Raw genomic sequence first — 115,343 nt, forward strand, 5'->3', positions numbered from 1 at the left:
GATGGTTCCAATAGCTTCTTTGCCTGAAAAGCCCACTTTCTTTTCATATTGGGTGATTACCCAATGAGGGCAACCCTTTTCATCGATTTCAAAAGTGTAATCAGTATAGCCCTTAGAGGCATAGCCATTGAAGAATAAATGACGTTTGAGGTTGTCTCCAAAAAAAGCATTGGGCTGATACCTGATGTTGAGCGGGCGGCCATCAATTTCCTGTACGAGGCGGACGTCACGTTCATTGGTGGCAGATACCATTACATAGCCTGGAGTTCCCTGCCTGTTGTCTAACCATTTGAAGAATCCGGAGTGAAGCAAGGGGGCTACCCAATAAAGTTTTCCCTGAAATTGCTGAATAGTGAACTCTCCCAGGTCCACCTGACTGCCCAGGGCAGGCTTGGCGCCCAAAATTTTATCTCCTAAACGTTCTGCTACAGCCTGATCCACCGTTCGGATTTCCTCCACAGAAATGGGGGAGATCTGTTTGGCGAAATTATCTCCCTCTTTGACTTTACCTAATAATACCTGATAATCATCGGCATGTATGATAGGTGCGGTAGAAACGAAAGAAACGATGGTGAGGTAACTGATCACGAAAAAGGTGATCAATAAGATGAATCCGGAGAATTTTTTCTGTGGGGCATTACCCTCTACTGCTCTGCTTACACTAAAAAGAAGTAATAGTACGACCACCAACAAGAAGGGAAGTCCAAAATAACCATAGGCAAAGGTGGGTAAGAAAAAATAGATACCAGTTCCCAGGGTTAATAATGCAATGATGCAGAGAATAATAAAGATCATAGATAATAATTAGCAGAATAAAAAGTTTAAGAGCTTAAATTAAAAAATATTGGAGGAGGTTGGGTTAAATAAAATTAAATTTTTAAAAGGAATTTGGAATAAAAGAGGTTAATCATCGAAGGGTGATATGAAAAAGGCCATCGAAATAGGATTTTCGATGGCCTTTTGGCTTAGGTATTGTCGGAAACTAAAGCCGAAACTACTAAACCTGACTTATTCACCTCTAGATTTATTAATTCGACCTAACGATGTCACTAATAATTCTATGAGATTGGATTCGTTGATTTTTTATTAGCTCAAATTAGAGCAAGCTTGCTTTTTCCTCATTCCTCTACCTCGTAGGAGGAAACTCGAAATTGGCAATTATTCCTTCGTTTTTCCCGCCATGCAGGTAAATGAGGTTTGTGGAATACATAATCCGGCTCCAGTTCGTATGGAATGAAATCCAAAAGGGTTCATCGAAGCATTTTCGCTAGAATTGTTTCGACGATCTCCCCAAAATCAGTCTTTTTGAATGAGAGCGTGTTTAAAAGCCAAAATTCACAGCGAAAATTTGAAGTATTACTGAAGCGATAAAGGATTATTTGGAGAGAATAGCATCGCTATTTTTGAGAAGTTATCCAAAATCGCTTCCAATAATTCGAATTATTAGCCGGATCGTGTGCTTTTAAACATGCTCTCATATCTTGACTTCTATAAAGCAGATAACGAAATAATTCAATTTTCATTATATTATAGCTTGTCAGCAAAAAGGAGTAAGAACATATGCTCGAAAGATGGCATTATTGTCAATCTAGCAATTTAGGAAATCCCCTTTTTGCCCAAGCTTTAGAGTTAGAACAGTACCTAAGAACGTGGGAACTTGCCCTCGATTCAGTATCAATCATGAGAAAAGACGATGAAGATTGGTGACAAATTGAGTATTTATTAAATCGTAAAGGACTATGGAAATCAAGTATGTAGCAGGCGTTGATATCGCCAAATCAGATTTTAAGGTCAGCCTGGTTTTAGGTTTCTCGGATCGTGAGCCAAAGGTTTTAGGCAGTAGAAAATTTAAAAATACGGAGAAAGGCTTTGATGAATTAGTTTCGTGGGCTGCTAAGAAATGTAAATTGGATTTGCCTTTAAGCTTTGTCATGGAAGCCACGGGAAATTACCATGAGAAGCTCGCCTGGTACTTAAATCTGAATTCACACCGTTTGAGTGTTGTACTGGCGAATCGGGCAAAATCCTATATGAAAAGCATCGGGCATAAAACTAAGAATGATAAAATGGACGCCAAAGGTTTGGCCTTCATGGGTGCTTTTCAACATCTGAAAGAATGGGAGCCGATGAGTAAAGACCTCTACCAGCTAAGGGGACGTACCCGCTTATTGGAAGATTTGCTAAAGGTAGAAACAAGCTTGAAAAATAGAATGGAGCATGCTAAGCACACGATGATCATTGTCGAAGAGGCTCAGCAATGTCTGCAAGAGGCGATTGATGCGATAGAAACACAAATTTCTAAATGTAGAGAGCAGATTAAAGAAGTGGTTCAGAAGGATCCGGAATTAGCCCGAAAAATCGAATTCTTAACTTCCATCAAAGGGATCGGCCCCATCACAGCAGCTACCATAATTGCAGAAACCAACGGATTCTTGTTATTTGAAAACCTACGGCAACTTACCAGCTATGCAGGATATGATGTTCAGGAAAATCAGTCTGGTCAAAAAGAGGGAAAGACTTCAATCAGTAAAAAGGGAAATTCACACATTAGAAGAATTCTACATATGGCAGCATTGAATGTCGTTAAGCATGAAAAGGGCGCATTTAAAGCGCTTCAGGAACGGATATATAAAAAGACAAATATCAAAATGAGGGTATGTGGCCGTGCAGTCCAAATTATTAAGGATAATGTATACCCTCTGGCACAATGAACAGCCTTATGACAATCAATATCATCGAAATTGTGCCAGGACAGTCGAAGGCGATCAAAGTCTCTTGTTCGTAGAACAGAAGGTTGCCTAAGGAAAAACGGGAAGTGCCCCCATCTACGGGCGGGCATAGAAGCAATCGGCAATCTTTAACCATTGATCCGATAATCAATCCCTAAGAACAACTATAGGCTTGCCAATAACAATCTTTAGGAATTAACCTGAAGATAATAATAAAAGGGATAATCCCCCTTAAAATGGAAGTAGCTGCCTTAAAAAAGACAGCTACAGAAGGTAGACGTAAACGCCTCCTTTGAATTTCAAATATATTAAAATAATTCAATTCAAATATTTGCTTTTTTAGACAGTACCTGAATAGTGTCCGCTTATCATAAAACGGCTTAAGCTGTTTGATTTTCATTTTGCCCTTTATTGGGCACTTTCCTAGGCCTGAACCTCAGCGCTAACCTCAATAGCTTGCAGAATGTCGGCCATAATGTCTTGAATATGTTCCAGTCCGCAAGAAATACGGATAAGTCCGTCGGTTATGCCTACGTTCAGTCGTTCTTCCGGGCTTAGCTTCGAGTGCGTGGTAGAGGCGGGATGCGTGGCAATGGAACGGCTATCCCCTAAGTTGGCGGTAAGGCTCAACATTTGCAAAGCATCTAAAAAGCGTCTTCCCCTTTCTACTCCTCCTTTGATTTCAAAGGATACGATTCCGCCACCCAGCTTCATCTGCTTTTTGGCCAATTCATATTGTGGGTGAGAGGGAAGGTGCGGATATTTCACCCAGTTAATTTCTTCATGTGATTCCAGCGTTTGCGCCAAATCCAGTGCATTGGCACAGTGGCGCTCCATTCTGATGGCCAGGGTTTCCAGGGATTTAGAAATGATCCATCCATTAAAGGGAGATAATGCGGGTCCGGTATGTCTACCGAAGAATCTAACCTTCTCAATAAGTTCTGCCTTTCCCAAGATTACCCCCGCAATGGTTCGTCCCTGCCCGTCCATATATTTGGTTGCGGAATGGGTAACGATATGCGCCCCAAGCTTGGCTGGATTCTGAAGGTAAGGCGTAGCAAAACAATTGTCCACATTCAGGATAATACCATGTTTATTGGCCAGCTGCGCCAATGCTTCCAGATCCAGAATGTCCAAAGCAGGATTGGATGGAGTTTCTACGAAGATCATCTTGGTCTCCGGACGAATATGTTGCTCCCATTCTTCAATAGGTGTGCTCACGTCCACATAAGTATGAGAAACGCCCCATTTAGGTAAAATCTGTGTCAGAATTTGATGCGTGCTTCCGAAGAGTGATCGGCTGGCCAATACATGATCTCCCTGACCAACAAATGCCGCCAAAGAGGTAAACATCGCCGCCATCCCGGAAGCTGTTGCAAAGCCGTCTTCCGTGCCTTCCATAGCACAAAGCTTTTCCACCAATTCATTGTTATTGGGATTGGAATAGCGGGTGTATATGTCGCCTTCCTTTTCATTGGCAAATTGAGCGCGGGCATCTTCTGCATCTTCAAATACAAAAGAGCTGGTCGTATATATAGGAGCGGCATGTTCTCCGTGCGGGCTTCTGGCCGTTTGGGTACGAATTGCCTTCGTTTCGAATTGTTGATTGTCCATGTCAAATAATCATTTTTGCGAAAGCAAAATAAAGCTTCCTCAAAAGATAGCACCAAAATTTCAGCCTAATGGTGAAAAAAGGCTAGGAGGCTGTTACTGTTAAAACTTCCTTTGGGAAAAAGAAGAATTTCTATTCAAAAATTTCGAAGGTATAAGTGATTTTGGCCGTTTTGGAAAGCATGATTCCTACCGAGCAATACTCCTCATTAGAAAGCTCAATGGCTTTGGCGACTTTACTCTCATTCAAATTACCCCAAAGTTTATAGTGTAAATGAATTTTTGTCCAGACGTTGGCCTTTCCCTCAGGTTCACGTTCTCCACTTACGTCTACTTTTAGGTCTTTTAACTCCTGACGCTGCTTTTTTAATATGGAAATCACATCAATAGAGGAACAACCGGCTACCGCAGCCAGTAGCAATTGCATCGGGCGCATCCCTTTGTTTTCACCTCCAATTTCGGGCGAACCGTCCATTTCTAAAGTGTTGCCATCAGCATTTTTAGCCTCCATATGGTAGGCATCATTGATTCTATGAAGCTCCAGACTCATAAGACAAATTATTTGGTTATTGTAGTATGAAATGTTCGTAAAAGTAGAAAGCTTTAGGCATTTTTGCATAACTTCATGCCGAACCATTTAAATAAAAACTAAATAATCTATAACCATGAAAGAAATAACAGTACAGGACTTAAAGGCGATGAAAGATGCCGGAGAGGATTTCCAGCTGGTAGATGTTCGTGAAAATCATGAGTATGAGTTGACCAATATTGATGGGGAATTGATCCCTTTGGGAGAGGTAGCGGCCCGTGCTGATGAAATCTCCAAAGATAAGAAGGTGATCGTGATGTGCCGTTCCGGTAAAAGAAGCGCCACCGCCATCGAATATTTGGAGGATAATGAGGCTTATGATAATTTGTACAATTTGGTTGGCGGTATTTTAGCATATGGCCGGGAAATTGACGATAGCATCGTCCAGTACTAGAATAATCTAACGATTTTGGGTGCGTAGAAAGGCGCGGGTTTCCTGAAAAAGATTTTTTTCGCTTAGGGAATCAGCCGAATTAGCATTAAATTAAATCGTTGATCTTTTGATAATCAGCCTGTTGTTTAGTGAGGTGCTTTTGTGGTTATTTTTTCTGATAAAAATCAGTGATGCATCTTAAGGAAAAACCACATATCTTAGTGTCTTCATTTTGAAACAGGCTTCAATAAATATATGCTTTTGGAATTTGAAAAACCCATAGTCGAGCTTGAGACCAAGCTGGCAGATATGAAACAACTGGCACTGGATAGCGGTGTAGATGTTTCCGATGCGGTCGCCAAATTAGAGGAAAAGATTGAAACGCTTAAGACGGAGACTTACCGTAACTTAACGCGTTGGCAGCGTGTGCAGCTTTCTCGCCACGTTGATCGCCCGTATACCTTTGACTACATCCATGAGATCACCGACGAGTTCATTGAGATTCACGGAGACCGCGGAGTAGCAGATGATAAAGCCATGGTAGGTGGATTTGGTCGTATTGGCCAGGAGACCTTCATGTTTATCGGTCAGCAGAAAGGTAGAAATACCAAGGAACGTCAGGAACGTCGTTTTGGTATGCCCAACCCTGAAGGGTACCGTAAGGCTTTGCGCTTGATGCGTATGGCGGAGAAGTTCAACAAGCCGATTGTTTGCTTGATTGATACTCCAGGTGCTTATCCGGGATTGGAGGCAGAAGAAAGAGGACAGGGAGAAGCAATTGCCCGTAACCTGAAAGAGATGTTCTCTTTGAAAGTGCCGGTAATTTGTATTGTGATTGGCGAAGGAGCTTCGGGTGGTGCTTTGGGTATCGCCATTGGAGACCGCGTGATGATGCTGGAGAATACCTGGTATTCTGTGATTTCTCCCGAATCATGTTCTTCCATTCTTTGGAGAAGCTGGGAGTTCAAAGAACAGGCGGCTGAGGCATTGAAATTAACAGCTGAAGATATGCAGTCCTTTGGATTGGTGGATAAAATTATCCCGGAGCCATTAGGAGGGGCGCATACGGATCTAAAAGCGATGTCCAAGATTCTGAAAGAGGAAATTTTAAGTACCGTTCAAGAATTGAGTGCTATGTCGGAAAGCGATCGCATTATCCAGCGTATCGACAAATTCTCAGACATGGGCGTGGTAGTGGAATAATGAATATTTTCTAATTATATTGAAAAGCCGTATAGAGTGATAAACTCCATACGGCTTTTTTTATTTTTTATTACAGCAGAGATATGAAGATACATGCGGTAGATACCGGAGATTTTAAGTTGGATGGTGGCGCCATGTTTGGGGTGGTCCCTAAGTCCTTATGGAGTAAAGCCATTGCACCGGATGAGAATAACATGCTTCCCATGACCATGCGTTGCATGCTGATTGAGGAAGGTGATCGTAAGATATTAGTGGATACCGGCATTGGTAATAAGCAGTCGGAGAAGTTTTTTAGTTTCTATTTTCTTTCGGGAGAGGGATCTCTTTTGGGCTCTTTGGAAAAGTTGGGGGTGAAGCCGGAAGAAATTACAGATGTTTTCTTTACCCACTTCCATTTCGATCATGCCGGAGGAGCCATTATTCATGTGGGGGAAGAAAAGCAGCCTGCTTATCAATTCCCGAATGCTAAGCATTGGACTTCAAAGGGGCAATGGGACTGGGCAACGGACAATCCTAACCCAAGGGAGCGCGCTTCCTTTCTTCCGGAAAATATATTGCCCCTGAAAACTTTAGGACAACTTCATTTTGTGGAGGATGGACACGATTTGCCCTTTGAGATCGTATTTTGTGATGGGCATACTGAAAAACAAATGTTGCCTAAGTTGAAAGTAGGGGATCGCACGGTGGTGTTTATGGCTGATTTGCTCCCAACAGCAGCCCATGTGCCTCAGGCTTGGGTAGTAGGCTATGATACACGCCCTTTATTGACCATGGATGAGAAGCATACCTTTTTGCAGGAAGCAGCGGAAGGAAATTACTTGTTATTTCTGGAGCACGACCTGGAGTGGGAGGTTTGTACCGTGAAAATGACAGAGAAAGGCGTTAGATTAAATGAACGAATGAGCCTGGCTGAAGCTTTGGAAGGAGTAGAAATGGCTTAGCTTAACAAAGATTTTGGTTTGAATAATAATACTTAAATAAGCCAACGACATAAAAGGGGGTAGGACATCATAAATAGTGCTACTCCCTTTTTTGTCTTTATTTTGGTCGTATTCGTTGCAATAAATAAAGCTCTTTGGCCTGGGTACATGGAAAATTAACTCCAATTTTTCAGTGCTAGACTTAGTAGCTTATCTTAAATGTCTTATTTTTAGCTCAATAAGCATGTGTTTGCTGATTTATGGAGAGTCCAAATTTGGGCAAGCTTGCTTTCTTCTTATACTTATTCTTCTGCTACATTGGAAAAAATTTGAATGAGAGAACTTTTCCATCATTCTTCTCCTCATGCATCTAAGTGAGGATATAAGCAGGAACAATCCGGCTTAAATTTTATAAGGGGCTGTGGGGTAGATAGAAATTTTGGAAGGCTAAAAAGGGTTTTGGCGGTGAATGATAAATAATTTAATTGAGGTCGGTAGGTAAACACATATTGAAATAGGTTGTTATAACTGTAAAAGCCATACAATCATGAAAATTTTCAAGGGACAGGATCTTATTGCCTTTACAACGAAATTCCCATCAGACTTAGAGTGCCAGGAATATTTAGCGGAACAAAAATGGGACCATGGTTTTACTTGTAGAAAATGTGGCCATGGAGCAAGTCAGGTTCGGAAGAATCACGCTCGTACCTGCAATAAATGTAGCCATACAGAATCACCAACGGCAAATACACTTTTTCACAAAGTTAAATTTGGTATTAGAAAGGCATTTTTTATTTGTTTCGAAATGTCTACATCGACTAAGAGTTTTTCTGCCAGATATATGGCTAAAAGGTATTCAATCACCGAAAAAACGGCGAGAATGTTTATGCACAAAGTTCGGGAGGCAATGAAATCAAGTGAACAACATCCGATGCAGGGTACTGTCCACGTTGACGAATTTGTGATTGGAGGAAAGGAAAATGGAAAAATAGGCCGTAGCTATCATACCAAGAAGAAAAAGATTGTTTGTGCACTTGAATTAACGGAGGATTTAAAAGTGAAACGTATGTATTCGATGAGAATAAAAGACTATTCCAGTAAGGAGTTGAGGCAGATTTTTGATCGTCATATATCACCAAATGCAAAGGTTACAGCAGATGAATGGAGAGGGTATGATCCAATTGCTGAAGATTATTCATTGACCCAGATTAAAAGTGAAAATGGAATGAATTTCAAAGCATTACACACGATGATTCACCAGGTCAAATCTTGGGTTCGAACAACCTTTTCATGGGTGAGTAAAAAGCACGTAGATCGGTATTTAAGTGAATTCAATTACCGATTAAATCGCTCACAAACAAAAGAAACGATCTTCCATAATCTGATTTCGAGAATGATTAGATCAGAAAAAATCTACCAGACTCAAATTTTATGCACCTAACTATCGACCTCTGTAATTTAATAGATATATCCAGTATGCAGGGAAACGAATTTATCCATCACCAAATGCTTGAAAATGCTTCGCATTATGCAGCTTTTAGTTTGGGGCAAGAAGGGGGGAATCCTGCTGGCGTTTTTCAGGTCTCTGATTTGATTTCTGATGCTGAAATGTTGTCGGTCGCTGATAAGTTGGGCTATTCGGAGACGGCCTTTATTATGGGGCGAAATAAGGAATGGGAAATTCGGTATTGGTCCCCCAAAACGGAAGTCCCTTTTTGTGGTCATGCGACTTTGGCCGCAGGGGCTCATTTGGCATGGGAGCAGGGAGCGGGTAATTTTTTATTCCAAACGAAGGCCGGTCAGGTGAAGGTACAGGCCCGCATATTGGAACAGGGTCAGTTAGCTGGGGTTTCATTTCTTTCTCCTCCTTGCCATCATCGGCCGGCAGAGGCTTCCTTGGTGAGGAAGATGATGGATTTAAGTGATCTTTTTCCAGGGGATTTGGATCGGAATCAACAGCCGGTAATTGCAAATGCAGGGGCCAATCATCTTTTGATATTTATTAATTCTCGCGCTAAACTTCAGGAAATCGAATATGATTTTGTGGGAGTCCGAAATCTTATGTTGGAAGAAGATCTGTTGACTATTAGTCTGCTATTCAAACAAGACAAAGCTTTATTTTATTCCAGGAATCTCTTTCCTGTGGGTGGAGTTTACGAAGACCCGGCAACTGGTGCTGCCGCTGCCGCTTTGGGTGGTTTTTGGAGGGCTAGATATGAGCCTACTTCCTTTTCTTTTAAGATATTACAGGCGGAGCACTTGCCCACCGCCTCCGCATTGGAGGTGAGGTATGATACGCAAACCGGAAATGGGGTTTGGGTGGGAGGAACAGTACGAAAATATAGTTGTACCCCAAAAAATCAGCCCAATTAACCCGAATATTCGCTACCTGATAAAGAGATTCACACTAAGGGGTTAATGTCCGTGAAATGCGATTAATCTTTCAGCTGTTTAAATAGCTCAAATTGTATTAAGCTTGTTTGCTCAATTTCATCGGTCAGTTTGGAAAAACTCTAAATAGGGAGCGATAACCTCGTTTTCTACCGCGCAGCTAAAGGAGAATTTAAGTATCCATAATTCCACCTAATTAATTTTTTCAAAGGCATTTTTCAGAAGTGAGGTAAAAGAAAAAAGCACGGTATCCATCAGGCTACCGTGCCACCTTTCTGATAAACAGAAAGAAAAAGCAATCATTAGAGAATTAGGAGTTATCTCGCGAAAGATATTTGGCTCTTCAGCCAGGGCTCCTCCTTCGCCCAATTAAACGAACTAGGAATCAAAAGTTATCTTGGAGTGACTTCCGTCGCAGAAGGGCTTATTCCCTGAAGCTCCACAGCGGCATAGTGCACCTTTTTTTAATTTTTTCGTGTTTCCATCTGCGCCAATTATTTCACATTCTCCTTCAAAAAGAATGGGTCCACCCTTCACCACCGTCATTTTTGTCGAACTATCGATATTTACAGCATTGCTTCCAGCGACTTTAAAACTCAAAGCTCCGGATGGACACTTACCTACCTGAGCTCTAATTTCCGCTTCAGAAGCTCCATCCACATTTATCCAAGGCTTGGCGTTAGGATTAAAAACGCTTCCCAATCCATTTACACAATTCGCAGAGTGCGTACATAAATCGGGATTCCAAATGACAATGGTATTACCTTTCTGATATTCTTTGATGGATGATGGCATAATTAGGGATGAATTACAACAATATTTACGTCTTGCTGGAAAAAGTGGTTGTTTAAATGATTCAATATTTAGTAAATTCTTGTGTGATATAAACCCAAGATAAACTTCCCAAAATGAAAACTTCGAGCCCAATTGAGCAGATTGTTCATATGGATAGCCTGATGATTCCTCTTCGGCATCACCGTCTGCATATGAAAAGAATTTACCAAAATCAGAATGGGCCGGTGGCCTTTGCGCTTCACGGATCAATGGAAAATGGTAGGATTTTTTACAATGAAAAGGGAAGAGGGCTGGCTCCCTATTTGGCCAAGGTAGGTTTTGATGTTTTTGTGCCCGACCTTTCCGGCAGGGGGGGCAGTATCCCAAAAATAGCAAAAGGTTTTGAAACGGATCAGCACCATGCTATTGTGGAGGAGCTTCCGGCATTACTACAAGAGGTGCAGACTTTGCGCCCCAATTGGCCCATTCACTTTATCGGGCATTCCTGGGGTGGTGTTTTGTTACTTTCTTTATTAGGGAGGTTTCCTGGTTTGCCCGTGAGTAGTCAGGTATATTTTGGGAGTAAGCGCTCTCTTTTGGTCAGGAATATGGAACGATTTTTTAAAGTCGATTTGTTCTGGAATCGTCTTTTTAAATGGTATAGCCAACGAAAAGGCTATTTCCCGGTAAGGCAATTAGGCATAGGGGCGGATGATGAACCGCTGCAGTATTATTTGCAGGTGGTCGAATGGGTTCGAAAGAGTCCTTGGTGGGATCCGGTGGATGGTTTTGATTACCAGAAAGGCCTTAAAGCGCAAAAAGTCGCCCCGACGCTCTACCTGGCAGGGAAAAGCGATAAGGTATTGGGCCATCCGGAAGATGTTCGACGATTAATGGAGGAGGTTGGAGGAGAACAGGATAAATTTGTTTTGCTCTCCAAAGCCAATGGTAATTTAAAAGATTATGGTCACGTGGATATGTTGACTGCCAGAGAATGCCTTGAGGATCATTTCCCTATGGTGGTGGAGTGGCTGAAAAAATGGGAGCAAAAGTCGGAGCAGATGTAATAATATCTCGTTATTTTTTAGGTGATAAGTGCGACAATTCGTGGATTCTTCCTATCTTGAAAATTGAAAATACCAGGAGGTGCTCCATCATGACAGGGGGGCCTTTTGGGAATTGAGGTAGAGCTTTAAATTTACTCCCTGCATGAATCATTTTGCAAACAACTTAAAATACCTGCGTAAAACTCAGAGGCTTACACAGGAGAAGTTTTCCGTAATTATTGGGCTGAAGCGATCAACATATAAGGATTATGAAGTAGGAAAGACCAAGCCGGACTTCGCAGTGCTGACCAAGATTGCTGATCATTACAGAATTACCATTGATGAGCTCATCAGGGAAGATATCATGGCAGTGGGTTTGGAGAATCTGTCCTCTCAGGATAAAAATTCATTGCAAAAACCGTTGGATCGTGTTCTGACGATTTCTCTCGATAAAGAGGGGAATGAAAATGTGGATTTTGTCTCTACGGAGGCCAAAGCAGGTTATCTGGAAGGATATAATGATCCGGAATATTTAAAGGATCTACAAAAAATTGCGATTCCTAATACTCAAAATGGGACTTATCGTGCCTTTCCGATCAGTGGGGATTCGATGGAACCCTATTTTCCAAACGGATCCATTTTCGTTGGAAAATATGTGGAGAATATAGATTACCTCAAGCATGGAAAGACTTACGTTTTAGCGACTTCAGATGATGGCGTGGTCTGTAAGAATGTGGCCAAGGCGAAAGGGGCTTCCGATAAGATGATGTTTTATTCTCTGAACCCGATTTATGAACCCTATTTTGTGGATTTAACTTCCATAAAAGAAGCCTGGGAATTTCATGCCCTGATCCAATTTGATTCGCCATCCGACACCAGCCTGGTCGAGAAGATTTTGGACCACGTTGGCGCTTTTGATGCGTAAATTTTAAATATTTGATTGATAAATAACCTTCCATTCGGGAGGTTTTTGTTTTTTGTGGCAAATGCTAAAAAAAATCGCCTGACTACCACATCAGGCGATACAAACTAAACTAATCGATATGAATAACGTGATTCAATCGCGTAAATACTTTCATAGGCAATTACATACTTTCTAATTATCAAAGGAATATGTGATATTTTTTGTTTTTGAGACGGTTAATAATTTGCTTTCTAATCTTATTTTTCTATAAAATGCAGAGTTTTATCCTGATTTAGTTCAAGCAGATTTCTTTTTAGGGCTTCCAACAACCATTGCCACCCCTAGGAGAATGACCAGGCCACTATAAGCAGTGCTTAAATCCATTTTAGGGACATTTAACCACTGAAGTTCGTAAAATTGCATCAATGCCAAAACTGCAAAGGTGATGACAGGGTTCAGGGTGATAATCACACTGACCTTATTCGCTTCTGTATATTTCAGGGCTTCCGAAAGGCAACCATAGGCCACCAGTGTGTTGAGACCAAGAAAAAGCATTAATAACCATCCAAAACCGTCCAAAGCAATAAGGCTGTTAAATTCCACAACCGGAATATAGAGTAAAGTTGGTAGGCCATAAAGAAATAGATTGAGTTGTTGTGGGGGATAAGTTCTGACCAACTGTTTTTGAAATAATGCATAAACCGCCCAGGTGATGGCCGCTCCCACCACCCAAAGTGCTCCCAAAAGGAAAGTCTCCTCCTGTCCTACAAATAGGGCTGTGATTTGATGTCGGTAAAAAAGGAAAAATCCGATGGAGACTACCCCAAAACCCAAAAGTTGTACATTGCTGAGCTGCTCTTTAAAGAAAAAGACTCCTCCCACTGCTAGCAACATCGGCCCCATCTGAATAATGACCTGAGCGCCTGCTGGAGAAATAATGTCGATCCCCATCGCATAACCTAAATAATTAAATGAAAGGCATAGGGCTGCCATAATTAGAAGAAAAGGGGGGCGTAGGAGAATTTTGAGCTGTGCAGGCTGGCGGAATCCTAAAAACATTCCCAGAATAAGGAAAGCGATGGAAAAACGCACCCAGATGATAGAAGAAGGCGGGATGTATTGGGTGGCGAATTTAATAGCCAAGGCCAGAAAGCCCCATAAGGCGGCAGTTGTACAGGCAAACAAAATTCCTTTTTTATTATTGTTTTTTCCCATGGAAATTATGTTGTAGATTATGTAGGATTTTTGACACAATTATTGAAAAATAAAGGTTGTTGTGCAAGAAAATGTAAGAGTAGGCCAAGAAAAGACTTGTTTTTTGGACTAGAAAAGGCATAAAATAGCCTGATTAGGTTTTTTTTGGTAGAAAATTCGCTTTATTTCAAAATATTTAGCTAGGATGCACTAATCTTACTTGAAGTACCCTTTTATGGGTATATGATAGGAAAAATGCCTATTCTGCCTTTAATTTGCAAAACAGATCGTTTTGTTTTTTAAGGGACGCTGGGAGATTATAAAGAACTTTTTACCTTGGCATGGTCAAGGTTTATTATTGGGTATGGATAAGGATCAATTGACAAAAGACAACACAGAATTAAAGGACCAAATTCAAGGGTCGCGAACAAATCAGCAAAAAATGCAACGAAAAAGACTGTGGATTATTCTGGTAACGGTAGCCCTGGTAGCCATTACATTGGTAACTACTTTTCAGTTTAATCGTCAAAATCGTGAATTGAATGAAAATAAGGCAGCATTAAGGGCTTCTTATGAGTCATTGGATTCTATGCACACTTTATATGAGGATCGGATTCAGGAGATAGAGGCGCTGAATGGACAGTCCGAAGAGTTGTACAGAGCAAAAGTGCAGTTGGAATCTGAGTTGGATCAAATTGCCGAAATTTTGTATTTGTTGGATGGCCGTCAATTGCCAATGAGGGAGGGACAAAGTCTGACGATGGAAGGTGAGGAGCAGGATCCGGAGTCGAAATATTCTCCAGAACAGCGAAAAGACATGATTGATAATGCCTTGTCGTCTTTAAAATACAAGTTAGTGGAGTCTCAAAAGCGTTTAAAAGGCTATGAGCAGCTTTTGGTAGTGAAAGATGAAGAGATTTTAAAACTGAAGACGGTGAATGAAGGCTTGTTGGTGGAAAATCAGGAGCTGAAGACCAAGCAAAATGATATGGAGGCTAATTTTAAAAGCCTGAACCAGGAGAAGGAAAAAATTTCCGAGAAATTGGAACTGGCTCAAAAGCTCAGAGCGAAATCTATAGTTGTGGAAGGGTTAAATAAACGAGATAAAGTTTATGAAAATCCTTTCCGATTGCGTCAGTTGGATTTCTTACGCGCTACCATTGTTTTAGATATTAATGAAGTGGCCAATGTGCAGGGACATCAGGTTTATTTCCGTTTAATTGATGGAGACGGGCAGCTGATTATGGATCCGGATGGGACTTCAGGAGAATTTAAGGTGAAGGATGAATTAATGGTTTATTCATTACATCAGGAAATTCTTTTTGATAATACGGGCCAAACGATTTCTTTCTTACTTCCTAATAAGGAAATCTTTGAGAAAGGAGAGTACAAGGCAGAGTTTTATATAGATGATTATTCAATTGGGACGGTTCCGTTCCGGGTAAGATAAAAAAACAGTGAAGCCGATCATTTGATCGGCTTTTTTTTGGAATGGGTTTTCTTGACTACCTATTTCTCACCGATTGCGTGCCGCTATTCAAGTTGAAAAAAATCTTTTCCAACCATAGGCGTAAAGCTTTCCTCGGAATTAGTGCGAGAAAGAAAAACCTTTTAATTTGCACTGTACTTTTTTGAGCAGGGTGTAAATTCCCCGCAATTGGACGACATAAACACAAAGTTATGAATCAGGATGTAATGAATCTGGAGCCAAAAATGCTCTGGAGTAATTTTGAAGCACTGAATGCGGTACCTCGCCCCTCTAAGAAGGAAGAGCGTGTAATTGCATTTTTGCTTGACTTTGGAAAGCAACATGGCATAGAGACCATTCAGGATAAAATAGGCAATATCATTATGCGTAAACCTGCTACGGCAGGATATGAAAACCGAAAAACAGTGGTGCTTCAGTCGCATATTGACATGGTGCACCAAAAAAATGCAGATACCGACTTCGATTTTGATAGTGAAGGCATTAAGTCATTTATCGATGGCGATTGGGTAAAGGCAAAGGGCACTACTTTGGGAGCAGACAATGGCATTGGAGTGGCGGCAATGATGTCGGTGCTAGAGGATAATACCCTGGAACACGGACCGATTGAGTGTTTGTTTACCGTAGATGAAGAGACGGGCATGACTGGGGCTTTTGGCCTGGAAGGCGGCTTGTTGCAGGCAGAAATTTTGCTGAACCTAGATACGGAAGATGAAGGAGAGTTGACCATTGGCTGTGCCGGTGGCGTAGATACCACAGCGACCAAATCGTACGTTCAGGAGCAATTACCGGTAGGTTATAAAACTTACAAAATCTCTTTGAAAGGCCTAAAGGGAGGTCATTCAGGAGGTGAAATTCATTTGGGCCGGGCGAATGCCAATAAATTGATGAACCGTATTTTGTGGTTTACCCACGGCTCTTATGGTTTGCGCATTCACGAAATTGATGGAGGTAGCCTAAGAAATGCCATCCCAAGAGAATCTTTCGCAGTGGTTGCGGTGTTGGCGAATAAGGCTACCGCTTTTGAAGCGCATGTAAAAGAGCAGGAGGGGATTTTCCAGGCAGAATATGCTAAAGCTGATGGCGGTATTCAGGTTGTGCTGGAGGAAGTGACAACCAATGGCCCCGTAATGGAATTAGAGTTCCAAAAACAGTTCATCAACGCGATTCAGGCCTGTCCAAATGGCGTTATTCGCATGAGTAATGATATAGAAGGCCTGGTGGAGACTTCAACTAACCTGGCCAGAGTTTCGGCCAGAAATGGGGAGTTAGAAGTGCTGACGCTACAGCGTTCTTCCGTGGATAGTGGGAAAGATGATGTGGCCCGTTCAGTAGGCGCACCTTTCCGTTTGCTGGATTGTAAAGTAACACACAGTGGTTCTTATCCAGGCTGGGCACCGAACCCCGCTTCTCCGGTATTGAAAGAAATGGAGACACTTTTCAAGGCACAATTTGGTTATGATCCAACCGTAAATGCAGTACATGCTGGCTTGGAATGTGGCATCATTGGAGAAGCTTATCCCGGGATGGATATGGTTTCTTTTGGACCTACCATTAAAAATCCTCACTCTCCGGATGAGATGGTGGAAATTGCTACGGTGACCCGTTTCTGGGATTATTTATTAGAGATTCTAAAAAATATTCCGGCAAAAGGATAATGCTTTAGCTGACAAAAAATAGAGAAGCATCACTTCGTCGTGGTGCTTTTTTTTTGCCTATTAAATTTGCACTTAACATAAGCCGAATGATGGATCGCCAGATTCAATAATACTAACAAGAGATCTTACTTTTACCCGAATTATTCACTGACAGATTCAGGAGGGTATCTTAAAGGGTTAGTTTCAATTCGATAAGGCTGTGTTTGATGATTTGTTATAAGCCCGAATTTGGGTGCTATTGCTTTTTTCTCATTCATCTGCTTTGTTGGAAAAACTCAAAATAGGAGAAATTCATTTATTTTTCCTGCATTGCAGTTAGTGGAGTATTTAAGCCTATAAAATTCAGCTTAAGTGCATTTTTTGGGGGAATAAAAAAAGGCCAATCGTTGAAAGATGGCCTTAAAAGGTTGATTGGTTGGTCGTAATAGTTAAGAAGGTATTTAAAAGCCAACATTTGCAACCGGATAGTGTGCTTTTAAATACCCTCTAACTGTGTTTTGAGAAGGAAAAGGGATTCTGATCTTTAAATAAATGAAGATAAAAATCCAGATTATCCTTATTGATTTTTTTGTCCTGAAGGGAATTATCAATCGCTTTCATTCTTTTTATCAATTTCTTCGGGGATTCACTTTTATTAAAAATATCCCCAGTGTTCATATCCAGACAATATTCGACTTTTTTAATGTCGTGATAGCCAGGATCAACTGAGGATCCCATGGGTCGTCCTCCGGTGGAAATTCCTCCTGCCATAGCCGGCCCAAAAGCGCCTACGCCAAAGGAAACAGAAGGGCCACCATAGCCGCCTGTGGATTTTTTCCCTCTTGGCTTTAGCGACATGGTATAGGCCATCAATTGGCTTTCCATATGGTATAATTTACATAGATACAGCATCGCATTTTTACCGGAAGTTCTGCTGTGTGCTTTGCTAACGATATAAGTACGGTCTCCAATTGTAAGCCCCCAAATGGTATTTAAATCAATGGGTTCAAAGGGCGCTTGTTGTCCTAAAACCAAATTGTCGATTTTCATCATGGGGTTATTGGTTTGGATAGCAAGGAGTTGTTGGCTCTCCGTACTCAGGGCATTGAGAGAAATCTGCGGGCGGTTATGCTGAAAATCCTCAAAGCTTAGATAAATACCCTCTTCTAAACCACTGGCAAAAGCTTGAGTCGCCAGGCATACACATAAAACTAGATAGCAAACTAACTTTTTCATTTGATCTTAAATTTATGTAGGCTATGTGAAGGCGTTCAGGATTTACTGTTAACAAATGTATAAAAAAACGCCCAACAGGCCATCTGTCAGGCGAATATTCACATGAAAATGATTAGACGATCGGGAATTAGGAAAGTCGATTTTTATAATCATCATAACCAAATTTCCGGATCAGTTGAAACTGACCATTTCGGTCGATCATTCCAATGGATGGATGCTGCACGCCATTGAAAGTGGTCGTTTTCACCATGGTATAATGAATCATATCTTCGAAAATAATGGTGTCCCCAATGGCCATTTTTTGGTCAAAACCATATTCTTCCATAAAGTCTCCGGCCAGGCAGCTGCCTCCCCCAATACGGTAATGGAATTTTCCGCTATTGTCCTCATGGGCATTTCTGATGGCCGGGCGATAAGGCATCTCCAGGCAGTCCGGCATATGGGCAGTAAAGGAAACATCCATGATCAGGTTTTCAAAGCCGCCGTTTTCAACCACATCCATGACCGTGGATTTTAGAAATCCGGTCTCCCAGCCAAAGGCACTTCCCGGTTCCAGATAGACTTTCAATTTCGGATATTTGGCCCGGAAATTTTTCAGCACCCGGATTAAATGGGCATGATCGTAGTCTTTTTTTGTCACTAAATGACCACCTCCAAAATTCACCCATTCCAGTTGGTTAAAAAAATGCCCATATTTTGCTTCAAAGGCAGCGATCACCTTCTCGGTGGTGAAACTGTTATTTTCGCAAAGCGCATGAAAGTGTAAGCCTTTAATGCCTTCCGGCAGACCATCTGCTAAATGCTTGGCTTGCATGCCCAGTCGGCTGGTAGGGGAAGCTGGATTATACAAATCTGTTTCAATCTCGGAATATTCAGGGTTTACCCGCAGTCCGGGAGACACCCCTGCTGCCAGGCTTTGTTTTTTAAACCTTTCCCATTGACTTAAAGAATTAAAGGTAATATGAGAAGAGTAGGAAAGAATTTCTTCAATTTCAGAAGGGGAATAAGCGGGCGCATAGGTATGTGCTTTGTTCTTCATTTCTTCGAAACAAAGTCTGGCTTCATGCAGTGAGCTGGCCGTGGAGGTATTGATATATTCCCGAAGAATTGGAAAACTGCTCCACATGGCGTAGCCCTTAAAGGCCACAATAAATTCTACTTCCGCTTGATCCATAATATGGCGAATGATCCGGAGGTTTTCCCGTAGTTTCACTTCTTCCAGCACAAAACATGGAGAAGGTATTTGGTCCAAAATATTTTCCATTGCTAGTTTTTAGCCAAAAAAAGGGCGAAGCCTGCGCCTGCCCTTTTTAGAAATGTTTTAATATTAATACTCGTGAGGCAATTCTAGGCCTACTTTCTCATGCCATGGTAAACCGTGGATGTTTAACTGCTCCATGAACGGATCCGGATCAAACTCTTCCACATTGTAAACCCCGGCTTTATTCCATTTTCCGGTGAGCATCATCATGGCGCCAATCATGGCAGGAACGCCCGTGGTGTACGCTACGCCTTGTCCGCCGGTTTCATCATAAGCCGCCTGATGAGAGCAGTTGTTCCATACATAGTAAGTTTGGTCCTTACCATCTTTTACGCCCTTAATCTGGCAACCGATAGAAGTCTCTCCTTCATAGTTTTCCCCTAAAGAGGAAGGCTCCGGTAACAATGCTTTCAAAAATTCCAGTGGAATAATCTCCTGGCCCTGGAATTTAATGGGCTCGATAGAAGTCATTCCTACATTTTGTAGCACCTCCAGGTGTTTAATGTATTCCTGCCCGAAAGTCATCCAGAAGCGAGCACGTTTAATGCTTGGGAAATTTTTTACCAATGATTCCAGCTCCTCGTGGTATAACAAATAGGATTCACGCGCTCCAATGTTTGGATAGTCAATAGGCTTATGGAATTCCAATGGCTTGGTCTCTACCCAATCTCCATTTTCATAAAATCGACCATTCTGTGTAATCTCCCGAATGTTAATCTCCGGATTGAAATTGGTGGCGAAAGCCTTTCCGTGATCACCGGCATTACAGTCTACAATGTCCAAATAATGCATTTCATCAAAATGATGCTTAGCGGCATAGGCGGTATAAACTCCGGTAACTCCCGGATCAAAACCACAACCCAATAAAGCCATCAAGCCTTTTTCTTTGAAACGATCCATATAGGCCCACTGCCAGCTGTATTCAAACTTGGCCACATCTTTTGGCTCATAGTTGGCGGTGTCCAGATAATGCACGCCCGTTTCCAGGCAGGCATCCATGATGGTCAAATCCTGATAAGGAAGTGCCACATTAATAACCATTGCTGGTTTAAACTCATTGATCAAGGCAACAAGTTCAGGTACGTTATCGGCGTCTACCTGTGCGGTGTGAATCGTTCGGTCTTTAATCTCTGAAGCGATTTTGTCACATTTAGACTTTGTACGGCTAGCGAGCATAATCTCACTGAAAACCTCCGGAAGCATAGCGCATTTCTTAGCAACAACGTTGCCCACGCCTCCTGCACCAATAATAAGTACTCTAGACATATGGTGATTAGGATTTTAAAGAACTATAAATATTTTGGGCGCAATATAAGATAAAGCGTCGATTTGCAAGTGAATCCTTAATGAAAAATTCACAAAGTTCAAAAAAAGGTGATATAGAATAATAGTAAGGGACAATATTTATTGTTTATAGGCTTGAATAAAGATATGATTCCTGATGGAAATCACTTTTTTTCGCCTACATTTGGTTTGACGACTAAATTTCATGTCCTTCTTAAAGAAATTTAATGGAGAATAAAGCGTAAAAAGAACTTAATGGAATGCGGGGAGGTTTGGATTATATGAAGACCCGGCCATTTTAGCCCCGACATATGCCTTTAAGTTTTTTTTTAGTTGAACGGATGAAAGCTAAAGCGACTGCACAAAGCATTTTTTAGATCAGGCGCTATCAATCAAACCCTAATCACTATGATGCAGACTACATATTCTAGAGGAGTTTACTATTGGCTGTTGGCCGGATGTGTTTTGATTTTCACCATGGTGGTGATTGGTGGTATCACCAGGCTGACACAATCCGGTTTGTCGATGACCGATTGGCGTCCGGTAACGGGAATGTTGCCTCCAATGAGCGATACGGCATGGCAGGTGGAGTTTTCCAAATACAAACAGTCACCGGAATTTCAAAAATTAAATTACCATTTTGAATTAGAGGATTTTAAATCCATTTTCTGGTGGGAGTATATTCACCGGCTTTTAGGCCGACTGATCGGTATGGTTTTCTTCTTTCCCTTTGTGGCATTTGCTTTTATGGGGCAGTTGAAAAACGGATTACTGAAACGCTGTTTGCTCATCTTAGCCCTTGGAGGTGCGCAGGGATTACTGGGCTGGTATATGGTAAAATCCGGCTTGGTGGATAAGCCTTATGTTTCCCATTATCGCCTTGCTGCCCATCTGATGTTAGCCTTACTCACGATGGTGGTAACGTTTTGGACAGCCCTTCAAGTCCGATTCCATGATTATAAAAAGAGTCTGGTGCTAAGTAATCAATTGAAAGCTTATGCGCTGGTAGGTGGATTTATTGGTTTAATAGTTTTGCAATTGGTTTACGGGGCCTTTGTAGCAGGCCTGAAGGCCGGGCATGTTTATAATACTTTCCCAAAGATGGGGGATGTCTGGATAGCTGAATCAGTGACGGCGATGAGCCCCTGGATTAAGAATTTTTTTGAAGGACTGGCTGGTGTACAGTTTATCCACCGTTGGTTGGGGATGGCTTTATTGGTAATCGCGATGGTATTGGCCGGTTATGCTTTTCGTACAGATCAATTACGTAACCAGCAGAAATATGGCATTTATGCGATGTTGGCTTTTGTGCTGGTACAAGTTACGCTGGGTATATTTACACTAATATATAATGTGCCGGTGAGCTTGGGGGTGATCCACCAGGCGATGGCCGTTTTTGTTTTGTTATCGGCAGTTTATGCACTTTTCAGTTTGAGAAGTCCGGTGCAGGTACGAGAAAAAATAGTGCAGGCTGAAAGGGTAAGTACGCTAAAGGTATAGTTATCAGTCGTGTAAGTTGTGTTGATCTTTTTGTGAGAAAAAATGACAATTGTTGTGACAAATTTTGTTTATGAAATTTCGTCCTTCCTTATAAAACATCCGTTAGGATAATCGAACTAGGATTCAAAAGACAACTTTGCTTTTGAATGGTTATGTAAGTAAAAGTAATCAATAAAATAAAAAATGGCAGATCGTCAGCTATGGTACTTTGAAGAAGTGGATCTTTTTAATATTCTTTGCCCGCGCAAGTCGGCAATGATGGGAGAGAAACACAGCTTGAATGAGTACGGGAAAGATGAGTTTATTTATCTGGAGGATGATCCTTCAGACCAGATCTTTTTGATCGCAAGTGGTCGTGTAAAAATTGGAGGCTATACCGATGATGGTAAGGAAATCGTGCGTGCGATTTTGGGGCCGGGAGAATTGTTTGGCGAAATGGGATTGGCCGGGGAGCTGGTTCGGGAAGATTTCGCTCAGGCAATGGACAATAAGACCCAGTTGTGTAAAATGAGTCTGGATGATCTGCGCGAAATGATGAAGGATAACCAGCCTCTTAATTTGCAGATGATCAAATTGATCGGTTTGCGATTGAGGAAGTTGGAGCGTCGGATTGATGCTTTGGTCTTTAAAGATGCCCGTACCAGAATTGTGGAATTCTTATTGGACCTGGCAGAGGAGCGCGGGCAGAAAGTGGGATTTGAAACTATGATCAAAAATCATTTTACCCATAAAGATATTGCCAAGCTGACTGGCACTTCCAGACAAACGGTGACCACGATTTTAAATGAATTGAAGGAGAAGAATTTAATTAATTTTGATCGCCGAAGGATCTTGATCCGGGATGTGGAGCAATTAAAACAATCAGAATCGATTTGATATTGATAAATAATCAGTTAGAACGGCCTTCGGGTCGTTTTTTTTTGCTTTAACTGACCTGTTTTTCTTTTTAGCGGAAAGGGAATTATATTTTTGGGAGAAAATAACTTTAAAGATATTAATAATGGTTGACCGTCATCAACTTGTACAGGTTTTGTCCGACCCTTTTGAGGGAAATCCCAGCGTTGATTTAGTGGTGGGTGAGGGAAGTGGGGCCAGAGAACGTTTGGAGCGTTTAATGGAATATTCGCTTAAGCTTTGCGAAAAGCGGGGGAAGGTGATAACAAACGAGGAGGGAACGGCCGTACTTTTAGCTTTGCACTCCCGCCAAAAAATTTCCTGGTTCCAACAGCTTAAACTTGATTTGGTTTTTGCCTTTCAGGTGTTGGGCTGGAAAAGAATATATCCTGTTTTGAAGCGGGAAATTCTTATTAAAAGTTTACATCCCAAATCGGCCTATTGGCACCTGTGGTTTATTGCGGTGGCACCGGAAATGCAAGGGCAGGGAGAAGGTGCTAAATTGTTGGAGCAGTTCCAGGCTGAAAATCATGAAGCGCTTCCTGTATTTTTGGAGACTTCTGTTCCACGAAATTTACCATTGTATCAGCGTTTTGGCTTTGAGCTAATTCAGGAGGTGGATACCGGTTTTCCCTTATATATAATGAAAGCCACAAATGAAAAAAAGGAGCACTGTTCTCTGGATTAATGATTCTGGCGCTCCTTTCATTTTGATAAATTCCTATTCAAAAATCTTTATCGTCTCTTCTATCGCCTCTAAGGTCTCTTTGGGTAAAGCACCACCTTCCCAGGGATGTTTTCCATTGAATACATGATTCGCCCCGGGAATCACATGAATTCTACTCGCAGGGTGAGTAAATTTGAATTGCTGTACATGTTCCACCGCTAAAGTGGCGTCATCATCTCCATGTAAAACTAAGATCGGAACCTCAGACCGCAGGGCATTAGGCAGTACCTCCAGAGCTTTTTGATGCGCGAAATAATCTTCTACCGTTTCAAAGCCCAAAGGCATGTTCTGCTTGGTTCGGCCATTGAGCACATAGATGGTTCCCATCTGCTTCCAGTATTTTTTACCTTCCTCCGTCCATTTGGCAGCATAATCATGCACCGGAGCCCAGGCGGAAACCCCTTTCACGCGGGCGTCACTCACCGCATAGTTGATGACCCCGCCGCCGCCCCGACTGTGGCCCATGATGTAAAATCGATCCAAATTAATTTCAGTTTCCGGAATATCATTTGCCTCCGAAAAAATCCAATCCACCGCCTGTCGGAAATCTTTTTGTTCTTTACTAAGCGTATTTTTACCAAAAGCCTCCAGGTCTACAAAATCAAGGGGATGCTCCGGGGAGGTGCCGTTATGGGATACATTCACTTTAATGAAAATGAAATTTTTGTGAGCAAAGTTCTCGGCAATGGCATTGAAGTGCCCCCAATCTTTGAATCCCTTAAATCCATGTAAAAAAAGGATGATTGGTTTTTTTTCATTATTCTTTTGATAGCGGTAATCCAGTACGTTAAATTTTTCACTATGAGTGGATTTCAATCGAATATCATCTTTGAAAACCAAGGTGGAATCCGCAAGAAGTGACTTCATATTTGTCTTTTAATTTTTATATCGTTGGAAATGCAGTATTTTTATTTCTTGATTTAAGAAGAAATAATAACTCCACAAAGCATTAGCATTATTTTGAGGTTGTTCAGTAAAAATTGCTGTAAACTTCCATTAGTGTTGAAGGTTATTTTGTGAAGCACGTTTTTTATGAAGTTGACATTAAAAGAAATTCAGCAGCCCATTGTTGGAGACATGAAAGCTTTCGAGGAGAATTTTCGGAAGTCCATGAAAACAAAGGTGCTGTTATTGGATAAAATAACGAATTACATTATCAGGAGCAAGGGTAAGCAAATGCGTCCCATGTTCGTGTTTCTGGTTGCGGGTGCTGTGGGGAAAATTGAGGAGTCTACTCACCGTGGGGCTGCCTTGATTGAACTTTTGCATACGGCTACACTAGTGCATGATGATGTCGTGGATGATGCCAACTATCGTCGTGGATTTTTCTCCATCAATGCCCTTTGGAAAAACAAAGTAGCAGTTTTGGTGGGGGATTATTTACTTTCTAGGGGTTTGCTTCTGGCAGTGGACAATGGGGATTTTAGTCTTCTGAAGATTGTCAGTACAGCGGTGAAAGAAATGAGTGAGGGCGAGCTTTTGCAAATGGAAAAAGCCCGCAAGCTGGACATTACCGAGGAGGTGTATTATGAAGTGATTCGCCAAAAGACAGCCTCTCTGATTGCGGCCTGTTGTGGGGTGGGCGCTGCCAGCACTGGAGCCAATGAGGAATTGATCACTCGGATGAAGGTCTTTGGGGAGAAAGTTGGGATGGCCTTTCAGATCAAGGATGATCTTTTTGATTTTGGAAAAGATGAGATCGGTAAGCCTCGAGGTATCGACATCAAAGAAAAGAAAATGACGTTGCCTCTGATTTACGCCTTGCGCAATGCGGATTGGTCCACACGTAGAAAAATCATCAATAAAATCAAAAACAAGACGGATGACCCAAAAGAAGTTCAGGCCGTAATTGATTTTGTGATTAATTCCGGCGGACTGGACTACGCACAGCAGAAAATGGAAACTTTCTATCAGGAAGCCCTTTCGATGCTTTCAGATCTCCCGGAATCTGAATACAGAACCTCTCTGCAGCAATTGGTGGAGTTTACCATTTTAAGAAAAAAATAATCCAAAAAATCTTTTTTGTGCGCTTTACAGCGCTATGATAGAAAAACCGAAGCATGTTTGTTTCGGTTTTTTTATGCGGATTGGTTTTGGTCCCTTTTGTTTGGTGATGAGGTCTTTTCTTTCACTTTTTTCATGGGTGGGGCAGTAGCGGTATAAACTTTTCCCCGAAAATGGTATTCATATAAGCCCAGATGGCCTTGTGCCAGCCATTCACAATATTTGATAATGCCAGCCTCGGCCAGTTGGTCTACTAGGGCGTGCACCATTTGTAAACTTAATTGAAGCGGGGAAATTTTTTCGGATAATAGGTTAAAGCGTTTAAGCCTGTTGGAGGCTTCCTTGTGTATGCCTTCTGCGTACTGTTTTTGATAATGATGGTATACGCCGGGGTGAGTGCTGGAGGGGGCTTTATGACTTTCCGCGAGGTTCCTGCCGATTTGCTGGTTATAATAAGCCGCAAAGTTCCGCTCTTGTTGATCATTGATCTTGTAAGCCTTTACCGTGGTTTCCGCTTTGAAACGCTGTAGTTGTTTGTCCCATCGGTTTAAAAAAAATTGCGCTTCTTCCGCATTTTCCGCCCAAACGGAAAATTTTCTCGGATGAAAGTTTTCCTCCAATGCGGCCATTAATTGATCTATGTTTTCCATCATCACTTTTTTTACAATCACCTAAAAGCAAAAGCACCACAGTGGAAGCTTGTTCTGTTTTATGTTTTTTTAGCATGTAGGGATTGAGGGGAGATTTCATGAAAATCGAGATGGGTTTTTACCTTTTATTACATGGCTTAAGATTTTCAGGTGAAGGCTCCTGCTAACAATGTTTAGTGAATTTTCTTTCCTATTTATGCAGCTTACGCTTACCCATCGAGAAAATATTGGTCTCAGCCTTATGGCCGGGCATTCCCTTAGTCAAATAGCGGTTCAGTTGGGGGTGCATCGTTCTACGATTAGTAGGGAGGTTCAAAGAAATAGCACACAGGCTGGTTATGATCCGGCTTATGCACATCTTTTGACCAAAGCCAGGAAAGTTTGTGCGGCTATGGGGATGCGCTTAAGGCTATGGGTTTGGCCAATTGATTCAAAATTTCAACATTCTTTATTTCAGCGGGCCATAACTGACTGGCCTTCTTCCATCAATGACTATTCTACCTGCATGCCGGTTAACTTGTCGATTATCAGGTCATGCTATTATATGACAGGTTTTCAAAAAGTTTTTAATGAGGCCTATTATGATTTTATGGTCGGCTTGTTGGGTCTTTATCGCTCTGCCGGACGATGTGAGGCCTCTACCTTTCTTCTGCAAATTAGCCTCCCTTTGTTTCCTCAATTTGCTCCGCCATTAGGTTTTTTGCCCGGCCAGCCGGTACCGGAATGTCTGCAATTTTCGGCCTGAGCCTTTTTTTATTCCCTTCGGCTCATTACATCGGGACTGTTTTCTAATTCCTGGCTTTTTCCTTAAAAAATAAGACAGCATTTCTGGTAAATTTTCTTGAGGCCTTTTCATTTTCTTTCACTTTTTTATTTCTAATCCATTCCACTGTCTGTATTGGGTTCGCCTTAGGTTGTTGCGTTTGCTCACAAATCATTTCATTGTCAAAAAAAAAATTACCCGGAGACGTGGCCAAACAATTTTTCTCATTGGCTACTTTCAAAAGCAGGGAAGCTCATTTTCCCCCTGAATTATTTGACAGTCTGAAATAAATCCAATATGAAAGCTTATCTCTTAATGGAAGCCGGTGATGCCGGGCAATTGTTCTTGCAGGATGTTCCGGTGCCGGAAATTTCGGCGGAGGAAGTGCTGGTGGCCGTGAAAGCGATTTCCATTAATCCGGCAGATGTTAAAGTTCGGGGGTCAGAAAGAGGTCTGGAGCAGCTCTGTGGATCGGAGCGCCCAGTAATCCTGGGCTGGGACATAGCAGGTGTGGTGAAGCAGGTAGGGGCAGCGGTGTCTGATTTTCAAATAGGAGATGAAGTTTTTGGTATGGTGAATTTTCCCGGTCGGGGAAATGCTTATGCCGAAATGGTTGCAGCGCCCGCAGCTCATTTAGCCAAAATACCTGCTAATATTTCTTTTGAAGAAGCCGCAGCGACCACCCTGGCCGCCCTCACAGCCTGGCAAGTTTTGGCTGGGCGGATAAAATCCGACGATCGGGTGTTGATTCAGGCGGGTTCCGGGGGAGTTGGGCATTTTGCTATTCAAATCGCTAAGGCTTTAGGGGCCTGGGTAGCAACTACCGCTTCGGGGGCTAATCAGGATTTTGTTTTGGAAATGGGAGCCGATTGCGCCATTGATTATCAGTCCCATCATTTTGAAGTAGAGCTTACCGATATTGATTTTGTGTTGGATGGTATCGGTGGAAAGGTATTGGAAAATTCCATTAAGGTGATGCGTAAAGGAGGGGAAATCATCTGCCTGCCGCAAAGTGAATTTTCTTTTGGTTTACAGTCTTCAGCAGACAATCGGCAAGTGAGCCTGGGCTCAATTTTAGTGACCTCCAGTGGGGAGGATATGCGACATTTAGCGGATCTCTTAGCGAAGGGGGCATTGAAGCCTCAGGTGTATAAAACTTACCCTTTTGAAGATTTGCCGCTGGCCCATGAAGAGGTTGAAAAGGGTCGGGTAGTGGGGAAAGTTATTGTCCGTTTATAAAAGACCTTTTAGCCGGTTTTCACGGCTTTTTTATAAAGCTACAAGTGGGCAAATAATAGGAATGAGCTGGTTCCCTATGAGGGTCTGTTTGATTTGAGTGCTTGGATATGAGTCAGATAACTATCTTTTACAGTATTGACTTTATGGTATAAAATCTTCCACATCAACAGTCCGGCCTTGTTCAATGGGCGGGTAGACAAAGGTTCTGCTGGCGACCAGAAAGCATCACAGCGATATTTTAGCAATTTTTCACCAATCTCCTGCACTCTCCAAATGTCGCCTTGGTGGATTTCGTCAGCATGTTCGTTGTCCCGCCAACAATGATCACAGCCTTGATTTTTTTGTTTCGTTTTTTATCAATAAAAAATAACAAGAAACGATTGATGATTATATATAAGGTGTTGAATGGCTGATCCGGCTTTTATGAAAAGCCCTGATCCGGATGATAATTATGCTTAAAACCTCGTTTAGCTGCCAGGGCGGAAAATGAAGGTGTTTTACCAATTCCGTTTTTTTTCAGGGCACCAGCCGAATGAGGGGAAAGCAAGCTAAGCCAAAATTTGGCGATTAAAAATTACCGACAGAGATCCTATAAAAAAGTCCTTTAGCGCGACTTCTTGTACTCGTTGGGGTATTATTCGGTTTGCTAATATGGTGGTTCATGAGCTTGAACGGGTTGTGAGTGAGCAGGGAAAAATAAAAAAGCCTCCGAATGATTCGAAGGCTTTTTCGTTCTATTAAAAATATTCCTTATTTCAATAACTCATCTACGGTTTCATTAAAATCCCGAATGAATTCTTCATAATACGCTCCCGTACTCGGTCCGTTGAAACCCGTATGGATTTTGGTGACTACTCCTTGCTTATCAATGAAAATAGTAGTGGGAAAAGACATCACCTTATTCAGCATTGGTAAGGCTGCGGAAGCATTTTTCTTATCACCAGCAATTAAAAACGGGTAGCCCACCTTGTATTTTTTTATGACTTTCTCCACGCGCTTTTTTGAATGTTCAAAATCATCATTGCGCTCAAAGGCAAGGCCTACGATCTCAATCCCTCTTTTTTTATTTTTCTCATACCAGTCAGCCATAAAAGCCGTTTCATCCATACAGTTAGGGCACCAGGTTCCAAAAATTTGAACGATGGTCGGCTTGCCATTGAAGCGCTCATCAGTGGAGAAGGTAACCTGCTTGCCTTTTAAATCCGGGAAGGAGAAATCAAATTCGTCTTCCGGATTTTTCAGATAGGTCATTTCATAGGCATTGGGCAATTCAAAGTTTTCATCTTTTACGGCCGTCCACTGAGTATGAAATCCTTTTCCTGACCAAAAGTCCCCCTCAATCTGATCGCCATTTTTGGCTGCTTCAAAAAGATATAAGTGTTCTCCATCAAAAGCGGACAGGAAAAGGGAATCTCCTACAACATTACCGGAAAGAAAACGGTAGTCACCGGTGGTAGTGCGGAAAGTACCTTCCAAATAATCTCCTTCCTGCTGAAAAATGGCCATGGCATATACGGAATCCGGCTTATGGGCAAAATGGGTTTTCCATTTTCCGGCAAAGCTGGCGCCTGTTTGCTTTTCTTTACTCACTGCGGGGTCAAATCGGTAGGTTTGGTGAGGAAATGCCTTGAATGGCAGGATGTAATTTTTGACATACTCCTTATTGAATTCTCCCACCAGCTCTCCGTATTTCCATTTGGCAGAAATACTCGCTTCAAATATGTGCATGGGAAGGTGAAGGGAGTCATCTGATAAATAAAAATTATGAATAGGTAAGCGTTCCTTGCCGTTAATCAGGTATGCAACCTTCTTTTTTCCTTCTTTTTCCAAAGCAAACTGGAAAGGAAAGGTCTTATGCTGGCTTTGAATAATTCCACGGTAATTTCCAAAAGGGATTTTGTCAGGTGCATTATCCTGTTTGCCTTCACAGGCTGTAAAAAGGAGTCCAATGACAAAAAAGTAGAAAAAGTTTTTCATGCAATTGTGCGTTTATTTTGCGGAAAGATAATAAAAAAAATATTTCAACTCCTGCATCCTACTATTGCCGGTAATTTTCGGGGGTATCTCATTGCCTCAATGAAAGTGCGGGTGCCTTTCGGTGGTAGGTTTCAACCGAATTATTCACTTATGGATTTAACAAGCTAAACTCAGTGAATTTTTAGGGTGTTATGATAGGCTATTGGTAAAGCTAAGCTTGAAATGATCTTGACCTTTTTTAAATATGATGCCGCTATAGTCGCGAATTAGGAATGAATTCGGCCTTTCCAGGGATGTAATGCAAAATGATTGATGCCAAAGCCTTGAAAAAATAGGCGTTATTCCCATTAGTGGGATATTGTTAATATTTAAACCACTCGCTTTGCTGCTTGGTGGGAAAAATAAACACAAATTGGCAAATTGTTGTGCAAAAATGCGTTCTACTGCCTGATAAATCTTAGATTTGAGGGTTGTAATAGGCCCGTGATCGGGAAGTTTTATTTGAGGAGTAAAAAATGAGTGAACAATACCATTTACCGGTAATGCTGAAGGAATGTGTGGAGGCAATGGAGATCGATCCACAAGGGAATTATGTGGACGTTACTTTTGGTGGCGGAGGCCATAGCAAGGAAATTTTAAAAAGTATTAACGGGGGTAAGCTGTTCTCTTTTGATCAGGATGATGATGCCGCAAAAAATGCAGCGGAGATCGAGCATGATGGCTTTAATTTTATTCCGGCTAACTTCCGCCATTTGGTGCGTTACCTGAAAATGTACCGGGTAAATGGTCAGGTGGATGCTATCCTGGCTGATTTGGGGATTTCTTCTCACCAAATTGATGAGCCCAGCCGTGGCTTCTCTACCCGTTTTGATGCGCGACTGGATATGCGGATGAATCAGTCGCAGGAGCTTTCCGCCTGGGAAGTGGTGAATGAATATGAAGCAGCAGATTTGCATAAAATCCTGGGAATGTATGGAGAGGTTCGCAATGCCAAAACGGTGGCCAATGCCATTGTATCTGAGCGTACGGCTAAGCCTATCGATACCATAGAAGAATTTAAAACTTTATTGAAAAACTTCGCGCCCAGGGGTAAGGAGAATAAATATTTTGCCCAGGTTTTTCAGGCTATTCGCATTGAGGTGAATGAAGAACTGAAGGTGCTGGAAGAATTTTTGGAGCAGTCGGCAGAGGTTTTACGTCCGGGTGGCCGATTGGTGGTGATGTCTTATCACTCACTGGAAGATCGGCTGGTAAAGAATTTTATTCAGAAGGGAAAATTTCATGGGCCGGTGGAAAAGGATTTGTTTGGGAATGATATTAAACCCCTGGATCCGGTGAACCGCAAGCCTATAGTGGCAGAAGCAGAAGAAGTACAGCAAAACCCACGTGCCCGCAGTGCGAAATTGCGCATTGCTGTTAAACGTTAATCTACTGAATGAGAGAAAATACTTTTAGAAACCCAACCAAACCTAAAGTCTCCCGTCCGAGAGTGGCCACCAAAGGGCAGCGTAAGAAAAAGAAAGGCTTGTTCACCATGGTGGAGCGGCTTTTTGAGCGTTCGTATCTGGGACGGAAAGGGATAGACCTGCAGTTGCTGAAACCATGGCTAATGATCATGGTTTTGGGGATTGTTTATATCTTCAACAGTCATTATGCCGAGAAAACTTCTCGCAAGATTGACAAGCTGCAAAAGGAAGTACGTGACTTGCGTTCGCAGTACACGACCCTGAAGTATTCCTATATGTATTCCAGTAAACAGTCGGAAGTAGCCAAGAAGGTGCAGCAATTGGGTTTGGAGGAAAGTGAAGTGCCACCCTTTAAAATCATTGTGAAAGAGAAGTGAAAAATATAAAACAATCCATATTGCGCCGCCTGCTGATGGTGATGTTCCTGATGGTATTGTTTGGGGGCGTAATCATTGCCAGGGTTTATACCATTCAGCAGTGGGAAGATGATCGCTGGGATAAAATTAAATTATCAGAGCAGCAAATTCATCAGGAAATTCCTGCCACCAGAGGTAATATTTATTCAGACAACGGCAGCCTGTTGGCTACTTCTGTGCCTTTTTATGGGATGGCCATGGATCCTACGGTGGCGAGCAATGAAGTTTTTAACGCTGGTATAGATTCCCTGTCTATACTGTTGGCTAAAAAGTTTAAAAAGCGATCCCGGTGGGATTATAAAAGGCAATTGGTGAATGCCCGCAAAAAGGGCAAGCGATATGTGCGTTTGTCCAAACCCAATATCAATCACTTAAGCCGGAAGGAAATGGAAACCTGGCCGATATTTCGTGAAGGGCAATATCGGGGCGGTGTGATTTTCGAAACGGTTAAACGCCGTTACCTGCCTTTTGAAACCATGGCTAAGCGTACCATTGGCTATGTGAATGAAAATGGTCAGGGGGCAGGGCTGGAATTAAGCTACGACAAAGTTTTAAGCGGAAAGCCGGGTGAGGGAACTTACCGTAAGGTGGCTGGGGGGAATTGGCGCCTGATTCATGATGAGACCGAAATTTCCCCGGTGCACGGAGATGATATTGAAACCACCATTGACGTCAACATTCAGGATGTTACCGAGGCAGCGCTAAAGCGGAGACTGGAACAGACAAAATCTGAATGGGGTTGTGCCATTGTGATGGAAACAGCCACCGGGCAGGTGAAAGCAATCTCTAACTTTGCTCAAAACTCAGACGGAAGTTTTTCCGAATCCTACAATTATGCCGTGGGTAAGCAGGGCACAAGGGAGCCTGGCTCTACCTTTAAGCTGGCATCCATGATTGCATTATTGGAGGAGAAACAGTTAAATCCGGAAGACACCATTGATACCGGAGATGGGCAATATCAATATGCGGATAATGCCATCATGCGTGATGCCAAGATTGGAGGCTATGGTAATTTAACCATACAGGAAGTCTTTGAGCATTCGTCCAATATTGGGATTTCGCGTTTGGTAGATCGGGTGTTTGGAATCAATGAAAAGCGTTTCATAAGTCATCTGGAGGATATGGGCATCATGGATCCCCTGGGCTTCCAGTTGGTGGGATATGGAGAGCCTTATTTTAAAGCCCCGGGACATGAGGATTGGTCAGGAACGACCTTGCCCTGGATGTCCATTGGCTATGAATTGCAGATTACGCCTTTACAGACCTTGACTTTGTACAATGCCGTGGCCAATGGAGGGACGATGGTACGACCCTATTTGGTGCAGCGCATCGTGCAAGGGGGGCGGGTGATTAAGGAAAATGAGCCGCAGATCATTCGTAAAAGTATTTGCTCTCAAGAAACCCTGGAGAAAGTACAATCCATGTTAGAAGGGGTGGTATCCAGAGGTACTGCGCGTAATATTCGCAATGCGCACTATGGTATCGCGGGTAAAACCGGGACCGCAAGGATTTTAGAAAAAGGGCGTTACGTCAGAAAATATTACACTAGTTTTGCGGGTTATTTCCCGGCAGATCATCCAAAGTACAGCTGTATCGTTGTGCTAAATGACCCCAAAGGGGTAAATCTTTACGGAGCAGATGTGGCGGCACCGGTATTCAAGGAGATCGCAGATAAGATTTATGCCACGGATTTAGAAATTCATCAACCATTGGAGTTGATGGCTAAGCCCGAGCATGACCGGTTTCCCGTTATTCGCGCTGGTCTGGAGACTGATCTGAAACTACTTTGCGAAGATCATTTCCAATTGCCTTTGGTGGATGAGTCCGATGGAGCAGGCCAATGGGTGCGCTCGCTGCGCATAGAAGATTCGGTGCATTTTCGTACTAATCCGGTAGTGAAAGGGCGTGTGCCGGATGTTCGGGGCATGACCCTTAGAGATGCGATTTACCTTTTGGAAAATCAAAAATATGTGGTCACCTTCAAGGGCGAGGGCCGGGTGGTGAGCCAGAGTAGAACGCCGGGGCAGAAAGTGTCGCCGGGGAGTCAGATTCAACTTCAACTTAGTTGGTAATGAAATTACAAGAATTATTGGTGGACGTTGCCACCATCAAAACTATAGGGACAGTGGATCGGGAAGTCGGACAAATTCAGTTCGATTCCAGAAAGTTGTCTGCAGGCGATATTTTTATTGCCCAAAAAGGTACACAGGTAGATGGTCACCGTTTTATTCCGACGGCGGAAGAAACTGGCGTGGCCGCCATTGTTTGTGAAGATTTACCCAAGGAAAGAAAGGACGGTATTACTTACCTTCAGGTGGAGAGTGCCTCCAAAGCTCTTGGCCTGATGGCTTGTGCCTTTTATGGTCATCCTTCGCGCGAATTAAAATTAGTGGGGGTTACCGGTACCAATGGCAAGACGACTACGGTGACCCTGCTTTATGATTTATTCCGCCGCTTGGCTTATTCCACCGGTATGCTGAGTACGGTAGTGAATAAAATCAATGAAGAGGAAATTACAGCGACCCATACAACCGGGGATGCTTTACAGATCAATCAGCTCTTGCGGAAGATGGCAGACGCAGGGGTGCAGTATTGTTTTATGGAAGCGAGCTCTCATGCGATACATCAACATCGTATTGCCGGTTTGGATTTTGATGGGGGCGTATTTACCAATATCACCCATGATCATTTAGATTATCACCAAACCTTCAAGGACTATATTTTTGCGAAGAAGATGCTCTTTGATCAGCTGCCGGCACATGCCTTTGCTTTGGTAAATGCAGATGATAAACGTGGGCCGGTAATGCTGCAAAATTGCAAGGCTAAGCATTATACCTATGCGCTGAGAGGGCTATCTGATTTTCCTGCCAAAATAGTAAGTAATGGTTTTCATGGCCTCGAGATTGAAGTAGAAGGGCAGCCGGTATTTTTCCGTCTGATTGGCGCTTTTAATGCTTATAATTTGATGGTCGCTTATGTGGTGGCCAGTCTTTTTGAAATTCCGAAGGAAGATGTTCTGCTGGAACTTTCCGCTCTGACAGGTGCTCCCGGACGGTTTGAGTTGGTGCCCAATGCCCTGAGAAAAGTTGCCATTGTGGATTATGCGCATACACCCGATGCCCTGGAGAATGTTTTGAAAACCATTCAGGAGATTCGCCAGCAAGGGCAGCAAATGATTACGGTGGTCGGCTGTGGGGGTGATCGTGATAAGACCAAGCGCCCGAAAATGGCCCATATTGCCGCAAAGCTTTCTGATAAAGTGATTTTGACGGCGGATAATCCGCGCTCGGAGGATCCGCAGGTTATTTTGCAGGAAATGGCCGAGGGCCTGGAGATTACTCAGCGCGCCAAAGTATTACAAATTCTGGATCGTAAGGAAGCGATTCGCACGGCCAATATGTTGGCGGAACAAAAAGATATTATTTTGGTGGCTGGAAAGGGCCATGAAACTTATCAGGAGATTCAGGGCGTCCGTCACCATTTCGATGACCGAGAGGTGATCCGGGAAATTTTGGTGTAATGGCCATGACTCGCGGCTTTTGCAGTGAATATTTACATCACCGGAAAGGCCGCTGAGAAAAGCATAGCCAAAGCCATTTGATGTTAATTATTAATTTAAAGATTTATAACCCGATTATTCGGCATGTTTTATTATTTGTTTGACTTTCTAGACCGTGAATTTGACTTAGTCGGCGCGGGATTGTTTTCCTTCATTACTTTTCGTGCGGCAGCCGCCATGTTTGTTTCCCTTTTGATTTCTATCACTTTTGGGAAAAGAATTATCGATAAGCTGAGGTCTTTACAAATAGGGGAGACCGTTCGTGATTTAGGTTTGGAGGGTCAGAATGAAAAAGCCGGTACGCCTACCATGGGGGGGATCATCATCCTTTCTTCTGTTCTGATTCCGGTGCTGCTTTTTGCCAAGCTGGAAAATATTTACATCATCTTGTTGGTGGTGACTACCGTATGGTTGGGGCTGATCGGCTTTCTGGATGATTATATTAAAGTATTTCGCAAAAATAAAGAAGGCCTTGCGGGGCGCTTCAAGCTAGTCGGGCAAGTGGGCATCGGCCTGATTGTCGGATTGACGCTTTTCTTCCATCCGGACGTACAGGTGCGCCAGTATTATGATGATGCCGGTAAGCCCGTGACTACCTATACGGAGAATTATGAAAATATTAAATCTACCAAAACCACTGTTCCTTTTGTGAAGAGCAATGATATCGAGTATTCGGATCTTTTGCCTTTTCTTCCTAAAAGTTTCGAATGGTTGATTTACGTTTTGGTGATTACCTTTATCATCACTGCCGTATCCAATGGTGCTAACCTTACCGATGGGATTGATGGGCTCGCCGCGGGAACCTCGGCCATATCCTCCACCACGCTGGCCATCTTTGCCTACCTGTCGGGGAATGTTATTTTTTCTAATTACCTGAATATCATGTATATTCCGCACTCGGGGGAGTTGGTAGTATTTCTGGCAGCTTTCACCGGAGCTTGTATCGGTTTTCTATGGTATAATGCCTATCCGGCGCAGGTCTTTATGGGCGATACCGGCTCGCTGGCCATTGGGGGAATTATTGCCGTACTGGCCATTGCGATTAGAAAAGAATTTTTAATCCCGATTATCTGCGCCGTCTTTCTGATTGAGAATATGTCAGTGGTCATGCAGGTGAGTTATTTTAAATACACCAAGAAGAAATTCGGGGAAGGCCGAAGGATTTTCCTGATGTCTCCCTTGCACCATCATTACCAAAAGAAAGGGATTCGCGAAGCAAAAATTGTGATGCGCTTTTTTATTGTGGCGATTTTATTTGCCCTGGTTTCACTGGCTGTTTTGAAAGTTCGATAGTATGAAAAAAGTGGTTGTTTTAGGTGGGGGTGAAAGCGGAATTGGTGCTGCCCTGCTGGCCAAGGCTAAAGGTTTCGAAGTTTTTCTTTCTGATCGGGGAGCTATTTCAGAAGACCGGAAAGCAGAATTGACTGCTGCCAAAATTGCTTTTGAAGAGGGGCAGCATACGGAGGATCGAATACTGGATGCATCTATAGTGGTGAAAAGCCCGGGGATTCCGGATCACCTGCCGTTGATTCAGCAGTTTCACCAGCAAGGAACGCCGGTGGTAAGTGAACTGGAATTTGCTTATCCATTTTCCAATGCCAGATTTTTGGCTATCACCGGTACCAATGGTAAAACCACCACAACCATGCTGGCCTATCACCTGTTAAAATCCGCAGGTAAAAAGGTGGGTTTGGCCGGCAACGTGGGTTTTTCACTGGCTCGTCAGGTAATGGAGGAAGAGGCCGATTGGTATGTGTTAGAGGTGAGTAGTTTTCAGCTGGATGGAATGTATGACTTTGCTGCTGATGCCGCGGTCATCACCAATATTACGCCGGACCATTTGGATCGTTATCATAACTCCATGGATGAATACATTGCCTCAAAAATGCGCATTGCTCAAAATATGGGGGCGATGAATCCTCTGATTTACCTGGGGAATGATGCCAATATTCGCAAGGGGTTGGCCTCTATTTCGGTAAAGCATCAATTGCCTTTTGGATTGAAAGAGGATGGCTTGAGTCAAGCTTTCATGGACGGAGATTGGTTGAAGATTCCAATGGCGGATTTCGAGGTGAATGTGAAGGGCCTTCCCTTGAAAGGCCCGCACAATTTTCAGAATATGATGGCCGCAATTCTGCTTGCTCAACATGCCGGGCTTAACAGGGAGGAGATTGTGCATGGCCTGCAAACTTTCCAAAATGTCGAGCACCGCTTGGAGTTTGTGGCCGAAATTGATGGCGTAAAGTATTATAATGACTCCAAAGCCACCAATGTGGATGCGGTGCGTTATGCGCTGGATAGTTTTGATGCCCCCATTGTCTGGGTGGCCGGGGGCAAAGATAAGGGGAATGATTATCAGGAGCTGGAGCCATTAATGCCCAATGTAAAAGCTTTGGTGTGCCTGGGGGCGGATAATGAAAAGCTGTTGAATTATTATAATGGAAAGTTTCCGCTGGCGGATACGCATTCGGTGGCAGATTGTCTGCTAGCCTGTCGGTCTATGGCAGAAGCGGGAGATGTAGTTTTGCTTTCCCCGGCCTGTGCAAGCTTTGATTTATTTAATAGTTATGAGCACCGCGGAGTTTTGTTTAAAGCCGAGGTGTTGAAATATAAAAAATAATATAGTCAGGGGTAGCGCGCTTTTCATGCCTAGAATTTTTCTTCTTAAGCCTTATCAAACCATCAGCCCAACATGAGTAATTTTAAAAATTCAATTCGCCGTTTATTTTTCCTGGATAGCTACAAACTCGAAGGAGATAACTATATCTGGGGTTGTGTGCTTTTTTGGACATTGCTCAGTATTCTGGGGGTTTATAGTGCTACGGGTACGTTGGCCTTTAAGAAACTCAATGGGGATACGGAATATTACCTGATTTCTCATGGAGCCAAGTTCATGTTGGGATTAGGGATGATGTACCTTTTTCATAAATTTGATTATCGCTGGTTTTTCAAAACCAATAAGCTGATTTATGGCCTTTGCGTGGCTTTTTTGGTATTTGGGGTGTTTTACGGTTCTTCTTTGAACCAGGCGCAGCGTTGGGTAAATATTTTGGGCTTTACCTTACAGCCTGCTGACTTGGCCAAAATGGGTTTGATGATTATTCTGGCTACCCAAATTTCCAAAGACCAAAACCGTTTTAAAGATTCCTGGTTCCCCTTTATTAAAATGGTGATCACCATTTCCATCCCTTGTGGAATCATTATGCTATCTGATATTTCCACAGGATTACTCTTGATGTTAAACTCCCTCGTATTGATGGTGGTGGGGCGTGTCCCCATGAAGCAGTTGTTGTTGACGGGCCTGATCGTGGTTATTTTAGGCGGTGTTGCAGGGGCTTTCATGGGTTCTCGTGTGGGGACAGCGATGTCCCGCCTGGAAAGTTTTGCGAATTCAATTGATGATATTTCCTCGCTCTCTTATCAATCCAAGCAAGGATTAATTGCCATTGGAAATGCGGGATTCCAAGGCCTGGGTCCCGGAAATAGCGAACAGAAAAACTTCTTACCTCACCCTTATTCGGATTTTATTTTTGCCATTATCGTGGAAGAGTATGGACTGGCCGGTGGAATATTGGTTATTCTCTTTTATATGGTATTTCTCTGGCGATCTTTTGCGCTGATCGCCTATACCCAGCAGCCGTTTGGAGGGCTGCTTTCGGCAGGCCTTGCCTTCGGGATCGTGATGCAGGCCATGGTGAATATGGGGGTAACGGTCGGGATTCTGCCCGTGACCGGTTTGCCTTTGCCCATGATCAGTATGGGGGGATCTTCTTTATTGTTTGTCGGAGCATCGATCGGGATTATTCAGAGTGTGGCCCGCGGATCCAAGAATCCGGACTTTGAAGCGCATATGGAAGAGGTGGAGGAAGAGGAAGTTCCGGTAGTCAAAAAAGGGAATCGTTTCAATGTACCTTTGGGATAAAAGAAAGATTTATATCCAAATAGCGAAATTTTTACTAATCTCATTAATTTAAGGCGTCATTTTATGATGCCTTTTTTGTGCAAAATGGCTACATTACTGCGATTTTGAATGCGATGATTTGAATATCAACAATAATTCAGAAGAAGATTTTTAATGATAAAAATTGCATAAACTTTATGGCGCAATCTCAAATAATTAATCGGGTGATTATCAGTGGGGGAGGTACCGGTGGGCATATATATCCCGCTATTGCTATTGCCAATGAAATCAAAAACCGAAATCCAAAGGTAGAAATTCTCTTTGTGGGAGCGGAAGGAAAAATGGAAATGACCAAAGTTCCGGAGGCAGGATACCCCATAGAAGGACTTTGGATCAGTGGGATTCAGCGCCGATTGACCTTAGATAATCTGGCATTTCCTTTAAAGCTGATCAGCTCGCTATGGAAAGCCCGAAAGATTATTAAAAGTTTTAAGCCGGATTTGGCCATAGGAGTTGGTGGCTACGCTTCCGGCCCTTTGTTGAAAATGGCCAGCCGTATGGGTATTCCTACTTTGATTCAGGAGCAAAATGCTTTTGCAGGACTGACGAATAAGTGGTTGGCTGATCAGGTGGATAAAGTTTGTGTAGCCACTCCGGGCATGGACAAATTCTTTCCCAAAGAAAAGATAGTCATTACGGGGAATCCGGTGCGTTCCGACATTATTGGAGCGAATAGTAAAAGGCTGGAAGGCTTAACGCATTTTGGTTTAGATAGTGACAAGCCGGTATTGTTGGTGTTAGGCGGATCCCTGGGGGCAAGAACCATTAACGATACCATGCTGCAGGATGTTGAAAAATATTTGGCAGCAGGTGTACAGGTTTTGTGGCAGATCGGGAAATTCTATTATAAAGAAGTAAGCTCTACGCTAGAGGCAAAAGGATTGCAGGATGTGCATCCGCATGAGTTTATCAAGGCCATGGATCTGGCTTATTCCGTGGCGGATGTCGTTATTTCGCGCGCGGGAGCATTATCAGTATCCGAACTGTGTTTGGTGGGCAAACCAACCGTTTTTGTACCTTCTCCCAATGTGGCGGAGGATCATCAGACTAAGAATGCCTTACAATTGGTGGAGGCCGATGCGGCTTTGATGGTAAAAGATGTAGAAGCAAAAAGTAAGTTAGCGGAAGTTACCCTGGACTTGTTCCAGAATGAGGCATTGCGCTCAAAACTTTCCAATGCCATTTTGCAGCAGGCCAGGCCACATGCGGCAGCAGAGATTGTAAATGAAGCAGAGCAATTAGTTTAGGTTTTTATTAATGAAATTCATGGAAGGACAGGATTTCCATACCGTATATTTTATTGGCATAGGGGGCATTGGCATGAGTAATCTTGCCCGTTATTTTCATCAGAGAGGGGCGAAGGTGTCTGGTTATGATAAAACGCCTAGCCCTTTGACGCGCAAATTAGAGCAAGAGGGAATGCCCGTGTATTATGAGGAAGATATCGCCCATATTCCCCAGGACATCAAAAATAAAAAGGCAGGCACTTTGGTAGTGTATACGCCGGCCATTCCTAAGGAGCACCAAGAGCTGGTCTTTTTAAAATCGGCAGGGGTAGCGCTGTTTAAGCGATCAGAAGTTTTAGGCTTGTTATCAAGGAATTTATATACCATTGGGGTTGCGGGTACGCATGGGAAAACTTCTACCTCGACGATGTTGGCGCATTTGCTGCATCATGGTGGGAAAGATACGGCCGCCTTTTTGGGGGGGATCAGTGTAAATTTTGATTCCAACCTTTTGGTGAATGCTTCCTCCGATGCACTTTGTGTGGTGGAGGCGGATGAATTTGATCGTTCCTTCCATCGGCTTTCTCCCAGAGAAGCCATTATTACTTCCGCCGGGGCAGATCATTTAGATATTTATGGGACGCATGAGGCTTTGTTGCAGGCTTTTCGGGAATATATCGATAAACTTCCTGTGGGTGGGCATCTAATTATTCAGGAAGAAATTGCGAATTTGGCGGACCACCGCACCGATATTTCCATAATTACTTATGGTATTGATAGCGGTATGGCACAGGCGCAGGATATTCGGGCGGATCAGGGTGCTTTTCTTTTTGATTATAAATCAGAAGATTGTTTTATTCAAGATTTAAAGCTTTATGTGCCAGGTTTTCATAATGTAGAAAATATGGTAGCGGCCATTACTATTGCTCGCGGACATGGCCTCTCTGATGCCGCTATTAAAAAGGCAGTGGCCGATTTTCAGGGCGTGAAAAGACGCTTCGAATATATTGTAAAGCAGGAGGACAGGATTTATATCGATGATTATGCACATCATCCGGAAGAAATTGAAGCTTGTCTTAAATCCGTAAGGGCATTATTTCCGGATAAAAAGTTATCCATCGCTTTCCAGCCACATCTTTTTAGCAGAACGCAGGATTTTATGGAAGATTTTGGAAAAGCTTTGGGCTTGGCAGATGAGGTGTTTTTGTTGGACATTTACCCCGCCAGGGAGTTGCCTATTCCGGGAGTAAGCGCTGAGGTATTATTGGAGAAGATCTCCGCAAAATCCAAAACGCTTTTATCTAAAGAAGGGCTATTAGAACGAATTAAGCAGGATTTGCCACATTTGTTCCTGACCCTTGGCGCAGGGGATATTGATCGCCTGATACCGGAAATTAAAGCGATTTTGCAAGCTGAACAGGCTAATTGATTGACTAGGATAAGGTTAAATGAAGGGGTATGGACTATTTCAGAAAAAATATTTTTTTTCTCAGATTGTTCTCTTTCATCTTTATATAAATTCCTGTTATATTTTGGGGTAGAATACTTTTTTTAGGGTATTTTTCGTTCATTTAATAAAAATTTACTAGTAAGAATCCGATGAAAGGTCGAGTGAAATTAAAAATGGTTCCCAAAATAATCCTATCCGTTGTGATGCTGGTTTTGGGGTATATTTTAGTTTACGCCAGGCCAGTCAACCGTCCTATAAATGAGGTGGATATTTTTATTCACCGAAATTACGATCAGTTTTTTCTGGATGAGGAAGAAGTAAGGAAACTGATGAGTGATAAAGGGCGTACTCAATTGGAGGGCGCTTTAAGCGGGGATTTGGAATTGAAATTATTGGAAGATCGCATCAAGGAACACGCTTTCGTGAAGTCTTCTGTGGTGAGCAGAAATATGGATGGGAGCATTTTTGTTGAGGTAGAGCAAAAAGAATTGATGGCGAGACTTATTCGGGAATCTGCAAAGGATGCCTATGTGAGTGAAGACAAAGAGTTGTTGGGGGTGTCGGATGTTTTTACAGCCAGAGTACTTTTGGTTAGAGGAGATTTTGCAGACCGGATGATCATTCAACAGCATGATACTCTACCTGAAAGAGATAGTTTATTATACCTGATTGAATCGATTCATCAGAACCCTTTTTTGAGGGCTCAAATTGCCGAACTCAATGTGGATCAGGGAGGTAGCGTTGTGATGCATCCACAGGTCGGGCGAGAAAAAATAATTTTCGGAGCAGCTACAGATATTGATGAGAAACTTCGAAAGTTAAAGGCGTATTATGATTATGTAATTCCCGCAAAAGGATGGGGTATATATGATCAAATCAATTTGAAATATAAGGATCAAATTATTTGTGAATAATTGATTTGTTTTATTAATTATAAGGTGAGTGCCTTATTTGATGCTTGAGAATCTATTGCAAGGAAATTCCTTGTTGAAATATATGCGGTAAATGGAAGGAAAAGAAAAAATAGTTGTTGGACTAGATATTGGGACCACCAAGATTTGCGCCGTTGTCGGGCGTAAAGACAAGAACGAGAAGCTGGAAGTTCTTGGGGTGGGAAAAGCAGTATCGGACGGAGTGGTCAGAGGGATTGTCAGTAATTTGGATAGGACCACTGAGGCGATTGAAAAAGCCATTTCTGAGGCGTCTCAGGCCTCCAATGTCAATATTTCCGTCGTGAATGTCGGCATTGCTGGCCAGCATATTAACAGTAGTTTTCAGCACGGTTCCATCACCCGTGAGAATAGTGATGAGGTGATTTCTGTAGAAGATGTAGAAAATCTTCAGAATGACATGTACCGCTTGGTGGTACAGCCGGGTTGTGAGATTATTCACGCCATGCCACAAAGTTATACGGTGGATCATAATGAATCCGTGGTTGATCCTGTGGGCATGACCGGAATTAAATTGGAGGGGGACTTTCATATTATTACCGCACAGTCCACCGCGATTAAAAACATCAACAAATGTGTCGATCAGGCCGGACTTTCCCGAGGAGAGTTGATTCTGGAGCCTTTGGCTTCGGCGATGGCCGTTTTAAGCTCTGAAGAGAAAGAAGCAGGGGTTTGCCTTGTGGATATTGGAGGAGGAACCACTGACATTGCCATTTTCCATGATAGCATTATCCGCCATACCGCAGTAATTCCTTTAGGCGGGAATATTATCACGGATGATATCAAGCAGGGTTGTCAGGTGATGACACAACAGGCGGAAGCCTTGAAAATGAAATTTGGTTCCGCCCTTTCGGATGAAGCTTCTGATCAGGAAGTCGTTTCGATTCCGGGCTTGCGTGATCGTGCTCCTAAGGAAATTTCCGTAAAGAATCTGTCTTACATTATTGAAGCCAGAATGGAGGAAATTGTGGAGCTGATCCATATGCATATTTTAAATAGTGGTTATGCTAAAAAACTGTCAGCAGGTATAGTGATCACCGGTGGTGGGGCATTGCTGAGCAATTTGAAACCACTGGTAGAATTGATGACCGGCCTTGAGGTACGCATCGGTTATCCGAATGAGTATTTGGGCAGAAGTCAGACGGAAGAGGTTAAGAGTCCTATCTTTGCCACTGCCGTTGGTTTGGTGTTGACCGGCTTCCGCGCTTTGGATGATCGTCAGGATCGATATGAGCGCATCAGAAGTAAAAAGTCCCATCAGCCGATCATGAGTACTACCGATAATCCGGTGTCCTCGGTGACGGAAACTTCCGTTCGCGAAAGGAGGGAGCCTCAAACGCCTCCAAGAGCAACAACACCTTCTGGCGCTGCTAAATCGGCCCCAAAAGCTGAAGAAGCTCCCAGGGAAGAAGGAGGGACCATTTTTAAGAAAATTTTCAATCAGGTGAGAACCTTCTTGGTCGAAGACGAAGATGTCTAAACACCTTTAATGAATTATTGAGCAATAAGCCGTCTAATACGGATAAAGATATACAGATAATATGAGTGACACGTCTTACACTTTCGATATTCCAGTTGATAAGTCCTCCATCATTAAGGTGATTGGAGTAGGTGGCGGAGGAGGAAACGCCGTAAAGTATATGTACAATCTTGGAATCAACGATGTTGATTTTGTGGTTTGTAATACCGATGCGCAGGCCCTGAAGAACAATCCCGTGCCCAAAAAATTACAGATCGGGGTAAACCTTACCGCTGGTTTGGGGGCAGGAGCAAAGCCTGAGCGTGGCCGTGAGGCTGCTCAGGAGAATAAAGAGGAAATCCGTGAGTTGTTGGGAGAGCATACCAAAATGGTATTTATCACCGCAGGAATGGGTGGAGGTACCGGTACCGGAGCTGCTCCTGTCATTGCACAGGTAGCCCGCGAGATGGATATTTTGACCGTCGGAATAGTGACTTTTCCTTTTGGCTTTGAAGGCCGTTCCAAGCAAAGACGTGCACTGGAAGGAATTGAGGAATTAAAGGAATATTGCGATACGGTGATCGTTATATTGAACGATAAACTGAAAGACATTTATTCCAATATGAAAGTTCGCGAGGCTTTTGCCAAAGCGGATGAGATTTTGACCACTGCGGCCAAATCTATTGCGGAAATTATTTCTGTTCATGCGGAAGTCAATGTCGATTTTGAAGATGTGAAAACTGTCATGAAAGATTCTCGTGCTTCTGTGATGGGATCTGCGGAAGTACATGGAGAAGATCGTGCAATCAGAGCGGCAGAGGCTGCCATTGCTTCCCCATTGTTGAACAACCGTGATATCCGCGGCGCCAAGCGCATTTTGCTTTCGATTATGTCCGGAGAGGATGCGGAATTGGATATGCAGGAATTGGCCGATATTACTGAATTTATTCAGGAAAGAGCCGGAGAGGATGCCGAGGATGTTATCTGGGGTCATGGTGTAGTGCCGGAGCTAGGTGAAAAGATTCGTGTTACGGTTATCGCCACGGGATTTGAGGATAAGGAAGGAGAAGACGATTCCGATAACAATGAAACTCAACTTCTGGAGGCCAAAAAAAAAATTATTGATGTAGATAGCGGTAAAACCATCCGTACGGAAAGTGTTGCTAGTCAGGTGAATGCCGTTCAGGAGGAAAATACGCCGGTTCCAACGGAGCCGGTAGCACATGAAACGGTGATTAAAGCCAACCCTTTACCGACTACGGAATCAGTGAAGGTTGCGCCGGTTTCGGAGCCAACGGTTGCTCCGGATAGAGAGTCCCAAGCCACCTCCGAGCCAATAGAAATGGAGATCTCGGTGAAGGATCCGGTGAATGATTTCTCTAATCCGGGAGATTATGGCATTCCTCCGGTACCTGCGGATGATGAACATGAAAATACTGGCGTGGTGACTTATGATCTCCGTGATGATGAGAAAACCATTGAAGGTAAACGTCATGACATCAGTGTTCCTGATGAAGAGGAAATTCGCAAAAAGCGAAGAGCTCTGGAGGAGGAACGCCAGAGGCGAGAGCGTGAAATGTATGGCCATCGTCCGGTAGAGGATGAGGAAGATTATAAAGAAATGATTTCTCAGCCGGCTTACTTAAGGAGAAAGAAACCTTTAAATGAGGTGAAGCCTTCTTCAGAAGAAAATGCCTCTCGCTTTCAGGTAAGCCCGAACAATAAGCTTTTAGGAAATAACCGATTTCTACATGACAATGTAGATTAAATAAAAAACGGCGACCCCATCAGGTCGCCGTTTTTCGTCTTGTCCTTTAGGAATGTGCTATTACCACATATAACCTAGTTTGATTCCAAATACCAGCCAAACAGGAGATTCCTGTACATAATAATCATTCGGAAGCGTATGGTGTTCATAATTATTTACCTCTTCATTAGCACTGATATTCACTTTCCGAAATTCTAATCCCGTATCAATCCCCAGTTCAAATTTTTCCGAAAGCCGGAATTGATAGCCGGTATTCAAACTGAAGCCATAAGTGAAAAGCGTTTGTTGATAATCCTTCTCGATGCTGTAAAGGTATTGGTTGTCTTTTCTTACTTCCAGAAATCCATTTCTTTTAAAATCAAAATAGCGGGCTGCTAATCCCATGCCGAAATAATATCGGTAGTTTTGATGTCGCGTTCTCTGGTAATATTTGTATACCATATTTAAGCCATAACCATTCATGTATTGGTAATCCTCAACATCATGGAGCGCGGTATTTGGCGTGTTTTCCGTGAAGTAGAGTTCCGTCTGCAGGGCGTTTTTTTCATTATAGGGATGCTCATAGGCAATAGCGTATTCAGGCTTATTGAGTATGGCCCTGTATGCATCAATTCGAATCGCCCTGGGATGATATTCCGGGTAGTGCTTTTGGTATTTATAGTAAGGCCTTTCGTCATTATTTTGTGCCTGAAGTAGAACAGGGCATAGCAAAAGGAAAAATAAAAAAGCTCTCATACTTATTGAATTTGGCTGATTAATTTGATGTTTTGCTGATCGCGATAGCTATACTGGACAATGCCGTCATTACCGATAATGACCAGGGTTTGATTATGAGGGATTAAATCAAAGGCGTGGATGTCCTGAAAACTTTGGAGGAGCACAGGGTCAATGGGATCACTAATATCAAAGACTTTAAGTCCCCAGTTCCCTTCGCAGATAAAAAGGAGGTCATTATCAATACCAAGACCATGTGGGTTTTCCAGTGGAATAGTTTTGACGAGCGTAGGCCGTTGTATGTCTTCCAGATTGATAATGTCCAGTTGGTTCACCTCATTCCAGCAGGCATTGCCCGCTCTAAGGGTTGAATAGGCATAAGGAAATTGGACTACAACAGGGTCGCAGGAGCGGATGTGATCAAATTCTGAAATTTTGTTCAGGTGGTTGCCGGCACTAATGTCATAAATTAAAACACCTGTAGAAGTTCCAATAAAAAGATAATCCTCTGTGGGGAAGAGGGTCTCCATCTCCCGGCTAATATTTTTCGATTTTTTGAATTCCAAGGTTCCATTATCCTGATGAATGGTGTAGGAGGATAATTTGCCCATAGGTGGATTGAGCATAAACAGGTAGTCTGAGGAAATGGCGAATTGCGCCATGGAACCATTTATTCCTGTTGATGAATTGGGTGCTATATCGCCATTTTCATTACAGGCCGCTACCCATACACCAAGGCAAAGAATCAAAAGTAGGTTTAGTGTCTTTTTCATGGTGTTTATCTTTTACATTTTGTGGAGGTAGCCTTTGATTCTTTCCATCCGATAATCTCGCCCTTGCTTTCATCCGGACAGACTATTTTCAAACCAGGGGGGAGTTCATCATAAACATTGTGTGGAAATTGGTCCGGAAGGCGTTGAACCTCCTCCACGGTGGATTGCTCAAAATTAATTTTCAATACAACCAAATCACTGAGGTGTTTGGCATATATAAAATCATTTTTGATGGAAAAGCCGTTGATTGCAGGAATAGGTAGGAATCCGATTTTTTGTGGATTTTCGGGATTTTCATTATTGATAATGTGTATCCCTATTCCGCTTTCGGCAATCATGAGGTAGTGTTGATAAATCGTCACCTGTCCGGCAGACTCAATAGCTCTTTTTTCAGCTAGTTGTGTTGGGATTTCTGTGGTTTCCGCATAGATGGGCTCATAAATCTTATTCAGGTCAAAGCGGGTGTTTCCAGGTGGGAGAGGATCAACACAACAGTCGTCTCCTATGCAGGACCATAGACTAAGGCTGATGGTCAATAAAAAAAAGAGTCTTTTCATAAATGTAGGTTTTTATTCAATGTACTACATTGATGAAAGACTCTAAATGACAAATGTCTTATTTTATATTAAATAAGTATTAAAATTATTCTTATTGTCCCCGATTGGTGCTTTCAAAAATTTTGTCTGCAGACTGGGCGACAAAACCTGAGTATAGTTTCCCCTCTTCAGTAGGGTAGCGATAGGCAAATTCATAGTAACAGGCCGGAATGGCATGTTTTCCGTCTGTAAATTCCACTTCTACAGTGTCAGCAAGGGTGGAAGATTGCTCTAACAAGACATCTTTGGAACCTTTTATTTCACCACCGGAAGTATTTAATTTAAAGTCTAATCGTTTGATATAATCATTCATGCCTATCAGGCTATGGATGCTTTTCAGGTGGTTGACAAAGACGGTAAAATGATTAGGCCGGAAGCCGTGTGCGGCCATCCAGCCGGCATATTCACTTTCTTCTAATAATTTTAGATAAGTAGAATAATCGAGCTTCCAGGGGCGGCCAATATTCACAAAATCATATCGCTCATTCATGCCCTCAGGAATTTGATCCAAAAGTTCGCGCACCGTTTGGTTCAATGCCGGGGAGAATTCTTCCAGTTTTAGTTCAGAAATAAATATTTTGGGCATCAGTGGATCCAGATGTTCAAAGTGTTTAGCATATAGCTTTTTTGCCTTGAATTCATATTCTCCTTTTTCCTTATAGCCTCCCTCGATAAATGGCTTTTTCAATACCTCAATATTTACCCGGGGGTCATTATAAGTCCGAAGAGCAATATGATCATTGATCACCTTATCCTCCTGTTCTAATAAGCTATTGTATATTTTTCTGACCTGGGGGTTCATGTGGGAATAATCTTTCCACATTTGAGCTAATAACGCATCAAGATTCTGTGCTTGCATGGGAACTGGGTTTATTGTTGATGTATAGAATTTAACAATAGCCCGCCGAAATAAGAAAAAAATAACAATATTTATCTTCCGCCTTCGGTTATTAATAAAGCGGTTGTCTCAAAAGTAAATTTTGCTTTTCCAGCCGGATTAAGCCTAATAAATCCTTCTTTAGCTGCAAGGCGGTATAATGGAGGAATTTTTCCAAATTCTTTTTTTTCAAGGAAGCAGATGAATGAGGAGAAAGCATTTTGCCCAAAATTGGGCTGTTGGTAAATTAGTGATCACTATCGTATTGAGTTGAACATGATTTGTTTGTGGTGAATCTCTAAGTCTGTTGGGGAATAATTCGGCTTAAGAATCCATTATTTGCAAACCCGCTTCTGGGAGGGTACCTGCCTTTTGAAAAAAAGAGGCGGTCTCAGTTGATGAGACAGCCTCTTTTCTTATTCCGAATGATGTGCTTCTATCCTGCTTTGGCTGCATGGTGGGTAATGAAGGAATTTTCCTTATTTCGTTTTTTTACCTTGAATTCCAATTTTAAATGCAAGTTTTATTGATGGTGATCAAATTTTTTCTTTCACCATGAATATATTCGATAGGCGTCCAAAAATTCAATTTCTTTCTTGGGCGATTATTGAGGGTTTCTTCTACTTGGAGTACTGAATTCATTTTGATATTGTCCATTGATTTCCCTTTAGGAAAGTACTGTCTTATTAGGCCATTTGTGTTTTCATTGGTACCCCTTTGCCAACTGGCGTAAGGGTCTGCAAAGTAGGCCACACAACCAACAGAGGCTTCTAATTCTTTATGGCATGCAAATTCTTTCCCATTATCACAAGTAACCGTCTTCCAAGGTATTAAAGATCTTGAAGCCATATCTTCTAAAGCTTTCAAAACATCTTTATCTGATTTGCTTAATGCTATTCCGATCAATGTATATCTAGACCTTCTACAAACAGCCGTAACCAAAACATTTGACTTCTCCTTGGTCCCTACCACAACATCAAGTTCAATATGCCCAAACTCCGATCTATTATCAGCCTCCGTGGGTCGAATATGAATAGGTTTCCGATCTGGAATTTTTGATCCATTTTTTGAATTAGATTTCCGTTTTTTCCTTTTCCCCTTACTGATCCTAAGGTGATTAGCCAATTCAGGGACACTATAAATGAATTGATAAATTCCTTCAACTGAGATCATAGGAGTCCCTTCCTCTTTGCATCTTCCAGCTATTTGTTCTGGGCTGAAATCATTATCAATAAGAAACTTACGAATTACTTGTTCCATTTCAGGGGTCCGTTTATACGGTTCCCGATTATTTTTACGATTGGCCAGGTACTTACTATGCGCCGTATCAGCGTCGTAATACCCTTTACGACAACGCTTTATTTCTCTCCCTATAGTCGATACATGAAATCCAACTTTATCAGCAATAGCTGTTTTATTGAACCCTATTTTAACTAACGCTTCAATTTCATATCTTTGTGTCAGGGTAATCTGGGCCATTGTTATTTCTTATTTAAGTGCAATTAGATTTAAATTTCAAAGGTACCGGATACCTTTTTTTTATGCCAAATAAACTTGCACTTAAAATTAGAATCCAGGTACAACATAGCAGATGAGTGAAACGCTAGCCTGCTCCAATTCAACTATTTCAAATCCAGGAACAATTCGCCTGAAGATAAGGTCCGGTCCTTGGTCTGGATGGTTGAATCTTGCGCTGCCTAATCCGGCTTATTCTGATAGGAAATCACTTCTTTTGGCTAGCAACGCTTTTGCCCGCTTCTTTTCGATGAGCACGATCTGTTCATCGTTTAGAAGGCCAGCTAGCATTTTTTCCCCCTTAGCCGTACGGAAAAGTTTCAGTTCTCCATTGTGTTCTTTTCGGATGTCATCAATGGTGATAATGGCCATCGGTTGGCTTGCAATCAGGCTGTCTAATTCTTTAACCTGCCCGCGATCCAAATACTGATCTACCTGTAAATAGGCAAATTGACTTAAGTATTGATTGAGCAATTTTTGATCTCCCTCCGGCAATCCCTCGATCTCCCATTTTATACTATTGGAGGTGATTTCAAAATTGTCTTCCGGATGTTCGGGATATTGTAATTGCAGGCTTTTCAAAGATCTTGGGCTGGATTCGAAAATCGCTCGCTTTCGCCAATCATTTGGCAATACTTCGAAAATACCGGTCACATAGCTGTTGTAACCCGGTAGGTGTACAATGGCCGGGACATCATCCTCTTTTTGAAAATAAGAAAGCGTTTTGGCCGGATTTCCTACAGTTATAAATTCGGAGCTGCCTTCTCCGCTGGTGACCTTAACTTTTATGCCATTTTCGGTCAATAATCGATAAACAGATTCTTGCTCTCGTTTCGGCACCCGGCGTTTCACCTCCATTTGGTTGAGGATGCTGAGCAAAACATCAATCATACCGCTTTCTGCCGGTAGCTCGTTGACGAGCCAGCCGTCTTTTTGGCGGTTTAATAAAGTCACTTCCTGTTGGTTGGTGATCTCGATGCTGCGAATAGCGGCGGTGTCCGCTATGGTAAAGGCGTTGAGGTCCGTGAATTTTTGGCGGTCGCTAAAGTCTACCGAGATTGAAACGACAAACCAAACCAGCAGTCCAATTAATATAATGAGCAGTTGTGTGTTGGTTCTCATAATGTTAGAATTTGGCAAATCGTTGCTGGCGAATAAAATACCAGGCAATTCCAAAAATTAAGATCAATAGGACAGGAAATCCGATGTTTAATACCTGCCAGAATAGCTTTTCTTCCAGTACTTTGACTTTGTCTAGCGGGCGGATTTTAACACTTTTATTTCTGGCGATGATAATGCCGTTTTCGTCCAAAAGGTAATTCAAGGTATTCCGCACAAAGTCTGCATTGGCAAAATCCTGTCGGCTGAAGGGATCAACTCCTAAAGCGACCGGTTCTCCGCTTTGCGGGTTTACTTCGTTGATCAGTATGTCAGCATCCCCCACAACCACAATGGCATTGTGGGCACTTTCTTTTTTGAAATTTACCTGATCGGCGAAAGCTGGCAGGAATCGATTTTTATAAATAGATTGAAAATTTCCTTCCAGTAAGTAGGCAATCGGAATAGGTCCCTGATTAAACTTCTGAGGGTCTATTTGCCCTCTCATATTGGTAAGCTCTATTAAGACCGGCGCCGTTACCTTTCGGGAATAGGGCGATGAATACATTAAAGCGGTTTTTTGTACGCCTTTGACTTTTACGGTGTCCAAAGGTGAAACATAGGCCGTTTTAACCGCATCCAGATTATTCACCATCGGATTTTTACCGAAAACATTAATCAGGGGATAATAAGGGAAAGGCATCAGTTGAATTTGAGGCTGATCCCCCATATTGCCAGTGACAATCGGGTAGGTGCCCGCATTTAAGTCCTGTATGATATTGGGCTGCACTTTTACGCCCCATTTAAATAAAAGGTCCGCCACCCCTAAATCTTTCTGAAGCGCAAAGGCAGAGCCATCTGTTCTTAAGCTATCAGTATTGATCTCGAAACTTTCTCCAAAGACTAATAGCTTCCCGCCGCGCATCACGAACTGGTCTATGATGTACTGTTCCCGATCGCTAAAATGTTGCTGGGGACGGATCATCATCAGAGCATGGTAATTCGAAAGTTCTGACATATTTTTGATGAAGGTCAGATCATAATCATCCTTTAGTGCCTGTTGAAGGCCGTCTAATGCCTTATTTTTGATTTTCCGGTCTCCATTATAAATCGCTACTTTTTTTCGCTCAATATTAGTGAGCTTTTTGATAGCAGAGATTAATTCATATTCCACACCCTCCACAGATTGGTTCAATCGCTCCTGGGGTGGTGCCGATTTATTCCCCTTAAAAAGCATGACTCCCATGTCCTGGCCTCCATAGGAAACAATGGCGCCGGGGAAGATCATCTTTTCAATTTTTTTGCCGTTTTCAGTGGCGTGAATATTGGTAGGCTGTATGCCTAAATCCGCCAAATACTGGTAATATTGATTGCGGGCCTTGCTATTTATGGCCAGCGAAGGGTCTGTGAATTTGTATTGAATTTTATCGCCGGCATAGGAGCGGAAAACCTCTAGTGTCTCGTGAATGCTTCGGTTGAGCCTTTTGAATCCTGCCGGAAAATCTCCCTCCAGCTGGATATCGATGTAGACCACATCATCCAGATCTGTCAGGATGTTTTTAGTGGCCTGACTCAGGGTATATCTTTTTTCCTCGGTTAAATCCACCTGAAAAAAATAGTCGCTTACCAATAAATTGAGGTTAATGGCCAGCATCAACACAATTAGTGAGATTAGAATATCCCTTACTTTTAGGCTGTGAAATTTTTCTTTCATTTTTACCATTTTCTACTGGAAATACTCATTCGGGTAAATTGCAGTGCGACCACCATCACCGAGCCAAAATAAAACAAATCGCGGGAGTCAATTAAACCTTTGCTCATGCTTTCATAGTGGGATAAAATTCCCAACTGGTTGATGAGCGGGGAGTAATCACTCCAAATATTGATATTGCTAATGGAATCAAAGCCGGAGTACATCATGAAGCAGAGGAAAATGGCCGTAATGAAAGCGATAATCTGATTTTCGCTCAAAGAGGAGGCTAAAATACCTATAGCGGTAAAAATACCTGATAACAGGATTAGCCCGAAATAACTCCCCACTATGGCGGCAGAATCAATATTGCCCACCGGGGAAGCTAATTGAATTAAAGAAAAACAATAAATCAGGGTGGGGATGAGCGAAATGATGACTAAAAACCAGGCTGCCAGAAATTTCCCCACAATGATTTGTATATCACTGATCGGCTTGGTGAGTAGGAGTTCCAGGGTGCCCGTTTTTTTCTCTTCTGCAAAAGTACGCATACAGATTGCAGGAATTAAAAACATTAATACATAGGGCCCGAGGTTAAAAAGCGAGCTTAATTCAGCATAGCCGTAATCAATAACATTGGTTTCGGGAAAAACCCAAACAATCAGCCCGGTAACGATTAAGAATACCCCCATCACCACATATGCGATGAGTGAGTTTAAGAAATTCTTAACTTCTTTAGAAAATATATGTAGCATTTCAAATTGCTATTGGATTCAATTATTTATTTAAGAGGTTAACTCCTGGAATGCTTTTTCAATAGACCATTGCTCCCGGCTTAATTCAATTAAAGGGATGTTGTTTTGAGCAGCAGCCTGGAAGATAAAATAACGAAGGTCTTGTTGCCCTGTGGCTACAATTCTGTATTTCAGTGCCCCGATTTCTTCCACAGCCTCAACGCCTTCAAGGTCTAAAATTGGCTTTAAGTCCGCCTCAAACTGAATTTCTAATAAAATATGCTGTTTTTCCAGTTTGTATTTTAAGTCATTAATAGGGTGATCTGTAATGATATTGCCCTGATCAATAATGATCACCCGATCGCAGAGGGCTTGTACCTCCTGCATGATATGAGAAGAAAAAATAACCGTTTTATTTTTACCCACCTCTTTGATCAATTGTCGTATTTCTACCAATTGATTGGGATCCAGGCCGGTAGTAGGTTCATCCAAAATTAAAACCTCCGGGTCGTGAATAAAAGCCTGTGCTAATCCGACCCTTTGCTTATACCCTTTGGAAAGCTGTCCAATTTTTTTGTTTTGCTCCCTTTCTAAACCACACATCTCCACCACTTTGGAAACCCGCTTGGCCAGAAATGAACCTCTCAAGCCCTGGACTTTACCCGCAAAACGGAGGTATTCGTGCACGTACATGTCCAGGTATAGCGGATTGTTTTCCGGTAAATATCCCACTTTAGCTCGAGCCTGTAAAGGATTTTCCGTCACATCAATCCCACAAATCTCCACCGTTCCGGAAGAAGGACTTAAATAGCCTGTAGAAATTTTCATGGTGGTGGATTTACCCGCCCCATTAGGCCCCAAAAATCCCAGGATTTCTCCCGGGTGGGCTTCGAACGATATTTGGTTCACGGCTTTTTGTTCGCCGTATATTTTGCAGAGATTGTTGATTTTTACAGACACACTAAAATGAATTATCCTTGCTGCAATAATGGCATAAATTCATTGAATTTTCAATTTTGAAAGCCGCAGCTGCCGGATTATTTCCATTTTTTAGCCCGAACTATTCACCGCTATCTTTAGAAGATCGCCTTAAAGGACTTAATTCCACTTCAATAAGATTGAATTTACTGATTTGATAATAGCCCAAATTTTAGGCAAGCAGGCTTTCCTTTCCTTCATCTGCTTCGTTGGAAAAACTCAAATTAGGTGACTATTCCTTCATTTCTTCCACCTGGTAGCTAAACGATGATTTAGGTACTGGCTAAAACCAAAATTCGCAACGAAAATTTGATTATTGCAGAGGAGATAGCCGATTATTTTAAGAGAATAGCATCGCTATTGTTAAGAAATTAACCTAAACCGCTTCCAAAAAGTCGAATTGGCAGCCGGATGGTGTGCTTTTAAAAACGCTCTTATGCAGGAATAATCCGGCTGAGGACAGGACCACCTATTTTTGACCTCCACTCTCTAAATATGTTTTAAAGTGGTCCGTATTATATTTCGCCATTCCTTTTTTAGTCGAGATCACTTTACCATTGGGGGAAATGACATAAGTGGTCGGTAATACCTGAGAGCGGAATACTTCCGGTAAGCCTGCCTTTAACCTATAGGAGTTGAATCTAGGGCCTTTATTTAAAAATTTCTCGAGGGCTTCCCGTTCCTTGTCCATATTTACCAGTACAAAGGCTACTTTTTCCGGATCAGTTCTTTCCTCCAGCGCTAAAATATCCGGTAACTCTGCAATGCAGGGAGGGCACCAGGTAGCCCAAAAATTTAAAAAGATTGTTTTGCCTTTGAAATCTTCGAATGGAACCTCCTCCCCATTTTCATCTAAGAGCATCCATTGATATTCCGCCTCGGGCATGTTCTCCAATTCAGCAGATTCTGAAGGTTGAAAAATTCCGGTTTTTAATATTAAACCCTGTAAGAAGCCTAATACCGGAGCACGAAGGTTGGGCATAAAAACGAGCATGAGCAGAAATCCAGCAAGGAGGATGTCCAGCCAATGTTTTTTTAGTCGAATTAATACATCTGCTTTATTCATATGCAATTTTACAATAAATGAAGGGAGTAATTCGTCTTCTCGCAGCTATTTGTTGTTTTATCGAAATAATTGCACATAATAGGTGGTACCCTCCACCTCATATTTTGCAATACAGGAACTGACCAGATAGGGGCTATTCAGGTTTTTTTTATATTCCGGAGATTCCATCCAGACATCGATAGGATTAAGCCGAATATCATCTTGCCTTTGGATATTAATTTTCCAATCCTTGCTGAAATGTGCTGTGCTGTACTCATATTGGAGGGCTTCAGCTCTTTTTTGGGCGAAGCTGTACATATAATTATCCCATTTTAATGGCGCCAAGTCTTTGGAGGCCCGGTAAGCATTCACAATTTCCAAATAGGATTTCATCTCATTCTTTTGTCGGACACTATAAAATGGAAGCAGGAATAAAAGGATGGAAAAATAAATTTTGGTCATATAGTTTTCGGGAGTTTTGATTAATGGGGATCCCTCAAATCACAGGATTGGAAAATCTCCTGAACTTTTCAACCAAGTTATGGTAATGGATATTAAATTCCTAAAGGCAATAAAAGAAACGATTTGATGGACAGTGGCCCCTCCTGTTTCTTGGCAATTAGAACGTAACGGCACCAAGGCCCGTCCCGGGGCATCCTTTATCATGGAAAGGCAGTCAGGAATATAGGCCTGAATATTTATGCTTAAATCCTCCTTGCACCGTAAGCCGGGGAAATCAAGAGGTTCTTCCAATTCGGGGTTTTTTAAAAGACGCCAATGAGCGAGGAGAAAGCGAGTTTGCCCCAATTGGGGCGATAAAAAATCAGCAAAGCCAAGCGCAACATCCTGTTAAAAAAATTAGTGAACTGCTAAATCTAGCGGTGAATAATTCGGCCTAAATGGCTGTCCCTTAGATTTCCTGGATCGTATATATAAGTATAACCTACTTCAACAGGCACTCCATTGTTCACCATTGCCCCTTTTATAATGGGTTTAAAGATTTTTGGCATGGAAGAGTCTATCTTATCAACAAAACATAGCCGGAAGCACTGTTATCAACAGGAAGTGGAAGCGCTCATGTCTCAATTTTCCACCGATCCTTATCATGGACTGAAAGGTCATCAGGTGGAAGCCCAACAATTACGGTTCGGGAAAAATGAAATTGCCACCAAAGAAGGAGAATCCAAATGGAAGCTCTTTTTCAAGCAATTTCAGCAGCCATTGGTTTATATTTTGATTGTTGCCGGGATTGCGGTTGGATTTTTAGAAGAATGGGTGGAGATGGGCGCAATCTTCGGGGTGGTGGCCATTAATGCCATTATTGGCTATGTACAGGAGCTGAAAGCCCTGAAAGCCATTGCTTCTTTATCCAAATCTTTAATGGCTCAGGCGCAGGTTTTAAGAGCGGGTGTTTTTCAAATTGTTCCGGCTCAAGAGTTGGTGCCGGGGGATATTATCCAGCTTAATGCCGGTGATAAGGTGCCCGCTGATATTCGGATTATTTCCGAAAGGGCGCTACAGGTGGATGAATCAGCTTTAACCGGGGAGTCATTACCCGTTGAAAAACAAATAGCGGTGATTCCCGATGAAGTGGCTTTGGGAGACCGAAAAAACCTTTCTTTCCTTGGTTCATTGGTGACGCACGGTACCGCCAGAGGCTTAGTGGTGGCGACCGGAAATGATACGGAAATGGGAAAAATCAACACCATGATTGCCTCGGCAGAAGTGTTGGAAACACCCTTAACCCAAAAAATTAATCAATTCGCCTATCGTTTATTATGGATAATTCTGGCATTGGCCTTATTCGCCATGGCGCTTAGTCTGTATCGTGGGCATAGCCTGGAGGAGGTGATTTTGGAGGGAGTAGCACTGGCGGTGGGGGCTATTCCGGAAGGGCTTCCAGCGGTAGTGACCATCACCCTGGCCATCGGGGTTTCCCGCATGGCCCGAAGGAAAGCCATCATCCGAAAGTTGCCGGCAGTGGAGACGCTGGGGAGTACTACCGTGATTTGTTCGGACAAAACCGGCACACTCACCCAAAATCAGATGACTGTTCAAGCGCTTTATTGTGAAGGCAAGGTCTATTCGGTTAGTGGAGTGGGCTATGCGCCGGTAGGAGAAATTTTTTATAAAGGGCAAAAAATAAATGCCCTGCAAGAGAGGAGCCTGACCACCTTGCTGCATTGTGGTTATTTGTGTAATGATGCCCAATTGGTGCAGGAAAAGGAGTGGGAGATCAACGGTGATCCGACGGAAGGTGCATTAATAGTGGTGGCCCAGAAAGCCGGGCTGGATGCGGCCAAGTTAATGGTGGACTTTCCACGGCTGGATGCTATACCTTTTGAGTCTGAGCATCAGTATAGTGCCACTTTACATAAGGGCTTCACTAATAATATTTTATATGTAAAAGGATCTGTGGAAAGAATCATGACTTTCTGTGATACTTTATTGGAGTCTGAAAAAGCACTGATTCTTCAACAGGCAGAGGCCTTTGGGAAGAAGGGGATGCGGGTTTTGGCTTTTGCGGGAAAGGCAATAAAGGCGCAGCAGTCCGAAGTGGAAGAGTCGGATGCCAGATCGGGCCTGGAGTTTTTTGGATTGCAGGCAATGATTGATCCTCCGCGTCCGGAGGCTATTGAGGCGGTCGATGCAGTGCAGAAGGCCGGAATGAAGGTGAAAATGATTACCGGAGATCACAAAAGTACTGCTCAGGCCATTGCCAGACAGCTCGGTATGAACAATGCGGAAAAGGGGATGAGTGGTTTGGAATTGAATGATTTGGAGGAAAAGGAAATCCCATCATTGGCGGAAGAGTATTCCGTATTTGCAAGGGTGAGTCCGGAGCAAAAGTTGCAGTTGGTGAAAGCGCTTCAGCACAAAGGGCATATTGCAGCCATGACTGGTGATGGAGTGAATGATGCACCGGCTTTGCAACAGGCGAATATTGGGGTGGCCATGGGGAAAGGGGGGACAGAGGTAGCCCGGGAGACTTCAGATATGATTTTGACGGACGATAATTTTGCTACTATCCGGGCAGCTGTTGAAGAAGGCCGGGCGGTGCTGGATAATTTGATCAAGTTTATTGGCTGGACATTACCAACCAATATTTCGGAGGGAATGGTCATTCTGATGGCCGCACTTATGGGCGTGGCATTACCTATTCTGCCTTTGCAAATTCTTTGGATTAATATGAGTACGGCCATTTTTTTGGGTTCGACCCTGGCAGTGGAGCGAAAGGAATGGAATTTGATGAACAGGCTGCCCCGCGCGGCAGATGCGCCCATTTTGGATCGGGAAATGGTCTTTCGTTTGTTATGGGTGAGTGCTTATATAGTTATTGCCGTCTTTGCCATTTACCGTTTTGCTTTGGAACAGGGCCATTCTATTGCTTATGGCCGAACTATGGCCGTGAATATGATTGTATTTGCGGAGCTGGTTTACCTTTTGAATTGCCGCTCCATACATCATTCTCCCTTTAAGATTGGTTTTTTTAGTAATCATTGGTTAATACTCGGTATTTTGGTGATGATTTTTTTACAAATGCTATTTACTTACTGGCCGGTGATGAATCAGCTATTCAGAAGTGTGCCGATCAGCGGTGCGGATTGGATGAGGATTCTGGCTGCCAGTGGCTTGCTGTTTGGTTTAGTTGAAGTAGAAAAATTGATGAAGCGTAGGCTGGGATAAAGGAGATATCTCGCAGAAAGCCGGGCAGCTTTTCGGCGATAGTCCTTTAGAACGTGTTTAAAAGCACACCCTCCGGCTGCAAATTCGAATTATTGGAAGCGATTTTGGATAATTTCTCCACAATGGCAATGCTATTCTTTCAAAATAATCGGGTTTTGCTTCTGCATTTATCAAATTTTCGCTACAAATTTTGGCTTTTAAAACGCTCCTAGGAGCCTGTCGGATTATAATCGACTTCCCTAAAATCACAAAATATTATTTTGGCCATAAATTGTGCGTTCAGGGCTTTTTCATAAAAAGCTAGATCAGCCATTCAATACCTTTTATTTAATCATCAATCGTTTCTTTTTCATTTTTTCTTGATAAAAAACGAAACAAAAAAATCAAGGCCGGAGGGTTGATGTGGAAGATTTTATACCATAATGTCAATACTGTAAAAGGTTGTTAGCTCACTTAAAAACAAGCGCTCAAATCAAATAGCCGCCCTTTGGGAAATAGATCATTCCTATAATTTGCCCATTTGTAGTTTTATGAAAAAGCCGTGATTGTGCGTTGAAGTTAAACTAGCCCTAAAGGCTATATTTGAGGGATTGGAAAGATATTTTCTTCAATTGAAATTTGATATCCCAAATAATATTTCGCCTAATAGACTAAATTGGTATAAATCCGATACGCTCCAAGCCGGTCTTTCAAGGGACGGATTTATTTTAAACAAGGGGGGGGCAGGGTAAGCAGGAATTTCCGGGAAAGAAGAGTGGGCGGTTAGTTCGCTTTTGAATCCGTTTTTTTCTTCTACTGAAAGTGAAAAGAACGATTCTGTTTTGGATTATTTCCTGAGTCGAGGGACTGATGAAATTGCCTTTGAAATTCCTTTTTTCGGTTTTCTGATTGGGTTTAATGTGTTGTTTTTTAGGGGTTTGTTGTTTTATTTCTTAAAAAAAAAGAGTCACTATCCTTTTTGGCCGTTATTGTATTGGGGTATTGGACTTGTTACTTTTGTGCTATCCCAAAAGCAAATAACATGAGATATTTAACAGGAATCCTATTGGGCATGGGTTTATCCATGATGGCTTGCGCACCATCAAGTGATAATTCAAAAAAGCAGCAAGCTTCCTTGGAGCCTCAGGGTGGGAAATATGAAATGGTGCAGGCCTCCGAGGTGAATTGGACTTATCTGAACCCCGCCAGAAAGGATAAGGCAACTATGGCTGGAACGCTGTGGGGAGACCGTAATGGCACGAAAGCAACAGGATTTTTGTTAAAGCCTTTTGATGGATTTTCTTCTCCTCCTCATATTCATAATGTATCCTATCAGAGGAGTGGTGATTAACGGTCTGTTTCATAATGATGATCCGGAAGCAGAGAACGAGTGGATGCCTGCTGGATCATTCTGGACGCAACCAAAGGGGCAAGTGCACATTACTTCAGCTAAAGGAGAAAATTTGTTAGCCTATATCGAAATTGAAGAGGGGCCCTACCTGGTAAAGCCGACTGAGGAGGCTTTTCATACCGATGAGGTGCCTTTGAATATGGATCAGTCGAATATTGTTTGGTTGAATGCGGCGGATATTCGGTGGATCAGTAAATCCGTGGCTGGTAGTCAAACACAGGCGAAGGTGGCCATGCTTTGGGGAGATAAAAATGAGCAGCAATTTTATGGAAGCATGCTGAAATTACCAGCGGGTTTTGCCGGTAAATTGGTGAGTCATGCGGGCAGTTTCAAAGCGGTGGTGATCAAAGGGGACCTTCAATATCAATTTCCCAAATTGGAGCAGGCAGTGAAATTGACCCCCGGAAGTTATTTTGCTTCTTCGGATAACGGTGATCATCAATTATCAGTAGGGGAGAGAGAGCTTGTGCTTTATATCCGAACCAATGGCGAATTTGAATTAAAATAGTCCGATTTTAGGATAAAGTCGACCAGTTTTTTTTTACGTTATGAATGTTCTTAGGAGGGTTGGCGAAAAATTAGGGTGATTAAATTTATTGATGAGATGAACAGAAGGGTTTTAGGTAATATATTATTTTTTGTTTTCGCAATATTATCGCTTACGGGTATACTCCTCTATTTTATACCATTCCAAAAGGGGGTGGTGGCCTTACATACCTTGATGGCCGTATTTTTTTTGATATTGGTGCTATTTCACCTTTTCAATAATAAGAAACCATTGAAACAATACTTAAAGGTGGCGCCCAAAGGAAAAGCCAAAAACTGGAGTGGGTTGGCGATTTTCACAGGATTGCTGGTGCTGGTTTACCTGTCTTATTCGGGTAATGCTATAGTGAACTCTTTATACCAATGGGGCAATGAGTACCGTTCTCAACAGTTAGGCAAGGTGGAAGCTTCCTTTGATTATGAAATCATCGATATGGACAAAACGGTGGGGGAGCGTTCCTTTAGTGTGGAATTCAAAAAAGGACCCGCCTTTACGCATCCCTTATTTGCCATTTGGTTGGAAGACTTCGAAGGTCATTACCTCCATACCCTCTATGTTTCGCAGTCGATCTCTTCCAGTGTTTTCGCGATCGCCAAACGGGAAGGGGATAAGGTATTGCCGGGCATTCAAAGAAGGCCGGAAGCATTACCATATTGGTCGCATAAAAGAGGCATTCAGGCTTCGGATGGTTTGTATGTGCCTTTGGAAGCAGCACCTGATTTGGATGGCGTGTCCGGAGCTACGCCAGTGAAAAGCTTTGTGATTAACAGTCAGCATCAGCCGAAAGGTGAGCAGGAATACCGCGTGATGATGGAAGTGAATCAGTCCTTTGACTGGAATGAGTACTATTCCAAGGACCGCTTTCCAGAAGATCCTATTTACTCCGGATCCGGCGTAGTGGGCCAGCCTTCTTTGGTATATTCGGCCATATTATCGGCCTCTGAATTGGACAGAAAAACGCATAAAATTATGGAATTGATCGGGCACGGCCATCATTCCGGGCAGGATGGAGAACTTTATGAAGATTTGTCGAAAGTGACCACCGCCAAAGAAATCGCGGAGCGAATTATACTGACCGTGAAGTAATTATTTGTCCGGCTAATTGAAGTAACAAAAAAAGGCTTTAGGGGAGTTCATCATTCCCTTAGAGCCTTTTTTATTTTTAGCACAGGATAGCCTGAATTTTTTTCAACTAGCTTCAGTGAAGTACTTTAATGTCCTCACTATTTAAATCTATTAGTGTATTTACTGATTTTTAGTAGCCCAAATTGGGGCAAACTTGCTTTCTCCTCATTCACCTGCTTATTAGGAAACAACTCAAAATAGAGGACTATTTCTTCCTATTTTCTGTCTTGCAGCTAAACGAGGATTTTAGCATGTATAATCCGGCATTGGCAAATGCTCAGACCGAATATTAAAATTCAAATTTGACGTGCTCATGCAAGTTGGGAGCGTCCGGAGTGGTGTAAAGTATGGGATTTCCGGTCTTTGGGATCTCCACAATCATACACATGATGGTTCGGCCCGTTGGCGATCCTGGGTAGACCAAAATTGGCTTCGTTGTTTTTAAGGCTTTGACCCCTTCCAAGCCAATAGTGGCACTGCTTTGTTGCAAATGTTGTTTGGCTAAAGCAAATCTCTGCTGGGTGTAGCCATAACTTCCTCCGCCAGAGGATGGATCCATTTTAAAGGTAACCGGTGCATTTTCCTGTAAACTATGGTTAGTGTGGACGTTGAACTGCTCCCCCGTTTGGTCAAGAATTTTAGCATTACCTTCCCATGTTTCGACAGCAATCACTTTTTCACGGTCACCAATCATGAAGTTCATGGCTGTTCCTGCAGTGGTATTTTTAAGATATTGATAGGCTTGTTCTGTATTTTTACTTTCCAGGACTTTTCTCACCTTGAAAGAAACAGGAATCCCATAGCTGGTTGTTGGAAGATCAGCAATGGTATTAACCCCAACGCTTACGCCATAATTATTCACCCCATTTTGACCAATTTGCCCGGCAAAGGTTTGTTGGAGAATCTCAAGATCGGAGTTTGGATATTTAATCTTAAGAACGGTTACCGCGCCCTCATGGTAGGTGGGAATATCATTGTTATGGGTTACATAGTTGGGTAAGGATGTCCTGTTGAAGATTCCGGTGGTGGTACAATGGCCATCCTTGATCGCTAACTGACCAGACTTCATCAGGTACAGAAACAGCTCGTCAAAGCTTTGATAAACGAATAGCTTGTTAAAATCAACCTCAGCACCATCAGCAATCCCCTTCATTTCTAAATACAAATCAGGCAATTCCTTTTTCACAGCGGCAATATGCCCGGTACTTTCAACAAAGTTGCTGATCATTTGATCCGGGTCTTTTGCGTTGGCGTTATTTCTTAACCAATTTTCAAAATTGGAGAGTGTTTTGTTAATGACCAATTTAAGGGCGGTTCCATGTTGAATACCTCTATGGTAAGGTGTGGCAGCATCAAGCTCCAGGTAATACACGCCACCTCGGATTTCCACTTTGGGAATAGGGACATCGCTTGTTTTTTTTGTAGCGAAGGCAGTCATACTTATTCCGAATAGGGCGACAAATGCGAAGGCAAAGGTTTTTAAATTATTCATGATTTTGCTTTTAAAGTTCTGATTCACCTACTACTGGGAAAGAACCTTTTCTTTTCCCTAATCGGGATGGAAAAAAAGTGCATAAAAAATTTAACCCGAATGATGCGTGCTTCTATCCCCCTTTAGCGACAAGGCGAAAAAATGAAGGAATGGTTTCTTATTTCGAGTTTTTTCCAACGAAACAGATGAATGAGGAGAAAGCCAGTTTGCCCGAATTTGGGCTATTATAATTCAAAGAAAATAAGTTTTAAAGAATTGAAAATAAACCACTTAAGATTGACTAATAAATATAGCGGTGAATAATTCGGCTTAAAAAAACAGCAAAACCAATAGAGAAACATGAGTAGGAAGGTTTTTAGTCCGATTTTCGGAATCAGGCGGTGGATAATTGGGTTCAGGAATTAGACAGAGGAGCAGACACCATTATTTTTTAAAATCAGGAGAGCGGAAATGCCTGACTTGTTCCAATCGGGGAGTCCAAATGCAAAAGTATCAAATAATTATGGATGGAGCTTAGGGTTTTTGGGGCCGTTTTTCCCAGTGATAAGCGAACATAAAAAAATCAAAAAATGAAAACGATAATGAAGTTAATGCCCATGATTGCCCTTTTACTTTTTTTTGTATTAACAGGATGTAATAAAGAGGATGTAAAGCCGATATATCCCAAACAAGGCAATGGGCATTGGAGTGGAAACAGATGGTATGGGCCTACTCCTCCCAATATGAAAATTGATCCTAATTGTCATTGGGACCGAGAGGATGATGGCGGATGGGAACTGGAATGTGAAGGTCGAGGAGGAATGAATCAACCACCTTATCCGGCGCCTTCCGGCTGTCATTGGGAGCGAGAAGATAATGGTGGATGGGAATTGGAATGTGAAGGTCGAAGAGGATCGAACCAACCGCCTTATCCGGCGCCTTCCGGCTGTCACTGGGACCGAGAAGATGATGGTGGATGGGAATTGGAATGTGGTGACGATTAAGATGAAGTCATTCACCAAATGTGTATGACCAGCAACTGGTTATACTTTCAAAAAAAACACCGTTGAAGATCGCTGTTATGGTGATCCTCAACGGTGTTTTTTTGATGCTGTAGGATGATTTAACCCGAATTATCCACAGCTAAATTCATTGATTTATTCCAAGACGTTAATTCTATATCAATTAGAATTTTTTTTCTGAGGTTTTTAATAGCCCAAATTTGGGTAAGCCTGCTTTCTCCTCATTCACCTGCTTCTAAGGAAAAAACGCAAAATAGGGGACTACTCCTTCATTTTTTCCGTCTTGCAGCTAAACGAGGATTTAAGTATGCTGAATTCGGGTAAAAGCCTTTTTTATTTTCAGCGCATTGCTAGTTCGCTTGCTTATACTTCTCCGGTAGCGGTTTAAAGTCATCCCCAATCTTCAGATAATCCGTTGAAGGCGTCCATGCAAAACCTGTTGGCGTCCAGTCTACTCCCGGAACCCAATAATCTCCACCATACTCGTAAGCGCCCAAGTCCGGAGCACTTCCCTTGTATCCTTTATGGTTGATGCCTTTAATTTTCTTCCCTTGATTGATCATCGGCGAATCCTTTAGGGGCATGAACTTGTTCTTGATATCCGTATGGAAAGGTACTGTTTCATATTGCACGTTGTAGTCGAACTCATTATCTGCTTCCGGTCCGCTGTATTCTTTTTCATCAACTTTGTATTTTGATCCGTCACCGGATAGCCACCATGGACGTACATCACAAATGTTATTGTATAATTTATTGTCTTTGACATTCGTCCGTACCTCATTTCTTTTCGGAACCCAGCTACCGATCAATGACTCTTCCGCAGGGCCGACATTCCAAAAAGTATTGTTATAAATTTCATTTTCGACAGCATTCCAGTTGAAGCGTAAGCCTCCCCATTCAATGTCCCAAACCACATTATGGTGAACGATGTAGCCGGCCGAATTATTATCTAAATAAATTCCCGTGGCTTTTTTGCCGGCATGCTTGGCGCCATAGGCATCATGGAACCAGTTGTGATGAAGTTCAATATTTCTGGGGACACTGTTGCCGGTAACATAGAACAAGCCACCATCTGCACCGGAAATCAGACTTTTCTGCACGTGGTTGTAGGCAAATTCGCTATTGTCACCGGATACTTTTACTCCATCTCGGGCAGAACCGTAGACCGAGTTTTTAAAGAATTTGTTTTCCGGCCCGTGGCTATTGATCAGAGAAGCATGAATGCCTATGGTGTTAAAATGCTGGATGATACAATTTTCTACACGATTTCGAACGGCATTTTTGGCCAGCAAAATGCCATTCACACTGCCATTTTCCAAAACGCATTTTTCAATCACATTTCCTTCTCCCTTCATGATTTGCACCGCTGCATCCGCCACCGCGGCGCCCTTGAGGTTAGTGATCAGGCGTTCTGCTCCATGCTTCACCATGCAGCTGGTCATTTTATTATGATTGCCATTAATGGTTACCATGCCACCGAAAAAATTCAATCCTTCCAGTACGATATAATCCTTACGCAGATCCACCACCTGCTGACGTGCGCTGACTTCCACCTGCGCCTGATCCGGTTGAAGTCCTTTTGGTGGATAAAAATATAAAGTTTTTTGTGCCGCATCATAATACCATTCGTTGGGGGCGTCCAGCGCTTCGAGTTTATTCATCAGATAGAAAATCCCACGGTGCCCGTTCTCAAAACGCTGTGGGCTATGGGTTTTGCCAAAGGGCCATTTGTCAGGCAAGGTTTCAAAAGAGATACGTCCCAACGCTTGATCAAAGCCGGTAATGGTGCGTTCCCAGCTACAACCACTGTGAGCGCCCAGGTAATGAATGATACCACCGGTCCAGTCGATGGCCGGAATGTCCTGATTGCTGATATAGGACATCGACCAAGTGGATTTGTCCAGATCAATATAGGCGGCATCTAAAGTATATTCATCATTGTCGGTGTCATTGGGCCAACGGGCAATCTGCATCTTCTGGTGATTCCAGTAAACATTATTGCGTTCGGCCAAATCCATGGAAACCCCTGTTTTTTTATAGATATTTCCTTCGTGCTTTTCCCAACCGGTCACGGCCTCAGTGGCGCTGATGATCACTTTATCTTGCGCCCAGGCTTTGAATACAATGGGCTTCGATTTTGTGCCGGAATTTTTAGGTTGGATGGTTTCCCGATAAGTTCCTTCATGGATGTAGCAAACATCTCCTTTGACCATAATATTGGCCGCTTGCTGAATCGTCTGAAAAGGATTGGCTTTGGAACCATCTCCTTTGGTGGAATTCCGGGCATCCACATGGTAGTCTCTTGCGCTTGCAGAAAGGGACAGGGCCAACAGAAAAAACAGGCAATAAAAATTTCTAATCATATCAAAAAATCGTTTGTAAGGCATCACGGAATTATTTCGATACAAAAATTAGTAAAAGATGCCGCTCCGGATGTTTAAAAATATCAGGGAAAGCAGGGGGTGTTTTGTGAGTGGATAAAGCAGAGGGCGGTTTTAAATTTTTTTCAGTTATTCTTGCCACCTAATGTTGGTTTAATCTCCTTTTTGGGGTAAAAAGAGAAGAAAAGAAAGCGTTACCATTAATCGGGATTGCTTAACGGTAACGCGATGTTTTTCCAAAGATTAAAGCTCAATGATACTTCCGTCTTGTGGAATCAGGAGCTCCACTGCTGCCTGTTGTGCTTTTTCTGCCAAAGAAGTCCGGCTAACCTGGCAATGATCCAAAGACGCTATATGAACAGCAATCTTAGTCGCATTTGGAGCTTTTTTTGCCACCTTTATCGCTTCCTCTTCATCCATCAGAATACGGTCTGCACCCATGAAAACAGCGCCGCCGGCATTCATGACAATCACTTCCGGATTATATTTTTCGATATTACCTTCGATCTCCGCATCCCAAAGACAATCCCCAATGATATAAATCGTCGGGGCTCCCTCCGCTTGCAATACAAATCCGGAGACCTGCCCTAAGGCTTCTAATACATGCTCCGGTCCGTGTTTTCCTCCTGTGCGGTGTATGGTAATGCCCTCAAATTCGGTGCTGTCCTCAATGACCTTCACATTTTCAAACGGACTATCTGCGAGCATTTTTGCATCAAAAGGCTGAGCGAAAAATGGCAGGTTTTTCGGAAGCATCTCCATAGCGGCAGGATCGAAATGATCCGGATGGGCATGCGTGAGGAAAATTGCATCAAGGCCTTCCAGGATATCACTGACCGGCATGGTCAAATCCACGGTCGGGTTTAAATTTTGATCCGGCACCACAAATGATCTTATGCTGTGTTTTTCGCCCAGCATAGGGTCAATGAGTAGTGTTTTTCCGGCATAATTGATTTTCAGTGTGGCATTTCGAATTAACTGAATACTGGTGTTTCCCATTTTGAATTTTATTAGTGGTTAATAATGATTCAAATATCTAAAATGCCGGGAGTTAAGTGGCTACCACCTTTCCATCAAATCCTACCATTTTGATAAGCCAGTCGGTATTCGCTGGGGCTTTCTCCCGTCTGACTTTTAAAAAAGCGGGAAAGGTGGTTGGGTTCGGAAAAATGAAAGATTTGTGCCAACGCTTCTATGGTATGGGTAGAAAACAGGAGTTGCATCTTGATTTCATAGGTCAGCCTCGCCTTTAAAAACTCACTGCAGGTGATATTGAAATGTTTCTTCACGGCCTTATTCAGTGTAATTCTACTGACCTTCATGAGGGCAGCATATTCGGCTACCCGTTGTTTAGCTACAATATGTTGCTCCACTAATCGCCGGAACTCATAAGCAATATTGTCATTGGTAATGGCCGTGTTGATCTGCTGTTGTCTGGCGTAAGTTCGGTTGAGTTGAATGAGGATATAATACAGGATAGAACGGATGATATGCACGCTGTCACTTTCCGGATTTTCCAGTTCGATTTTGATTTCCCGGAGTTTATGCAAATAATCTGCCTCCAAATCCGGGGAGATGCCCACTTTCAAAGGGAGTTCGGTCTGATAGAAGTACAGCAGCCGGAAGGTAAAATATTTGTCAGAGAAAAATTCATTCAGAAAATCTTCCTGAAAAATCAGGATGGTCGCTTCCAGCTCTTCAGCCTGAGTGTCCCAGCGGTATTTTTGATTTTCGGAAATAAAGAGCACCATATGATTCTCCAGCGTAATGTTCTGCTCATCCAATTGTAGCTTCCCCTTACCTTTTTCCACAAAAACAATCTGGAAAAAATCGGCAGACTGCCATTCTCCCAAAATGAGGGAATTGGTGTTTTGCCGGAGTTCCAAAACGTTCAGCAGGAAATCTACCCCACAGATGGTTTTATTAAATTTGATATGTTTCATTGGGCTTAATTTGATCGCAGACTATTCGGACTATAGCCAAATTGCTGTTTGAAAGTTCTACTCAGATGAGAGGCACTGTGAAAACCCAATTCCTCACTGATCTCCAAAATGCTTTTCTCTGTATAGGTGAGCAATCTGTTGGCTTCTTCTAAGCGGTGCTGATTAAAAAAGCTTTTGATCGGTTCATTAAAAACCATTTTAAAGGTGCGCTGTAATTTTGATTTACTCATGCCGTATTTTTCGGCCAGTTCCTCAATATTGGGGGGCGTGTCGAAGCTGGCGAGTAAATCCTCTTTGACCTGATGGATGATATAAAAATCATCCGGATGAACCTTAGGTTGATCCAAATTAAATGCTGTTCCTTCATCGATCATGGCCACCAGCCGGGCGGTGATTTCATAGGCACGGGCAAAGAGAATAGGCTTGCCCAGTCTTGCATCTTTGATGTGTAAAAATGCAGAACGTACCAGCGCTTCCAGCTCCGGAGTAAGCCGGTGGTAGTAAAACCAGTTCTGCTCGCTTTGCAGAATATTCAACAATTTTGTGCCGTTCGGACTGGTAGCGGTCCACAGCTCGAAAAAGGAAAGGGGAAAACGCACCGACATCCATCGGATATTTTTATTGGCGGGAAAAAAAAGCTTGAAAGGCTGGTTCGCATTATAAATCAGAATGCCCTCGGCATTTTCATCCGCATGTCGGTTGCCCTCCATATCACCATGAATTCCGATCCGGATCGCCACGATAGGTTCATCACTTTGGGGTTGATTGGTAATGTGCACCGGAGCATGCAAGAGGTAATCCGCAAGCGCAATAATGGCCCCATTAGGATATTGGTGGGAGGTGATTTCAATTTTACCCAGCGCGCTATCCGATTGAAAAGTTTTTCCATCCCATTCTCCACCAAAGGTTTCCTCCAGCTCTTTATAAAGGTGTCCGGGTAATTGTTCAATGGTATGTAGCTCCAGTATTTCTTTCCCCATGGTTTTTAAAAATTTAGTCCCATGCCAGTATGATCAGGCTTGTTTGCTGGCCAAAACTAAACATTCCCCTGCACATTTTGGAACTTTTTTGAATGCCGGATGCATCAATTTTGAAACAATCCTCTGGCGAAACTTCCCCACCTTTGTCTTATCATCATGGTCAGCCAAAGCCCCAAGGGAGGCTTGACCTTAGGGAAAATATCTATACTCCATCCAACCTGCTTCATATTTCAGAAAAGCTTCAATGGCCTTCCAAATTCAAAATACAATAGACTGGAAGATAGTCACATCAACAACTGTTGTAGCACCCTAGCTCCATTTCCGGTTCCGGACTTTGGGCCTGTTCCGACTATTGATCATGCTAAAAATAAGGATATGAATACAAGAATTTTCACCAGCCTTGTGCTGGCAATCGGATTGATTGCCCCACAGCTTTCTCTGGCAAAAGGAAAGGATAAGCAACCGAATATTTTGGTCATTATGGCTGATGATATCGGGATCTCCAATGTGAGTTATAATAACAAAGGAATGATGGGCTATATGACGCCCAATATTGATCGTATTGCGAATGAAGGGGCGCAATTTACGGATTACTATGCTGAGCAATCCTGTACTGCCGGACGCTCTGCATTTATCACGGGGCAGATGCCGGTACGGACAGGACTGACCAAGGTCGGTTTACCGGGAGCGGATCTGGGCCTTCGAAAAGAAGACCCTACGCTGGCAGAATTGCTGAAGCCAATGGGCTATGCGACGGGGCAATTCGGTAAGAATCACCTGGGTGATCGAGATGAGTTCCTGCCTACAGCGCACGGCTTCGATGAGTTTTTTGGAAACTTGTACCACCTGAATGCCGAAGAAGCTCCCGAACACCCGAACTATCCGAAGGATCCGGCTTTTAGAAAGAAATTCGGTCCTAGAGGGGTGCTCAAGTCCACCGCAGATGGTGAGGTCAAGGATACCGGCCCATTGACTAAAAAAAGAATGGAGACCATTGATCAGGAATTTTTGGATGCGACCATAGACTTTATCGAGCGTAAAGAAAACGAAGATACCCCATGGTTTTGCTGGTTTAACCCTTCCCGCATGCACTACCATACCCATGTGCCGGATGATTACAAAGGTAAAACCGGATTGAATGTTTATGCCGATGGTATGGTGCAACACGATGATCAGATCGGTGAATTGTTGGACAAAATTGATGAATTGAAGATCGCCGAGAACACCATCGTCATCTATACTACTGACAATGGCGCCCACTTTAATATGTGGCCTGATGGCGCTTCCACGCCTTTCCGTGGGGAAAAGAATATTAACTGGGAAGGTGGTTACCGCGTGCCTTTCGCCATCAGATGGCCGGGGAAAATTAAAGCCGGAAGTGTGGAGAATGGCATTACCTCTCATACGGACTGGTTGCCTACTTTAATGGCCGCTGCCGGGGATGAGCATATTGTTGAAAAACTACAGGAAGGCCATAAGATTGGTGACATGACCTACAAGGTGCATGTGGATGGTTACAACCTGTTGCCGAATTTGGTGGAGCAAAAGCCGGGGCAGGAATGGCCAAGAACAGAATTCTTTTACTGGAGTGATGATGGCGACCTGGTCGCCTATCGATTTGACCAATGGAAGTTGGTGTTTATGGAGCAGAAAGCGCATCAATTCCGGGTTTGGATGGAGCCTTTTACGGCCCTGCGTGTTCCTTTGATTTTTGACTTACGCATGGATCCTTATGAGCGTGCCTCGACCGATGCCAATGGCTATTACGAGTGGATGGAACGCGTAGCGCAATTCCTGGCGGTTCCTGCCCAAGCACAGGTAGGGGAGATGCTGAAAACTTTCCAGGAGTATCCACCACGCCAAAAACCCGCCAAGTTTAACATTGAAGATGTGTTGAACAATATGATGAAAACGGGTTCCAATAACTAAAATAATCTCAATCTCCTGCAAACGAGGAGAATCTCTTCATATCGGACCTCATTCCTCTTGGGATGGGGTCTTTGTCTTTGGGGCGCTTCGTAAACTCAGCCGGGCTTTCGCAGCTCGCTCTTTTTTTGCGCCCGCTTCGCTTGAAGGCGAAAAAAAGGAGCTCAAACAGACCTGCTCTATCCCTTCGCCTTGCAATCGGGAGCCACCAATAAAAATCAAAAATAGCTTTCGGGGGTTTTATAAGGAGTGAATCAAAAACAAGCACGATGATCATTCAAATAATTAGAATTCACTCTGCATTAGACGCGGAGGTATTGTTGGAGCGGGCCAAAGAACGGGCCAAGGAATTTGAGCAATTGGAAGGCCTGATTCAAAAGTACTATGTGAAGCTCGGTACGCAGGGAGGCTATGGAGGTATTTACATCTGGGAAAATCGGGATGCCATGGAGAATTTCCGGGATTCTGAACTGGCCGCAGGCATACCGGATGCCTATGAAATACTGGAAGCTCCCGATGTGGAATTGGCGGAAGTTTTGTTCCAGCTAAGATAAAAAATCCCCCGTCAGTATACTGTCGGGGGATTGTAAAGGCAATGTATCTTGTGTTTGATTGTAATAAGGGTGGTTTGTGTATCCTATTTGATCAACTTATTTTCCCTTGAATTAATTTACGGAAATTTTAATTTCACATTGAATGGTTAAAACTTGCTCCGGATTATTTTGGCAATCCAAAAGTTGTTGTAACTCATTTAATTCTTGTTGTAACTGGCTGGCACGTTGGCTCAGGTGAGCAGATTTATGCCCAAATCTTTCCATATTAGAGAATTGCTTTTGCCGCAGGAATTTAATCTTTGAAAGTATCAAGTCATGAATCACTTCCTCGGCCTCTAATGATTGGTAATCACTATCAATCAAAGTGATGGTTTTACTTTTAGCATGTGGAGTGTCTGGCTTTGTTAATGGGTTGGTTTTTGACATGTGGTTTTCATTTCGTTTTAATAATCCTACAAAGGTGCGTAAAAGAGGGAGTTTATTTTTATTTATAATTCTTATCTTATTCATAAGAAATTTTAATGACCATTAAGTGAAGAAATGCTTGCCTTTATTGGAGCAATCAAATTTGAACGCAAGACTTATTTTCTTTTTGGACTAAGCCGGAAGATTAGCTTTACAATGGTTTACAAAGGCTTTTTTCATTGTGGTGACCATTTTTTTAGCACCAATGTATCACCTGCATATAGATCGGTATTCCTAATGTGATGTTAAATGGAAAAGTAATGGCAAGCGGCATGGGAATATACAGCCCCGGATTGGCTTGGGGTACCGCAATTTTCATAGCTGCAGGCACCGCGATGTAGGACGCACTGGCCACCAAAATAGCCAACAATAAACGGTCTCCCACACTCGGACTTAAAGCCCCACTCAGGGCAGCTACAGCGACCCCATTGATCAATGGGATAACCGTTGCAAAGATAAAAGGGCCGGGGCCTTTGCGGAAAAGTGAGGATAATTTTCGACCGCTTTCAATGCCCATATCGAGTAGAAATATGGCCAGAAAACCTTTGAAAAGTTGGTTGGTAAGGGGAGCGATGCCCTGCGCTTGCTCCTCGCTGGCCATAAAGCCAATCACCAGACTACCCAAAATAAGCAGGACGGACCCGTTGGTAAAAGAATGCTTTACGATGGATTTCATACAGACCTGATTTTGTTTTTTGTAAGCCGAAATCAGTAGTACGCCTACAATAATAGCCGGGGCTTCCATCAGCGCCATCGTGGCAATCATATACCCACCGAAGGGAATATTTTGTAATTCCAAAAATGCGACGCAGGTCACAAAGGTAACGGCGCTGATGGATCCGTAGGCCGCTGCTATGGCCCCGGAATTTTCCACCGAGAACTTCTTTTTGAGCAGAAAGAAGGTATAAATGGGAACCAATAGCGCCATGATGATACCGAAGGCGATCATGCCGGCCATTTCCATGGTAAAAGTGGAGTGGGCTAATTCTTGTCCACCCCTGAATCCAATGGAAAATAATAAATAGAGAGAAAGGAATTTTGAGGAACCTTCCGGAATTTTTAAATCACTTTTGAGTTGTACTGAGATGATACCCAGGGCGAAAAATAGAAGGGCAGGGTTGGTGAGGTTTTCAATAATTAGCTGAAGATCCATTCTTATTAATATCGTCTATGAACTGTTAAAATGTATTTTATGGGTAGACCCATTGAAGTGGAAAAATCAAATTGGAAGTGATTTTGATTCATTTATCAAAAAGCAGTGTGGCTATGATTTCAAAATAATCGGAAATCACTTCCTTATAATTTCAAGATTTTCTCAGAAGATTTGATTACTGGACATGCGGTTAAGGGTTAAAAGTAATGTTGATCTCGCAGTGAAGGGACAGGACTTGTTCTGGGTTCACAGTAGATTGTAGTAAATCCTCTAAAGAATCTAATTCCTCCTGTAATTCCTGAGCTCTTTGGTTTAAATGCCCTGATTCCACCCCAAACCGTTCCAAAATGGAGAACTGTTTTTGCTTTAAGAATTTAATCTTTGAGCGAATCAGATCCCGAACCACTTCTTCCGCTTCGGGTTTTTGATAATCACTGTTGATCAGGGTGATTTGACGCGTCTTAGGGAAGGTGATTTTTGCCGCCGGAGTTAAATGCTTATTCTTCATGATTTTAACTTAGGTTTTTTTGATTGTTGACGCAAAGAAAGATGAAAAATTCCATATATTTTTATATATTAGTATTATCGAATACATAAACAAACGTTATGAATTATACTTTACATCAATTACAGATCTTTCTGGAGGTGGTCAAGCAGGAGAGTGTAACCCGCGCTGCTGAGGCAATGCATATGACTCAGCCGGCATTGTCGATTCAAATGCGCAATTTTCAGCAACAGTTTGATCGACCTTTAATGGAAGTGGTGGGAAGAAAAATTTATATAACAGATTTTGGGAAAGAAATTGCGGAAATGGCGGGTCGCGTAGTGAAAGAGGCGCAGGAAATTAAATTTCAGACCAAGGAATACAGTGGGGAGCTATCAGGAAGTTTGAAAATTTCTGTAGTTTCTACCGGAAAATATGTGATGCCTTACTTCTTAGCGGAATTTTTGGATTTGCACCATGCGGTGGACCTTCAACTGGACGTTACCAATAAGTCTTTGGTGGTGGAAAGTCTGAAACAGAATCAGGTGGATTTCGCACTGGTTTCTGTCCGCCCGGACCGAATGGATTTGGAATCCATTGATTTGCTGGAGAACAAACTTTATATGGTGGGGAATAAAGAGCAATTTGATGCGGATCGCCCTTTTATCTTCCGGGAAAAAGGCTCTGCTACCCGGAAGGGGATGGATGAGTTTCTCAAGTCCCGTAAAAACCGTAAGCGTTTGGAGCTGACCTCGAATGAGGCGGTGAAGCAGGCGGTGATTGCCGGGCTGGGTTATTCCATTATTCCTTTGATCGGGACGAAACATGAACTGGAAAATGGAGATTTATTTATTATACCCACGGAGGGTTTGCCGATTAAGACGATGTGGCAGTTGGTATGGTTAAAAGGAAAGCGACATAGTCCGGCGGCCAAGGCTTATTTAGAGTTTCTTTCTGAACGGAAAGAGGCTTTAGCGAAATTACACTTTGAATGGTATATGTAGAACTGATCATAGGGAGTAGGAACAGGGTGTTAATGTGGTTGTGCGCACTGGCGTTTTTGTTGGGTGCCCGGGCGGTAAATGCGCAGCAGGATTACCGGCATTATCATGAGCAGGTGCTGAAGGTGGAAGACCAGATCATGCTGGAAAACTTTGATTCGGCCACGGTGCTGTATCAGGGCTTGTTTTCGGATTATGAATTTGTGTTTCAGCGGGATTGGTGGGTGGGTGCGCAATGTGCCTTTATTTCCGGAGAAGATGAACTTGCTTTGAAATGGCTGGAGTTTGGCATGAAGGCCGGTTTGGAATGGAGGGAGATCAAAGATTTTTCACTATTTCGTCCCTTAAAGAAAATTGATTATTGGAAATCGCTGGAAAAGAAAAAAGCGGATTATCGGCGGGAATATGAAACCAAATTGGATTCCCCTCCTGCCCGGAAAATGGAAGCCATGTTCAGGAAAGATCAGGCATTGGCTTTTAAATCTTTATTTCGATTTTCAGAAAACAAACGGAATAAATTTGCCGAGGAAGTCTTCGCCATTCAAAGTGAAAAGCACCTGCAAGAAATTCAAAAAATTATTGATTTGGTGGGCGTACCAGGAGAACGCATGGTAGGAGAACCTATTTGGCTCTCCGTGATGCTCTCTCATCATAATGGCATCTCTCAGGACTATTCCGAAAAAGATACCCTTTACTTGAAGATGAAGCCTGAATTGCTTCAGGCCATTCAGGTAGGATTCCTTTCCCCCTATGTGTACGGTTGGGTGGAAGATTGGTATTGGTCTGTGCTCACACAGGGAGCTGAAAATGCTTATGGGATGTTGAACGCCCCGGACAAAGCACAACAAGCGGAGGTCAATATTAATCGGGGCCGGGTGGGCATGCGCCCATGGGAAAATGAAAAACGGCTGAATCAGGTGGAGCGGAAATATGGCTTGAATTTAAAACTTACAGGAGATCTTTAAGGGGGAGCGGAGATCGGCTTGAATGGGTGAGGGAAATTATATCGAATAATATAGATTGATTTCAATAAAAGTGTTTATTTAGTGCTGACTAAATTTGTATTCAATGAGACGCCATTCTATTTTCCTACTTGGTTTAATTTTTTTCATTTCCTGTAATCAAGCACAAAAACAGGATCCTGAGTCAGCACAAGGCCAGTACCAAACCCCTGCCCATGAGACGACTCACCCACTAACCGCTTCTTTTTGGCGACTGTATGAAAATGAAATGATTTATGGGGAGAAGCATCATATTTCGTCCAAAAATCAATCTCTTTGTTATTATCCGGATGGTCGATTATTTTTTAATGGTGTCTATGGTTCATGGGTTTTGGATGACGAAGTAGTCAAACATCAACTGAACCGGGAAGATGAAGTCGCCATGAATTTTGGAGGAGATTTTATCATAGAAAATCTGACAGATTCTTCTTTGGTGATTACCAAGCTGATGGACAGCAAAGGGGAGATGAAAAGGAGAATGTACTTTAAAGCTTCAAAAACCTTAACCCCGAACCCTCAGCCACATTCCGGTGCACCCTATCATTTTTTGGGAGAGCTTAATCAACAACTTTTGGATTCTCTGCATGCCATGTCCAAAGCGGCATTATTTGATGCCGGATTTACGATATTGAGAAATGATATGATTCATATTTTGAAGGAAGATACTTTACATATTATTGGTTTAAATCAATCAGAAAACTGGTATCAAAAGCAGGCTTTGAATTAGTTTCAATAAAGAAGAAGGAATGAGGGGTTGATGTTTTATCCTTTAATGTCAAAAACCATTATGCCATGGAAAAGAAAGCGACATTAGCCAGTCGGTTAAAAGAGGTGCTCACAGAAGGGGAGTGGGTGACCGGTACCAATTTCAAAGCGCAAATTGAAAAGTTAAGCTGGCAGCAGGCTACCCATACAGTGGCCGAATTGAATACCATCGCTGACCTTACTTTTCATATCCGTTATTATCTCAAAGGTGTGGGGGATGTATTGGACGGTGGCCCGCTGAAAATCCATGATCAATACAGCTTCGATTATATGGGCGTAGAGGAGGAAGAAGATTGGCAACAGTTGAGAAATGATTTCCTTCAAGAGGCAGATCGCTTTATCAGCCTGGTAGAACAAATGCCCGAAGCGCAATTGTCTGCTCCCTTTGTGGAGGAAAAATATGGTAGCTGGGAAAGGAATATTAATGTGATGATCGAGCATGTGTATTATCATCTGGGGCAGGTGGTGTTGATCAGGAAGTTGATGGGGGAGTAGGAGTGAGGAAAATCCCTTTGCATCGTTTTAAGCGCTGATCGAAGGATTGTACTTTAACCAAAATTATCTATTATCCGGAACAAATACCACCCCAACGGGGTGACACTAATCAGCGATGGGTGATCACCCACCGAATAGCATTTCATTGCTCAACATTAAGCCTGAAAGGCTTAAATATTGCTCTCATAAATTCTCCTAAATGATTGTTATAAATTTTCATTGAACCCCTTCAGGGTTCGGGGAGCGTCGTGTATTTTGCCGATGGGTTTTCACCCATCGCTATTAAATTTAATCCCTTCGGGATAAGGGTTTTGCTTTGAATAAAATCATGAGTTTTCAGGTATCTTTTCCCTTTTAGATCAAAGCCCGCTCCACTCTGGTTGAAGCGTCGCGCTTCGACCAGAGTTGCCCTTTCCCTCCACCTGTAGATCCAAAATGTCCGGATCCATCTTGTACGACCAAAAATGCACCCTGCCCCATAAGCCCTGAATTCCCCAAAATCTCCCCTCAAATTTTGCCAAATCGACCTTTTGGTTATTTTTGTGGCGACTCTATAAACTAATTTTTACGCTTTATTTTTTTCGTACGCTCAATCACATGAAGAAAAATTTTTTGTTATTCACGCTTATCTTTTTATTAATATCTTCCTGCTTTCCAACGGTGAGCTATGAATACAATGATTGGAGGAATAAAATGCCAGATGAGATTAGAGATGCCTTTCCGGATCCTATAAAGTCTAAAGTATTTCTATATACTACTCACGAAATTTTAATTAAAGAAAGGTTAGGCTATTTTAGATATAGTGTCACGTTTCGAGGGATAAGGGAGAAGAACTTTCATTATTGGAAAGATTCATTACAGCAAGTGGCAAGGATGGTAAAATCTGCAGATGAGGGTATTTATATTCCTTTTGGCTTCCAATTAAAGCATGACGAAAAGCCTAAAATTTCACCCAACAATCTCACAGTCAGATCTTTCAAAGAAAAATATTCAAGTTTGGATTCTCTTCCGGTTCCACATCCGACAGATTTTTACTCTAAGAGATCTAGTACAAGGTCAGGTTACCCAGAAAACACCAAAATAGTCGTATTTGATGCTAAGCCAGGAGAGTATCTCCCTGACTCATTACTGAGGGATGGGGAATATATGCCAGAAGTTTGGTATAATGGATATAGTAAGGGCGTAATTATTGATGACGAATCTAATAAACTAATTTTTTGGGGTATTCTTTGGTGATGAAAATTGTACCCCTTTTGTTTTAAGCTTCGAGATTTGATCAAGGTTGCCTTTCATCCGGTACATATCAAACCCCGAAAGGGTGACACTAATTAGCGATGGGTGATAACCCATCGAATAGGATTCCATCGCTCAACATTAAGCCTGAAAGGCTTAAACATTGCTCCCATAAATTCTCCCAATAATTGTTATAGATTTTCATTTAACCCCTTCAGGGTTCGGGTGTTTTGTGGTATTTTTTCGATGGGTTTTCTCCCATCGCTATTAAATTTAATCCCTTCGGGATAGGGGTTTTGCTTCGAATAAAATTATTGGTTTTCAGGCAACTTCCTTTCAGAGGAGGTCTTGGTTGTACAAATTTGATCTAGTCATGGCATCTCCTTACATCATAGGCCTTCCTTAAAAACTTACCCCCCCCCCTTTCACAACCTCACTGGTCAAGGCGGACCGCTTTGTCCTTTTTTAAAGATCGATGATATGCAGCATAAAGGAGGATTAGAAATTTGTTTTTTAAATTATTAGGTCTATCGAAATATAAATAATTAGAGTTAATAATTAATTTTATATTTATTTGGATAGTTGGGGTAATTTAATTTTCTTAGCTTAAGAATCGATCCCAAAAAGAAGCGTTGCTGCATGGTGTAATCAATTGATAATTAAGGGGGTTGTTCCGGGAGGAATGAATCTAATTAATCGAGTATGAGAAATTTGATAATCATATTGTTGTTGGTGTTCCCTCTTAGCGTCTATTGTCAGTCTGAGGAACGAAAAAATTATTTCCCTATATGGACTTTTCATCAGAAGAATATTAACATTCATGGTGTTTCTATAGGGTTAGGTTCAAGTCGGGCAGAGTATAGAAATACAAATACGAATGGACTTAAATTTGAAATAATAGGGACTGGATTATTATGTCTTTTTCTATTTCAAAGTCCTATTCAAGATTATGAAGGAAAATATTTAGAATTAAGAAAAGAACCAAAGTCCGAGATAATTAATGGACTAAATATATCTATTTCAGGGACCTCAAGTAATTCTATTTCAAATGGTATTTCAGCAGGGCTAGTAGGACAATATAATTACCAAATAAACGGAATTTCGTTTTCCTGCTTAATGAATTTTAGCGAAATACACAACGGACTTCAAATGGCACTTCACAACGAATCATATATAGTTAATGGACTTCAAATAGGATTTGCTAATAATTCAAAGAATGCAACTGGTTTGAGTTTAGGTTTCGTGAACAGTACTGAAAATTTGAAAGGAATTCAGATTGGTGTTTGGAATACTAATCAGAAAAGGACTTTGCCTTTAATAAACTGGAGTTTTAAATAAAATTACGACGTCTCCCTATACTCCTTTCCCTGCATACGCCCTTGCCTATATTTGAAGAAACTAGGATAATTCATTGCATAATAGATGAAAGTTCTCCTCCCCGTCCTGTATGGAGTTTTGGATTCACAATCTCCACACCTCTTCGTGGTAAGGGAAGTACCTTTGATAAAATCAATGGGTTCCTTTTGAGGATGAGAAACTAATCCATTTTTAGAGAAGCTATAATCCGGCAAGGGAAGGAAATCCTGATGGAGAATCTTAAAAATCACAGAACTCTCTCAGCAGACTGCGCTTCCCAATAAGTAGACCCCAAAAATTTCTCTCTATACTTCCCCCACATCCTGCACTCAAAAAATACCTCCTCCCCACACCCCCTCTTTCTCCCCAAAACCTTCCCTCAAATTTTGCCAAACCGACCTTTTGGTTATTTTTGTGCCTACTGAATACTAAAGATTAACCATGTCAAGAAAATATTTCCTGAAAATCGCTGAGGAATTGGCGATTAGCCAAACTCAGGTAGCCAATACGGCAGAGTTGTTGGATGAGGGGGCGACGGTTCCGTTTATCGCCCGATACAGAAAGGAACAGACCGGTACATTGGATGAGGTGGCCATTGCGGCAATTCGTGATCGCATGGAGCAATTGCGCGAGCTGGACAAGCGTCGCGAGGCGATCTTGAAATCATTGAAAGAACAAGAAAAATTGACGGACGAATTGGAAGCGGCAGTTATGGCGGCCGAAACCATGAGTCAGTTGGAAGATATTTACCTGCCTTATAAGCCGAAGCGTCGTACCCGTGCGACCATCGCGCGTGAGAAAGGGCTGGAGCCTTTGGCGGAGAAAATTTTCTCTGAGGAGCAGTTCACTTTGGAAGAGTTTGCGGCCTCCTTTATTGATGGCGAAAAAGAGGTGGAAGATGTGGAGCAGGCTTTGGCCGGTGCGCGTGACATCATTGCCGAGTGGGTGAATGAAGATGCCGATGCCCGTGCCGACATGCGTGAGCTTTTTGAAAAAGAAGGCCGTTTTGTGGCGCGTGTGATCACCGGTAAGGAGCAGGAAGGAGAGAAGTATAAAGATTATTTCGATTGGGATGAGGACATCAAGTCTGCGCCTTCTCACCGTGTGTTGGCCATGCGCCGCGCGGAGAAGGAATTGATCATCACCCTGGAATCTTCTCCGGAGGAAGGCGATGCCCTTTATAGTCTGGAAAATCGTTTCGTTACGCGTCAGGATGCTGTAGGCGAGCAGGTCACTTTGGCCGTGCGCGATAGCTACCGCCGATTGATGAAGCCATCGATGGAGACGGAGGTACGTACTACCACCAAACAACGCGCGGATGAAGAAGCCATTCGCGTATTCCGTGAGAATTTGGCCCAACTGCTGATGGCTTCCCCTATGGGGCAGAAGCGGGTGATGGGGATTGACCCGGGATACCGTACCGGTTGTAAAGTCGTGGTTTTGGATGCGCAAGGCAAGTTGGAAGATCACACTGTGATTTACCCGACCAATGGGGCATTCAAAAAGCAGGAGGCTGAAGCTGTATTGCTGGCCTGGTGCGAGAAGTACAATGTGGAAGCCATTGCGATTGGTAACGGAACGGCTTCCCGCGAGACGGAAACATTGGTGCGTGACCTGAAAATTCCAAACACCACCGTCGTGGTTGTGAACGAGAGCGGTGCTTCTGTTTATTCCGCTTCCGAGGTGGCTCGTAAGGAATTCCCGGATCATGATATCACCGTTCGTGGAGCAGTATCTATTGGCCGTCGATTGATGGATCCTTTGGCTGAATTGGTAAAGATCGATCCGAAATCTATCGGTGTCGGGCAATATCAGCACGATGTGGACCAGTTCCAGTTGAAAAAAGGCCTGGACGATACCGTATCTTCCTGTGTGAATGCCGTAGGCGTGGAGCTGAATACCGCTTCCAAAGAATTATTGACCTACGTTTCCGGTTTGGGTCCATCCCTGGCCGAGAATATTATTCAATACCGAAATGAGCACGGCGCTTTTGCTTCCCGTGCAGATTTGAAAAACGTGCCGCGTTTGGGGCCAAAAGCTTTCGAACAGGCGGCAGGTTTCCTTCGTGTGCGTGATGCCAAAAACCCATTGGACCGTTCGGCAGTACACCCGGAGCGTTACAAATTGGTACAGCAAATGGCCAAGGATTTGGGCGTTTCTGTGGATCAGTTGATGTCGGATGCGGAAAGCCGTCAACGTATTGATTTGAAAAAATATGTATCCGAAGAAGTGGGGATGCCGACTTTGGAAGATATCATGAAAGAGCTGGACAAGCCGGGTCGTGACCCTCGTGAGAAGTTCGAAATCTTCCAGTTTGCCGATGGCATCTCGGAGATCGAGCACCTGAAGATGGGCATGAAGTTGCCGGGCATCGTGACCAATATTACCGCTTTTGGTGCTTTCGTGGATGTCGGGGTGCATCAGGATGGTTTGGTACACGTGAGCCATTTGTCGGATCAGTTCGTGGACGATCCCGCCAAAGTAGTGAAGGTAGCGCAGAAAGTAGAGGTCACTGTGATGGAAGTGGATATCCCACGCAAGCGCATCAGCTTGTCCATGAAGGCCGATCCGTTCAATACCGACAAGCCTGCCCGCGGACAGAAGTCCGGCAGAAATCGTCAGCAGGAAAATCGCGGACGTCAGCAGAGCAATGACCGTCGCGGCAATCGCCGACCACAGCGTGAGGAATCTTCGGCTGATGGGGATTTGCAGGCGAAGCTGGCCATGCTCAAAGGAAAATTTAAATAAGATTTAAGCCCCCGCATCAACATTTGGCGGGGGAATGCGTATTCAATCGCAGGCTGAGAACGTGCTTTTAAACATGCTCTATGCTTCGGCCTGTGATTTTTAATTTTTATCAAGCAATATGAGTCATCCAAAAATAAAATCCACTACCGTCTGCGCCGTTGTTCATAATGGTCAGGTGGCTATTGGGGCCGATGGCCAGGCCACTATGGGCAATACCGTCGCAAAAAGTAATGTGCGGAAAATCCGTAAGCTGGCGGATGGTAAAATCGTTTTGGGCTTTGCCGGATCTACGGCCGATGCTTTCACCCTGATGGAGCGCTTCGATGAGAAGCTGGGCACCTATGGGGGCAATATGAAACGCGCCGCCATCGAATTGGCCAAAGACTGGCGAATGGATCGTTATCTTCGTCGTCTGGAAGCCATGATGATCGTGGCCAACAAAGAAGAAGTTTTGGTGATTTCCGGTACCGGGGACGTTTTAGAGCCGGACAATGGCGTAGCCACTATTGGTTCCGGTTCCATGTATGCACAGTCTGCCGCATTGGCACTGAAAAAGCATGCACCGAACCTCACCGCCAAGGAAATGGTAGAAGAGTCCCTGCATATTGCCGCCGACATTTGCATCTACACCAACCATAATTTGATTGTAGAAACAGTAGCGGAATAAGTCGCTGCTCACCTAATTCAAAAAGGACAAGTTCTTCAGGGGGCTTGTCCTTTTTTCATGCCTTATGTTTTGGTAAAAGGAGGCTTTCTTTTTTTGGGGCCGTGCCTCACAAGCTCAGCACCGGGCTGGCGGCAGTCGCTATTTTGGTGCGCCATTCCAACAAAACCGCCAAAGATGTCGCTGACCAAAATGAGCTCCAACAATGCCTTCATCCCTCGGCCGGGGGGCTTCGTGGGGGCGAAGAACCACAATCACCCCTTTACTTTGATTCTCCCATTAATTCCCTAAATCGATTTCTGTTGTGGAGGAATAGCCCTTAGTCACATTTCCTTAACCTTATCTTAATCCCTTCTCCTCAATATTTACTAACTTTAGGGCGATACTTCAATAGCACAACCTACATTTAAATGGCTCCCTACATTCATTGGAATCCCGACCCGGAGATCGTTAACCTCTTCGGCATATCGATCCGTTATTACGGGCTCTTTTTTGTCACTGGAATAATTCTTTGCATCAAAGTCATCGAACAGATTTTTAAGCAGGAGGGCATCCCTCGCAAAAATTCAGAAGTACTGACCCAATACGGGGTGCTCGGAATTTTTGTCGGTGCCCGTCTGGCGCATTGCTTTTTTTATGATTGGGATTATTATTCAAACCACTTGCTCGAAATATTATTACCCATCAGGATGTTCCCTTCGGGCGACTTTGAAATCATCGGCTATCAAGGGCTGGCGAGTCATGGCGGTGCTCTGGGATTAATCCTGGCTTTGTTTTTTTACTCCCGCCGATGTCATCACCAATTCCTGGAGATTTTGGATATTATTGCCATCACCACTGGTCTTGGAGGAGGCTTTATCCGCATATCCAATTTCTTCAATTCCGAAATAATCGGAAAAGCCACCGGATCCAGTTGGTATGGAGTGGTGTTTGATCGCGTTGATCAAATTCCCCGACATCCTGCACAAATCTATGAGTCACTGGCTTATTTCTTTATTTTCTGCTTAATGATCATGATCTACCGATCGAAAAGAATAGCGCTGGGCCGTGGCTTTTATTTTGGCTTAACGCTGAGCCTGATTTTCTGCTTTCGCTTTGGGGTGGAATTTTTTAAAGTCAATCAGTCCTCCTTTGAGGAGGGGATGGCTTTGAATATGGGGCAGTGGTTGAGTATCCCTTACATTATCGTTGGTTTGGGCTTTGTGCTGTATGCCTGGTTTGGCAGGAGAAAAATGATATCCGTTTATTGATGAAAGTGCCTTCTCCCTGGAAATAGTGAGAAATTCCCGGATTTAGAATGGGCATTTCTTATGATCGCTGGCCTTGAAAGTGTTGGCGATCCGGGAGTCGTCAGTTCGAAGCTTTATGAGTGATTTTTCGGGCGAATAGCCCGACAGGGACAGGGATGAAGCGGGTTTGTTTAAGCTCTTTTGGCCAAGCTAAGGGCGTAGCGCTTCGGCCAAAAAGCGAGCCGCGCGAGCCCGGTGCTGCCGTCTAAGCGGCAGGAGTCCTCCAAAAAGGAATTCTCAAATATTTGAATGGGGGGGAAGGGAGCAGCTGTTAGCTTTGTAGAGTTAAAGGAGTGTTATTTTGAAATATGGGAGCATCAGTTGGGCTTATGAAACACTATAGCCGCTTGTGATCATTTTTTTGCGGATATTTTCCAATGCCATTCCCAATAGGTTATACACAGTTTTGGGTTTGATTTCCATTATTTCAGCAATTTCCTGCACCCGTAGTCCGTCAAATTTAGCCAGACGGAAGACCATCTGTTGTTGCGGAGCCAGGCTGCTAACCATAATTTCTAATACCTGTTGAAGGTCTGCATATTGCACCTGATCGTTTCCATCATCCCCTATAATTGGGAGGTCTGTTTCGAGACTCTGGCTTTCTGACTTTCTGGAAGATTTATCTATTAGGTTAAGGGCCGTGTTTTTTACTGCTCGGAATAAATAAGCTTCCATGGAAGTTTTGATGATTTGTTTTTTTCGATTTTTCCAAAGATTTAGAAAAACATCACCAACTACATCTTCAGCTTCTGTTTCTGATAGCTTCATTGCTTTGGCAAATCCGACCAATCGATCATGGTACTTTATGAACAGGTCACTGAATTCTTCCTGGTTGTTAAAGGATTCATGTTTAGAAAATAGTCCCATTGTTTTGATTCAGGTTTGAGGCAAAGGTAGTGTATGCGGTTTTCGCTAAGTGAAGTTTAAGTTCAAAGCTATGTTATACCGAAATTAGAGCGCGGTTAAGGTAGTAAAGTGGGCTTAATATTTGGGGTGGTTATAGTGGGCTTTGTTATCCATTTGTGAATGTTAAAATTTATATGGGAATTTATAGGGTGTTGTCTGTCTATATGATCGGAATCGATTTTTTATATAAAATGAATGAACTGATCGGGAAATATTTTTTCAATGAACTGACGTCCGGAGAGCAGAAACAATTAGAGGAATGGCGGACTGCGCATCCGGATAATGAAGCTTATTTTCAGGATATTGCCCGTCTGCAGGAATGTAAAGTCAGTCGGGAGGTGAATCTAAATTCCTTTATTAAGGTGAATCAGCTCAATGAAAAAATCCGGGACTATGAGTATGGGCGGAGTATTGAAAGAAAACGGAAGGCATACCAATATTCAGGTGCGGCCGCACTTTTAATTTTGGTGCTATTCGGAGGGGTGATGTACGGGCTTATGGGGACTTTTGTTCCAGAGGAGGACTGCACAGTTCTGGCTAAAGCCGGTAGCCGGGCTGTTGCCGGAGAGAAAAGGTCTCCGATAATTTTCAAAACGAATCAGCCTTATAAGCGGGTGAGTTTACCGGATGGAAGTGAGGTGACTTTGAGGGCTGGAGCAGAGCTGAAATGGATGTGGGATTTTCATCAACAGTACCGGACCGTTAGGCTAAAGGGTGAGGCTTTTTTTGATATTAAGCGGGATGAGGAACACCCTTTCCGATTATATGCGAATAATAGTCGGACAGAGGTTTTGGGCACTTCTTTTAATGTGGAGCAGTCCGTGGAGGGGGTAAAGTTGTGCTTGTTTAGTGGACAAGTGAAATTCGGGTTGGCTTCTGTTAAGGAGGAGGTTGTGCTGCAGCCCGGGCAGGCCGTGAGTTTTTCTGAAAAGGATAGGCAAATGGTATTGGGTGATTTTGATGAGGAGGCCGTCTCAGACTGGACTAAAGGAATTCTTCGTTTTGATCAGAGCCCGATGTCCGAGGTCGTGAACAAGCTAAATAAACATTACAATGGTCAGTACCGACTGAGCAGTAATGAAGATTTTTCGACATTAAAATTTACGGGAGTATTTACTGATGTTCCGGTAGCGGAAGTCTTGGATATGATGGGGCAGGTGCTCCATATTAAGGCAGTCCATCATGAACAAGAAAAAATAATAACAAAGTTGTGGGAGTAGATCGGCAAACCTTTCCCACAACCGTATAAACCAAACCAAAAATATGACAATTTTTACAAAAAGCAAGGCGGCCGGCATTCTGATGCTGGCGGCAGGAGCATTCTTTGTCCCGAATTTCGGGCAGGCCGCTCCTGAATGGCCTGTAATTCAGCTGGAAGAAGGAGAACGCATAACGCTGAAAAACTTGTTTAAGCAGATTGAGAAAAGCACGGATTACCGTTTTGTTTTTTCTCAGGAGGTGGATGTGCTACAGACGGTGGAAGTAGAGAATACTTCCCTTGGTATTAAAGAGCTGCAAAAGGTACTGCAAGAGCAGCTTGGCCTGAATTGTAATCAGCAAGGGAATAATATTCTGATTACGCCCGGAACGCAAAAGCAAAAGCTGACGCAAAATGTAAAAGTGAAGGGAGTAGTGCTGGATAATTATGGTGAGCCTATTATCGGGGCTACGATTGTATTGAAAGGAACACAGCAGGGAGGGATTACCGATATTGAAGGTAAATTTAGTCTGAACCTGGAAGGGGTAACGTCGGAGGATCGTTTGGAAGTTAGCTTTTTGGGATATGAAGATAGTGAGGTGAAGCTGGGGAATCAGTCGGATTTCCGTATTGTACTGAAAGAATTTTTCGCAGAGCTGAATGAGGTGGTGGTCGTTGGTTATGGCGAGATGGAAAAGAAGGATGTCACCGGAGCGGTTGCTTCGGTGAGTGGTGAAAGCCTGAATGATATGGCCACGGCCAACTTTCTGGATGCTGCTCAGGGCAAGGTGGCCGGCCTGGATGTGAATATTGGAAGTGCTGCTCCGGGGCAGCAGATGGACATTGTGATTCGTGGGAATAGTTCGATCACGGCCTCCAATGCGCCAGTAGTGGTGGTGGATGGAATGCCGATTGAAGGTGGACTGAATGAGATTAACCCGAACGATATTGAATCCATGGAGGTGTTAAAAGATGCTTCTTCTACCGCCATTTATGGTTCCCGTGGTGCGAATGGGGTGATTTTGATTACTACCAAAAGAGGAAAGTCCGGGCAAACGCGCGTTTCGGTGGATTCTTATGTGGGGGTAACTTCTGTGTCCAATAAACTGAACCTGATGAATGGGGAGGAATTTGCGGAAATGAAAAGAGAGGCTTACCGTACAGCCGGTAACCTGATGCCGGATGATCAATTGTTCGATCCGATAGCCTATAATAATTTACAGCATGGAAATTATACTGACTGGCAGGACTTGACGTACCATAATGGTATACAACAGAATCACCAGATCAGCATCGTAGGAGGGAATGATAAATTAAGAACGGCCGTAAGCGGTGGATTTTATGAGGAGCAGGGGATTATGGATAATTATGATTTCAACCGAATAAACCTGCGTACCAATATTGATTATGATGCTTTTGATTGGTTGACGGTGGGAACGTCCACGATGTTCTCCTCCTCGACTCAGAATACCGGACCCGGAGGTCAGAATATTTTTGATAATATTGTTCGCCTGAATCCGCTGGGAGACGCTTACGATGAGGATGGGAATATTCTTTTTCGCCCGACCACTGATGAGGGACAGCGCTCTAACCCATTATCGGATATTGAAAATATCACCAATGAGGTGAAGAATAACCGCTTTCTGTCTAACCTCTATGCGGAGGCCAAAATTTTACCCTGGTTATCTTACCGCGTGAATGTAGGTCTGGATTATTTATATGAAAACTCCGGTGCTTTTTATGGTAGTGAGTCTTCACGTCAGCAGGGTGGAAACAATCGTGCGGAGGTGGTGAACCGCAGGAAGATGGGCTATATGGTAGACAATATTTTATCGGCTAAAAAGACCTGGAACGATCATAAGTTGAATGTGACCCTGATGACGGGAATGCAGGGAGAGAACAGTACCTATGCGCATATTTATGCCAACCGAATTCCGAATGATGAGTTTCTGTGGCATAATATCGGATCGGCTGAGGAAATTCAATCGGTAGGCTCTGACTATGCTGACTGGATGCTCTTGTCTTATATGGCACGTGTTAATTATACCTTCAAGGACCGTTATATCTTTACGGTGAGTTCACGTCGAGATGGCTCCAGTCGTTTTGGTGATGGTTATAAATACGGTCTGTTTCCATCGGCTGCTTTCGCCTGGAGATTGAAGGAAGAAACGTTTATGCAGTCGGCAGAATGGCTGGATGATCTGAAGCTACGCGTGAGTTATGGAGCTGCCGGAAATACCGGGATTCCGCCTTATCAGTCTTTGGGTAGTTTGCATAGCTCCAACTACGTGTATGGCGATCGTGGGGCTTCCGGCTTCCGTTTTCAGGATTTGGCGAACCCGGATTTGCGTTGGGAAAAAACGGCTTCTTTTAATGTGGGTATTGATCACTCTGTTTGGAGCGGGAGAATTAGCGGAAGTATTGAATATTATAATTCTTTGACTACAGACTTGTTGTTGGAGCGTCAATTACCGGCTTCCACAGGCTATGAATCTGTATTGCAAAATGTGGGAAGCGTGAGAAATTCAGGTATTGAATTTAACCTGAATACGGTGAACGTAGTGACCAAGGATTTCCGCTGGAATACCAACGTGAACTTTTCCTACAACAAAAATCAAGTGGTGGATCTTTACGGTACCGGAATGGATGATGTGGGGAATGCTTGGTTTATTGGTCAGCCGATCAATGTGATTTATGATCATCGTAAATTGGGCATCTGGCAGTTGGAAGAGCAGGAAGAGGCCTTAGCAAAAGGTTTTCAGCCCGGAGAACTGAAAGTGACAGAGGAACGTGAGATTATCGGTTACCGTGATCCGCAATGGATTGCCGGTATGACCAATAGTTTTAGCTATAAAGGCTGGGAATTCAGCTTCTTGTTAACCGGAAAATTTGGTTATGAAATTTATAGTGGTCTGCATTCTTCAGCCGGTCGCCTGGACGGAAGATACAATAATTTCCGACAGGATTACTGGACGCCGGACAATCCGACTAATGCTTATCCAAGACCTGATGCGGCCACTCAGGGCCCTAAATTTGGTAGTTCCAATAATGTATTCAGAGGAGATTTTATCCGATTGAAGAATGTGACTCTGGCTTATAACTTCAATGCGAAGCAGTTAGAGCGAATCGGTTTGAAGAACCTTAGAATTTATGCACAGGCCAAAAACCCGGCCATCTGGACAGAATACGAAGGTTATGATCCTGAATTCGGGACCAGCACTGCTTACCCGGCGGTCTCTACTTACTTAATGGGAATCAATTTAAGCTTTTAATTATTGATTAAATATTTGTCATGAAAAAGGTGAATTTATTATATATCCTACTATTCCTTTCCTTCAGTGCCTGTACTGGCTGGCTGGAGGAAATTCCAAAGTCATCCATTACCGGTGATAAGCATTTTTCCACCTATAGTGGAATCCTGGACGGCCTTGCCGGCACCTATGATGGCTTAAGGTCGATTTACGGGCAACAGGAAGGTTTTATGGTCACTACCCCAGGGACTGATATTTTCACCCACGGGAGTGAGGGAGGCTCCGATATGGATACTTATGATGCGCGTTTGAATCCGCAGATGGGGAATTTCCGACACATCTGGAATACTATGTACGATAATATTAATCATTGTAATGCGATGATTGAGCGCTCAGCTTTGTTAACTGATGCGACAGCAGAGCAGATTGAGCAAGTGCAGGCGGAAGCATATGTGATACGCGCCATGTGCTATTGGTGGCTGACCCAGCAGTACGGGGATGTCCCTTTCAGAGAAACGGAAACGAAAGAGATTTCCACAGAGGCTACGCGTGAATCTGCTGAAGTGATTCTGAACCAAATGGTGAAGGATCTGGAGTGGGCGATAGGTATTTTACCTGCTCATTCTGCTCAGGAATTGGGGAAATTTACCAAGGGCGCGGCTCAACATCTGTTGGCGAAGATTCATTTGATTATGGCTTATCAATATCAGCAGACGGCCTCCTATGTGGCAGCTGAGGAATTTGCAAAAGCGGTAATCAATTCGGGAGAATACCATTTAGAAGAATATGCCGCTATTTTCGATTACGATAATCAGCGCAATGGGGAGGTCGTGTTTGCTGTTCAATTTATCAATAATCCGCAGTTTAACCGTAGCGGTAACCGTGGTCATTTATACTTTACTCCGGTATATGATAAATTCCCCGGCTTGATGCGTGATTTGCATCAGGGTGGTCGCCCGTGGAGTCGTTTTGCGCCGACCAAATTTTATAGGGAATTGTTTGACGAGGCCGATGCCCGTTTTGATGTCACTTTCCGTCGCGTGTGGTATTATAATACTGAGGCGGGATTGCCAGATGGAAAAGCCATCGGTGATGAAGCGGAGTGGGATTATCTGGATGGAAGTACGGATGTAATAGCTCCAAATGAAGGCCTGATGCATTGGGGTATCAAGAAGCATGATGACCACACCCGGGCAAGCTTTCAGGACACGAATGGCTTCCGAGATTATTTTGTCTTCCGTCTGGGTGAAACCTATTTGATTTTGGCGGAGGCCCTTTCCGAGCAAGGGAAAACAGCTGAAGCGGCGGAGGTGATTAATCAGTTGAGAGCATATCGTGCTGTGGAGGGAGGATTCGTACCGGAAGTACAAGCCTCTGAAATTAATCTGGACTTTATTCTGGATGAAAGAGCTCGTGAATTGGGTGGAGAAATGCACCGATGGATGGATCTAGTCAGAACGGATCGATTGATTACCAATGTCAAAAAGCATAACGAAAATGCGGCGCAATTCATTCAGGATTACCATAGCCTGCGCCCGATTCCCCAAACTGAAATCGATTTGGTAACCACGGAAGGTTACGAGCAAAACCCGGGTTATCCTAAAAATTAATCATGAAGAATTTACTATTTTCTCTGTTGGTAGCAGGCTTGTTGTTTCAGGCCTGTGATTTCCAAAAGGCTGCTTCCCGTGAAGAGGCCTTGAAGCAATCTGCCGAAAAAAAGAAGGCGGATGATCAGCGTGCTGAGCGATTCAAAAAGTATTTCGCCGCCTTTGAAAAGTTAAATCAAAAGCCATTTTGTGAGCAAGGGCTTGAGCAGGTACAGGAAATATTCGGAAACCCCGAGGGCCGGGTTTTAGTCGCAGCCCACCGGGGAGATCATATGGAAAAGCCGGAAAACTCCTTGCCCTCTTTTGAGCATTCGGTGAATTATGGGACAGATATCATCGAATTGGATATCAGGAATTCAAAAGACGATTCGTTGATGGTCATCCATGATGGTACCGTAAACCGAACCACCAATGGTGAGGGAAAGGTAGCGGAAATGAATTATGAACAGTTACGCGCTTTAAAGTTGATCGATGAGTTTACCGGTAAGGACACGGATTTGCAAATTCCCACGCTCTATGAATCCTTAAAAGCCATGAAGGGGAAGATCATGATTGATTTGGATATCAAATGTGATAATATTGAAGCTATTCATGCCATGGTGGCAGCTTTGGAAATGTTTGATCAGTGTTTGTTCTTCTGCGATGAAGCGGACATGGATTATGTGCTGGGCAGAGCACCGGAGGCACTGGTGATGCCTCGTGCCCGTTCCATGGAAAGTCTGGAACACTTGATGGAAAAGTACAATCCGGCTATTATCCATATTGATGATTCCAATTTTGAGGTGAGTGAGGCAGTACTTTATATCAAATCCATGAGAGCGGACTGTCGGGTTTGGGCCAATGCCTTGGGCAAGTATGATCGGGCGGCTATTGAAGGAGATGATGAAGGTATCCATCGATTGATGGAACAGGGGATAGATGTGGTGCAAACTGATTTGCCACGATATGTGCAGTATTTGGTATGTAGTGAAGCATTGTAAGTAAATATGATCATTAAGCTGACTCAATTTCTTTTGATCCTTTCCCTTCTTGTTTTACAAGGGGGGAAGGTTTTTTCCCAAGCGATTCAACCCATTTTGGAGAAATTTCAAAATCCGGGAAAAGGACAAGTGATGGTCTTGGCGCACCGGCAGGATTGGAAGCATTTTCCGGAAAATTCTCTCGAAGCCCTGGAGGGAAGTATCGCACAGGGCGTGGACATCGTGGAAATTGATATTCGCAGAACCAAAGATGGCCAACTGATCGTGATGCATGATCATACCGTAGATCGTACCACCAATGGGCAAGGTGCAATAGCCGAGCTTGATTGGCCGGAAATTTCAAAACTGCAGCTCCGCGATGAAGAAGGCAATTTAACTCCTTATAAGGTGCCTACTTTCATTGAATATATGCAGGCAGCCAAAGGGAAGATCATGGTAAATCTGGATATCAAGATTGATCCATTAGAAAATTTTTCGGCCATGTATCAGGTGCTGGAAGCTACTGAAACCCTGGATCAGACTTTCTGGGTCTTTGATGCATCCTATCAAGCGGTGAAAGATACCCTAAAGAAATATCCAGAAGTCATTATGTGTCCAAAGATTGGATCCCACCAGCAAGACCCCGTGGGGGAATACTATGCCTATGTGGATAATATGGAATTACAAACGCTTTTCTTTCGTTTCAAAACGGAGCAGGATACCTTGTGGACTGTGGTGGAGGATGCTTTGAATCGGGGGATCAAAACCTATTGCCATACGCTTTGGGAAGGGAGTTCTGCTGCCGGACATTCCGATTATAAAAGCAAGGATGACCCTGATTTCAGTTGGGGTTGGCTGATCGACCAGGGCATGGAGATTATCATGACAGATGAAACGGAAGAATTGATCAAGTATTTAGAAATAAGGAATCAATAGAAGGTGAATTGATAGTTTCTGTTTGAATTGTTGGAGAAGGTGGCCTATGGGCTGCCTTTTTTTTTGCCTTGTTCTACTGCGGATTAGAAATCTCGTTTCCAACAGATATAAGTCAATTCGCTGTCAATGAGTATTTTGGGTAAAGTGGATAGGATCGAAAGCTCTTTCCCAAAAAGTATACGGCTTACGAAAATCTGTATAAGATTACCATCCTGCTTTTTGCTGATATTTGTACCGAACAACAAAACAAGCGATATGAGTACTGCAAATCAATTTGGAAAAAAAGGTTGGACCCCTGACAGAATCAATGACTTAACCGGCAAAACCTTCGTGATCACCGGCACGACAAGCGGAACCGGCTATGAGGCTACCCGCATTTTGCTGTCCAAGGGAGCGACCGTGGTGATGTTGAGCCGTAACCCCAAAAAATCGGCCGATACCATTGCTCTGTTGAAGGAAACTTTGGGTGATGCGATCAAGGTCTCCAATGTTCAAATGGATTTGGGGGTACAGGCGTCCGTAAAAAATGCGGCCAAGGAAGTTTCAGAAAGGGTAACAGGCATTGATGCTTTGTTGTGTAATGGCGCCATAGCTCAGGTGCCGGAGCAGCAAATCACAGAAGATGGCTGGGAAAGCCAGATGGGCGTCAACTATTTTGGCCATTTCAGCCTGCAGGCGCTACTCCTTCCGCTGATCGAAAAGGTGAACGGCCGGATCGTTACGGTGGGTAGTATGGGTTATGATATGGGGATCAAAACCATTAAGTTCGATGACCTGGATTGGGATAAGGACTATACCCCCAATGATGCCTACAGTCAGAGTAAACTCGCTCAAATCATGTCGATCTATGAATTACAGGACAGACTGGAGCAGGCTGGCAAAACCAATGTGAAAGCTTATGCCTGTCATCCGGGTTCTTCCCGAACCAATCTGATCAGCACCAGCGGGAGCTTTATGATGAAAATGATTTTTGGCTTAATGAAATTGTCTCCTCTGACGCAGCCGGCAGAAAATGGCGCCTATCCAGAGCTGATGTGCGCAACGGAAGAGGACCTGGATCAGAAGGCTTTTTACGGACCTACAGGACGCAGTAATTGGGTGGGGCCAGTGGGGGCGCATTATCTGGCTCCGCATGCCAAGGATAAAGCTGTTGCCAAAAAATTATGGGATTTATCCGAAAAGGAAACGGGAGTTCATTGGAATTTTTAAATTGAGATTTTAAAAAATATTAACAATACTCCGTAAAGAATTAGGCCGCAATACAGCCAAATCTCTCTATTTGGAGCATTTGCTCTGAATTATTGTACGGTTCGGGGGCAATCCCGAACCCTTTAAATATTCTTTGGATATAGTTTCGATTAAAATATAGCATCTTAATACTTGATAATGAGAAGGGTTCCTTTTCTTCGGTTTTATTATCAAAATAGTGAAGCGCTTTTGCCACGGACACCGCCGTTAGGGACATATTGATGTGATTATGTATCTTATTTTTACTCCTTGCTTGGCAGTGAGTCAAACCGGTGAATTGTTTGGCATCTCGAAATAGAAACTCAATTTGAAATCGAAGTCGATAACGCTCAATTATTGCGGAACCGCTTTGATTAATGTCTGTACTGAATAAAATTTCTCGTCTGGTTTTCCCATTGTCAAGCTCAGTAACGACGACCACACACTTGATCCATCGTTTAAGACTTTTACTATGAACCTCTGCTTCGAAAGCCTCCGAGTTTTCATTTTTGAAACATAGTGTAAAGTGTCTTTGGTCAAGATTATTAAATTTCACTTTTTCTCCATAGACCTTGGGTCGCCCTCTTTTTCCGGTAGGTGGTTCAGTATTTCTGTAACGAAGAAATGCGTTTTTAGCCAATTTACTAATGATAATAAACCCTTTTTCTACTAGCGGATCGACGAACGTAAAGCGCGAAAAGTAAGCATCAACAACCACACTATCTGATACTTGCTTGTACAATTCAACATTTGACAAAATCAAATTGGCATAAAAGGTCAGCAAATTAAATGACTCGTCCTCACTCTTAAAGGTTTGATGGGCCTCTAAATGCATTGCGGTTTTACTTTCGAGGCCAACACTTGCTATTCCAGTAATTTCTAGACCTCTTTTTGTTGAATTATCGCAGCCTGACCAAAAGTACCCTAAACCTGGGGTGAGTTGACCACTTTTGGAAACATAACTTGGATCAAAGGCAATGATGCGCAATTCATCTTTAAGTGTCTTAATGAGCTCAATATTGAAAAAAAGGTAATTGAAATATTTTTCATACCATGATCTAATCGTGGCCTCATTGTACCGCAGATACCGACTCATGTTGGTGAAATTATTACGACCACGGAAAGACAGTAGTCCTTTCAAATTTTCTATCATGAAATCCCTCTCCCATTTGTTAATGTCTAACATTTTATGGAATATTTGCGCTAGGAGTGTTTCGATGCTCTTGATGGTGACTTAGTATGTTGGTGTTTGGCGATACAAATATACAGGTCACCATTTTTTTTACAATAGCTCAAAACTCTACGGAGTATTGTATTAAAATGGATATACTGAAAATATCGACAGATTGGGCCAAGGCCGAACTGGTTTCTACTTCCTTTTTCATTATTGCCGGGCTGGTCTTTGTGATGTGCAGCTTTGGTTTCTGGCAGTTTGGTAAAACGGATCTGGCCAAAGCCTACATCATTCCGATATTGGTGGCCGGAGCGTTTTTAATGACGGTCGGATTTGGTCTGTTTTTCACCAATAAAGCCCGAATTACCCAATTTGAAACCGCCTACAATGAGGATGTTTCTGCATTTGTTGCTTCGGAAATGGCGCGCACCGAAAGCACGCTGAAAGAATACAAGACGGTGGTATTCACGGCTATTCCCTTCATCATCATGGCTTGTGGTCTGGTCATCTTTCTGGTGAATACGCCCGGCTGGCGGGCAGGAATGATTTCCACCATTGCGATGTTGTCGGTTATTTTGCTGATCGACGGACTGGCTTATGCCCGTATTGCCGACTATCAGCAGGAATTGATTAAAGTAGAACAAGAACTGAAATAAGCACATGCAACATTTTGATTCGCTGTCGGCCTATCTGAAATATCTGGAACTGCCCCGCCCGGAGCATCCGATGTTCAGCATGTATACCGCCCTGGGCGAAGGCTTTTTGCCCTGCCCCAAAGAAAGTTCCCCTCCCATCACGAACGATTGCTATTCGATCAGTTTCAAAAGGTTTGTGGCGGGAGACCTGAATTATGGCCGAACCAAATACGACTTTACCGATGGGGCCTTATTTTTCATCGCTCCCCGGCAGGTATTGCAGTGGGACAGTAGCGCCGTTTTCGATCAAAAAGGGTTTTCCATCAACTTTCATGAAGATTTTCTGAAAGGAACAGAACTTGCTGCACAGATCCGGAAATACGGCTTCTTTTCCTATTCGGTCAATGAGGCCCTGCACCTTTCGCCTAAAGAAGAACGACAGATCGAGCTCATCATTGAAAATATGGAGCTCGAATATCATAACAATCCCGACTCCTTCAGTAAGGAGATCATCATCGCGCATTTGAGTACCTTGTTGAAATATGCGCAGCGATTTTATGAAAGGCAATTCAATAGCCGCACCGAGCTTTCCAACGATTTACTGGATCGCTTCAATCAGGCATTGGCCACCTATTTTGATTCCGGTCGCGTGCAGGAAGAAGGAATTCCGGGCATTGAACAAATCGCCGAGGAGCTTTCGGTATCTCAGCGTTATTTGAGCGATACGCTGAAAAAAGAAACGGGCAAAACCACCACCGAACATTTGCAGCTCTACCTGATCGAAGAAGCCAAGAATATCTTACTGGATCCGGGCAAAACCGTAGCTGAAGTCGCATATGAATTAGGCTTCGAATACCCTCCTTATTTTTCAAGACTGTTCAAAAAGAAGGAAGGCATGAGCCCCACCGAATACCGTGAAAAGTATAGAATGAATTAATCGGACAGTTCCAGCAGGTGCTTTTTTGGGGCCGTGCCTCGCAGGCTCAGCACCGGGCTGGCGGCAGTCGCTATTTTGGCGCGCCGCCCACAATAAAGCCGCCCAAATTGGAGCTGGCCAAAATGAGCTCCAACAATGCCTTCATCCCTCGGCCGGATCACCCTTCGGGTCGATAAAGATTAGTAATGAAAGGAAGCTCCAATTGGAAAAACGGAGGAGGGTGATGCTAAGCATTAGCATATAATATTTTGGCTTTTATCAAGCAAAAACGAGGGATTACCTGTGAGTATTGAAAGTTCTTGATATCCAGCCCCTTACATAATAAATCAAATACCTCTGTCTTATTTTTCATCTTTAAACTCCCGAACCTGCTCTACTGAAATATTCAATGCCTCAGCGATTTGCTCATCTGTGAGCAAGCCGGTTTTTAACAGTCCATGCACAGAATTTTTTAGGGTTTCCGTTCGGCCTTCTTCCCTGCCTTCTTCCCGCCCTTCAATCCTGCCTTCTAAACGACCTTCCTCCTTTGCTTCTTCCTTGGCGGTTTCCATCACATTATAAAGGTCGCGGTAATTTTTCAGAGAAGCTTCATAGGCTTTCTTTTCAATCGGACTGTATTTGGCCAGTTCTGCCAGATCAAAAAAACGATTAAAAACCCTTTCCTGTAATTCCACCGGCCGGCTTTGCAATTGCTCCAGATTTCTCAACAGGTAAAGCCATTTGTCAAAATGGTTTTTAAGTTCATTCAATGCCTTGGTGAATTTGGGCGTTTCCAGATAAATAAAAGTCAGCTTGTCGTAGAAGACTTTGCATGTCTCCACCTCCATGAGTTGTACACGGTGCAGAATCTTTTCAGGCTCATCGTCTTCCTCCTCAAAAAGAAAATCCATAATGCCGATGGTGTAAACACTTTTCAATCGGAACTTCCATTCTTTCCCCGGCTCGGCCTGTTCTTGTATAGGAAAGGTGGAATAATAAAGACTTCGGTCCTTAAAGTATTTTTGTTTAGCCCTTTGTAGTTCAATGATGAATTTTTCCCCGTCCTGATTTTCACAGTATAAATCAAAGATCGCCTTTCTTTCTTCCGGGGTCCGGGGAAAATGTTCGTTGGCCTGATAGCTGAGGTCAGCGATTTGGTCTTCTTCCGGCAGGAGCTGGTTGAGGAAATCAATGAGTAACTCCTTATTGGCTTCTTCTCCAAAAAGTTTTTTAAAGCCAAAGTCCGTAAAGGGGTTAATGAATTTGCTCAACATGCCGGTTATCTTTTAAAAATGAAAAAGAAGACGCTTACGCCCTGATTGTTGGCACAAAGATAAGCAAAAATATAAGAGAAGGGAATGAGGTGTTTGGAGGTGCTCCATATTTTTCCTCTTGGCTAAGAGGTCGTCTATTAAGAGGTGGGAAATTTCTTGATGATGAAGACCATGGGCACAGTGCGTAAAGCGTGGTGGTAGCCGCTTTTCCAATAGGCTGTTTTTGTTTTATCATCGGACAATGGGTTAAAAGGCACTTCTAACTTAATTCCCGGGGATTTTTGGGTGGCTCAGCGGGCGAATAGCCCGGAAGGGGCAGGGATGAAGCGGGCTTGTTTGAACCACAGCGGCCCAAAAGGCCGATGGGGTGAGCCGCGCGAGCCCGGTGCTGCCGTCTAAGCGGCAGCAGTCCCCCAAAAAAATGTTGTATCATGATTTTAGTTTAGAGGCCCGATAAGGGAAAAAGAAAAAGTGGCTCCCCAAAAGGTTTCCACTTTTATTGATTTTACATTTCGTATAACAAATGGGGGGTATGCCTTTGTTTTATTGCACGGGAGGTAGTAGGCCCATTGCCTCCTCAATTTTCTCCCAGGAAATGATTTTAAAGTTTTGCGCCACAAGGCTGTCCCCTTCAAAATTGAAGCCGTCTTGCACCACTAAGGCGCCTTTGGGGAAGTCTGGACTCAGGGCTACTGGGGTGACTTCCAGGCCATCCGTTTCTTCTACGCCATCCACTTTGCCGTCGACAAGCGCAAAGCTGCCCAAATAGGTTTTGCTTTCCAGCTCAAAGAGGGCATAGGAGAAATTGCCCTGTGAGCTTGCGATTAAATAGCCACCAGTGGCACCTGTTGGGTAGATGGTGATGCCTTCAATATCCGCTACAATGTTCTCATTTTCCGCTACCCGGGCAGTGGTCATCTCTTCCATGGTGGTGGCTGCTGAGGCCTTTGCATTGACAATCCAGATGGTGGTTGCTTCTTCTCCTATGTAAAGTTTGTCAGTACGGTCGTCGGCCACCATGCCCTCCGGCTGGGAAGACACCTTCATACTTCTTACCAGACTTTGTTTGAATTGGTCTCCTTCCAGCTGTAGTTCATATTGCTCAATGACACCGTTTTTCCCATTGATAAAAGCATAAAGCTGCTGGTTTTGCTGATCCTGATAAAGGCAGCATCCATAGGCGTCGTCAATGGCATTGCTTACCAGTTGCGGGCGATCAAATAAAGATATTAATTTTCCTGCTTCTAATTTCATCCAGCTGATGCTGTTGTCATTTCGATTAGAGGCAGCTACGATGTCCAGCGTATCATTTCCCATCACCACTTTCTGTCGGATGTCGACATTATTGACTTTTCCAATCGGGTATTCACCTAAAATTTCTCCTTGTAAATTAAAGACATATAGCCCTTTTTCCTTATGCGTTCCGATGATCAGGCTTTCTGATGGGTTTTGGTGATTGATCCAAATGGCCGGATCATCTGCACTGTCCATATCTGCCGGCGCATTAACAGGCGCGGTTTGATGGTTCACCGGAATGCTTACCTTAATTTTTTCTTGTAATTGATAGGCCATTCGCATGCCCTCATCTGATTGACGTGGGTCTTTTGGGAGCTGCTTGGCTTGTTGATTTTCTTTTTGGTTTTTGCAAGCTGAAAAGCTCAGTAAAATCAAAAGACTTGTTAAAATGTTTTTCATAATTAATAAAAAAACAGGAGGCCTCTTCATGCCTCCTGTTGGTATTGGTTGGCTTTAATTTAATACAAATCCATTTTCAAACCGACGGAGAAACGGGTGTTATAGTATTCTTCCTGGAAGGTGAAATTCTGGTTTCCCTGATAATATCTCAATGGTTGATTCAAAAGATTATTGACTTCCACAAATATTCGGGCCTTTTGCGATAAATTGATATTAGCATTGGCATCTAAATAAAACACCTGATCATAATAAATGTCTTCGAATTGTTCACCACCCACCTCGTCGATAAAATCCGAAGTATAGTTAAAGGAAACGCCTAAAGAGAAATATTTTGAATCATACAATAAAGAAGCATTCATACTGTGTTCTGCGGTTCCCACTAATGGTAAAGTTTCGCCTTCGCGGTCTTCCAGATTAAAATTATTTGTTGAAGATTGGGTGAAGGTATAGTTGGCAAAAACCGACATATTATTTAAAGGAGCAGGAAGGAAATTTAGCTGACGCTGTAAGCCCAGTTCAAGGCCGTAGATGTTAGCGTCTCCGGCGTTTACGGGTTGGAATACATCATGTTCAATTCCATTGAAAGTTTCCTTACTTCTTTTTGTAACGATATAATTTTTCAAATCTTTTGTGAATACCCCACCGGAAATTAAACCGATATTTTGGAAATAATATTCCAACATGAGGTCAAAGTTCATAGATGTGGTGGCTTCCAAATTGGGGTTTCCGATGGCGATCTCCTCATCACCGGTGAAAATCTGGCGGTAAGGTACCAGGTCAAAATAGTTTGGGCGCGCCAGGGAGTTGGTCCAGGCCAAACGGATATTGGCATTATTATTCGGCGAATATTTCAGATGAACCGCAGGCAGGATGTTGATGTAGTGATCAGTTTCCGTGGAGGTTGGGTCCAGCGTGCCTTCTTCATCATCGTAAATGAATCCGCTGTATTCCAGGGAAGTTTGTTCCATTCTTAAACCGAAAAGGCCGGAGAATTTGGATCCAAAGTGCTGGTCCAATAGGATATACCCGGCATTGATTTGCTCTTTTGCGGAGAAGTTACCCGCCATTTCCTCTAATTCCATTTTTCCCTCAAACGAGCCGTTTTGGAAATTGATGTTGCCTAAATATTTCGCTGAAACGAAATTCCCCATGGCGTAAGGACCGGCTAAAAAGTTGCTTTTTGAAATGTCTTCATACTGCAGGGTATTAAAGAATGCTCCTTCATCCAATGGCTCATAAGCATAGAAATCATTATTTCTACTTTTATCCTTTAATTTGATTTTACCACCAAGTTTTAGTTGGTTGGAAAAGGTACCTTCGGCTTTTAAGGGTAAAAGGAAATTGATGCGCAGACTAAAATTTTCCTCTTCGGTCCTTTGGGTTTCATTCGATAAATCATCGATTTCCCAATCACTGGTGATAACCGGAAAGAAATTGGAGGGGACCGGCTTATTGGTACTCCCGTTGAACTGAATGGGGTTGCCGGGCTCCAATTCGTAGGAAATGTAGCGTTCGTTCGGGCGATTTTCTGAGGCTTTGGCATAAGTAGCGGCCCAGTCCATATGCAATTTACCGAACAGATGATCTCCGGAAAGTGCGATATTTCTTACGCGCTGATCTTCCAGTCTTTGGTTTTTATCGTTTTGTCCCCCTTTGGTTTCTCTTTTTACGCTACCCAAAGTGTAGTCGCCGGATTCCGCATCATACTCATCCACTTTATATTGTAATTTATAACGGTTCTCCCAGTCGTTACGGTGGTTGTACATGCCCTTGAGGAATAAAGTGTGGTTCGCATTGATTTTATAATCCAGGCTCAAAGAGTAAGACTGACGCAAACGCTGCAAATAATACTGACGGTTTTGGAATTCTTTCAATGAGCCATCTTCCTCCCATTCAGCTTCAAAGTTATCAGAACCCAACATATGGTTCAATACAGAGGCAGAGGCGATCACGCCGAATTTATCATTGGCAAATCGATTACCCAATACCACGCCACCATTGACCATGGGTTTGTTGGCGATGAAGTTGTAGCCAGAACCTAAAGTAATGGCCGCACGCGGGGCACTAGGGGCAGAACGTGTAACTAAATTGACCGAACCGCCAATGGCATCGCCATCCATATCCGGGGTAATGGCTTTGGACACCTCAACCGCCTGTACCATATCCGAAGGGATTAAATCCAATTGTACCGAGCGGTTTTCCGCTTCCGCGGAGGGGATGCGTTCCCCATTGATGGTGACGGAGTTCAGTTGTGGGGAGGTGCCGCGGATATTGGCAAAACGCGCCTCGCCCTGATCGTATTGAACATAAATGCCCGGAATTCTTTTCATGGCATCTCCGATATTGGAATCCGGAAAGCGTCCCACCTGATCAGCCGAGATCACATTCATGATGTTCATGGCATTTTTCTGCTGGTTTAAGGCATTGATCTGCGCATTTTTATTACCGGTAATCACGACCTCGTTCAGACTTTGGCTGGCAGAGAGCTTGGTTTGAAGGCTAACCGTTTTATTGGCCTCAATTTGTACTTTTTGTTTGATGATCGGATAGCCGATACTCGATATCGAAATTTCTTGCTCACCAGTTGGTAAGTTCACCAGTTTGAACTGCCCATTAATATCTGTGGAGGTGCCGAAGGAGGAGTTTTCTATGAAAACCAAGGCGCCAGGCATGGCTAAGTTTTGTTCGTCCAGGATTCGACCGGTCAGGTTGCCCTGGGCAAGTGAAAGGGTGCTGAATAGGAACATTCCAGCCATCAATAGTAGTAAATTTTTCATCATTATGGTTTGGTTATGATGCTTCAAAGATGGGGAGGTGCGACTTAATAAGTTTACTTTTAACAATTAAGGATATATGGTCTTATTGTTTTGCCTGAGTCAATTGAATGCTCTAACTATAGGTTCAAGTTTAGGTATTTGGAGGTTTAAGGTGTAAATTAAGCTTAAAATTAAGTTAAAATAAAATTGCTTTTTGCGTGAATGTTACCAACTCAGATACTGGTATAGGGCTTTGAGTTTTTGTGGTAATTTTATTTCAATGTCTGTTGATTTTTGTTTATCTCGCTCTTCTTGTTATTTCATTTTTTATTTCAACAATCATGCAGCAGATAATTGACCTCACCAAGCCGATCAAAGAGTACCCGGATGATCCATGGTTCATGAAGGTGAAGATTAAACATAAGCCTCATCGTAAAGCCAAATGGCTGATTCGACTTTTCGGCTTGCCCTTTAAGCTATTTCCCAAAAGCTTTGTGGGCTGGGCCGATGATACCATCGAAAAAATGGGGGTGCATGCTACAACGCATATTGATGCGCCCTGGCATTACACGCCTAGCCTGAATGGCGAGAAAGCCAAAACCATTGAACAAATTCCTTTGGATATTTGCCATGGGGAAGGCCTGGTGATCGACATGTGTCATAAGCCAGATTTTGATCCTATTACCGCAGCGGATATTCAAAGCTTTTTGACTGAAAACGATTTGGAATTGAAGCCCGGAATGATTGTTCTGATTAAAACGGGTAGGGACAAATTGATCGGGACGAAAGATTACCCACATAGGGGTACGGGCATGTCTGCTGAAGCTACCAGGTTTTTAATTGAGGCGGGCGTAAAGGTGATGGGTATTGATAGTTGGGGTTGGGACATCCCTCTAAAATATCAGATTAAAAAGGCGAAGCAGGATCAGAATGATCAGTTATTCTGGGAAGCGCATTTAGTGGGACAACATGAAGAATATTGGCATATGGAGCAGCTGGTGAATCTTGATGCACTCCCACTTTCTGGATTTAAGGTAGGCGTTTTTCCCTTGAAAATTGTCGGGGCTTCGGCTGCGCCGGCAAGGGTGGTGGCGTTTTTGGAAGAGGCTTAAAATGGAAAGACAGCTATTTTCAGGTAATTAGCTATCCCTGGCGTTTTAATAGCCGGCATTATAGGTGTCAATGGCCCGGTCTATATTTTTATAGTTCCCGATTTGGAAGGTCCAGCCCACCGCGATCATGCCAGCACCAATAATCACACCTGCCGGAATTTTTACATCAACAGATTCCCCTTGACTAGGGGGCCCTCCATTTGAGGAGGTGCCCGTGTCTGAGAGAAAGGAGGCTAGCATTACTCCGGCCCCAAGGGTGTTGATCACAATAGTTGCAATATTATTGGTTTGGCATTTCTTTAGATGTCGTATGGCGGCGGGATCACCCTGCATTTCTTTCTTTAGGTTGGAGTAATTGGCTTTTTGCAAAGGTTCAAAACCATGATTAAAATACATTACCTTAGTTTTACTCACAATTGTTCCTCCGGTCCACATCCCTGTATGTGGATTGTAGTTTGGGGCAGTGTGTGCATTTACCTCCTTTGTAAAAATGTTTATTTTTCCAGATTTGGTCATTTTAAGATATCGGTGATTACCAGAATTCCCAATGAGCAATTCATTAGCGAATACTTCATTAAAGTGGCCATAAAATATCACCTCATTTGAACTGAGTTCTTTCCCGTCTACAACAAGTTTTCTTTTGCCCAATACGGGCTTTTCTAAAGAAATCTTATGGGCTTTTATGACTTGAAATTCCCGATTTACCCAAAATGCTTGCATATTTTCATTTATGTCAGGGAATGAGGGTTCTTTTTCTTTTATGAAGTTTCGTTTTCTACTTCTGTTAAGGAGATCACTTACGGAAGTGTATCGAAGATCAATGTATTCGCCCTTATAAGTGATGGCGATTAGATCCTCAGTGGAAATAAATAACTCCTCATCCGCTTTTTGAATTAGGATTTCTTCATTTTGAATAGATAAAATTTTGCAGGATATACTTTCTTCATTGAAAAAGAATAGCTTGTCTTGAGAAAAGCCCGAATGAACAATGAATGATAGTGCTAAAATAAGAATGGTTTTTAGATTCAAGGTGATTAATTAAAGTAGGTTGAGTTTAAATATGCATACATTTTATAGTTGAAAAAAAATAATTTGTTATTAAAAATGTTTAATAACAAATTATTCAATTGAGTAGGGGTGTAGTTTGTGTGGCGGATGAACCCAAGGGGCTTGATTTAGCATCATTCATATCCGTCCCAAAAATAATTTGCTTGTCCTCCAAATTTAAACAGAACTATGACGGAAATTGGACAGAACACTCAAAAGGTTAAGGAATTATTGGAACCAGGGGTTTGGTCACCAAATGTTTAAATGCGAATGCATATAAGGGTGAAGATTAAACGTTAGCCTCATTGTAAATTCAAATGGCTGATTCGACTTTTCGGCTTACCCTTTCAATTATTCCCCCAAAGCTTGGAGGGTTGGCAGAGGATACCATTGAAAATTGTGGGGGCTTCCACCACTCCGGCAATGGCATTGGCGTTTTTGAAGTTGGTGTAAAATGACAAGACCGCTATTGATTTGAAAATAGCGGTCACAGAGGATTTAATAACCGGCGTTATAAGTATCAACCGCTCTATCAATATTTTTTGAATTTCCTATTTGGAAGGTCCAACCGAGCCCGATCATGCCAGCACCAATAATCACACCTGCCGGAATTTTTACATCAACAGATTCCCCTTGACTTGGGGTCCCTCCATTTGAGGAGGCGCCCGTGTCTGAGAGAAAGGAGGCGAGCATAACTCCGGCCCCAAGGGTGTTGATTAGAATGGTTAGCGTATTATTGGAGCGGTATTTTTTTAGGTGGCCTAAGGCTTCGGGGTCATCTTCCATTACGCTTAGGAGGTTGATCGATTTGACGGGCTGTATAGGCCCAAGCCCCTGATTAAAGTATTTTACTTTCCTCCGACCCATGTACATCGTTCCTCCTCCCATCATTTGACCGTTGGGTCCCATGGTTGGGGCTGAATGAGCATAGTCGGCTACTTCCTTCTCAAAAATATTGATTTTACCGACTTTCACCAATTCCAAGTACCGGTGTTGAGCTCGACTACCTATAAGAGATTCGTTGGCATATACTTGATTGTACTCCCCATAAAATAATACCTCGTCGGAATCCAAGCGATTGCCATCGATATACAGTTTATTTCGGCCAATTAATGGATCTTTAAATTCTATTCTTTCTGCAGGAATGATCTGTCGGTTACGGTTTACCCAGAAAGCAGGATATTGGCGCATTGCCGTTTTTAATGGATTATCAACTTGACTGGATTTTTTGTAGACTTCCAATTCCATCATGATTTCCTGTACAGATGCAGACTGTAAGTCAAAGAGCTTGCCTTTGTATAAAAAGGAATTGAGTTTCTGTAGAGGGGCTACGGTTTCTTGTCCCCTGGCTATTAGGTGAATGGTATCTTGGTCAATTTTGATGATTTCACAGTTCAAAGTATGTCCGGTCTTGGAATATAGGACATCCTGCGCCATTAATGAAGTTGTAAGAAATAACAAGAGCGCTAAGAAACAAATAAATGGACGGTTCATCGCTATAGCTATAAGTAGGTAAGGCCGCAATATAAGATTTTTTAATAGTTGAATAAATATATTTTTTTATTAAAAATGTTTAAATGTAAATTATTCATGTGAATAAAAGCATCCTTCGGGTGGCGGCGGAAGCAGATGTGTCTGTTTTATCTTAAATTTTTTCCATTCCAAAAAACTTTTACCTTTGCCCCGAAATTAAAATAATACAATGGCAGAAATAGGACAGGACATTCAGCAGGCTAAGGCATTATTGGAAGCAGGGGAGTTAGTGGCAATCCCTACGGAGACCGTATATGGGCTCGCAGCCAATGGTTTAAATGCAAAGGCCGCCGCAAAGATTTTTGAAGCCAAGAATCGCCCCTCCTTCGATCCATTGATTTGCCACACCAACTCTATGGAAAAGGTGGAAAGTTTCACCACTAACATTCCAAACAAAGCTTACGCCCTGGCGGAAAAATTTTGGCCCGGTCCGATGACCATGCTTTTGGATCGAGCGCCGATAGTGCCGGATCTTACCGTGAGCGGACTCGGAAGAGTAGGGGTGCGTATTCCCGATCATGAATTGACCCTGAGTCTTTTAGAGCAGTTGGATTTTCCATTGGCAGCCCCTTCGGCCAATCCTTTTGGTTATATCTCCCCGACCACTGCCGCTCATGTCAATGATCAATTAGGGGGAAAAATAAATTATATCATTGACGGAGGTCATAGTGAAGTCGGGATTGAATCCACTATTATTGGGTTCGAAAACGATGAGGCGATCATTTACCGCCTTGGAGGTTTGTCTGTGGAGGAAATTGAGGATGTTATCGGTCCGGTAAAGATCAATGCTCATAGTTCTTCCAATCCGGCAGCCCCCGGCATGTTGAAGAGTCATTACGCTCCTTCCTGCCCTGTAATTTTAGGGGAGGAATTGAAAGCGATGGCCCAGCAATATGCAGGTAAAAAAGTGGGTGTTTTGGGCTTTGATTATGGTCTGGAAAATATCCCTGCAGAGGATCAATTCGTGCTTTCGGTCAGAGGTGATCTGAATGAAGCCGCTACCCGTCTGTTTATGGGTTTACGCTATCTGGATGGTCAAAATCTGGATTTAATAATTACGACTTTGGTGCCTGATGAAGGCTTAGGGCGGGGTATTAACGACCGTCTGAAGCGTTCGGCAGCCAAAGGATAAATAAGGAAACATAAATCGGTGCTCACTGTGAGTGCCAAATTTGAAAATAACACTATGAAAACAGTAGACAATTTCAACTTCGCTGGCAAAAAAGCCGTTGTTCGTGTTGACTTGAACGTTCCATTGAACGAAGATTTAACTGTACGTGATTACACTCGTATCAACGCTGTAGTTCCTACCGTACAAAAAATCGTTAAAGATGGCGGTTCTGCGATCTTGATGTCCCATATGGGTCGTCCAAAAGATGGTTTCGAAGATAAATTTTCTTTGAAGCACATTGTTGCTGACTTGTCTGAGAAATTGGGTATCGAAGTAAAATTCGGTGGTGACTGTATTGGTGCTGAAGCTGATGAAATGGCAGCTAACCTACAAGCAGGTGAAGTAATGTTGTTGGATAACCTTCGTTTCTACAAAGAAGAGAAAAAAGGTGACGAAGCATTTGCTCAGAAATTGGCATCTCGTGGTGATGTATGGGTGATGGATGCCTTCGGTACTGCGCACCGTGCTCACGCTTCTACTGCTGTTATTGCTAAATTCGTTGCGGATAAAGTAGCGGGTTACACTATGGGCCGTGAGATCGAAGCTTCTCGCAAAATCTTGGAAGAAGGAGAGAAGCCTGTAACTGCGATCATGGGTGGTGCGAAGGTTTCTGATAAAATCTTGATCATCGAAAAAATGATCGACGTTTGTGATAACATCATCGTTGGTGGTGGTATGGCCTATACTTTCTTCAAAGCAATGGGTGGAACTATCGGTTCTTCACTATGCGAGGAAGATAAATTAGAATTGGCATTGAGCCTGATCGAAAAAGCAAAAGCTAAAGGTGTGAAAATGTTGTTGCCAGTAGATTCATTGGCGAACACTGGTTTCTCTAACGATGGCGTTTGTATCGAAGTAGACAACATGGCGATTCCTGATGGTCACATGGGATTGGATATCGGTCCTAAGGCAGCAGTTGAATTCGCTGACGTAGTAAAAGCTTCTAAAACTGTTCTTTGGAATGGCCCAATGGGTGTTTCTGAGTTCGATAACTTCGCAAAAGGTACTGTAGCAATCGCTAACGCTGTTGCTGAAGCTACTGAGGCAGGTGCTTTCTCTTTGATCGGTGGTGGTGACTCTGCAGCTGCAGTGAACACACTAGGTTTCGGAGACCGCGTTTCTTACATCTCTACTGGTGGTGGTGCAATGTTGGAAATGATGGAGGGTAAAGTATTGCCAGGTATCGCTGCTTTGGAAGACTAATTCAAGCACAAACAGTAGAAATCTTCGGATTTCGATATGAATATAAGACAGCAGGGTGGTCACTCTGCTGTTTTTTTTTGACTTTTTTTAAATCCAATTTTTCAACACTAGTTCTGGTAGTTTGGTGTAAATGATTTTTTGTCATTTTGTTCCGACTGGCTTGGCTGTTTTTCAGTAACCCAAAATTGGGTAAGCTTGGCTTCTTCTCATTCACCTGCTTTCTAGGAAAAATTCGAAATAGGAATCTATTCCTTCATTTTTCCCACCTTGCAGCTATACGAGGATTTAAGCATAAATAATCCGGCTTAGTTAATGGGGAAGCTGGTGGAGTCGGACGATCTTTGTTTCGTTGACAAGGCGCCGGAAGCTTTTGATAAAAATGGACTTTTGGGAGGATGTTTTTGCCCAATCAGGGATGTGCATTTGATATTGTGCGTTCTGATTACGCTGAGATTAAAAGGAATAAAAAAAGCCTTCTTCATCGGAAGGCCTTTAGAGGGTATTTAATAGCTCACCTCCGGCTGCAAATTAGAATTATTGGAAGTGGTTTTGTGTAATTTTTCAACAATAGCGATGCTATTCTCTCAAAATAATTCTATACCGCTTCTGAATATTTCAGAATTTCCCTGCGAATTTTGGTTTTTAAACACGCTATTGTGTTCACTATTAAAATTCCAGGCACATTAAGGTTTTCATGGCTTCAAGCGTAGCGATGTAAGTATCATAATCCATACCTTCAGCTTCTAGTTGTGCTTCAAATTCAGGACAGCTTCTTAAGTTCTTAGTGATAGAAACCATTTCCGTGATTTCATCACATCCGAAATCTTCTGAATCTATCATTTCTTCTGCTAAAGCTTCTAATTTGGCCATTGAGACATCGCATGAAACTTCCTCTTCTTTGTCTTTGCTACAGGAAGTGAATAATACAGCTGCTGAGAATGCAGCCAATAGCATCATCTTTTTCATTGTCATTAAAAATAGGTTGCTGATTAAAAAAATCTATACGAAAATAGGAAGTGAAAATAAAAATTCAAATTTTATATATAAATAGTTATAAAGCTAATATTGATCTTTCTGTGTTTTAGCTTGTTATCCTGGAGGTGGTCTGGAGTGTTTGGTGGCTAATTAATTTATCTTGAGGGGTTCTTCTCAAGCATTTTTAGAAATTGGATTGAAGCCACTCCGGCTTATTATTGTTCCTTAGAATTTTGTATTTTGAGAAGGAATAAGCTGATTATATGCAATATAAAATCCATATACCAAAACCCTGTGCTGAAAAATGGGAACAAATGACGCCCACAGAAAAGGGGAGGTACTGTAAAAAGTGCCAAAAGGAAATTTATGACTTTACGCATTTGTCGAACCGGCAATTGATGGAGAAGCTGGAAAATGGGGCCTCCCTTTGTGCGAAATACCGTCTTGATCAGCTGGGTGTGGATTTGAAATCCCCGAGTAAATTTCGGCTATCGGCCTTAATGTTAAGCCTTATGGGCTTTTTGAGTTTGGGGCCTTCTGCCACAGCAACTACAAATGTGCATATTCCCACAAGTGAACGGGCGGAGTTTAAGCAGGTGCAATCCGGCAAAAAGCCGAAACAGCAGGAAAAAGTTTTGGTCAGGGGAGTGGTTAGTGATGCTGAGGGAGCGCTGTATGGAGTGAATATTCGTCAAAAAGGCGCGTCTGAGGGAGTGGTTTCAGATCTTAATGGGGAGTTTGAAATAGAGATGAGTATAGGGGGCGAGCACAAAAATGTGCTGGAGTTTAGCTTTGTGGGGTACAAAAATGTGGAACTGAGAATAAAGTCCCACACTACAAAGGTTGAAGTGCTCCTGGAACCCGAGATTTGCGTGTTGGGAGAAGTAGAAGTAATCACTGGAAAGCGAAATGTTTTTCAACGTTTCGGTAACTTGTTTAGAAGAAGATAGAAAGTCTTCAGAAGAAAAAATAAGGCTAAAAAAAGTCGACCATTATGGTAGACCTCCATCATTTGGGTTAATATTAAAAGCTATATATGAGGACTATTCCTGTGTTTGATGGGCTCAATAAGATTATGGGAGAGGAGTCATACTTCATAGGTCCGTCAAATGCTTTTCTTTCTTCCAAAAGAAATCTATTGGAATCTGACAGGAACTTTGTCGACATTATCGGTTTCCGATTTATTGTCTTTGGATGTCCCTACCATTTGTTATGTGTCTGTTAAATAGAGGTTAGTTGGGTTGTGGTGGTTTCGAAATGGGATATATATTTTGTTTTGGTAATATATAGCCATATCAAGAACTGTTTTATTGCTATTGAATGAAGCGTAGAAAATTGATAGTATTGGGCTTTTAATTAAGCTATGAAGACCCAACATCAACAACAAACAATTTTTCGATTTTTATTATTTTCTTCGCTGATACTCATTGGTGGAATTTTGGTATTAGTTTCTTTTTTGTCCTATAAGTATAATTATCAATCGGCCCTGGAAGAGCAGGTATTTCAAAAATTAAATCAGTCCGGGGATATTTTGTCCAATAAGGTAGGGGATCACTTTGAAGAAATTCAACAATCGGCTAAGGTGATCGCCAATGACTATTTAATAAGAGAGGCTTTATTAAAAAACAGGAGCTTTTCAGCGGAAGATTGGAGCAGTATAATGATTACCTATCAGGAGGCCCTTGGCTACGCTCAAGTGTCGGTTTATGATGCCGAAACTAAATGGAGGCATACCGATGAAGACTTTTTGGGAGAGGAGATCAATGACTTAAGAAAAACGCCAAAATGGTTGAATGCCTTTTTGTCCTCCCAAGAGGAAGGGATGTTCCGGGTGTTGACCTCTTACCAGGATAAAAATGAGTTGATTATTCGCTATGATTTGAAAATTACTCATAATGGAGAATTGCTGGGAGTTGTTGGGATAAATGCTCCCTGGCAAGGAATAAAAGAATATTTATATCAATTTCGTCCGATGGAGGAGGGGGAGGTGATGCTCTTAACCTCAAAAGGTAAAAAGCGAATTGCCAATCCGGATTCACCATTCAAGACAGAATTGATCAGCCAGCAGGAAGGATTAGCAGAAGTTGCGGATGAATTGTTAAAAGTTAAAAATGGGCTTTATTCATTTAAATCAAATGATATAGCTTATCATGCAGGCGTCAAAGAGGTGCTGAATACGGGTTGGATATTACTGAATGTGATGAATGAAAAACATATGATGGCCTCGGTATATCGTTCTACTTTTTTGATGGTGGCTTTCGTATTGGCAGCATTACTATTAGTGGTTCTGTTTTATGTTTTTATTTTTCGTCAGGTGACGGCTAATATTCCCTTAATTGGGCAGGCTTTTGAGGCTTTGGCGGTAGGCGATGTTAGTTTTACTAACGACAGAAATCATCGTTTTCAGGAGTTTTCTACTTTGTGGAAGAGCTATGAGGATTTAAGGAAATCCATGGTGGATATTACGGGCTTTACTAAGGGTATTGAAGAGGGCGATTTTCATCAAGAGTTTGCTGTCAGAGGAGAGGCGGATGATCTGGGCGCTTCCTTGATTCAGATGGCTAATCAATTGCGTACCTTAGATGCGGAGCAACAGGAGCGTTTGTGGATTAACCAGGGTGTTAATGAGATATCTGCCTTTTTATTACAAAATCAATCTGATATACTAGGTAAATTACCTGAATTATTATCTAAAATTTGTCGTTATATTGGGGCCAATCAGTCCTGCATTTACCTGAAAGAGGAGGAGGAGCATCCAATAATGCAATTACATGCAACTTATGCCTATGGGAGGTTAAAGCACATTTCCAATAAGATCCTTCCCGGCGAAGGCTTGATTGGTCAGGTTTGGTTAGAAAATGAAATTACGGAATTGACGGATGTTCCGGCTCAATATGTTAACATTACTTCCGGTTTGGGGGAAGCAATTCCGGGTCACATCATTATTCTGCCGATGGAATTTAATGAACAGGTTGTGGGCATTATTGAATTTGCTTCTTTTCAGCAGATGCCGGAAAAGGTGAAAACCATGATGAACAGGGTTTGTACACAAATGGCTTCCACTTTATTCATGTATCAAAATGCAAGATATACGGAGGATTTACTGAAAGCCTCCCAGGAGCAGGAAGAGCAATTGAGAGCACAAGAGGAGGAGTTAAGACAGAATATGGAGGAAATGATGGCGACACAGGAGCAGTTGCGCAGACAGGCAGAGGATGCAGAATCTATGGCTTAAAACGGATGTTAGGCTGGCTGCTATATCCGGAGGAAAAAGGAGTTGATAAAAATCTTTTGGAAAAGATTATTTCTTAATAGGCGCATCTTGCATGACCGCCAAGCGGATCGGTACCCGATAATCTGACCATTCTCCCAGCTTTAAACTTTCTTCAGGAATAGGAAGCTCTGTTTTGGAAATCGA

General features: G+C 42.9%; 96 protein-coding genes (2 of these 96 only partly in view). 57 read left to right on the top strand and 39 right to left on the bottom strand.

The window, feature by feature from the left end; genetic code table 11:
- Positions 1-795: the 5' portion of a hypothetical protein gene (locus AAA970_RS05335; RefSeq protein ID WP_338236234.1), read on the bottom strand. 846 nt of this gene lie to the left of the window's left edge; only the first 795 of its 1,641 coding nucleotides appear in the window; its start codon is at positions 793-795; its stop codon lies beyond the left edge, outside the window.
- A gap of 944 nt (positions 796-1,739) precedes the next feature.
- Here AAA970_RS05335 and AAA970_RS05340 point away from each other — a divergent pair.
- Complete coding sequence (locus AAA970_RS05340; RefSeq protein ID WP_338236235.1) at positions 1,740-2,711, top strand: IS110 family RNA-guided transposase; 972 nt, start codon at positions 1,740-1,742, stop codon at positions 2,709-2,711.
- 441 nt (positions 2,712-3,152) lie between these two features.
- Here AAA970_RS05340 and AAA970_RS05345 read toward each other — a convergent pair whose 3' ends face one another.
- Together AAA970_RS05345 and AAA970_RS05350 are read right to left on the bottom strand one after the other, a co-directional pair.
- Positions 3,153-4,343, bottom strand: coding sequence for a trans-sulfuration enzyme family protein (locus AAA970_RS05345; protein WP_338236236.1), 1,191 nt, complete (start codon positions 4,341-4,343; stop codon positions 3,153-3,155).
- Between the two features lie 130 nt (positions 4,344-4,473).
- On the bottom strand, positions 4,474-4,890 hold the full coding sequence (locus tag AAA970_RS05350) for an OsmC family protein (RefSeq protein WP_053404405.1): 417 nt from the start codon (positions 4,888-4,890) through the stop codon (positions 4,474-4,476).
- Between the two features lie 115 nt (positions 4,891-5,005).
- Between AAA970_RS05350 and AAA970_RS05355 the strand changes: the two genes are divergently transcribed.
- The 5 genes from AAA970_RS05355 (at position 5,006) to AAA970_RS05375 (ending at position 9,798) form a co-directional block, all read left to right on the top strand.
- Positions 5,006-5,323, top strand: a complete 318-nt coding sequence (locus AAA970_RS05355; RefSeq protein WP_338236237.1) for a rhodanese-like domain-containing protein — start codon at positions 5,006-5,008, stop codon at positions 5,321-5,323.
- 234 nt (positions 5,324-5,557) lie between these two features.
- A complete protein-coding gene (locus tag AAA970_RS05360) occupies positions 5,558-6,505 on the top strand; it encodes an acetyl-CoA carboxylase carboxyltransferase subunit alpha (protein WP_053404407.1) in 948 nt (315 codons plus the stop codon).
- Positions 6,506-6,588: 83 nt separating this feature from the next.
- Entirely contained in the window at positions 6,589-7,446 is an 858-nt protein-coding gene (locus tag AAA970_RS05365) for an MBL fold metallo-hydrolase (protein ID WP_338236238.1), read from the top strand.
- A gap of 526 nt (positions 7,447-7,972) precedes the next feature.
- A complete protein-coding gene (locus tag AAA970_RS05370; protein WP_338236239.1) occupies positions 7,973-8,866 on the top strand; it encodes an IS1595 family transposase in 894 nt (297 codons plus the stop codon).
- A 35-nt stretch (positions 8,867-8,901) separates the two neighbouring features.
- On the top strand, positions 8,902-9,798 hold the full coding sequence (locus AAA970_RS05375) for a PhzF family phenazine biosynthesis protein (protein ID WP_338236240.1): 897 nt from the start codon (positions 8,902-8,904) through the stop codon (positions 9,796-9,798).
- Positions 9,799-10,194: 396 nt separating this feature from the next.
- Here AAA970_RS05375 and AAA970_RS05380 read toward each other — a convergent pair whose 3' ends face one another.
- Entirely contained in the window at positions 10,195-10,611 is a 417-nt protein-coding gene (locus AAA970_RS05380; RefSeq protein WP_338236241.1) for a (4Fe-4S)-binding protein, read from the bottom strand.
- 113 nt (positions 10,612-10,724) lie between these two features.
- Between AAA970_RS05380 and AAA970_RS05385 the strand changes: the two genes are divergently transcribed.
- Entirely contained in the window at positions 10,725-11,657 is a 933-nt protein-coding gene (locus tag AAA970_RS05385) for an alpha/beta hydrolase family protein (RefSeq protein ID WP_338236242.1), read from the top strand.
- A 142-nt stretch (positions 11,658-11,799) separates the two neighbouring features.
- Entirely contained in the window at positions 11,800-12,561 is a 762-nt protein-coding gene (locus AAA970_RS05390; protein WP_053404412.1) for an XRE family transcriptional regulator, read from the top strand.
- Positions 12,562-12,837: 276 nt separating this feature from the next.
- On the opposite strand, the gene AAA970_RS05395 is transcribed toward AAA970_RS05390, so the two are convergent.
- Entirely contained in the window at positions 12,838-13,755 is a 918-nt protein-coding gene (locus AAA970_RS05395; RefSeq protein WP_053404413.1) for a DMT family transporter, read from the bottom strand.
- A gap of 421 nt (positions 13,756-14,176) precedes the next feature.
- On the opposite strand from AAA970_RS05395, the gene AAA970_RS05400 reads away from it, so the two are divergent.
- Positions 14,177-15,184, top strand: coding sequence for a hypothetical protein (locus AAA970_RS05400; RefSeq protein ID WP_338236243.1), 1,008 nt, complete (start codon positions 14,177-14,179; stop codon positions 15,182-15,184).
- A gap of 230 nt (positions 15,185-15,414) precedes the next feature.
- Positions 15,415-16,878, top strand: coding sequence for an aminoacyl-histidine dipeptidase (locus tag AAA970_RS05405; protein WP_338236244.1), 1,464 nt, complete (start codon positions 15,415-15,417; stop codon positions 16,876-16,878).
- Between the two features lie 486 nt (positions 16,879-17,364).
- Here the strand turns inward: AAA970_RS05405 and AAA970_RS05410 are convergent, their stop codons facing one another.
- The 3 genes from AAA970_RS05410 to AAA970_RS05420 form a co-directional block, all read right to left on the bottom strand.
- Positions 17,365-18,093 carry a hypothetical protein gene (locus AAA970_RS05410; RefSeq protein ID WP_338236245.1) on the bottom strand — a complete coding sequence of 243 codons (729 nt, stop codon included), beginning with the start codon at positions 18,091-18,093 and terminating at the stop codon, positions 17,365-17,367.
- A gap of 127 nt (positions 18,094-18,220) precedes the next feature.
- A complete protein-coding gene (gene nspC / locus AAA970_RS05415; protein WP_338236246.1) occupies positions 18,221-19,357 on the bottom strand; it encodes a carboxynorspermidine decarboxylase in 1,137 nt (378 codons plus the stop codon).
- A 63-nt stretch (positions 19,358-19,420) separates the two neighbouring features.
- Entirely contained in the window at positions 19,421-20,620 is a 1,200-nt protein-coding gene (locus AAA970_RS05420; RefSeq protein WP_053404418.1) for a saccharopine dehydrogenase family protein, read from the bottom strand.
- Positions 20,621-21,046: 426 nt separating this feature from the next.
- Between AAA970_RS05420 and AAA970_RS05425 the strand changes: the two genes are divergently transcribed.
- The 3 genes from AAA970_RS05425 (at position 21,047) to AAA970_RS05435 (ending at position 23,720) form a co-directional block, all read left to right on the top strand.
- Positions 21,047-22,138, top strand: coding sequence for a COX15/CtaA family protein (locus AAA970_RS05425; RefSeq protein ID WP_338236247.1), 1,092 nt, complete (start codon positions 21,047-21,049; stop codon positions 22,136-22,138).
- Between the two features lie 183 nt (positions 22,139-22,321).
- Positions 22,322-23,014, top strand: a complete 693-nt coding sequence (locus AAA970_RS05430; protein ID WP_053404419.1) for a Crp/Fnr family transcriptional regulator — start codon at positions 22,322-22,324, stop codon at positions 23,012-23,014.
- A 124-nt stretch (positions 23,015-23,138) separates the two neighbouring features.
- Positions 23,139-23,720 (top strand): GNAT family N-acetyltransferase, encoded by a 582-nt coding sequence (locus tag AAA970_RS05435; protein ID WP_338236248.1) that lies wholly within the window; start codon positions 23,139-23,141, stop codon positions 23,718-23,720.
- Between the two features lie 33 nt (positions 23,721-23,753).
- On the opposite strand, the gene AAA970_RS05440 is transcribed toward AAA970_RS05435, so the two are convergent.
- Complete coding sequence (locus AAA970_RS05440; RefSeq protein WP_338236249.1) at positions 23,754-24,626, bottom strand: alpha/beta hydrolase family protein; 873 nt, start codon at positions 24,624-24,626, stop codon at positions 23,754-23,756.
- A gap of 165 nt (positions 24,627-24,791) precedes the next feature.
- Here AAA970_RS05440 and AAA970_RS05445 point away from each other — a divergent pair, with 165 nt between their 5' ends.
- Positions 24,792-25,766 carry a polyprenyl synthetase family protein gene (locus AAA970_RS05445; protein ID WP_338236250.1) on the top strand — a complete coding sequence of 325 codons (975 nt, stop codon included), beginning with the start codon at positions 24,792-24,794 and terminating at the stop codon, positions 25,764-25,766.
- Positions 25,767-25,837: 71 nt separating this feature from the next.
- Here the strand turns inward: AAA970_RS05445 and AAA970_RS05450 are convergent, their stop codons facing one another.
- Complete coding sequence (locus AAA970_RS05450) at positions 25,838-26,416, bottom strand: hypothetical protein (RefSeq protein ID WP_338236251.1); 579 nt, start codon at positions 26,414-26,416, stop codon at positions 25,838-25,840.
- A gap of 193 nt (positions 26,417-26,609) precedes the next feature.
- On the opposite strand from AAA970_RS05450, the gene AAA970_RS27795 reads away from it, so the two are divergent.
- Entirely contained in the window at positions 26,610-27,158 is a 549-nt protein-coding gene (locus AAA970_RS27795; RefSeq protein ID WP_420916713.1) for a helix-turn-helix domain-containing protein, read from the top strand.
- Positions 27,159-27,473: 315 nt separating this feature from the next.
- On the top strand, positions 27,474-28,415 hold the full coding sequence (locus AAA970_RS05460; protein WP_338236252.1) for an NADP-dependent oxidoreductase: 942 nt from the start codon (positions 27,474-27,476) through the stop codon (positions 28,413-28,415).
- A gap of 750 nt (positions 28,416-29,165) precedes the next feature.
- Here the strand turns inward: AAA970_RS05460 and AAA970_RS05465 are convergent.
- Complete coding sequence (locus AAA970_RS05465) at positions 29,166-30,392, bottom strand: TlpA disulfide reductase family protein (RefSeq protein WP_338236253.1); 1,227 nt, start codon at positions 30,390-30,392, stop codon at positions 29,166-29,168.
- A gap of 515 nt (positions 30,393-30,907) precedes the next feature.
- Here AAA970_RS05465 and rsmH point away from each other — a divergent pair.
- The 12 genes from rsmH (at position 30,908) to ftsZ (ending at position 46,647) form a co-directional block, all read left to right on the top strand.
- Positions 30,908-31,819: a 16S rRNA (cytosine(1402)-N(4))-methyltransferase RsmH gene (gene rsmH, locus AAA970_RS05470; protein WP_053404429.1), complete on the top strand. Its 912-nt coding sequence runs from the start codon at positions 30,908-30,910 to the stop codon at positions 31,817-31,819.
- 8 nt (positions 31,820-31,827) lie between these two features.
- Positions 31,828-32,235 carry an FtsL-like putative cell division protein gene (locus tag AAA970_RS05475; RefSeq protein WP_053404430.1) on the top strand — a complete coding sequence of 136 codons (408 nt, stop codon included), beginning with the start codon at positions 31,828-31,830 and terminating at the stop codon, positions 32,233-32,235.
- Entirely contained in the window at positions 32,232-34,346 is a 2,115-nt protein-coding gene (locus AAA970_RS05480; protein ID WP_338236254.1) for a penicillin-binding protein, read from the top strand. Before AAA970_RS05475 ends, AAA970_RS05480 begins: the two co-directional genes overlap by 4 nt.
- A complete protein-coding gene (locus tag AAA970_RS05485; RefSeq protein ID WP_338236255.1) occupies positions 34,346-35,794 on the top strand; it encodes a UDP-N-acetylmuramoyl-L-alanyl-D-glutamate--2,6-diaminopimelate ligase in 1,449 nt (482 codons plus the stop codon). The genes AAA970_RS05480 and AAA970_RS05485 overlap by 1 nt, the downstream gene beginning before the upstream one ends.
- A gap of 123 nt (positions 35,795-35,917) precedes the next feature.
- Positions 35,918-37,126 carry a phospho-N-acetylmuramoyl-pentapeptide-transferase gene (mraY, locus tag AAA970_RS05490; protein WP_338236256.1) on the top strand — a complete coding sequence of 403 codons (1,209 nt, stop codon included), beginning with the start codon at positions 35,918-35,920 and terminating at the stop codon, positions 37,124-37,126.
- A gap of 1 nt (position 37,127) precedes the next feature.
- Positions 37,128-38,453, top strand: a complete 1,326-nt coding sequence (gene murD / locus AAA970_RS05495) for a UDP-N-acetylmuramoyl-L-alanine--D-glutamate ligase (RefSeq protein WP_338236257.1) — start codon at positions 37,128-37,130, stop codon at positions 38,451-38,453.
- 72 nt (positions 38,454-38,525) lie between these two features.
- Positions 38,526-39,755 carry an FtsW/RodA/SpoVE family cell cycle protein gene (locus tag AAA970_RS05500; RefSeq protein ID WP_338236258.1) on the top strand — a complete coding sequence of 410 codons (1,230 nt, stop codon included), beginning with the start codon at positions 38,526-38,528 and terminating at the stop codon, positions 39,753-39,755.
- Between the two features lie 176 nt (positions 39,756-39,931).
- Positions 39,932-41,041: an undecaprenyldiphospho-muramoylpentapeptide beta-N-acetylglucosaminyltransferase gene (murG, locus tag AAA970_RS05505; protein WP_338236259.1), complete on the top strand. Its 1,110-nt coding sequence runs from the start codon at positions 39,932-39,934 to the stop codon at positions 41,039-41,041.
- A gap of 10 nt (positions 41,042-41,051) precedes the next feature.
- Complete coding sequence (murC, locus tag AAA970_RS05510; RefSeq protein ID WP_338236260.1) at positions 41,052-42,449, top strand: UDP-N-acetylmuramate--L-alanine ligase; 1,398 nt, start codon at positions 41,052-41,054, stop codon at positions 42,447-42,449.
- A 194-nt stretch (positions 42,450-42,643) separates the two neighbouring features.
- Positions 42,644-43,384, top strand: a complete 741-nt coding sequence (locus AAA970_RS05515; RefSeq protein ID WP_338236261.1) for a cell division protein FtsQ/DivIB — start codon at positions 42,644-42,646, stop codon at positions 43,382-43,384.
- Between the two features lie 91 nt (positions 43,385-43,475).
- Positions 43,476-44,900, top strand: a complete 1,425-nt coding sequence (gene ftsA, locus AAA970_RS05520; protein WP_053404436.1) for a cell division protein FtsA — start codon at positions 43,476-43,478, stop codon at positions 44,898-44,900.
- Positions 44,901-44,961: 61 nt separating this feature from the next.
- Complete coding sequence (gene ftsZ, locus AAA970_RS05525) at positions 44,962-46,647, top strand: cell division protein FtsZ (protein WP_060685921.1); 1,686 nt, start codon at positions 44,962-44,964, stop codon at positions 46,645-46,647.
- A 60-nt stretch (positions 46,648-46,707) separates the two neighbouring features.
- On the opposite strand, the gene AAA970_RS05530 is transcribed toward ftsZ, so the two are convergent.
- The 11 genes from AAA970_RS05530 to AAA970_RS05580 form a co-directional block, all read right to left on the bottom strand.
- On the bottom strand, positions 46,708-47,382 hold the full coding sequence (locus tag AAA970_RS05530; protein ID WP_338236262.1) for a hypothetical protein: 675 nt from the start codon (positions 47,380-47,382) through the stop codon (positions 46,708-46,710).
- A 2-nt stretch (positions 47,383-47,384) separates the two neighbouring features.
- Positions 47,385-48,134, bottom strand: a complete 750-nt coding sequence (locus AAA970_RS05535) for an LVIVD repeat-containing protein (RefSeq protein WP_338236263.1) — start codon at positions 48,132-48,134, stop codon at positions 47,385-47,387.
- A gap of 5 nt (positions 48,135-48,139) precedes the next feature.
- A complete protein-coding gene (locus AAA970_RS05540; protein ID WP_338236264.1) occupies positions 48,140-48,691 on the bottom strand; it encodes a hypothetical protein in 552 nt (183 codons plus the stop codon).
- A 91-nt stretch (positions 48,692-48,782) separates the two neighbouring features.
- On the bottom strand, positions 48,783-49,589 hold the full coding sequence (locus AAA970_RS05545) for a DUF1338 domain-containing protein (protein ID WP_338236265.1): 807 nt from the start codon (positions 49,587-49,589) through the stop codon (positions 48,783-48,785).
- A gap of 528 nt (positions 49,590-50,117) precedes the next feature.
- Positions 50,118-51,086 carry an IS30 family transposase gene (locus AAA970_RS05550; RefSeq protein WP_338236266.1) on the bottom strand — a complete coding sequence of 323 codons (969 nt, stop codon included), beginning with the start codon at positions 51,084-51,086 and terminating at the stop codon, positions 50,118-50,120.
- Positions 51,087-51,314: 228 nt separating this feature from the next.
- Positions 51,315-52,244 carry a DUF4340 domain-containing protein gene (locus AAA970_RS05555; protein ID WP_338236267.1) on the bottom strand — a complete coding sequence of 310 codons (930 nt, stop codon included), beginning with the start codon at positions 52,242-52,244 and terminating at the stop codon, positions 51,315-51,317.
- Positions 52,245-52,248: 4 nt separating this feature from the next.
- Positions 52,249-53,934, bottom strand: a complete 1,686-nt coding sequence (gene gldG, locus AAA970_RS05560; RefSeq protein ID WP_338236268.1) for a gliding motility-associated ABC transporter substrate-binding protein GldG — start codon at positions 53,932-53,934, stop codon at positions 52,249-52,251.
- A gap of 2 nt (positions 53,935-53,936) precedes the next feature.
- A complete protein-coding gene (gene gldF / locus AAA970_RS05565; protein WP_338236269.1) occupies positions 53,937-54,665 on the bottom strand; it encodes a gliding motility-associated ABC transporter permease subunit GldF in 729 nt (242 codons plus the stop codon).
- A 30-nt stretch (positions 54,666-54,695) separates the two neighbouring features.
- The gene (gldA, locus tag AAA970_RS05570; protein ID WP_053404449.1) at positions 54,696-55,604 is read right to left on the bottom strand and encodes a gliding motility-associated ABC transporter ATP-binding subunit GldA; all 909 of its coding nucleotides are present in this window, start codon (positions 55,602-55,604) and stop codon (positions 54,696-54,698) included.
- A gap of 487 nt (positions 55,605-56,091) precedes the next feature.
- Entirely contained in the window at positions 56,092-56,688 is a 597-nt protein-coding gene (locus AAA970_RS05575) for a TlpA family protein disulfide reductase (RefSeq protein ID WP_338236270.1), read from the bottom strand.
- 57 nt (positions 56,689-56,745) lie between these two features.
- Positions 56,746-57,129, bottom strand: a complete 384-nt coding sequence (locus AAA970_RS05580; protein WP_338236271.1) for a CAP domain-containing protein — start codon at positions 57,127-57,129, stop codon at positions 56,746-56,748.
- A 546-nt stretch (positions 57,130-57,675) separates the two neighbouring features.
- Between AAA970_RS05580 and AAA970_RS05585 the strand changes: the two genes are divergently transcribed.
- From AAA970_RS05585 to AAA970_RS05600, 4 genes are all read left to right on the top strand, one after another.
- Positions 57,676-60,354, top strand: coding sequence for a cation-translocating P-type ATPase (locus AAA970_RS05585; protein ID WP_338236272.1), 2,679 nt, complete (start codon positions 57,676-57,678; stop codon positions 60,352-60,354).
- Between the two features lie 1,021 nt (positions 60,355-61,375).
- Positions 61,376-61,684: a DUF4437 domain-containing protein gene (locus AAA970_RS05590; protein WP_338236273.1), complete on the top strand. Its 309-nt coding sequence runs from the start codon at positions 61,376-61,378 to the stop codon at positions 61,682-61,684.
- Positions 61,656-62,252, top strand: coding sequence for a DUF4437 domain-containing protein (locus AAA970_RS05595; RefSeq protein ID WP_338236274.1), 597 nt, complete (start codon positions 61,656-61,658; stop codon positions 62,250-62,252). Before AAA970_RS05590 ends, AAA970_RS05595 begins: the two co-directional genes overlap by 29 nt.
- Before the next feature lie 270 nt (positions 62,253-62,522).
- Entirely contained in the window at positions 62,523-63,377 is an 855-nt protein-coding gene (locus AAA970_RS05600; RefSeq protein WP_338236275.1) for a hypothetical protein, read from the top strand.
- A gap of 328 nt (positions 63,378-63,705) precedes the next feature.
- On the opposite strand, the gene AAA970_RS05605 is transcribed toward AAA970_RS05600, so the two are convergent.
- Positions 63,706-64,908 (bottom strand): C45 family autoproteolytic acyltransferase/hydrolase, encoded by a 1,203-nt coding sequence (locus AAA970_RS05605; RefSeq protein ID WP_338236276.1) that lies wholly within the window; start codon positions 64,906-64,908, stop codon positions 63,706-63,708.
- 569 nt (positions 64,909-65,477) lie between these two features.
- Here AAA970_RS05605 and AAA970_RS05610 point away from each other — a divergent pair.
- Positions 65,478-65,891, top strand: a complete 414-nt coding sequence (locus AAA970_RS05610) for a hypothetical protein (protein WP_338236277.1) — start codon at positions 65,478-65,480, stop codon at positions 65,889-65,891.
- Positions 65,892-66,259: 368 nt separating this feature from the next.
- On the opposite strand, the gene AAA970_RS05615 is transcribed toward AAA970_RS05610, so the two are convergent.
- The 4 genes from AAA970_RS05615 to AAA970_RS05630 all read right to left on the bottom strand — a co-directional run bounded on the left by AAA970_RS05615 (position 66,260) and on the right by AAA970_RS05630 (position 71,213).
- Positions 66,260-68,272, bottom strand: coding sequence for a right-handed parallel beta-helix repeat-containing protein (locus AAA970_RS05615; protein WP_338236278.1), 2,013 nt, complete (start codon positions 68,270-68,272; stop codon positions 66,260-66,262).
- Positions 68,273-68,533: 261 nt separating this feature from the next.
- Positions 68,534-69,289 (bottom strand): MBL fold metallo-hydrolase, encoded by a 756-nt coding sequence (locus tag AAA970_RS05620; RefSeq protein ID WP_338236279.1) that lies wholly within the window; start codon positions 69,287-69,289, stop codon positions 68,534-68,536.
- Positions 69,290-69,363: 74 nt separating this feature from the next.
- Complete coding sequence (locus tag AAA970_RS05625; protein ID WP_338236280.1) at positions 69,364-70,233, bottom strand: AraC family transcriptional regulator; 870 nt, start codon at positions 70,231-70,233, stop codon at positions 69,364-69,366.
- A gap of 5 nt (positions 70,234-70,238) precedes the next feature.
- Positions 70,239-71,213: a helix-turn-helix transcriptional regulator gene (locus AAA970_RS05630; RefSeq protein WP_338236281.1), complete on the bottom strand. Its 975-nt coding sequence runs from the start codon at positions 71,211-71,213 to the stop codon at positions 70,239-70,241.
- 375 nt (positions 71,214-71,588) lie between these two features.
- Here AAA970_RS05630 and AAA970_RS05635 point away from each other — a divergent pair, with 375 nt between their 5' ends.
- The gene (locus AAA970_RS05635; protein ID WP_338236282.1) at positions 71,589-73,142 is read left to right on the top strand and encodes an arylsulfatase; all 1,554 of its coding nucleotides are present in this window, start codon (positions 71,589-71,591) and stop codon (positions 73,140-73,142) included.
- Between the two features lie 266 nt (positions 73,143-73,408).
- The gene (locus tag AAA970_RS05640; RefSeq protein ID WP_060685940.1) at positions 73,409-73,693 is read left to right on the top strand and encodes a hypothetical protein; all 285 of its coding nucleotides are present in this window, start codon (positions 73,409-73,411) and stop codon (positions 73,691-73,693) included.
- Positions 73,694-73,804: 111 nt separating this feature from the next.
- Here AAA970_RS05640 and AAA970_RS05645 read toward each other — a convergent pair whose 3' ends face one another.
- The 3 genes from AAA970_RS05645 to AAA970_RS05655 form a co-directional block, all read right to left on the bottom strand.
- A complete protein-coding gene (locus tag AAA970_RS05645) occupies positions 73,805-74,203 on the bottom strand; it encodes a hypothetical protein (protein ID WP_338236283.1) in 399 nt (132 codons plus the stop codon).
- A gap of 151 nt (positions 74,204-74,354) precedes the next feature.
- On the bottom strand, positions 74,355-75,311 hold the full coding sequence (locus AAA970_RS05650) for a sodium-dependent bicarbonate transport family permease (RefSeq protein WP_338236284.1): 957 nt from the start codon (positions 75,309-75,311) through the stop codon (positions 74,355-74,357).
- A 190-nt stretch (positions 75,312-75,501) separates the two neighbouring features.
- A complete protein-coding gene (locus tag AAA970_RS05655; protein ID WP_053404465.1) occupies positions 75,502-75,819 on the bottom strand; it encodes a hypothetical protein in 318 nt (105 codons plus the stop codon).
- Positions 75,820-75,917: 98 nt separating this feature from the next.
- Between AAA970_RS05655 and AAA970_RS05660 the strand changes: the two genes are divergently transcribed.
- The 9 genes from AAA970_RS05660 to lgt all read left to right on the top strand — a co-directional run bounded on the left by AAA970_RS05660 (position 75,918) and on the right by lgt (position 86,308).
- The gene (locus AAA970_RS05660) at positions 75,918-76,799 is read left to right on the top strand and encodes a LysR substrate-binding domain-containing protein (protein ID WP_060685944.1); all 882 of its coding nucleotides are present in this window, start codon (positions 75,918-75,920) and stop codon (positions 76,797-76,799) included.
- A complete protein-coding gene (locus tag AAA970_RS05665) occupies positions 76,787-77,761 on the top strand; it encodes a hypothetical protein (protein WP_338236285.1) in 975 nt (324 codons plus the stop codon). The genes AAA970_RS05660 and AAA970_RS05665 overlap by 13 nt, the downstream gene beginning before the upstream one ends.
- A gap of 103 nt (positions 77,762-77,864) precedes the next feature.
- A complete protein-coding gene (locus AAA970_RS05670) occupies positions 77,865-78,524 on the top strand; it encodes a hypothetical protein (RefSeq protein WP_338236286.1) in 660 nt (219 codons plus the stop codon).
- A 65-nt stretch (positions 78,525-78,589) separates the two neighbouring features.
- A complete protein-coding gene (locus AAA970_RS05675; RefSeq protein ID WP_338236287.1) occupies positions 78,590-79,057 on the top strand; it encodes a DinB family protein in 468 nt (155 codons plus the stop codon).
- Between the two features lie 597 nt (positions 79,058-79,654).
- The gene (locus tag AAA970_RS05680) at positions 79,655-80,293 is read left to right on the top strand and encodes a hypothetical protein (protein WP_338236288.1); all 639 of its coding nucleotides are present in this window, start codon (positions 79,655-79,657) and stop codon (positions 80,291-80,293) included.
- A gap of 699 nt (positions 80,294-80,992) precedes the next feature.
- Positions 80,993-81,628 (top strand): LA_2272 family surface repeat-containing protein, encoded by a 636-nt coding sequence (locus tag AAA970_RS05685; protein WP_338236289.1) that lies wholly within the window; start codon positions 80,993-80,995, stop codon positions 81,626-81,628.
- A gap of 459 nt (positions 81,629-82,087) precedes the next feature.
- Complete coding sequence (locus AAA970_RS05690; RefSeq protein WP_338236290.1) at positions 82,088-84,394, top strand: Tex family protein; 2,307 nt, start codon at positions 82,088-82,090, stop codon at positions 84,392-84,394.
- A 118-nt stretch (positions 84,395-84,512) separates the two neighbouring features.
- Positions 84,513-85,061, top strand: a complete 549-nt coding sequence (hslV, locus tag AAA970_RS05695; protein WP_338236291.1) for an ATP-dependent protease subunit HslV — start codon at positions 84,513-84,515, stop codon at positions 85,059-85,061.
- A gap of 407 nt (positions 85,062-85,468) precedes the next feature.
- Complete coding sequence (gene lgt / locus AAA970_RS05700) at positions 85,469-86,308, top strand: prolipoprotein diacylglyceryl transferase (protein ID WP_338236292.1); 840 nt, start codon at positions 85,469-85,471, stop codon at positions 86,306-86,308.
- Positions 86,309-86,674: 366 nt separating this feature from the next.
- Here lgt and AAA970_RS05705 read toward each other — a convergent pair whose 3' ends face one another.
- Positions 86,675-87,214 carry an RNA polymerase sigma factor gene (locus tag AAA970_RS05705; RefSeq protein ID WP_338236293.1) on the bottom strand — a complete coding sequence of 180 codons (540 nt, stop codon included), beginning with the start codon at positions 87,212-87,214 and terminating at the stop codon, positions 86,675-86,677.
- A 173-nt stretch (positions 87,215-87,387) separates the two neighbouring features.
- Here AAA970_RS05705 and AAA970_RS05710 point away from each other — a divergent pair, with 173 nt between their 5' ends.
- The 6 genes from AAA970_RS05710 to AAA970_RS05735 all read left to right on the top strand — a co-directional run bounded on the left by AAA970_RS05710 (position 87,388) and on the right by AAA970_RS05735 (position 96,416).
- On the top strand, positions 87,388-88,473 hold the full coding sequence (locus tag AAA970_RS05710; protein WP_338236294.1) for a FecR family protein: 1,086 nt from the start codon (positions 87,388-87,390) through the stop codon (positions 88,471-88,473).
- Between the two features lie 43 nt (positions 88,474-88,516).
- Positions 88,517-91,723, top strand: coding sequence for a SusC/RagA family TonB-linked outer membrane protein (locus AAA970_RS05715; protein WP_338236295.1), 3,207 nt, complete (start codon positions 88,517-88,519; stop codon positions 91,721-91,723).
- A 20-nt stretch (positions 91,724-91,743) separates the two neighbouring features.
- Complete coding sequence (locus tag AAA970_RS05720) at positions 91,744-93,312, top strand: RagB/SusD family nutrient uptake outer membrane protein (protein ID WP_338236296.1); 1,569 nt, start codon at positions 91,744-91,746, stop codon at positions 93,310-93,312.
- Between the two features lie 2 nt (positions 93,313-93,314).
- Positions 93,315-94,292, top strand: coding sequence for a glycerophosphodiester phosphodiesterase family protein (locus AAA970_RS05725; protein ID WP_338236297.1), 978 nt, complete (start codon positions 93,315-93,317; stop codon positions 94,290-94,292).
- Between the two features lie 96 nt (positions 94,293-94,388).
- Positions 94,389-95,207: a glycerophosphodiester phosphodiesterase family protein gene (locus tag AAA970_RS05730; protein ID WP_338236298.1), complete on the top strand. Its 819-nt coding sequence runs from the start codon at positions 94,389-94,391 to the stop codon at positions 95,205-95,207.
- Between the two features lie 255 nt (positions 95,208-95,462).
- Entirely contained in the window at positions 95,463-96,416 is a 954-nt protein-coding gene (locus AAA970_RS05735) for an SDR family NAD(P)-dependent oxidoreductase (RefSeq protein WP_338236299.1), read from the top strand.
- Between the two features lie 40 nt (positions 96,417-96,456).
- Here the strand turns inward: AAA970_RS05735 and AAA970_RS05740 are convergent, their stop codons facing one another.
- A complete protein-coding gene (locus AAA970_RS05740; RefSeq protein ID WP_338236099.1) occupies positions 96,457-97,620 on the bottom strand; it encodes a transposase in 1,164 nt (387 codons plus the stop codon).
- 134 nt (positions 97,621-97,754) lie between these two features.
- On the opposite strand from AAA970_RS05740, the gene AAA970_RS05745 reads away from it, so the two are divergent.
- Complete coding sequence (locus AAA970_RS05745) at positions 97,755-98,264, top strand: hypothetical protein (protein WP_338236300.1); 510 nt, start codon at positions 97,755-97,757, stop codon at positions 98,262-98,264.
- Between the two features lie 4 nt (positions 98,265-98,268).
- Positions 98,269-99,180 carry a helix-turn-helix domain-containing protein gene (locus tag AAA970_RS05750; RefSeq protein WP_338236301.1) on the top strand — a complete coding sequence of 304 codons (912 nt, stop codon included), beginning with the start codon at positions 98,269-98,271 and terminating at the stop codon, positions 99,178-99,180.
- A 341-nt stretch (positions 99,181-99,521) separates the two neighbouring features.
- On the opposite strand, the gene AAA970_RS05755 is transcribed toward AAA970_RS05750, so the two are convergent.
- The 3 genes from AAA970_RS05755 to AAA970_RS05765 all read right to left on the bottom strand — a co-directional run bounded on the left by AAA970_RS05755 (position 99,522) and on the right by AAA970_RS05765 (position 104,908).
- Entirely contained in the window at positions 99,522-100,433 is a 912-nt protein-coding gene (locus AAA970_RS05755; protein WP_338236302.1) for an Rpn family recombination-promoting nuclease/putative transposase, read from the bottom strand.
- A 543-nt stretch (positions 100,434-100,976) separates the two neighbouring features.
- Entirely contained in the window at positions 100,977-102,128 is a 1,152-nt protein-coding gene (locus AAA970_RS05760; protein WP_338236303.1) for a phytase, read from the bottom strand.
- Positions 102,129-102,187: 59 nt separating this feature from the next.
- Positions 102,188-104,908 carry a TonB-dependent receptor gene (locus tag AAA970_RS05765; RefSeq protein WP_338236304.1) on the bottom strand — a complete coding sequence of 907 codons (2,721 nt, stop codon included), beginning with the start codon at positions 104,906-104,908 and terminating at the stop codon, positions 102,188-102,190.
- Between the two features lie 317 nt (positions 104,909-105,225).
- Between AAA970_RS05765 and AAA970_RS05770 the strand changes: the two genes are divergently transcribed.
- Positions 105,226-105,996 carry a cyclase family protein gene (locus AAA970_RS05770; protein WP_338236305.1) on the top strand — a complete coding sequence of 257 codons (771 nt, stop codon included), beginning with the start codon at positions 105,226-105,228 and terminating at the stop codon, positions 105,994-105,996.
- 45 nt (positions 105,997-106,041) lie between these two features.
- On the opposite strand, the gene AAA970_RS05775 is transcribed toward AAA970_RS05770, so the two are convergent.
- Both AAA970_RS05775 and AAA970_RS05780 read right to left on the bottom strand, forming a co-directional pair.
- Positions 106,042-107,025 (bottom strand): hypothetical protein, encoded by a 984-nt coding sequence (locus tag AAA970_RS05775; protein ID WP_338236306.1) that lies wholly within the window; start codon positions 107,023-107,025, stop codon positions 106,042-106,044.
- A 516-nt stretch (positions 107,026-107,541) separates the two neighbouring features.
- Entirely contained in the window at positions 107,542-108,480 is a 939-nt protein-coding gene (locus AAA970_RS05780; protein WP_338236307.1) for a hypothetical protein, read from the bottom strand.
- Between the two features lie 265 nt (positions 108,481-108,745).
- On the opposite strand from AAA970_RS05780, the gene AAA970_RS05785 reads away from it, so the two are divergent.
- Both AAA970_RS05785 and AAA970_RS05790 read left to right on the top strand, forming a co-directional pair.
- Positions 108,746-109,708 carry an L-threonylcarbamoyladenylate synthase gene (locus tag AAA970_RS05785; protein ID WP_338236308.1) on the top strand — a complete coding sequence of 321 codons (963 nt, stop codon included), beginning with the start codon at positions 108,746-108,748 and terminating at the stop codon, positions 109,706-109,708.
- A gap of 54 nt (positions 109,709-109,762) precedes the next feature.
- Complete coding sequence (locus AAA970_RS05790) at positions 109,763-110,950, top strand: phosphoglycerate kinase (RefSeq protein ID WP_338236309.1); 1,188 nt, start codon at positions 109,763-109,765, stop codon at positions 110,948-110,950.
- 666 nt (positions 110,951-111,616) lie between these two features.
- Here AAA970_RS05790 and AAA970_RS05795 read toward each other — a convergent pair.
- A complete protein-coding gene (locus AAA970_RS05795; RefSeq protein WP_338236310.1) occupies positions 111,617-111,916 on the bottom strand; it encodes a hypothetical protein in 300 nt (99 codons plus the stop codon).
- 272 nt (positions 111,917-112,188) lie between these two features.
- On the opposite strand from AAA970_RS05795, the gene AAA970_RS05800 reads away from it, so the two are divergent.
- Both AAA970_RS05800 and AAA970_RS05805 read left to right on the top strand, forming a co-directional pair.
- Positions 112,189-112,875 carry a carboxypeptidase-like regulatory domain-containing protein gene (locus tag AAA970_RS05800; RefSeq protein ID WP_338236311.1) on the top strand — a complete coding sequence of 229 codons (687 nt, stop codon included), beginning with the start codon at positions 112,189-112,191 and terminating at the stop codon, positions 112,873-112,875.
- A gap of 413 nt (positions 112,876-113,288) precedes the next feature.
- A complete protein-coding gene (locus AAA970_RS05805) occupies positions 113,289-115,160 on the top strand; it encodes a GAF domain-containing protein (RefSeq protein WP_338236312.1) in 1,872 nt (623 codons plus the stop codon).
- Between the two features lie 66 nt (positions 115,161-115,226).
- Here AAA970_RS05805 and AAA970_RS05810 read toward each other — a convergent pair whose 3' ends face one another.
- On the bottom strand, positions 115,227-115,343 hold the 3' portion of the coding sequence (locus AAA970_RS05810; protein ID WP_338236313.1) for a hypothetical protein. Its footprint extends 429 nt past the window's final position; only the last 117 of its 546 coding nucleotides appear in the window; its start codon lies beyond the right edge, outside the window — the gene reads right to left on this strand; it ends in the stop codon at positions 115,227-115,229.

The organism is Persicobacter diffluens (assembly GCF_036244895.1).
Classification (GTDB): domain Bacteria; phylum Bacteroidota; class Bacteroidia; order Cytophagales; family Cyclobacteriaceae; genus Persicobacter; species Persicobacter diffluens.

Coding starts and splice junctions, on each gene's coding strand:
- AAA970_RS05340 (WP_338236235.1), top strand. CDS start 1,740: ATGGAAATCAAGTATGTAGCAGGCGTTGATATCGCCAAATCAGATTTT.
- AAA970_RS05345 (WP_338236236.1), bottom strand. CDS start 4,343: ATGGACAATCAACAATTCGAAACGAAGGCAATTCGTACCCAAACGGCC.
- AAA970_RS05350 (WP_053404405.1), bottom strand. CDS start 4,890: ATGAGTCTGGAGCTTCATAGAATCAATGATGCCTACCATATGGAGGCT.
- AAA970_RS05355 (WP_338236237.1), top strand. CDS start 5,006: ATGAAAGAAATAACAGTACAGGACTTAAAGGCGATGAAAGATGCCGGA.
- AAA970_RS05360 (WP_053404407.1), top strand. CDS start 5,558: ATGCTTTTGGAATTTGAAAAACCCATAGTCGAGCTTGAGACCAAGCTG.
- AAA970_RS05365 (WP_338236238.1), top strand. CDS start 6,589: ATGAAGATACATGCGGTAGATACCGGAGATTTTAAGTTGGATGGTGGC.
- AAA970_RS05370 (WP_338236239.1), top strand. CDS start 7,973: ATGAAAATTTTCAAGGGACAGGATCTTATTGCCTTTACAACGAAATTC.
- AAA970_RS05375 (WP_338236240.1), top strand. CDS start 8,902: ATGCAGGGAAACGAATTTATCCATCACCAAATGCTTGAAAATGCTTCG.
- AAA970_RS05380 (WP_338236241.1), bottom strand. CDS start 10,611: ATGCCATCATCCATCAAAGAATATCAGAAAGGTAATACCATTGTCATT.
- AAA970_RS05385 (WP_338236242.1), top strand. CDS start 10,725: ATGAAAACTTCGAGCCCAATTGAGCAGATTGTTCATATGGATAGCCTG.
- AAA970_RS05390 (WP_053404412.1), top strand. CDS start 11,800: ATGAATCATTTTGCAAACAACTTAAAATACCTGCGTAAAACTCAGAGG.
- AAA970_RS05395 (WP_053404413.1), bottom strand. CDS start 13,755: ATGGGAAAAAACAATAATAAAAAAGGAATTTTGTTTGCCTGTACAACT.
- AAA970_RS05400 (WP_338236243.1), top strand. CDS start 14,177: ATGCAACGAAAAAGACTGTGGATTATTCTGGTAACGGTAGCCCTGGTA.
- AAA970_RS05405 (WP_338236244.1), top strand. CDS start 15,415: ATGAATCAGGATGTAATGAATCTGGAGCCAAAAATGCTCTGGAGTAAT.
- AAA970_RS05410 (WP_338236245.1), bottom strand. CDS start 18,093: ATGAAAAAGTTAGTTTGCTATCTAGTTTTATGTGTATGCCTGGCGACT.
- nspC (WP_338236246.1), bottom strand. CDS start 19,357: ATGGAAAATATTTTGGACCAAATACCTTCTCCATGTTTTGTGCTGGAA.
- AAA970_RS05420 (WP_053404418.1), bottom strand. CDS start 20,620: ATGTCTAGAGTACTTATTATTGGTGCAGGAGGCGTGGGCAACGTTGTT.
- AAA970_RS05425 (WP_338236247.1), top strand. CDS start 21,047: ATGATGCAGACTACATATTCTAGAGGAGTTTACTATTGGCTGTTGGCC.
- AAA970_RS05430 (WP_053404419.1), top strand. CDS start 22,322: ATGGCAGATCGTCAGCTATGGTACTTTGAAGAAGTGGATCTTTTTAAT.
- AAA970_RS05435 (WP_338236248.1), top strand. CDS start 23,139: ATGGTTGACCGTCATCAACTTGTACAGGTTTTGTCCGACCCTTTTGAG.
- AAA970_RS05440 (WP_338236249.1), bottom strand. CDS start 24,626: ATGAAGTCACTTCTTGCGGATTCCACCTTGGTTTTCAAAGATGATATT.
- AAA970_RS05445 (WP_338236250.1), top strand. CDS start 24,792: ATGAAGTTGACATTAAAAGAAATTCAGCAGCCCATTGTTGGAGACATG.
- AAA970_RS05450 (WP_338236251.1), bottom strand. CDS start 26,416: ATGATGGAAAACATAGATCAATTAATGGCCGCATTGGAGGAAAACTTT.
- AAA970_RS27795 (WP_420916713.1), top strand. CDS start 26,610: ATGCAGCTTACGCTTACCCATCGAGAAAATATTGGTCTCAGCCTTATG.
- AAA970_RS05460 (WP_338236252.1), top strand. CDS start 27,474: ATGAAAGCTTATCTCTTAATGGAAGCCGGTGATGCCGGGCAATTGTTC.
- AAA970_RS05465 (WP_338236253.1), bottom strand. CDS start 30,392: ATGAAAAACTTTTTCTACTTTTTTGTCATTGGACTCCTTTTTACAGCC.
- rsmH (WP_053404429.1), top strand. CDS start 30,908: ATGAGTGAACAATACCATTTACCGGTAATGCTGAAGGAATGTGTGGAG.
- AAA970_RS05475 (WP_053404430.1), top strand. CDS start 31,828: ATGAGAGAAAATACTTTTAGAAACCCAACCAAACCTAAAGTCTCCCGT.
- AAA970_RS05485 (WP_338236255.1), top strand. CDS start 34,346: ATGAAATTACAAGAATTATTGGTGGACGTTGCCACCATCAAAACTATA.
- mraY (WP_338236256.1), top strand. CDS start 35,918: ATGTTTTATTATTTGTTTGACTTTCTAGACCGTGAATTTGACTTAGTC.
- murD (WP_338236257.1), top strand. CDS start 37,128: ATGAAAAAAGTGGTTGTTTTAGGTGGGGGTGAAAGCGGAATTGGTGCT.
- AAA970_RS05500 (WP_338236258.1), top strand. CDS start 38,526: ATGAGTAATTTTAAAAATTCAATTCGCCGTTTATTTTTCCTGGATAGC.
- murG (WP_338236259.1), top strand. CDS start 39,932: ATGGCGCAATCTCAAATAATTAATCGGGTGATTATCAGTGGGGGAGGT.
- murC (WP_338236260.1), top strand. CDS start 41,052: ATGAAATTCATGGAAGGACAGGATTTCCATACCGTATATTTTATTGGC.
- AAA970_RS05515 (WP_338236261.1), top strand. CDS start 42,644: ATGGTTCCCAAAATAATCCTATCCGTTGTGATGCTGGTTTTGGGGTAT.
- ftsA (WP_053404436.1), top strand. CDS start 43,476: ATGGAAGGAAAAGAAAAAATAGTTGTTGGACTAGATATTGGGACCACC.
- ftsZ (WP_060685921.1), top strand. CDS start 44,962: ATGAGTGACACGTCTTACACTTTCGATATTCCAGTTGATAAGTCCTCC.
- AAA970_RS05530 (WP_338236262.1), bottom strand. CDS start 47,382: ATGAGAGCTTTTTTATTTTTCCTTTTGCTATGCCCTGTTCTACTTCAG.
- AAA970_RS05535 (WP_338236263.1), bottom strand. CDS start 48,134: ATGAAAAAGACACTAAACCTACTTTTGATTCTTTGCCTTGGTGTATGG.
- AAA970_RS05540 (WP_338236264.1), bottom strand. CDS start 48,691: ATGAAAAGACTCTTTTTTTTATTGACCATCAGCCTTAGTCTATGGTCC.
- AAA970_RS05545 (WP_338236265.1), bottom strand. CDS start 49,589: ATGCAAGCACAGAATCTTGATGCGTTATTAGCTCAAATGTGGAAAGAT.
- AAA970_RS05550 (WP_338236266.1), bottom strand. CDS start 51,086: ATGGCCCAGATTACCCTGACACAAAGATATGAAATTGAAGCGTTAGTT.
- AAA970_RS05555 (WP_338236267.1), bottom strand. CDS start 52,244: ATGAGAACCAACACACAACTGCTCATTATATTAATTGGACTGCTGGTT.
- gldG (WP_338236268.1), bottom strand. CDS start 53,934: ATGAAAGAAAAATTTCACAGCCTAAAAGTAAGGGATATTCTAATCTCA.
- gldF (WP_338236269.1), bottom strand. CDS start 54,665: ATGCTACATATATTTTCTAAAGAAGTTAAGAATTTCTTAAACTCACTC.
- AAA970_RS05575 (WP_338236270.1), bottom strand. CDS start 56,688: ATGAATAAAGCAGATGTATTAATTCGACTAAAAAAACATTGGCTGGAC.
- AAA970_RS05580 (WP_338236271.1), bottom strand. CDS start 57,129: ATGACCAAAATTTATTTTTCCATCCTTTTATTCCTGCTTCCATTTTAT.
- AAA970_RS05585 (WP_338236272.1), top strand. CDS start 57,676: ATGGAAGAGTCTATCTTATCAACAAAACATAGCCGGAAGCACTGTTAT.
- AAA970_RS05590 (WP_338236273.1), top strand. CDS start 61,376: ATGAGATATTTAACAGGAATCCTATTGGGCATGGGTTTATCCATGATG.
- AAA970_RS05595 (WP_338236274.1), top strand. CDS start 61,656: ATGTATCCTATCAGAGGAGTGGTGATTAACGGTCTGTTTCATAATGAT.
- AAA970_RS05605 (WP_338236276.1), bottom strand. CDS start 64,908: ATGAATAATTTAAAAACCTTTGCCTTCGCATTTGTCGCCCTATTCGGA.
- AAA970_RS05610 (WP_338236277.1), top strand. CDS start 65,478: ATGAAAACGATAATGAAGTTAATGCCCATGATTGCCCTTTTACTTTTT.
- AAA970_RS05615 (WP_338236278.1), bottom strand. CDS start 68,272: ATGATTAGAAATTTTTATTGCCTGTTTTTTCTGTTGGCCCTGTCCCTT.
- AAA970_RS05620 (WP_338236279.1), bottom strand. CDS start 69,289: ATGGGAAACACCAGTATTCAGTTAATTCGAAATGCCACACTGAAAATC.
- AAA970_RS05625 (WP_338236280.1), bottom strand. CDS start 70,233: ATGAAACATATCAAATTTAATAAAACCATCTGTGGGGTAGATTTCCTG.
- AAA970_RS05630 (WP_338236281.1), bottom strand. CDS start 71,213: ATGGGGAAAGAAATACTGGAGCTACATACCATTGAACAATTACCCGGA.
- AAA970_RS05635 (WP_338236282.1), top strand. CDS start 71,589: ATGAATACAAGAATTTTCACCAGCCTTGTGCTGGCAATCGGATTGATT.
- AAA970_RS05640 (WP_060685940.1), top strand. CDS start 73,409: ATGATCATTCAAATAATTAGAATTCACTCTGCATTAGACGCGGAGGTA.
- AAA970_RS05645 (WP_338236283.1), bottom strand. CDS start 74,203: ATGAATAAGATAAGAATTATAAATAAAAATAAACTCCCTCTTTTACGC.
- AAA970_RS05650 (WP_338236284.1), bottom strand. CDS start 75,311: ATGGATCTTCAGCTAATTATTGAAAACCTCACCAACCCTGCCCTTCTA.
- AAA970_RS05655 (WP_053404465.1), bottom strand. CDS start 75,819: ATGAAGAATAAGCATTTAACTCCGGCGGCAAAAATCACCTTCCCTAAG.
- AAA970_RS05660 (WP_060685944.1), top strand. CDS start 75,918: ATGAATTATACTTTACATCAATTACAGATCTTTCTGGAGGTGGTCAAG.
- AAA970_RS05665 (WP_338236285.1), top strand. CDS start 76,787: ATGGTATATGTAGAACTGATCATAGGGAGTAGGAACAGGGTGTTAATG.
- AAA970_RS05670 (WP_338236286.1), top strand. CDS start 77,865: ATGAGACGCCATTCTATTTTCCTACTTGGTTTAATTTTTTTCATTTCC.
- AAA970_RS05675 (WP_338236287.1), top strand. CDS start 78,590: ATGGAAAAGAAAGCGACATTAGCCAGTCGGTTAAAAGAGGTGCTCACA.
- AAA970_RS05680 (WP_338236288.1), top strand. CDS start 79,655: ATGAAGAAAAATTTTTTGTTATTCACGCTTATCTTTTTATTAATATCT.
- AAA970_RS05685 (WP_338236289.1), top strand. CDS start 80,993: ATGAGAAATTTGATAATCATATTGTTGTTGGTGTTCCCTCTTAGCGTC.
- AAA970_RS05690 (WP_338236290.1), top strand. CDS start 82,088: ATGTCAAGAAAATATTTCCTGAAAATCGCTGAGGAATTGGCGATTAGC.
- hslV (WP_338236291.1), top strand. CDS start 84,513: ATGAGTCATCCAAAAATAAAATCCACTACCGTCTGCGCCGTTGTTCAT.
- lgt (WP_338236292.1), top strand. CDS start 85,469: ATGGCTCCCTACATTCATTGGAATCCCGACCCGGAGATCGTTAACCTC.
- AAA970_RS05705 (WP_338236293.1), bottom strand. CDS start 87,214: ATGGGACTATTTTCTAAACATGAATCCTTTAACAACCAGGAAGAATTC.
- AAA970_RS05710 (WP_338236294.1), top strand. CDS start 87,388: ATGGGAATTTATAGGGTGTTGTCTGTCTATATGATCGGAATCGATTTT.
- AAA970_RS05715 (WP_338236295.1), top strand. CDS start 88,517: ATGACAATTTTTACAAAAAGCAAGGCGGCCGGCATTCTGATGCTGGCG.
- AAA970_RS05720 (WP_338236296.1), top strand. CDS start 91,744: ATGAAAAAGGTGAATTTATTATATATCCTACTATTCCTTTCCTTCAGT.
- AAA970_RS05725 (WP_338236297.1), top strand. CDS start 93,315: ATGAAGAATTTACTATTTTCTCTGTTGGTAGCAGGCTTGTTGTTTCAG.
- AAA970_RS05735 (WP_338236299.1), top strand. CDS start 95,463: ATGAGTACTGCAAATCAATTTGGAAAAAAAGGTTGGACCCCTGACAGA.
- AAA970_RS05740 (WP_338236099.1), bottom strand. CDS start 97,620: ATGTTAGACATTAACAAATGGGAGAGGGATTTCATGATAGAAAATTTG.
- AAA970_RS05745 (WP_338236300.1), top strand. CDS start 97,755: ATGGATATACTGAAAATATCGACAGATTGGGCCAAGGCCGAACTGGTT.
- AAA970_RS05750 (WP_338236301.1), top strand. CDS start 98,269: ATGCAACATTTTGATTCGCTGTCGGCCTATCTGAAATATCTGGAACTG.
- AAA970_RS05755 (WP_338236302.1), bottom strand. CDS start 100,433: ATGTTGAGCAAATTCATTAACCCCTTTACGGACTTTGGCTTTAAAAAA.
- AAA970_RS05760 (WP_338236303.1), bottom strand. CDS start 102,128: ATGAAAAACATTTTAACAAGTCTTTTGATTTTACTGAGCTTTTCAGCT.
- AAA970_RS05765 (WP_338236304.1), bottom strand. CDS start 104,908: ATGATGAAAAATTTACTACTATTGATGGCTGGAATGTTCCTATTCAGC.
- AAA970_RS05770 (WP_338236305.1), top strand. CDS start 105,226: ATGCAGCAGATAATTGACCTCACCAAGCCGATCAAAGAGTACCCGGAT.
- AAA970_RS05780 (WP_338236307.1), bottom strand. CDS start 108,480: ATGGCGCAGGATGTCCTATATTCCAAGACCGGACATACTTTGAACTGT.
- AAA970_RS05785 (WP_338236308.1), top strand. CDS start 108,746: ATGGCAGAAATAGGACAGGACATTCAGCAGGCTAAGGCATTATTGGAA.
- AAA970_RS05790 (WP_338236309.1), top strand. CDS start 109,763: ATGAAAACAGTAGACAATTTCAACTTCGCTGGCAAAAAAGCCGTTGTT.
- AAA970_RS05795 (WP_338236310.1), bottom strand. CDS start 111,916: ATGAAAAAGATGATGCTATTGGCTGCATTCTCAGCAGCTGTATTATTC.
- AAA970_RS05800 (WP_338236311.1), top strand. CDS start 112,189: ATGCAATATAAAATCCATATACCAAAACCCTGTGCTGAAAAATGGGAA.
- AAA970_RS05805 (WP_338236312.1), top strand. CDS start 113,289: ATGAAGACCCAACATCAACAACAAACAATTTTTCGATTTTTATTATTT.